This window comes from Haoranjiania flava (assembly GCF_025631005.1).
In the GTDB taxonomy this organism is placed as follows: Bacteria; Bacteroidota; Bacteroidia; order Chitinophagales; family Chitinophagaceae; genus Haoranjiania; species Haoranjiania flava.
Genome location: NZ_JAOTPL010000008.1, coordinates 1 through 115,343, shown reverse-complemented (window position 1 = coordinate 115,343; position 115,343 = coordinate 1). Strand labels below are relative to the sequence as shown.

At 42.4% G+C, this 115,343-nt stretch carries 93 protein-coding genes (1 of these 93 running past the window's edge); 47 read left to right on the top strand and 46 right to left on the bottom strand.

The window, feature by feature from the left end:
- The 4 genes from deoC to OD355_RS07415 form a co-directional block, all read right to left on the bottom strand.
- Positions 1 to 520, bottom strand: the 5' portion of a protein-coding gene (gene deoC, locus OD355_RS07430) for a deoxyribose-phosphate aldolase (RefSeq protein ID WP_263037830.1). The gene continues 149 nt to the left of window position 1, outside the view; only the first 520 of its 669 coding nucleotides appear in the window; its start codon is at positions 518 to 520; the stop codon falls past the left edge of the window.
- 52 nt (positions 521 to 572) lie between these two features.
- A complete protein-coding gene (locus OD355_RS07425; protein WP_263037829.1) occupies positions 573 to 926 on the bottom strand; it encodes a translation initiation factor in 354 nt (117 codons plus the stop codon).
- Positions 927 to 1,380: 454 nt separating this feature from the next.
- Entirely contained in the window at positions 1,381 to 2,001 is a 621-nt protein-coding gene (gene recR, locus OD355_RS07420) for a recombination mediator RecR (protein ID WP_263037828.1), read from the bottom strand.
- 18 nt (positions 2,002 to 2,019) lie between these two features.
- Positions 2,020 to 3,453 carry an Ig-like domain-containing protein gene (locus OD355_RS07415; RefSeq protein WP_263037827.1) on the bottom strand — a complete coding sequence of 478 codons (1,434 nt, stop codon included), beginning with the start codon at positions 3,451 to 3,453 and terminating at the stop codon, positions 2,020 to 2,022.
- Positions 3,454 to 3,602: 149 nt separating this feature from the next.
- Here OD355_RS07415 and OD355_RS07410 point away from each other — a divergent pair, with 149 nt between their 5' ends.
- Positions 3,603 to 4,271, top strand: a complete 669-nt coding sequence (locus OD355_RS07410) for a sterol desaturase family protein (protein ID WP_263037826.1) — start codon at positions 3,603 to 3,605, stop codon at positions 4,269 to 4,271.
- A gap of 2 nt (positions 4,272 to 4,273) precedes the next feature.
- Here OD355_RS07410 and OD355_RS07405 read toward each other — a convergent pair whose 3' ends face one another.
- The 4 genes from OD355_RS07405 to prmA form a co-directional block, all read right to left on the bottom strand.
- Positions 4,274 to 4,795, bottom strand: a complete 522-nt coding sequence (locus tag OD355_RS07405; protein WP_263037825.1) for a hypothetical protein — start codon at positions 4,793 to 4,795, stop codon at positions 4,274 to 4,276.
- Between the two features lie 247 nt (positions 4,796 to 5,042).
- Entirely contained in the window at positions 5,043 to 5,861 is an 819-nt protein-coding gene (locus OD355_RS07400; protein ID WP_263037824.1) for a M48 family metallopeptidase, read from the bottom strand.
- Between the two features lie 142 nt (positions 5,862 to 6,003).
- Positions 6,004 to 6,684, bottom strand: a complete 681-nt coding sequence (gene plsY / locus OD355_RS07395; protein ID WP_263037823.1) for a glycerol-3-phosphate 1-O-acyltransferase PlsY — start codon at positions 6,682 to 6,684, stop codon at positions 6,004 to 6,006.
- A gap of 96 nt (positions 6,685 to 6,780) precedes the next feature.
- Positions 6,781 to 7,599 (bottom strand): 50S ribosomal protein L11 methyltransferase, encoded by an 819-nt coding sequence (gene prmA, locus OD355_RS07390; protein ID WP_263037822.1) that lies wholly within the window; start codon positions 7,597 to 7,599, stop codon positions 6,781 to 6,783.
- A 67-nt stretch (positions 7,600 to 7,666) separates the two neighbouring features.
- Here prmA and OD355_RS07385 point away from each other — a divergent pair, with 67 nt between their 5' ends.
- From OD355_RS07385 to OD355_RS07365, 5 genes are all read left to right on the top strand, one after another.
- Complete coding sequence (locus tag OD355_RS07385; protein WP_263037821.1) at positions 7,667 to 8,620, top strand: class I SAM-dependent methyltransferase; 954 nt, start codon at positions 7,667 to 7,669, stop codon at positions 8,618 to 8,620.
- A gap of 63 nt (positions 8,621 to 8,683) precedes the next feature.
- Positions 8,684 to 9,997: a porin gene (locus tag OD355_RS07380; protein ID WP_263037820.1), complete on the top strand. Its 1,314-nt coding sequence runs from the start codon at positions 8,684 to 8,686 to the stop codon at positions 9,995 to 9,997.
- A gap of 74 nt (positions 9,998 to 10,071) precedes the next feature.
- Complete coding sequence (locus OD355_RS07375; RefSeq protein WP_263037819.1) at positions 10,072 to 10,629, top strand: hypothetical protein; 558 nt, start codon at positions 10,072 to 10,074, stop codon at positions 10,627 to 10,629.
- A 30-nt stretch (positions 10,630 to 10,659) separates the two neighbouring features.
- Positions 10,660 to 11,511: a fructosamine kinase family protein gene (locus tag OD355_RS07370; RefSeq protein WP_263037818.1), complete on the top strand. Its 852-nt coding sequence runs from the start codon at positions 10,660 to 10,662 to the stop codon at positions 11,509 to 11,511.
- A gap of 105 nt (positions 11,512 to 11,616) precedes the next feature.
- Complete coding sequence (locus OD355_RS07365) at positions 11,617 to 13,524, top strand: S9 family peptidase (RefSeq protein ID WP_263037817.1); 1,908 nt, start codon at positions 11,617 to 11,619, stop codon at positions 13,522 to 13,524.
- A gap of 361 nt (positions 13,525 to 13,885) precedes the next feature.
- Here the strand turns inward: OD355_RS07365 and OD355_RS07360 are convergent, their stop codons facing one another.
- The 7 genes from OD355_RS07360 to OD355_RS07330 all read right to left on the bottom strand — a co-directional run bounded on the left by OD355_RS07360 (position 13,886) and on the right by OD355_RS07330 (position 20,572).
- On the bottom strand, positions 13,886 to 14,203 hold the full coding sequence (locus OD355_RS07360) for a heavy metal-binding domain-containing protein (protein WP_263037816.1): 318 nt from the start codon (positions 14,201 to 14,203) through the stop codon (positions 13,886 to 13,888).
- Positions 14,204 to 14,351: 148 nt separating this feature from the next.
- On the bottom strand, positions 14,352 to 15,338 hold the full coding sequence (locus OD355_RS07355; RefSeq protein WP_263037815.1) for a pyruvate dehydrogenase complex E1 component subunit beta: 987 nt from the start codon (positions 15,336 to 15,338) through the stop codon (positions 14,352 to 14,354).
- Between the two features lie 127 nt (positions 15,339 to 15,465).
- Positions 15,466 to 17,103: an L-glutamate gamma-semialdehyde dehydrogenase gene (gene pruA / locus OD355_RS07350; RefSeq protein WP_263037814.1), complete on the bottom strand. Its 1,638-nt coding sequence runs from the start codon at positions 17,101 to 17,103 to the stop codon at positions 15,466 to 15,468.
- Between the two features lie 77 nt (positions 17,104 to 17,180).
- The gene (locus OD355_RS07345) at positions 17,181 to 17,498 is read right to left on the bottom strand and encodes a DUF3467 domain-containing protein (protein WP_263037813.1); all 318 of its coding nucleotides are present in this window, start codon (positions 17,496 to 17,498) and stop codon (positions 17,181 to 17,183) included.
- A gap of 62 nt (positions 17,499 to 17,560) precedes the next feature.
- Positions 17,561 to 18,364 carry a universal stress protein gene (locus OD355_RS07340; protein ID WP_263037812.1) on the bottom strand — a complete coding sequence of 268 codons (804 nt, stop codon included), beginning with the start codon at positions 18,362 to 18,364 and terminating at the stop codon, positions 17,561 to 17,563.
- Between the two features lie 136 nt (positions 18,365 to 18,500).
- Positions 18,501 to 18,986: a cytidine deaminase gene (locus tag OD355_RS07335; RefSeq protein WP_263037811.1), complete on the bottom strand. Its 486-nt coding sequence runs from the start codon at positions 18,984 to 18,986 to the stop codon at positions 18,501 to 18,503.
- A gap of 68 nt (positions 18,987 to 19,054) precedes the next feature.
- Positions 19,055 to 20,572 (bottom strand): S26 family signal peptidase, encoded by a 1,518-nt coding sequence (locus OD355_RS07330; RefSeq protein ID WP_263037810.1) that lies wholly within the window; start codon positions 20,570 to 20,572, stop codon positions 19,055 to 19,057.
- Positions 20,573 to 20,928: 356 nt separating this feature from the next.
- On the opposite strand from OD355_RS07330, the gene OD355_RS07325 reads away from it, so the two are divergent.
- Both OD355_RS07325 and OD355_RS07320 read left to right on the top strand, forming a co-directional pair.
- Complete coding sequence (locus tag OD355_RS07325; RefSeq protein ID WP_263037809.1) at positions 20,929 to 21,876, top strand: PstS family phosphate ABC transporter substrate-binding protein; 948 nt, start codon at positions 20,929 to 20,931, stop codon at positions 21,874 to 21,876.
- Between the two features lie 120 nt (positions 21,877 to 21,996).
- Positions 21,997 to 22,557, top strand: a complete 561-nt coding sequence (locus OD355_RS07320) for a thioredoxin family protein (RefSeq protein ID WP_263037808.1) — start codon at positions 21,997 to 21,999, stop codon at positions 22,555 to 22,557.
- A gap of 9 nt (positions 22,558 to 22,566) precedes the next feature.
- On the opposite strand, the gene OD355_RS07315 is transcribed toward OD355_RS07320, so the two are convergent.
- Positions 22,567 to 23,352: an SDR family oxidoreductase gene (locus OD355_RS07315; protein WP_263037807.1), complete on the bottom strand. Its 786-nt coding sequence runs from the start codon at positions 23,350 to 23,352 to the stop codon at positions 22,567 to 22,569.
- Between the two features lie 595 nt (positions 23,353 to 23,947).
- On the opposite strand from OD355_RS07315, the gene OD355_RS07310 reads away from it, so the two are divergent.
- Complete coding sequence (locus OD355_RS07310) at positions 23,948 to 24,553, top strand: hypothetical protein (RefSeq protein WP_263037806.1); 606 nt, start codon at positions 23,948 to 23,950, stop codon at positions 24,551 to 24,553.
- Positions 24,554 to 25,136: 583 nt separating this feature from the next.
- Here OD355_RS07310 and lpdA read toward each other — a convergent pair.
- Complete coding sequence (lpdA, locus tag OD355_RS07305; protein ID WP_263037805.1) at positions 25,137 to 26,546, bottom strand: dihydrolipoyl dehydrogenase; 1,410 nt, start codon at positions 26,544 to 26,546, stop codon at positions 25,137 to 25,139.
- Between the two features lie 521 nt (positions 26,547 to 27,067).
- Between lpdA and OD355_RS07300 the strand changes: the two genes are divergently transcribed.
- The 3 genes from OD355_RS07300 (at position 27,068) to OD355_RS07290 (ending at position 30,052) form a co-directional block, all read left to right on the top strand.
- Entirely contained in the window at positions 27,068 to 27,565 is a 498-nt protein-coding gene (locus tag OD355_RS07300) for an OmpA family protein (RefSeq protein WP_263037804.1), read from the top strand.
- An 86-nt stretch (positions 27,566 to 27,651) separates the two neighbouring features.
- On the top strand, positions 27,652 to 29,739 hold the full coding sequence (ligA, locus tag OD355_RS07295) for an NAD-dependent DNA ligase LigA (RefSeq protein ID WP_263037803.1): 2,088 nt from the start codon (positions 27,652 to 27,654) through the stop codon (positions 29,737 to 29,739).
- 88 nt (positions 29,740 to 29,827) lie between these two features.
- Positions 29,828 to 30,052, top strand: coding sequence for a DUF2905 domain-containing protein (locus OD355_RS07290; protein ID WP_263037802.1), 225 nt, complete (start codon positions 29,828 to 29,830; stop codon positions 30,050 to 30,052).
- Positions 30,053 to 30,061: 9 nt separating this feature from the next.
- Here OD355_RS07290 and OD355_RS07285 read toward each other — a convergent pair whose 3' ends face one another.
- Entirely contained in the window at positions 30,062 to 30,487 is a 426-nt protein-coding gene (locus OD355_RS07285) for a hypothetical protein (RefSeq protein WP_263037801.1), read from the bottom strand.
- Between the two features lie 207 nt (positions 30,488 to 30,694).
- Here OD355_RS07285 and OD355_RS07280 point away from each other — a divergent pair, with 207 nt between their 5' ends.
- From OD355_RS07280 to OD355_RS07270, 3 genes are all read left to right on the top strand, one after another.
- Positions 30,695 to 32,962, top strand: a complete 2,268-nt coding sequence (locus OD355_RS07280; protein ID WP_263037800.1) for a GH92 family glycosyl hydrolase — start codon at positions 30,695 to 30,697, stop codon at positions 32,960 to 32,962.
- 962 nt (positions 32,963 to 33,924) lie between these two features.
- On the top strand, positions 33,925 to 36,417 hold the full coding sequence (locus tag OD355_RS07275; RefSeq protein ID WP_263037799.1) for a PIG-L family deacetylase: 2,493 nt from the start codon (positions 33,925 to 33,927) through the stop codon (positions 36,415 to 36,417).
- A gap of 159 nt (positions 36,418 to 36,576) precedes the next feature.
- On the top strand, positions 36,577 to 38,277 hold the full coding sequence (locus OD355_RS07270; RefSeq protein WP_263037798.1) for a sodium:solute symporter: 1,701 nt from the start codon (positions 36,577 to 36,579) through the stop codon (positions 38,275 to 38,277).
- Positions 38,278 to 38,304: 27 nt separating this feature from the next.
- Here OD355_RS07270 and OD355_RS07265 read toward each other — a convergent pair whose 3' ends face one another.
- The 7 genes from OD355_RS07265 to OD355_RS07235 form a co-directional block, all read right to left on the bottom strand.
- Entirely contained in the window at positions 38,305 to 39,150 is an 846-nt protein-coding gene (locus OD355_RS07265) for a DUF2911 domain-containing protein (RefSeq protein WP_263037797.1), read from the bottom strand.
- A gap of 150 nt (positions 39,151 to 39,300) precedes the next feature.
- Positions 39,301 to 40,674 (bottom strand): DUF4302 domain-containing protein, encoded by a 1,374-nt coding sequence (locus OD355_RS07260; protein ID WP_263037796.1) that lies wholly within the window; start codon positions 40,672 to 40,674, stop codon positions 39,301 to 39,303.
- A gap of 199 nt (positions 40,675 to 40,873) precedes the next feature.
- Entirely contained in the window at positions 40,874 to 42,277 is a 1,404-nt protein-coding gene (locus OD355_RS07255; RefSeq protein ID WP_263037795.1) for a substrate import-associated zinc metallohydrolase lipoprotein, read from the bottom strand.
- Between the two features lie 121 nt (positions 42,278 to 42,398).
- Positions 42,399 to 43,871, bottom strand: coding sequence for a RagB/SusD family nutrient uptake outer membrane protein (locus OD355_RS07250; protein WP_263037794.1), 1,473 nt, complete (start codon positions 43,869 to 43,871; stop codon positions 42,399 to 42,401).
- Positions 43,872 to 43,905: 34 nt separating this feature from the next.
- Positions 43,906 to 47,301 carry a SusC/RagA family TonB-linked outer membrane protein gene (locus OD355_RS07245; protein WP_263037793.1) on the bottom strand — a complete coding sequence of 1,132 codons (3,396 nt, stop codon included), beginning with the start codon at positions 47,299 to 47,301 and terminating at the stop codon, positions 43,906 to 43,908.
- Positions 47,302 to 47,658: 357 nt separating this feature from the next.
- Positions 47,659 to 48,870, bottom strand: a complete 1,212-nt coding sequence (sucC, locus tag OD355_RS07240) for an ADP-forming succinate--CoA ligase subunit beta (protein WP_263037792.1) — start codon at positions 48,868 to 48,870, stop codon at positions 47,659 to 47,661.
- A 71-nt stretch (positions 48,871 to 48,941) separates the two neighbouring features.
- Positions 48,942 to 50,177, bottom strand: a complete 1,236-nt coding sequence (locus OD355_RS07235; RefSeq protein WP_263037791.1) for a mechanosensitive ion channel family protein — start codon at positions 50,175 to 50,177, stop codon at positions 48,942 to 48,944.
- Between the two features lie 151 nt (positions 50,178 to 50,328).
- Between OD355_RS07235 and OD355_RS07230 the strand changes: the two genes are divergently transcribed.
- The 6 genes from OD355_RS07230 to OD355_RS07205 are packed head-to-tail and all read left to right on the top strand — an operon-like array spanning position 50,329 to position 59,275.
- Entirely contained in the window at positions 50,329 to 51,765 is a 1,437-nt protein-coding gene (locus tag OD355_RS07230) for a hypothetical protein (protein ID WP_263037790.1), read from the top strand.
- Between the two features lie 12 nt (positions 51,766 to 51,777).
- Positions 51,778 to 52,233, top strand: coding sequence for a hypothetical protein (locus OD355_RS07225; protein WP_263037789.1), 456 nt, complete (start codon positions 51,778 to 51,780; stop codon positions 52,231 to 52,233).
- A 3-nt stretch (positions 52,234 to 52,236) separates the two neighbouring features.
- Positions 52,237 to 53,715 (top strand): hypothetical protein, encoded by a 1,479-nt coding sequence (locus OD355_RS07220; protein ID WP_263037788.1) that lies wholly within the window; start codon positions 52,237 to 52,239, stop codon positions 53,713 to 53,715.
- Between the two features lie 15 nt (positions 53,716 to 53,730).
- The gene (locus tag OD355_RS07215) at positions 53,731 to 57,231 is read left to right on the top strand and encodes a cell division protein FtsA (protein ID WP_263037787.1); all 3,501 of its coding nucleotides are present in this window, start codon (positions 53,731 to 53,733) and stop codon (positions 57,229 to 57,231) included.
- 6 nt (positions 57,232 to 57,237) lie between these two features.
- On the top strand, positions 57,238 to 57,834 hold the full coding sequence (locus tag OD355_RS07210; protein WP_263037786.1) for a hypothetical protein: 597 nt from the start codon (positions 57,238 to 57,240) through the stop codon (positions 57,832 to 57,834).
- Positions 57,827 to 59,275, top strand: coding sequence for a hypothetical protein (locus tag OD355_RS07205; protein WP_263037785.1), 1,449 nt, complete (start codon positions 57,827 to 57,829; stop codon positions 59,273 to 59,275). The genes OD355_RS07210 and OD355_RS07205 overlap by 8 nt, the downstream gene beginning before the upstream one ends.
- A gap of 605 nt (positions 59,276 to 59,880) precedes the next feature.
- Here the strand turns inward: OD355_RS07205 and OD355_RS07200 are convergent.
- The 7 genes from OD355_RS07200 to OD355_RS07170 all read right to left on the bottom strand — a co-directional run bounded on the left by OD355_RS07200 (position 59,881) and on the right by OD355_RS07170 (position 65,549).
- Entirely contained in the window at positions 59,881 to 60,321 is a 441-nt protein-coding gene (locus tag OD355_RS07200; protein ID WP_263037784.1) for a VOC family protein, read from the bottom strand.
- Between the two features lie 52 nt (positions 60,322 to 60,373).
- Positions 60,374 to 61,771, bottom strand: coding sequence for a tetratricopeptide repeat protein (locus OD355_RS07195; protein WP_263037783.1), 1,398 nt, complete (start codon positions 61,769 to 61,771; stop codon positions 60,374 to 60,376).
- 435 nt (positions 61,772 to 62,206) lie between these two features.
- Positions 62,207 to 62,731, bottom strand: a complete 525-nt coding sequence (locus tag OD355_RS07190) for a DinB family protein (RefSeq protein WP_263037782.1) — start codon at positions 62,729 to 62,731, stop codon at positions 62,207 to 62,209.
- Between the two features lie 73 nt (positions 62,732 to 62,804).
- A complete protein-coding gene (locus OD355_RS07185) occupies positions 62,805 to 63,242 on the bottom strand; it encodes an SRPBCC family protein (protein ID WP_263037781.1) in 438 nt (145 codons plus the stop codon).
- Between the two features lie 17 nt (positions 63,243 to 63,259).
- Entirely contained in the window at positions 63,260 to 64,096 is an 837-nt protein-coding gene (locus OD355_RS07180; RefSeq protein ID WP_263037780.1) for a VOC family protein, read from the bottom strand.
- Between the two features lie 501 nt (positions 64,097 to 64,597).
- A complete protein-coding gene (locus tag OD355_RS07175) occupies positions 64,598 to 65,053 on the bottom strand; it encodes an SRPBCC domain-containing protein (RefSeq protein ID WP_263037779.1) in 456 nt (151 codons plus the stop codon).
- Positions 65,054 to 65,192: 139 nt separating this feature from the next.
- Complete coding sequence (locus OD355_RS07170; protein WP_263037778.1) at positions 65,193 to 65,549, bottom strand: iron chaperone; 357 nt, start codon at positions 65,547 to 65,549, stop codon at positions 65,193 to 65,195.
- A 381-nt stretch (positions 65,550 to 65,930) separates the two neighbouring features.
- Between OD355_RS07170 and OD355_RS07165 the strand changes: the two genes are divergently transcribed.
- Positions 65,931 to 66,998, top strand: coding sequence for a DUF2891 domain-containing protein (locus OD355_RS07165; RefSeq protein WP_263037777.1), 1,068 nt, complete (start codon positions 65,931 to 65,933; stop codon positions 66,996 to 66,998).
- A 7-nt stretch (positions 66,999 to 67,005) separates the two neighbouring features.
- On the opposite strand, the gene OD355_RS07160 is transcribed toward OD355_RS07165, so the two are convergent.
- From OD355_RS07160 to OD355_RS07145, 4 genes are all read right to left on the bottom strand, one after another.
- Complete coding sequence (locus OD355_RS07160; protein ID WP_263037776.1) at positions 67,006 to 67,590, bottom strand: Crp/Fnr family transcriptional regulator; 585 nt, start codon at positions 67,588 to 67,590, stop codon at positions 67,006 to 67,008.
- Positions 67,591 to 67,600: 10 nt separating this feature from the next.
- Positions 67,601 to 69,997 carry an alpha-ketoacid dehydrogenase subunit alpha/beta gene (locus OD355_RS07155; protein WP_263037775.1) on the bottom strand — a complete coding sequence of 799 codons (2,397 nt, stop codon included), beginning with the start codon at positions 69,995 to 69,997 and terminating at the stop codon, positions 67,601 to 67,603.
- A 48-nt stretch (positions 69,998 to 70,045) separates the two neighbouring features.
- Positions 70,046 to 70,453 carry an OsmC family protein gene (locus OD355_RS07150; RefSeq protein WP_263037774.1) on the bottom strand — a complete coding sequence of 136 codons (408 nt, stop codon included), beginning with the start codon at positions 70,451 to 70,453 and terminating at the stop codon, positions 70,046 to 70,048.
- 351 nt (positions 70,454 to 70,804) lie between these two features.
- On the bottom strand, positions 70,805 to 73,300 hold the full coding sequence (locus OD355_RS07145) for a DUF4982 domain-containing protein (protein WP_263037773.1): 2,496 nt from the start codon (positions 73,298 to 73,300) through the stop codon (positions 70,805 to 70,807).
- A 298-nt stretch (positions 73,301 to 73,598) separates the two neighbouring features.
- Between OD355_RS07145 and OD355_RS07140 the strand changes: the two genes are divergently transcribed.
- The 8 genes from OD355_RS07140 to OD355_RS07105 all read left to right on the top strand — a co-directional run bounded on the left by OD355_RS07140 (position 73,599) and on the right by OD355_RS07105 (position 85,503).
- Positions 73,599 to 74,144 (top strand): RNA polymerase sigma factor, encoded by a 546-nt coding sequence (locus tag OD355_RS07140; RefSeq protein WP_263037772.1) that lies wholly within the window; start codon positions 73,599 to 73,601, stop codon positions 74,142 to 74,144.
- 251 nt (positions 74,145 to 74,395) lie between these two features.
- Entirely contained in the window at positions 74,396 to 75,841 is a 1,446-nt protein-coding gene (locus tag OD355_RS07135; protein ID WP_263037771.1) for a FecR family protein, read from the top strand.
- 148 nt (positions 75,842 to 75,989) lie between these two features.
- The gene (locus OD355_RS07130; protein WP_263037770.1) at positions 75,990 to 76,133 is read left to right on the top strand and encodes a hypothetical protein; all 144 of its coding nucleotides are present in this window, start codon (positions 75,990 to 75,992) and stop codon (positions 76,131 to 76,133) included.
- Positions 76,134 to 76,409: 276 nt separating this feature from the next.
- Positions 76,410 to 79,487 carry a SusC/RagA family TonB-linked outer membrane protein gene (locus OD355_RS07125; protein WP_263037769.1) on the top strand — a complete coding sequence of 1,026 codons (3,078 nt, stop codon included), beginning with the start codon at positions 76,410 to 76,412 and terminating at the stop codon, positions 79,485 to 79,487.
- A gap of 361 nt (positions 79,488 to 79,848) precedes the next feature.
- Positions 79,849 to 81,489: a RagB/SusD family nutrient uptake outer membrane protein gene (locus OD355_RS07120; RefSeq protein ID WP_263037768.1), complete on the top strand. Its 1,641-nt coding sequence runs from the start codon at positions 79,849 to 79,851 to the stop codon at positions 81,487 to 81,489.
- A 25-nt stretch (positions 81,490 to 81,514) separates the two neighbouring features.
- Positions 81,515 to 82,654 carry a SusE domain-containing protein gene (locus OD355_RS07115; RefSeq protein WP_263037767.1) on the top strand — a complete coding sequence of 380 codons (1,140 nt, stop codon included), beginning with the start codon at positions 81,515 to 81,517 and terminating at the stop codon, positions 82,652 to 82,654.
- A gap of 159 nt (positions 82,655 to 82,813) precedes the next feature.
- Positions 82,814 to 83,998, top strand: coding sequence for a glycoside hydrolase family 76 protein (locus OD355_RS07110; RefSeq protein WP_263037766.1), 1,185 nt, complete (start codon positions 82,814 to 82,816; stop codon positions 83,996 to 83,998).
- 83 nt (positions 83,999 to 84,081) lie between these two features.
- Positions 84,082 to 85,503 carry a glycoside hydrolase family 125 protein gene (locus OD355_RS07105; protein ID WP_263037765.1) on the top strand — a complete coding sequence of 474 codons (1,422 nt, stop codon included), beginning with the start codon at positions 84,082 to 84,084 and terminating at the stop codon, positions 85,501 to 85,503.
- 170 nt (positions 85,504 to 85,673) lie between these two features.
- Here OD355_RS07105 and OD355_RS07100 read toward each other — a convergent pair whose 3' ends face one another.
- Genes OD355_RS07100 through OD355_RS07090 form a run of 3 tightly spaced genes read right to left on the bottom strand, consistent with a single transcriptional unit; the run spans position 85,674 to position 89,135 of the window.
- On the bottom strand, positions 85,674 to 87,044 hold the full coding sequence (locus tag OD355_RS07100; protein ID WP_263037764.1) for an aldose epimerase family protein: 1,371 nt from the start codon (positions 87,042 to 87,044) through the stop codon (positions 85,674 to 85,676).
- 6 nt (positions 87,045 to 87,050) lie between these two features.
- Positions 87,051 to 87,620: a hypothetical protein gene (locus OD355_RS07095; protein WP_263037763.1), complete on the bottom strand. Its 570-nt coding sequence runs from the start codon at positions 87,618 to 87,620 to the stop codon at positions 87,051 to 87,053.
- 3 nt (positions 87,621 to 87,623) lie between these two features.
- Positions 87,624 to 89,135, bottom strand: a complete 1,512-nt coding sequence (locus OD355_RS07090; protein WP_263037762.1) for a glycoside hydrolase family 125 protein — start codon at positions 89,133 to 89,135, stop codon at positions 87,624 to 87,626.
- Positions 89,136 to 89,431: 296 nt separating this feature from the next.
- Between OD355_RS07090 and OD355_RS07085 the strand changes: the two genes are divergently transcribed.
- Together OD355_RS07085 and OD355_RS07080 are read left to right on the top strand one after the other, a co-directional pair.
- Positions 89,432 to 89,824, top strand: coding sequence for a BlaI/MecI/CopY family transcriptional regulator (locus OD355_RS07085; RefSeq protein WP_263037761.1), 393 nt, complete (start codon positions 89,432 to 89,434; stop codon positions 89,822 to 89,824).
- Positions 89,821 to 91,233 carry a M56 family metallopeptidase gene (locus tag OD355_RS07080; RefSeq protein ID WP_263037760.1) on the top strand — a complete coding sequence of 471 codons (1,413 nt, stop codon included), beginning with the start codon at positions 89,821 to 89,823 and terminating at the stop codon, positions 91,231 to 91,233. Before OD355_RS07085 ends, OD355_RS07080 begins: the two co-directional genes overlap by 4 nt.
- Positions 91,234 to 91,238: 5 nt before the next feature.
- Here OD355_RS07080 and OD355_RS07075 read toward each other — a convergent pair whose 3' ends face one another.
- Positions 91,239 to 91,853, bottom strand: coding sequence for a WbqC family protein (locus OD355_RS07075; protein ID WP_263037759.1), 615 nt, complete (start codon positions 91,851 to 91,853; stop codon positions 91,239 to 91,241).
- 297 nt (positions 91,854 to 92,150) lie between these two features.
- On the opposite strand from OD355_RS07075, the gene OD355_RS07070 reads away from it, so the two are divergent.
- From OD355_RS07070 to pgl, 5 genes are all read left to right on the top strand, one after another.
- Positions 92,151 to 92,630 (top strand): NDR1/HIN1-like protein, encoded by a 480-nt coding sequence (locus OD355_RS07070; RefSeq protein WP_263037758.1) that lies wholly within the window; start codon positions 92,151 to 92,153, stop codon positions 92,628 to 92,630.
- Complete coding sequence (locus OD355_RS07065) at positions 92,627 to 93,883, top strand: alpha-amylase family glycosyl hydrolase (protein WP_263037757.1); 1,257 nt, start codon at positions 92,627 to 92,629, stop codon at positions 93,881 to 93,883. Before OD355_RS07070 ends, OD355_RS07065 begins: the two co-directional genes overlap by 4 nt.
- Positions 93,884 to 93,960: 77 nt before the next feature.
- Positions 93,961 to 95,382, top strand: coding sequence for an NADP-dependent phosphogluconate dehydrogenase (gndA, locus tag OD355_RS07060; RefSeq protein WP_263037756.1), 1,422 nt, complete (start codon positions 93,961 to 93,963; stop codon positions 95,380 to 95,382).
- A 9-nt stretch (positions 95,383 to 95,391) separates the two neighbouring features.
- Positions 95,392 to 96,930: a glucose-6-phosphate dehydrogenase gene (zwf, locus tag OD355_RS07055; protein ID WP_263037755.1), complete on the top strand. Its 1,539-nt coding sequence runs from the start codon at positions 95,392 to 95,394 to the stop codon at positions 96,928 to 96,930.
- Positions 96,905 to 97,630 (top strand): 6-phosphogluconolactonase, encoded by a 726-nt coding sequence (pgl, locus tag OD355_RS07050; protein ID WP_263037754.1) that lies wholly within the window; start codon positions 96,905 to 96,907, stop codon positions 97,628 to 97,630. Before zwf ends, pgl begins: the two co-directional genes overlap by 26 nt.
- 8 nt (positions 97,631 to 97,638) lie before the next feature.
- Here the strand turns inward: pgl and OD355_RS07045 are convergent, their stop codons facing one another.
- Both OD355_RS07045 and OD355_RS07040 read right to left on the bottom strand, forming a co-directional pair.
- The gene (locus OD355_RS07045) at positions 97,639 to 97,923 is read right to left on the bottom strand and encodes a DUF721 domain-containing protein (protein ID WP_263037753.1); all 285 of its coding nucleotides are present in this window, start codon (positions 97,921 to 97,923) and stop codon (positions 97,639 to 97,641) included.
- Between the two features lies 1 nt (position 97,924).
- Complete coding sequence (locus OD355_RS07040) at positions 97,925 to 98,515, bottom strand: riboflavin synthase (RefSeq protein ID WP_263037752.1); 591 nt, start codon at positions 98,513 to 98,515, stop codon at positions 97,925 to 97,927.
- 110 nt (positions 98,516 to 98,625) lie between these two features.
- On the opposite strand from OD355_RS07040, the gene rpsU reads away from it, so the two are divergent.
- The 8 genes from rpsU to OD355_RS07000 all read left to right on the top strand — a co-directional run bounded on the left by rpsU (position 98,626) and on the right by OD355_RS07000 (position 106,416).
- Complete coding sequence (gene rpsU / locus OD355_RS07035) at positions 98,626 to 98,820, top strand: 30S ribosomal protein S21 (RefSeq protein ID WP_263037751.1); 195 nt, start codon at positions 98,626 to 98,628, stop codon at positions 98,818 to 98,820.
- A 165-nt stretch (positions 98,821 to 98,985) separates the two neighbouring features.
- Positions 98,986 to 100,101, top strand: a complete 1,116-nt coding sequence (locus OD355_RS07030) for a Fic family protein (protein WP_263037750.1) — start codon at positions 98,986 to 98,988, stop codon at positions 100,099 to 100,101.
- 219 nt (positions 100,102 to 100,320) lie between these two features.
- On the top strand, positions 100,321 to 101,247 hold the full coding sequence (locus OD355_RS07025; protein ID WP_263037749.1) for a tyrosine-type recombinase/integrase: 927 nt from the start codon (positions 100,321 to 100,323) through the stop codon (positions 101,245 to 101,247).
- Positions 101,248 to 101,279: 32 nt separating this feature from the next.
- Positions 101,280 to 103,601, top strand: a complete 2,322-nt coding sequence (locus OD355_RS07020; protein ID WP_263037748.1) for a TonB-dependent receptor — start codon at positions 101,280 to 101,282, stop codon at positions 103,599 to 103,601.
- A 1-nt stretch (position 103,602) separates the two neighbouring features.
- The gene (locus OD355_RS07015) at positions 103,603 to 104,406 is read left to right on the top strand and encodes a DUF4249 domain-containing protein (protein WP_263037747.1); all 804 of its coding nucleotides are present in this window, start codon (positions 103,603 to 103,605) and stop codon (positions 104,404 to 104,406) included.
- A gap of 32 nt (positions 104,407 to 104,438) precedes the next feature.
- Positions 104,439 to 105,263, top strand: a complete 825-nt coding sequence (locus tag OD355_RS07010) for a helix-turn-helix domain-containing protein (protein ID WP_263037746.1) — start codon at positions 104,439 to 104,441, stop codon at positions 105,261 to 105,263.
- A 99-nt stretch (positions 105,264 to 105,362) separates the two neighbouring features.
- Positions 105,363 to 105,974 carry a YkgB family protein gene (locus OD355_RS07005; protein ID WP_263037745.1) on the top strand — a complete coding sequence of 204 codons (612 nt, stop codon included), beginning with the start codon at positions 105,363 to 105,365 and terminating at the stop codon, positions 105,972 to 105,974.
- A 73-nt stretch (positions 105,975 to 106,047) separates the two neighbouring features.
- The gene (locus OD355_RS07000) at positions 106,048 to 106,416 is read left to right on the top strand and encodes a group III truncated hemoglobin (protein ID WP_263037744.1); all 369 of its coding nucleotides are present in this window, start codon (positions 106,048 to 106,050) and stop codon (positions 106,414 to 106,416) included.
- 13 nt (positions 106,417 to 106,429) lie between these two features.
- Here the strand turns inward: OD355_RS07000 and OD355_RS06995 are convergent, their stop codons facing one another.
- Both OD355_RS06995 and rpoC read right to left on the bottom strand, forming a co-directional pair.
- Entirely contained in the window at positions 106,430 to 107,293 is an 864-nt protein-coding gene (locus OD355_RS06995) for a TraB/GumN family protein (protein WP_263037743.1), read from the bottom strand.
- A 219-nt stretch (positions 107,294 to 107,512) separates the two neighbouring features.
- Entirely contained in the window at positions 107,513 to 111,802 is a 4,290-nt protein-coding gene (gene rpoC, locus OD355_RS06990; RefSeq protein ID WP_263037742.1) for a DNA-directed RNA polymerase subunit beta', read from the bottom strand.
- A gap of 358 nt (positions 111,803 to 112,160) precedes the next feature.
- Between rpoC and OD355_RS06985 the strand changes: the two genes are divergently transcribed.
- A complete protein-coding gene (locus OD355_RS06985; RefSeq protein ID WP_263037741.1) occupies positions 112,161 to 112,835 on the top strand; it encodes a DUF1287 domain-containing protein in 675 nt (224 codons plus the stop codon).
- Here the strand turns inward: OD355_RS06985 and OD355_RS06980 are convergent.
- Positions 112,832 to 113,293 carry a lipocalin-like domain-containing protein gene (locus OD355_RS06980; RefSeq protein ID WP_263037740.1) on the bottom strand — a complete coding sequence of 154 codons (462 nt, stop codon included), beginning with the start codon at positions 113,291 to 113,293 and terminating at the stop codon, positions 112,832 to 112,834. The genes OD355_RS06985 and OD355_RS06980 overlap by 4 nt on opposite strands.
- A 147-nt stretch (positions 113,294 to 113,440) precedes the next feature.
- Between OD355_RS06980 and hemN the strand changes: the two genes are divergently transcribed.
- Complete coding sequence (gene hemN, locus OD355_RS06975; protein ID WP_263037739.1) at positions 113,441 to 114,802, top strand: oxygen-independent coproporphyrinogen III oxidase; 1,362 nt, start codon at positions 113,441 to 113,443, stop codon at positions 114,800 to 114,802.
- A 23-nt stretch (positions 114,803 to 114,825) separates the two neighbouring features.
- Here the strand turns inward: hemN and OD355_RS06970 are convergent, their stop codons facing one another.
- Entirely contained in the window at positions 114,826 to 114,948 is a 123-nt protein-coding gene (locus OD355_RS06970; protein WP_263037738.1) for a hypothetical protein, read from the bottom strand.
- Positions 114,949 to 115,343: the final 395 nt, after the last annotated feature.

Genomic DNA, 115,343 nt, shown 5'->3' with positions numbered 1-115,343 from the left:
GTCTCCTAAACAATTCCACGGCATGAACCGAAGCGCCATGTTCGGCATAACCGGTAGATGTTTTTAAATAATCAATGCCGGCTGCTCCGTAAAGCTCGCAGCATTTAATAATTTCTTCATCTGTGAGTACGCCGCTTTCAATAATTATTTTAATGGTTTTTCCTTTTTCTTTAATGATAGGAAAAAGATGATTGATCTCATTGGCAAGATACGTCCAGTCATTGTTTTTTAAAGCAATCAGGTTGATGACAATATCCAGCTCATCCGCACCATCTACCAGGGCAAGTAACACCTCTGCCAGTTTTGCTTCAATAGCAGAATAACCGAACGGGAAACCTATAACCGTTGCTGTCTTTACTGTTGAGCCCTGCAGAAGTTCCTTCGACTTTTTTACAAACGGCGGTGGCACACATACCGCAGCAAACCGGTAGGTTCTGGCTTCATGGCACAGCTTTTCTATATCTGCGAGGGTGGTTGTGGGCTTTAAGACCGTATGGTCAATATATTGGTTGATCTGCATAATAGTATTGTAGTTTTAGATTTAATAAATATCAACGGACATACCGGCGGCATTACCCGCCTGCTTTTTTAGATTGCGTGTAGCCCTTATCCAGCAAGCATTTCAGCACTTTATCCCGCTGATCGCCCTGTATAATAATTTCACCATCTTTTACTGATCCGCCGGTGCCGCAATAATTTTTTAATTGTTTGCCCAGCTCTTTCAGTTCGTCCTCATTCCCCGCAAATCCAGTGATCACGGTTGCCGCTTTCCCGCCACGCTGTTTTGTTTCAAGCCAGATGCGCAGTTTTTGTTTATCAGGGGACACACCGTCCTGATCCCCGTCATCTCCTTCTCCGTAAGGCTTAAAGTCGGGGTCTGTACTGTAGACGAACGCACTTCCACTGCTTCTTTTTTTATTCTTCATGATTAACAAAAATACGTCTATTTTGTGAATGGTGAATGTTGTGTGATGTCAGCAGCTGTGCATAAGAACTGTGCGACCTGCGGTCTGTGATTTTATATCTCGTGTTCCGAAGAAATCTTTGTGCCGTGTCAGGTGTTTTCACTGACACTATAAAATAGCATTTTCTTTGCGCAAGCCTTTGCGGCCTCTCCGTGAAATAAATTGTTTATTTTATTTCCCTACATCAGTTATCTCACGGTCCGAAGGATCAGGCGGTAAGGATGGAAATTGGATAATATAAAAATCACCTAAAAAGAAGTTCGTGGCGATGACGCCAAGAAAAACAAAGGCATAAGAATTAAACGCAAGGCACACAAGGGCTTTCACAAGGAACACAGGTGAAGCCTTGCCCGGTACTTTCACCTGGCATTCTGAAATCTTTGAGAGTTGGGATGAGGTATAAGTCACATAGTCACTACATCGGCTTCATATAGCTCTCAATAGGCAGGCGGTTGGCCAGGCTTCTGCCCAAAGTAATCTCGTCAGCATATTCAAGTTCTCCGCCGAAAGCAATGCCACGGGCAACCGTAGTGATCTTACAGGGAAGATGGTGTATTTTCTTCTGGATGTAGTAAATGGTTGTATCCCCCTGTATGTTGGGGTTAAGCGCAAAGATCAGCTCTTCTGTCTGTTCTTTTTCCACGCGCTCTATCAATGAATCTATATGTAGATTATCAGGGCCGATGCCGTCAAGCGGGGAGATTACGCCGCCCAATACATGATAAGTTCCGTTGAATTGCTGGGTACTCTCTATGGCAATCACATCGCGTATGGTTTCCACCACGCAGATTACACGCTGTTTGCGCGTAGGGCTCTCGCAGATAGAGCATACTTCCCCGTCGCTGATGTTGTGGCACCTGCGGCAAAATTTAACGCCGGCGCGCATTTCACGGATGCTATCTGAAAAAACATGCACATGGTCCTCCTCCTGCTTCAACAAATGCAGCACCAGCCTGAGCGCCGTTTTTTTACCGATGCCCGGTAGCTTTGCAAATTCGTTCACTGCATTTTCCAACAAAGAAGAAGATAACTGCATACTGTGCTAAAAATTCTTTTACCTGTAAATATATATTTCCAATTCATTTTCCCAGTTAGCCTTCAGCGTAATGTCTTTCTTATGCGGTATCACCAGTTCCGGCTGCCTTCGCAATATATAATTTCCCGGATCCCATTTCATATTCTTATTAGTATCGTACAGGATCCTTAACTGGTAATCTCCAGCTTCGTATAGCTGCCGTACCACACGCCTGTTTTCAGGTATGGCAATGGAATCTACCAATGTATTGGCTTTGAACAACTGAACAACAGGATTCATAGCCAAATCTACATCAGGGAATATCATGGTAAAAGAAGCATATTCACGTGCAGGTTTAATTTTAAATCTTGAGGTATCTGCCTTAGCGATCATTATATCAAAACTATCTATCGCTGCCTCTTTAGATATCACCAAAATATATTCTTTGTCTTCCTGCCAGGCATGCGTAAGCGTAAAAGCTGAATTGTTCGAATCCAGGATGGATCTATTGATTGTATAGTTCTGCTCTTCTGCATAATTCGTATCTCTAAGGGCGATGCCGCCGGGGTCAAAGGCTTTAAGAGGCTTGGAGTAGTTTATTTGTAAAGGATCTATCAGGCTCTGAGGTGCATTCTTAACAGATACTGATACATTGAGCGGTTGCTTGGCATCTTTCTCCCTCTGTTGCTGGCGCTGCCTTTCAGAGATCACACGGGCAGGGCGTTTTACCGTTTTTGATTGGTGGTAAGCATACAAATGTACAGGTACAGAATCCGGTTGGCCTGCTATAACTTTCCTGTCATAAAAACCAAACAGCTGGGTTGTATCTGAATAATTGCGCATGTACGTATTGGCAACAGCAAAAAGATTGTACTCCTGCCCTTTGGGTAAGAACCTGAAAACGAATCTTCCTGTAGTGTCTACCCTGGTATAATACCGGGGCTGGCTTTTATAGATAGCCGTATCTGAAAAGTCTGTATACAATACCGCAAGCAATGTACTGTCTACCTTGCCGGTTTCTGCCAGCGTTATTGTGCCGGCAATGCTGTCGGTATCTAAATGATTTCCGGTACTGATAACGTAGGTATAATTTTTATAAGGGTTGCCTTCATTGGCATCTTTGATGGATGTGCCAAAATCAAACGAATACGTTGTATTGGGCTCTAAGGGCTCTTTGAGATTAACAGTGATCTTGTTGAGATAACTTGAAACAGTAGGCACAGATTTTACAACAGGCGAAACTATAAGATTTTGCTGCACGTTTTGCACAGTGATATATTCATCAAAAACCAGCTCTATTTTTTTACCCGTAAAATTCAGCGAAGAGTCTGCCGGCGAGGCTGAAACAAGATTCGGCGGCAGGCTGTCCCTGGGACCTCCATCCGGCGGTATAATGACAGCACAGTTTGAAAAAAATATTCCAAACAGCGCTATCAGGAAAAAAACAGCTAAGCTTTTATGAAGTAAACGCATGTATGATCGTTGAAGCATCAGAACGCGAATTTATAATTTTATATAGAGTAATAATCATTTTTTACTAAATTTTACCTTTAACGGTACAATCTGTGAAAAATCATTTTTTATAATGTAAATTTGTTATAATCTAACTAAAAAGACTTTTTATGGAATTCGATAAAATTCATAATAAAGGTCAGGCGAGAATATTCAAAAACAAATATCTCGAAATGCTTACCAAGGGACATCCTGCTATAATTTGGGGAATGTACATTGTAATCCTTACTTTCATTATTTATAAAGGCAACACTGAATTCGGCCTCAGCGCAAAAACCATTATACTTGTTTCCCTGGCAGGTATTTTTAGCTGGTCGTTGTTTGAATATATTGCGCACAGGTATATTTTTCATATGAAGGTAAATAATCCTGCATTGCAAAAGATAGCTTACATCCTGCATGGAAATCACCATCATTATCCCAGAGACAGGCAACGTCTTTTTATGCCGCCGGTTCCAAGCCTCATCCTATCTGCTATAATTTTTGGCTTATTCTACCTGGTAGCAGGAAAATATGCCTTTGCCTTTTTTCCTGGTTTTATGCTGGGTTACCTGCTATATGCCTCCCTGCACTATGCCATCCACGCTTTTGCCCCGCCGTTTAAATTCATGAAGCCGCTTTGGCGCAATCATCACCTGCATCATTACAAAGACGAAGACCTGGGATTTGGCGTAAGCAATACTTTCTGGGACCGCATTTTCGGCACCATGTTCGATCTGAACAAAGAAAAAGAAGATAAGGAGAAAGTCAAGGAACTGATGTTTGAGAAGAAAAAATAACCTTAATTCTTCTGCAACCTGCCGGTAGCCTTCAATGCATTGATAAATAAAATATTTTCCCGTTGTTCTTTGATGCGTACATGCGTACCAAACTCAGGCATTCCCTTTAAAAGCAACTGTTTAGTACTTCCTACATTCAGCAACCCATACGTGGCGCAGCCGGATGGTGAAGACTTGTCCATGATGTACCCGGTAACAACCGGCTTGCGGTCTACTGCCAGGGCAAATTGTAATCCCCTGTCTTTTGAAGGTTTTAGGTTAGCCATTTTCTGGGCCCCACTTTCCGAAAATGTAAATTCATGTGTAGCTACATTATAAGCCACAATCTCTTCATCTTTGATAAGAGGATCGGGATTAAGATCCTGGTAGCTTACAAAAAACTGTCCGTTGGTACATTTCTCATCCAATTGCGGCACGATCCTGTTTAACAGGTAAATTTCAATTTTATTTTTCGTCTGAGCAAAAGCTGAAGAGCCCGCCAGCAATAACAGCAATCCTATCAGTGTAATCTTAATGTTTTTCATGAAAAAATATTTATAAAAATAAAGTGAGTTATATTTCAAAGGTAAAGATATTTAACGCTCCTATTAGACTTCCTTAGTTATTGATATGTTTAAAATTTACCGGAAAGAAAACGGCGCAATATAAAACATAATTAATCGCCTGAAATTGACCTGTTTACAGATGCTGCAGCGCGGGTAAATTGTAAAAAATAAGAGAGGCTGACCTTTTGGGACAGCCTCTGGTATATATACAAAATCAAGAAACGAATTAGTTAGACATTGGCCTGTAATACTTCATAGCTTCGGGTACTATTTTCTGAAGATCCCTGATGCGCTGTTCGTTGGTTGGGTGCGACCTGAGTATCGTTGGGACATTAGATGATCCTCCAGCCTGCGCCATTCTTGTCCAGAATGGGATGGCTTCCTGGGGGTTATAGCCTGCCAATGCTGCAAAGCGTAAGCCATAGCGGTCAGCTTCTGATTCCTGTGCACGGGAGTTAGGCAAGATCATGGTAGTCGTAGCAACAGGTGCATATACTGCTCCGAAAATATTTCCCAGCGCCTGATTTTGTGAACCGATAACAGCGCCGGCAATTTGTCCGCCATATTGTGCAGCAACAGCGCGGCTCATTCTTTCAGAGCCATGTTGCAAGATAGCATGTGCAATTTCATGCCCCATTACAACAGCTACACCTGCTTCGTTTTGCGCCACCGGTAAAAGGCCTGTGTAGATCACCACTTTACCTCCCGGCATACAAAATGCATTTACATCTTTTCCCTGCACCAGGTTAAATTCCCATTTATACCCTTGTAATTCTTTTCCTAAACCCTGCTGCGTATAGTACTGGGTAATGGCGTTAGCGATCCTCTTCCCCACGCGCTGTACCATTGCATATTCTTTGCTCATAGAGCTGTTTGCAGTTACCACGTTATTCTCAGCCAGAAACTGCCTGTATTGGGTTACAGCCATTTCCTGCAACTGTGATTCTGAGACTATATTAAGCTGGTTTCTGCCTGTGATCGCATTCCTGGAACATCCTGTTAAAACAAAAGCTCCTATAAGCGATCCTAGTAATAATTTTTTCATGATGTGTTGCTTTTAAAGTTATATAATTGTAGCAAAACAATATTTGTACCAAAAAATGTTGATCTCTAACAAAGCCTTCGATCGGTAGTTTTAAAAAACCGGTGAGGTCTCCGGCAATAAAATATTCAATACAATCTATGGGTTAATCTCCGTCGTTCAGGTTTTGCCGACGGTTTTTCCTGGCTTTTCTCCTGTCTCTATGTTTTAAAATGGGTACCTTATTTTCCGTGCCCTGCAGAAGGCGGTTGATGTTTTTCTGATGCGTTAATACGATCATCAAAGCTACCACCACCGAAAAAACTTTATAGGATTGAGCCTCTACATTAAAAATAAAAAGAATAAAAACCGCAAAAGCAATGCCTGCGAGTATAGAGCTTAAAGAAACAAAGCGTGTAAGAAATAATACCAGCAGAAATACTGCTGCACAACACATGGCTACCAAAGGCTGAATGGCTATTACCATGCCGAACAGGGTTGCCACACCTTTTCCTCCTTTAAAATTTGCCCAGACAGGGAATATATGCCCCAACACTGCTGTAAGCCCCAAACCGATCATAAAATTCACGCGCATGATCTCGGCATCTGCACCAACATATTTTGGCAAAAATATAAAAAGCGAAGTAGCCAGGAAGCCTTTCAATACATCCATGATCATTACAATAGTACCCCATTTCTTACCCAGCACACGGAAAGTATTGGTAGCGCCGGCATTGCCACTGCCGTATTCCCGGATATCAATGCCGAAAAAATGTCTGGATATCCATACCGAGGACGGTACAGAACCAATAAGATAGGCTAATATGATTAATAATAATTCCTGCATCAATGCTAAAATTAAACAGTTAGTGTTAGACTAAGATACAAAAATATGGTAAAATCGTAAATAAAAGCTTACAATACATTTAACGTATACCCAATATTATATTTGCCCAAATACCAGCGCAATCCATTGTAGCTTATTGCTTCCTGATATTTTTTGCAGTTGATACTTTAAAGCTTCCGCTACAATATCCTGCTCGTCTTCCCGGAGCAATCCGCTCATAAGCAGCGTACCGCCATATTTAAGCTGCGAAGCTAACACCGCCATATTTTCCAGCAATACGTTTTTATTGATGTTGGCCAGTATAATATCAAATTGCTGATTTACGGCAGCAGTGTCTGCCCTCTTCACAGTTATTTGTGTACAATGATTTTTATCTGCATTCTCTTTGGCATTTTCTATTGACCACTCATCGTTGTCAATGGCCGTCACGGATTCGGCGCCCAGTTTTTCAGCAAGTATTGCCAGCACGCCGGTGCCTGTGCCAAAGTCAAAAATATGTTTACCAGCAAAATCAAGCTTTGACATTTGCTCAATCATCATAAAGGTGGTGGCATGGTGGCCGGTGCCGAAACTCATTTTAGGTGTGATCAATATTTCATGCTGCACATTTTTGAATGGCTGATGAAAGTGTGCACGGATGCCTGCAAAATCACCAACGGTCACAGCATCAAAATTCGATTCCCACAGGGCATTCCAGTTTGTCTCTTGGATGTCTTCTTCTGTGTAGCTGAACTCATGCAATCCGGCTAACTGCTGCAAACGCTTCATATCTACAGAGGATGCATTACCAAACGCTTTCAGTTCATTTTCACTTTCTTCAAACCCGTCAAAGCCTGTACAAGACAGCAAAGCGATCAGTAAATCTCTGCGTTCCGGCGTTAATTCTGCTATTTTTATTTGTTTATAATGCTGCATGTTTTGTAGAGTTCATTTCAAAAATACTGTTTTTTGTTTTTCGGCTTTAATAAAAGATTTTTGCAGTATGAACACAGGGAAATATTCGATGTTTGAAAACCGGCTGCAGAAAGTGTATAAGCACAAAAGCAAACTGGCACGGAGGCAAAACATTTCGTGCTACCGTGTTTATGATCATGACCTGCCCGAGTTTCCGTTCAGCATAGAACTTTACGGTGATAAAGTATATGTAGCCGAATACCTGCGCCGGCACGGGATGGACGAAGAAGTGCATGAACAGTGGCTTGGCGAATGTTTACAGACCATCGCACAAATATTGAATGTGCCGGAAGAAAAAATTTTTGTGCGCCAGAGAAGAACAATGTCTCACCGGGTAGCAGGCGCTCAATACCAGAAAGCCGAGGAGGAAGAAAGCCATTCCTTTACGGCAGAAGAAAACAATTTAAAGTTTAAAGTCAACCTTACCGATTACCTGGATACAGGACTATTTCTTGATCACCGCGTTACACGCAGCATGGTGATGCAAGAAAGCAGCGGTAAGGATGTGCTGAATTTGTTTTGTTACACCGGTTCATTCTCTGTATACGCAGCCGCGGGAAATGCAGCAAGCATTACATCAGTAGACCTTTCAAAAACTTACCTGGCATGGGCACAGGAAAATTTTAAGCTTAATAATTTCTCCGACAAAAACTATTATTTTATACATGCAGATGTAAAGCAATACCTGAAAACATTGCAGCCCTGTAGCTTTGACCTCATAGTAATGGATCCGCCTACTTTCAGCAACAGCAAACGCATGAAAGATTTTCTTGAGATACAGAGCGATCACACTGAACTTATCAATGATTGTCTGCGGTCTTTAAAAGATAATGGCGTAATTTATTTCAGTACCAACTACACCAAATTTGCATTAGATGAACAAAATATTCGTGCAGCTAAAATAAAAGACATTACCAAAGCTACTACCCCGTTTGATTTTGAAGGCAAACTAAAAAGATGGTGTTATAAAATATGGAAATAAAATTTCAGTTACAATTGCGTGTTTTGTACTTTTGCCATCCTTAAAAATTTAAAACTTTCTGAGATGAAGTACGCAGTTTTATTCACTTTTTTGTTATTCTCAGTGATCAGCGGATATAGCCAGCGCTTACTTACAGACGTAGTAGATACCATAGTTTTAAAAGGCAGGCAGGTAAAGATCATTGATGATGAAGTAAGCAACCTTTCTTTCTCAGGGTACATGCAACCGCAGTTTCAAGTAGCGCAGCAAAAGGGCGTGGATGCAGATTACCAGGGCGGCGCTTTTGCAGAAAATTCGGATAACCGCTTCAGGTTGAGGAGAGGACGCTTAAGGGCAGACTATGTGCACTTTCACAAAGATGGTTCGCCCGCTACATTTTTTGTTTTCCAGTTCGATGGTACAGAGCAGGGCGTGAATATCAGGGATTTCTGGGGAAGGTATTACGAAAACAAGCTGCATTTGTTTTCTTTGACCGCAGGCGTGATGGCGCGGCCTTTTGGCTTTGAGCTGCAATTAAGTTCTTCCCAGAGAGAAGCAGCAGAGCGCGGGCGCATGTCGCAGATATTGATGAAGACCGAGCGCGACCTGGGAGTTGAACTTTCCATTAACCCGCGTAAGGCCAAAAACTTTTTAAAGCATGTGCAGTTAGATTTTGCAGTTTATAACGGCCAGGGACTTTCAGGACCAAGAGAATTCGACAATAAAAAAGACATCGTTACCAGGCTCTCTGCAAAACCTGTGGAAATAGCTCCTTTAAACAACCTGGCCATAGGCGGCGGCGTCAGCGCTTTGTTGGGCGGCATTGTAAGCGAAGCGCCTGAATATTATGCTATGCAACAAACCGGCAATACCTGGGGCATGCAGCTGCAAAGCGGCGATAATACCCAAAAGTTTGCACCACGCAAATATTACGGCGCTGATATAGCAATAGAAACCGCTTCAAAGAACTGGAAAACAGAAATGAGGGCAGAATATATTTTTGGATTGCAAACAGGAACTAAAGACCACTCCTCTACTCCCGGCAGTTACCCTGTAAACAATAACATAAAACAACCCCTATACACCCGTCCTTTTGACGGCGCTTATTTTAACCTGGTACAGAATATTGCAGGCAAAAAAAACCAGTTGGTACTGAAGTACGACTGGTACGACCCCAACACCAAAGTCAGTGGCCGGGAAATTGATAAAACCTATGGCCTCTCCAAAGCTGATATACGCTATAACACAATAGGCATGGGCTTTCTGAGGCACATCAACAATCACTTAAAGATTCTATTCTGGTATGATCATATCAGAAATGAAGCAACCAGCATCGCGGGCTTCGAGCAGGATGTAAAAGACAATATCTTCACGCTCAGGACACAATTTATGTTTTAATATTTTTTTGAATATGTAAATATTGTAGCGTAATTTTAAAGGGTTAACATTTTATCTTATAAAAACCTTTTTTAATGAAAAAGTATTACGCAGTATTTCTGTTTATTTTTTTAAGTTGTTTTCAGTTGAATGCACAACTAATGGCAGAGGATATAAACTCTCCTGAAACTGAAAAAATCAACCTGGGTATCGGTGTGGGATTTGAGTATGGCAACATCGGCGCCAACCTTCTTTTTTATCCGCAAAAGAATATAGGCCTGTTCGCCGGTGGCGGTTACAATCTCTTAGGATTCAGTTACAACGCGGGGCTGAAGGGAAGATTCTTTATAAATGAAACCAGTCGCGTAGTACCTTTTCTGACAGCCATGTATGGCAATAATTCCACAGTAGTGATTAAAGATGCCCACAATCTCAGCAAGGCGTTTTACGCGCCGACATTTGGTGCAGGTGTAGACTGGTATCCGGGCAACGGCATCAGGAAACATTATATTTCATTGGCTTTGAATGTACCTGTCAGGGGTGATGAGCCAGAAGCATACAGAACATACCTTAAGCAGCAAAAAGGTGTGGAATTTAAGAATGAGTTCAGCCCTGTAGGCTTCTCCGTCGGCTACCGTTTCAGGTTAAATTAACTATCACAACACTACTTTTTGCAGGATAACATGGACGTACAGCAAATAATTTCAGCCATCGGGTTACAAGTAATAAACCATCTGCCCGTGTATGGCGGCGACATCAATAAAACATATCGCCTGCAAACTGCTGATGAAATTTTTTTCCTGAAAGTAAATGACAGCGCAGCTTTCCCGGAGATGTTCCGAAAGGAAGCTGAAGGGCTTACTGCGCTGAGAAAACACTTTTCACTTACAGTGCCGGAAGTTTTAAAACATGGCGAAGCGGCGGGCAAACAATACCTGCTAATGAACTTCATTGAAAAAGGATCGCCGCAAAAGCACTTCTGGCAAAGCTTCGGCACTGCGCTTGCAGAAATGCATAAAAAGCCTGATGCCTGTTTTGGCTGGTACGAAAACAATTACATAGGCAGCATAATTCAAAGCAATGAACAAACAACAAGCTGGCAGCAATTTTATGGCGGAATGCGCATCCTGCCTTTGGTACGCCAGCTTTATGACAGCGGCCATTTCAATAAAACGGATGTATTGCAGGCAGAAAAACTATGCAAAGAAGCGGGCAATCTTTTTCCCGAAGAAGCTCCTGCATTGCTGCATGGAGATCTCTGGTCAGGCAACTTCTGTGTGGCAGCAAATGGCAATGCTGCAATTTATGACCCTGCGGTTTATTATGGACACAGGGAAATGGACCTGGGCATGACCAGGCTTTTCGGAGGCTTTGACCGTGCATTTTATGAAGCCTACAATGCCGCCTACCCTTTAGAGCCGGGATGGCGGCAACGCCTTCCGCTGACTCAGCTATACCCCCTGCTGGTACATGCTATTTTATTTGGCGGCCACTATCTGCATAGTGTAAGAAACACCCTGCAGGATTTCAAATAATACAGGCAAGCCTAAAAGCATTATATTTGTTGTGTTTCATGCTAAGGCAGTTTAACTCTATGAGTTGCCTACATGAATTTTGCAAACCATAACGCAATATACATAATGAGATTTTTATTTTTTACATTAGCAATGGTAATAAGTATGAGTGCCGGAGCACAAACTAAATTTACACCGGAAATACTCTGGAAGTTAGGCAGGGTAAGCGGCTTGGGCTTGTCTAAAGACAAGCGGTATGTTTTGTATGAAGTATCCCTGCCAGATATGCAGGATAATAAAATCAATAAAAAAACATACAGGATCTTTATCAACGGCGGTACGCCAGAAGAAGTAACGGACAAGTTTGAATTTATGGCCAATGACCGCATATCGCCAAACGGGCATTTTATTTTAAGCAGCGAAGAGGTAAGGCTGGAAAATGTGATGGGCAAAGACAGGTATGAAGACCTTGATAAAACTACCGGGCAGGTCTACACTTCTCTGAATTACAGGCATTGGGACAAATATTTCAACGGAAATTTTTCGCATGTATTCTACGCTCCTTATAAAGATGGCGTTGCCGGTGAGAAAAAAGATATTATGCCGGGGGAGCCATTCTTTGCACCGCAACAACCTTTTGGCGGCGATGAAGATTTTATCTGGTCGCCGGACAGTAAAAACATTCTTTACGTAAGCAAGAAAAAGTATGGTACCGAATACGCACTAAGCACCAACACAGATATTTTTAGCTACAACTTATCAACTGGCAAAACCACCAATCTCACGCACGCAAACAAAGGTTATGACGTTGCTCCGGACTTTGGCAGGCAGGGAATACTGGCATGGCTGCAAATGAAGCGCGACGGCTACGAAGCCGATAAACAGGACATTGTAGTGATGCACGGAAAAAATACCATCAACCTTACCGGCCATGCAGATCACATACATGTGGATAATTTTAAATGGGCTGAAGACGGCAGAAATATTTTCTTCATTGCACCTGTTGACGGCACTTTGCAGTTGTTTAGCGTAAATGATATCGGGCTAACCAAAGCTACACCTGTGATAAAACAATTAACCAAAGGTGATTTCAATATCAAAAGCATCATTGGCGAAACGGGTTCCGAACTGGTGGTGATGAAAGAAGATTTTAACCGTGCTGCTGAAATCTTTAAAGTAAATCTTGCCACAGGCAAGCTAATGCAGCTTACACATGTGAATGATGATATTTACAAAAATATTGTTCCTTCTCAAACAGAGCGCCGTTGGATAAAAACTACCGATAACAAAAGAATGATGGAGTGGATCGTGTACCCGCCGGATTTTGACCCAAACAAAAAATATCCTGTGCTGCTATACTGCGAAGGCGGCCCGCAATCTGCGCTTACACAATTTTATTCCTTCCGGTGGAACGTACAGGTGATGGCTGCCCAGGGATATATTGTACTATTGCCATCCAGGCGCGGCATGCCCGGTTTTGGCACTGCCTGGAATGAACAGATCAGCAAAGACTGGGGCGGCCAGGTGATAGATGATTACCTCGCTGCCATTGATGATCTGTCTAAGGAAAAATTTGTGGATACAGGGCGGAGGGGCGCAATTGGCGCCAGTTTCGGAGGATATTCCGTGTTTAAATTAGCAGGCTTGCACAACAACCGGTTTAAGACATTTATTGCACATAATGGTGTATTTGATTTTAGAAGCATGTATGGTACTACAGAAGAAATGTGGTTTGCAAACTGGGAATTGGGCGGTCCGTACTGGCAAAAAGATGATGAAAGCATACAGTATACCTATGCGCAATCGCCGAGCAACTTTGTAGATAAATGGAACACGCCTATCTACATTATACAAAACGAAAAAGACTACCGCGTACCTTTTGAGCAGGGGCAGCAGGCATTCCAGGCTGCGCAGTTGAGAGGGATCAAAAGCAAGCTGCTGGTCTTCCCGGATGAGAATCACTGGGTATTGAAGCCGCAGAATGGCCTCCTTTGGCAGAGAGAATTTTTCTCCTGGCTGAAAGAAACGCTGTAATCAAGGTTTGCGTGGTAAAATAGCATACAGGTTTCACACAGAGTAAAGTGAGGTTAAATATCCTCCGCGGCCTTAGCTTCTTCTCTTTGCGCGCTTGGCGTGGAAAAATAATTCAGGTTTCTCGCAGAGGGCGCTAACTTGTGCGCAAGAACGACGCTTTGCGGCATTGATACAATCTTAGCGTTCTTTGATTCTTCTCTTTGCGCGCTTTGCGTGGAAAAATAATTCAACCTTCTCGCAGAGGGCGCTAAGGGGAACGCTGAGAATTCGCAAAGATTAGTGTGATTAATATAAAAGTTCAATCCTCTTCGCACCTTAGCTTCCTTCTCTTTGCGTGGAAAAAATTAAACAGATGCAGAAATTAAATTACCACAGCAGTTCCTGAAACACTCACCATCAGCATGCTGCCGCCTGAACCCAAAACTTCATAATCCACATCAATTCCAATGACAGCATTGGCGCCCATTTGCGCCGCCCTCTGTTCCATTTCACGCAAAGAAGTCTCGCGTGCTTCCGTCAGCACGCCTTCATAAGAACCGGATCTTCCGCCAACAATATCGCGCACGGAAGCAAACAGGTCTTTCACAATATTGGCGCCGATTATTGTCTCACCAAATACAATCCCTTTATGTTCTTTTACCGGATGCCCTTCCACGAAAGTTGTAGTAGTTAATAGCATGTATATGATTTTAAAGCAAGTTACTAAAAATAATTGCTACACGTTTTACCGGAAATAAATAATTTACCATTCGTGAATATCCATCACACATCATCACAAAAAAATCCCGGCAAAAAACTACCGGGATCTTTACATATAGTTTGCTGTATTATTTCTTCATATACATCACGTCTTTCACCAGTTTCACTGTTCTTTCCACGCTTGGCAGGTAGGCTTCTACCAGTGTAGGTGCATAGTGCATAGGCGCATCTGCAGCAGTAATGCGGCGGATAGGAGCATCCAGGTAATCGAAGCCTTCTTTCTGGATCCTGTAAGACACCTCAGAGCTTACGGACGCAAACGGCCATTGCTCTTCCACAATTACCAGCCGGTTTGTTTTCTTCACACTTTCCAGAACGGTTCTCCAATCCAGCGGGCGGATTGTTCTTAAATCTATTACTTCCGCGCTCACCCCTTCTTTTTCGAGTTCTTCGGCAGCCTTTAAAGCTACTTTCATCATTTTATTAAAAGATACGATCGTTACATCTTTCCCCTGCCTTTTTACATCAGCTTTACCCAGCTCAATGTAGTATTCTTCTTCGGGTACTTCAGACTTATCGCCATACATCACCTCGCTCTCCATAAAAATCACCGGGTCTTCTTCATAGCGGATAGCCTGTTTTAATAAACCTTTCGCGTCATAACCGTTGGACACTGATACAACTTTCAATCCGGGTATATTGGCATACAACGCCTCAAAAGCTGTGGAGTGCTGGGCGCCTAACTGGCCGGCGCTGCCGTTTGGCCCTCTGAAAACGATGGGGCAGCCAAGCTGGCCGCCGCTCATTGCCAGCATTTTTGAAGCCGAATTCAGTATCTGATCTAAGGCGAGAACTGCAAAGTTCCAGGTCATAAATTCTACCACGGGACGCAAGCCATTTTGTGCTGCGCCTACGCCAATAGCAGCAAAGCCCAGTTCAGCAATCGGCGTATCGATCACTCTTTTCGGACCGAATTCGGCCAACATGCCCTGGCTCACTTTGTAGGCTCCGTTATATTCGGCAACTTCCTCACCCATTAAGAATACATTCTCATCCCTTCTCATCTCCTCACTCATTGCCTCACGCAAGGCTTCACGAAAAGCTATTTGTCGCATAAATATTAGTTATTAGTTTTAATACAATTTTTTTTATTCGCGTGGCGAAGTTAATAAAAAACTTTTATTCCAAAGAGAATTGCAACGGTTAAATGCAGCGGTGCAAAACATAGTGATTATGCTTGTCTTATGCTTCGTCGCTGGCAAGGAAAGGATAGCCGTAATCCACGGGCGGATCAAAGGTTTCTTTAATGGTCCGCGCACTCAGCCAACGGTATAAATTGATCATGCTGCCTGCCTTATCGTTGGTGCCGGAAGCCCGCGCACCGCCAAACGGCTGCTGTCCTACTACTGCTCCTGTAGGCTTATCGTTGATGTAAAAATTGCCCGCAGCATGGCGTAGTTTCGAGGTTGCCAATGCAATGGCATCCCTGTCGCGCGCTATGATGGAGCCTGTTAACGCATAGGGAGAAGTACCATTTACCAGTTTCAACGTTTCTTCAAATTTATCTGCATCATACACATAGATGGTGAGTACGGGGCCGAATATCTCCTCACACATGGTCACATATTCCGGATCGGAGGTTTCTATGATGGTAGGCTCTATAAAATAGCCTTTGGATTTATCATATTTTCCGCCTGCGATGATCTTTACTTTTTCGTCATTCGATGCGCTGTCTATATAGGCTGCTATTTTATCAAAGCTTTTTTCATCAATTACGGCATTGATAAAGTTGCCGAAATCTTCCACGCCGCCCATTTTGAAAGACTGCACCATTTCCAGCAGTTTTGCTTTGATGTCTTCTGCTATGTTGGATGGCAGGTAAGCCCTGGATGCTGCAGAACATTTCTGTCCCTGGAATTCGAATGCGCCACGTGCCAGCGCTGTAGCGGTAACGGCCACATCAGCCGATTTGTGCACCATTACAAAATCTTTTCCACCGGTCTCGCCTACTATGCGCGGGTATGTTTTATAAACCTGCATGTTGGCGCCGATCGTTTTCCATATCTCGTTAAAAACGCCCGAGGAGCCTGTAAAATGTATGCCTGCAAAATCAGGATGCGAAAACACCACTTTGCCCAAAGTACTACCAGGTACAAACACCAGGTTGATGACGCCGGCAGGCAAGCCCGCTTCCATTAGTATTTTCATAATCCAGGATGCGCTGTACACCTGTGTGTTAGACACTTTCCATACAACCGTATTGCCGCACATAGCCGCACTTGTGGGCAGGTTGCCGGCAATAGCTGTAAAGTTAAACGGCGTTAAGGCCAGCACAAAACCTTCCAGTGCACGCCATTCGGTTCGGTTGTGTACACCGGGCGAGGATACGGGCTGCTGCCTGTAGATCTCGCTGAGGAAATGCACATTATATCTTAAAAAATCTATCAGTTCGCAGGCGCTGTCTATTTCTGCCTGGTAAGCATTCTTGCTCTGACCCAGCATGGTAGCTGCATTGAACTGGTAACGGTATTTGGTTGCAATAAGGTCAGCGGTTTTAAGAAATATGCCTGCGCGGTCTTCCCAGGACATATTTTCCCAGCTTTCTTTTGCCTGCAAGGCTGCGTCAATAGCTGCATTGATCTCCTGCTCGCCGCCTTCGTAATAATGCCCTAATGTATGGCCTATTTCATGCGGAGGATGGATGGAAACCTTTTTAGCGGTTTTTACAAATTCTCCTCCAATAACCATAGGAATATCTAATGTTGTTTGCCTGGCATCTGATAACGCCTTTTTAAGGGCTGCCCTTTCGGGAGAGCCGGGAGCATAGTGCTGTACCGGCTCATTTGCCGGCTGAGGATAATTAAAATAACCTAAGTTCATATTTGCAGTTTATATTTTAAATTGATAATCCACCCGGTATCATTGCTTGCACGGGTGAATGAAGGTACGTGTAATTGCTAAGCCTGTGCCGCAGGCCCGCCAAAGTTCAGCGGCAACTCTATGTCCTGCAGATCGTTGATAGTGCCGTGTTGTGCTTCGTAGTTATTTACATTATCAACAATAGCGCGCATGAGCCTTTTAGCATGCATGGGAGCGAGTATAATTCTTGATTTTACTTTGCTTTTGGGTGTTCCCGGCATTACATTCACAAAGTCAAGTATAAACTCTGCATGGCTGTGTGTAATGATCGCCAGGTTGGAATAATTGCCTTCTGCAACTTCTTCGCTGATCTCAATATTCAATTGGTTAGGGTTGTTCTCCTGATTATTGTCCATAATTTTCTTTTCAACAAAAATACAAAAAGAAAGTTCTTACATCCCCGAAACGAACGTTAATATTACTTTTCGTAAAAAGATAATACCGGGATAGAACTTACTTTGGTAATCTGCCTGCTGCGGCTGTTGTGCCTGAGCCTGTCGAAAAAGCCGTGCTTCTGGGGAATGATCACCAGCCAGTCGAAGTTATTAGCTGAAAGAAAGTTCTGCATGCCTATTTCAAAATTATCAGACTCCCAGGATTCGTACCGCGGGTTCATATCTTTCAGAGCTTCTTTGAGGTTGGCAGGAGGCTCGGCGTATTCATCAACCTTATGCACGTTAAACACCGTTAATTGACCTGAAAATAATTTTGCCCATTCTTTAATGTAATGAAATGGCGTGTTCTCATTTACTTTCTGATAATTCACCGCATAGCAAAGATGCTGTACACCGGCCCATTTAGCATTTTTAGGTACAATCAAAACGGGTACATCAAAGGAGCGCAAGGCAGTAACGGCGGTACTTCCCCAAAGAAAGCTGTCGTTCTCGCCGCTCATGCCAAATACGATCAGGCATGGTTTTATACGCGAAGAAATATCGTTGATACAATCGATGATCCTGCCGATACACGATTGAAATGTTACTTCTACAGAGGGGTTTAATTCTTTGAGCCTTTCCACTTCTGCTACAAGAGATTCCTGGGTATTCTTTTCAATTTCCTCAATATCTATGTATTGCATACCCGAATCGGAAAAAGTAAACGGCACATCAAATGCATGCACCAGTTCCACGGAGGTATGCAGGTGTTTTGCCAGGTCAATGGCATATTCGGAGGCATTCTTTGCCGAAGCGGAAAAATCTGTGGCTACGAGTATTGTATGCATGTTGTAATGTTTATTATCTTAAATGCTATAGCTGCATGTTGCTACGCCTGTCATCATCTTCACTATCACGGTAACAAAACAGTTATATAAAAATACAAAAAATAATTAGATCAAACAGCAGGGCATACTATTTTGACTATTCCATGTCGGTTGCCGTAAAACCAAAAGGCAGCAGAAAGCCTGCTTCGGGTATTACATATACCTTACCGCTTTGCCCGCCGAGAATGACGCGGATTTTCTTTTTCAACCTGTTCTCATATTCTGCAATTGTCTGCCTGCAAATGCCGCAGGGGGATATAGGCTTGTCGTTGGCACCTTTTTCATTGAAATAACTCACCGCCAGCGCTTCAATCGCCACGCCGGGCTGTACAGAAGATATTGTACCCAGCAATGTGCGCTCTGCACAAACGGTTACCGGGAAGCTGGCATTTTCCTGGTTAGCGCCGGTGAGCACTACGCCGTTTTCAAGCAACGCCGCAGCGCCTACATGGAAATGCGAGTACGGCACATAAGCCAGCGCGGTAGCTTCCTTTGCTTTCAGGAGCAACGCCTTATCCTGCTGCGGCAGCTCGTCTATACTGTTGTACTCTTCGTAAGAAAAGTCAATTTTTCTGACTTCCATATTTTATATTTAAACGAAAAAAGTCCCCGTAAAAACAAAGGGACTTCAAATTTAATATATTTTAATGATTATTTAATGCTGCGGAAAATTCTGTTCCAGCGCGGGCCGTTTTGCCAGCTGAACCAGATGAGTGAAGCTTTGCCCACGATATGTGTTTCCGGCACAAAGCCCCAGAAGCGGCTGTCCTGGCTCCGGTGGCGGTTATCCCCCATCATCCAGTAATAATCATAGGCGAAAGTGTATTGGCTGGCGGGCTTGCCGTCAATAATATACTGGCCATTATTTTCAATTAAAGTATGCCCTTCGTAATTTGTTATCAGCCTGCGGTAGATATCTATGTTCTGCGCATTCAGCTCTACAGTAGCGCCTTTTTTAGGGATGTACAAGGGCCCGAAATTGTCGGAAGACCAGCGGTGCGTACCACCGTTCGGGAATATCCATGAGGAAGCTGTGGTATCTACATCAGGTACTATGCTCAATACATTGGGAAGCGTTTTTAATTTATTTACGTCTTCCGGGCGCATCGTTATCCTGAACAGGTTGTTGCCCATCGGCTCAAATTCAGGAGAGTCGGAAGCGTTGACCGGTACCAGCTTTACATGCATTTCATCCTGCAAAAAATCATTCGGTATGCTTTGCCCGTTTGTAGTAACCACATACGCCATCTGAGAATTAGGTGGTACAACCGCGGGCTGACCGTTTATATATAAAATGCTTTCTTTCAGGTAAACCGTATCACCGGGAAGCCCCGTACAGCGCTTGATGTAATTGTCGGTTTTATCCCGTGGATGCACCAGTATATCAGGGTATTCATAGCGAAGCGCTTCCCTGTTGCCATTGAACTGCTCTCTTAATACATCGTAATAAGGCCTTGCGGAGCCAAAGCCTGCTTCGTTAATGATGGTATCTCCTGCCGGAAAATTAAATACAACCACATCATTTCGCTGAACTTTTCCTGCGCCCGGCAATCTTTTATAAGGAAACTTCACCCACTTTACATAAGACGGCCTTGTAGAAGAGCCGGGCATGGTATTGTGTACAAAGGGAAAGCTCAAGGGCGTTTCCGGTATCCGCGCGCCGTAGCTCATTTTATTTACAAAAAGAAAATCATTGATGAGCAGTGTTTTTTCCATGCTGCCTGTAGGTATTACATACGCCTCAAAAATGAAAGTGCGTATAATAGTGGCGGCCACTGTAGCAAAAACGAGGGCATCTATCCATTCCCGCAAAGAGCTCTTTTTGTAATGCTTTACGCCTTCGGGGCCTATCCAGCGTACATCCTTGGAGAACCCAAGGTAGGGCAAATAAGCAAAAGGAGCAAACACGGTAAGGGTATGTGAAAGCAGGTCAAACTTGCCGAAATGCATCACAAAAATAATGGTGATCCAGATGGTAATAAAAATACCGGCAAACGGCAGCAACTGCAGCCAGAACCAGATCTTTTTTATGCCGCACTTCTCAACGATCAGCCAGGTATTATAAAAAGGTATAAAGGCTTTCCAGGGTTCAATGCCTGCTTTCCTGAACATACCGTACATACCCACGTGCCAGCCAATAAAACATATAATTAAGTAGATCCAAAACATGTTTAAATATTAAATATGAAAAGCAAATGTAAATCAATCTTCGCACTTATTATTTCTCCGGTTAAAAACATTTTGTTTTAAGTACTATTACAAACAGCACAGGAATCGGAAAGCAAGTTTTAAAATGCTTTTATGGCAGCACTGATAATTGAATAATAACCACAACGTACACATAAAGAATATTTTTTATTTTTTACAAACCTTCATACATTAGCATACTGTACTGTACAACTTCGCTTAAATGTCTGCTAATGAAATAGCCATAAGCAAAGTTGCATACCAACCGCGGATGAATAAAGGCTATTCCATGCGACCATTAAAAACAGCCGCAAAGCGGCGAATTAAAAATTATACACATGAAAAAAATTATTATTTTGTTGGTTTTGGCAGTTGCACTGATAACTGCCTGTAAAAAAGACAACATCCACTCCGCTCAATTAAGCATTGAGGGTTTAACCAAAGAAAATTACCCTAAGATAGACGGCTCTACATCTACACTGCCATTGCAACAAATTATTGCCTGCAAGCTTTTGCATATGCGTTATGAATGGATGCAGGCCCTGCATTATGACGGTACCTATTTCATAACAGCGGCTGATGGCCAGGATACAGATAAATTTTTGGGTAAAAATATTGTTCATCACGGCACACATCAGGCATATATAAACCTGATTGATAACAAAGCCGACCTTATTCTGGTAGCACGCTTACCATCGGCAGATGAGCTTGCCCATGCAGATACTAAAAATATACATTTTACCATTACGCCTATTGCCTTAGATGCATTTACGTTTATTGTTAACCCTGAAAATCCTGTCAAAATACTTACCACCAAACAAATACAGGATATCTATACCGGCAAAATAAACAACTGGAAAGAAGTAGGCGGAAATGACGCACCGATAAAACCTTATAAGCGAAATACAAACTCGGGGAGCCAGGAATTAATGGAAAGCCTGGTGATGAAAGGTTTAACGATGAACAATTTTCCTGTTGAAGTAATAGGCGGCATGATGGGAGCCTTTTCAAGTGTAGGAAATGACAGGAACGCTCTTTGCTATACTGTTTATTATTATAAAGAAGTAATGGTACGTGGAAATATTGTCAAACACATTTCAGTAGATGGCGTTTATCCTGACAAAAATACCATCAGGCGTAAAGAATACCCTTTTACCACAGAGGTATATGCCGTTGTGCGGGAAGATGTAGATAAAAACTCCCCCGCATATAAACTCTACCAGGCATTGCTCACCAAAAACGGCCAGGAGGTTATCGCAGAAAGCGGATATATACAGATAAAATAACCCTGGTAAAAGCATGCTGTATCTCTTTTTCAATCAATATACAGCACGTGTATTGTATTGTGATATATATCACAAAATGCACGGGACTTATAAATTATATTTGCTTTCAAATTTCCGACAATGCACAACGTAACACCCTACTGGAACAAAGCGATATCTTTGGAAGAATATCTCCGGGACATTGATAATGCCATAGCAGGCAATACCAACCCGGAATATGCCCCTTTCTACGAGTTGAATAAGAAAAGAATTGAACGGCTACTGAAAACTTACCAGCCTTCTGAAGAACAGAAACTGCTGCTTCAATCAAAAGAGTTTAAAGGTAAAGTGCTCATTATATCCGAAGGATGGTGCGGTGATGCGGCACAAAGTGTTCCGGTAGTATACAAGTTCTTCTCTCCGGTTGGCGAAGTAAAAATTATCTACCGTGATACAAATAATTTAATAGATTCTTACCTGACAAACGGCGCCAAGTCAATTCCTGTTGTTTTATTACTTAATGAAAGCAATGATGTTGTAGCCCAATGGGGACCGCGGCCGGCATATGGCGATGAGCTATTAAAAAAATTCAAAACAGATCCAGTAGAATATCCTAAGGAGCAGTTCCTGCAAGACCTCCAGGTGGCTTACAACAAAGACAAAGGCAATGCTATTGCCAATGAATTGCTGTCACTGCTCTGATAACAGGATTTACAGTGATCGCATCAAACCGCCGTCAATAGTAATGTTGGTGCCGGTAATATATGCTGCATATTCGGAAGCAAGGAAGGCAACAAGGTAACCCATTTCTTCGGGCCGGCCTGTACGCCCGGCAGGGATCTGCTGTTCCATTTGCTTAAGCGCATCTTCAAAAGATATATGTTTTTGCGTAGCCTGGCCTTCAATCAGCGACTTCAGGCGTTCTGTAAAAAAGTTGCCGGTTAGAATATTGTTTACCGTAATATTATCTTTAGCAACCTGGCCTGCAAGCGACTTGGCCCATGCTGTAACTGCGCTGCGCATAGCGTTGGACAACACCAGGTTGTCAACAGGCTCCTGCACAGTGCGGGAAGCAAGGTTGATGATCCTGCCCCATTGTTGCCGCTGCATGTGCGGCAGCGCCAGCGATGTTGTAAGTGATGCACTTTGAAATAACAGATCAAATGCCTGGCGGTAATCTTCACTGTTTTTTTCCAGCGCGGTGCCCGCAGCTGGGCCGTTGGTATTATTTACCAGTATATCCACTATATGCTCATTGAAGTAATTGTCAATTTTGCTTTTATAACCCATAAAGTCCGTAAAATCTACCGCGAGATAATCATGCTTCTGATCAAGGTCAACTGCTAACTGAGCGAGTGTATCGCGCAGTTTTTCTTCGTTCCTGGAAACCAGTGTTACAGAGGCCCCTGCCGCCGCAAGCTGCATGGCTATTGCTTTTCCCAACCCGGATGTGGCGCCCCCGACGAACGCTTTCTTATGTTGTAAATGAATGTACATGGAAGTAGTTTTGTGTAAAATAAATCATTTAATTTTAAGGAGGCAAAATCAAACTAACTTTAAAATTTTTATATGAAATAGCCGTAAGAAAGTTGTATGCCAACTGTTAATGAATAAAGGCTATTGCATGTGACGCTTAAACAGCCGCAAAGCGGCGAACTAAAAATTATACACATGAAATAACCATAAGCAAAGTTGGATACCAACCGCGGATGAATAAAGGCTATTCCATGTGACCATTAAAAACAGCCGCAAAGCGGCGAACTAAAAAATATACACATGAAATAACCGTAAAGATTAGGAATCTTTACCAACCGGGAATGATAATAAAGATTAAGGTTTTGGTTATTCCATATGACAAACAGAAAAAATTAAATATTAACACATGAAATAACCATAAGCAAAGTTGCATACCAACCGGGAATGAATATTGAATCTAAAAAAAATGGTTATTCCATGTGGCAACTGAAAAAACAAATAAATATATACACATGAAATAACCGTAAAGATTAGGAATCTATACCAACCGTGAATGAGTATGAATCTAAAAAGCTGGTTATTCCATGTGGCAACAGAAAAAATTAATTATACACACATGAAAATATTATTTTTAGCCATATGCTTGCTTATTATGAATATTGTAGGCTTCGGTCAATTTGAAAAAAGTAAATTAAAAAACTGGCTGCAACAGAATTATGACACAACAATTGCGGTGTACAATTATTCATCCTGGTCACAGGAATTTAATCTAAAAATTATTGCCAAAAATGAAAATAATATTGATTTCTTTTCTTACCAAAACCCATATTCTTTTTACCGGCGCGACAATAAGCATATAAGCGGCATGCAACAAACGGAACTTTCTGCAGAGTATAGCAAAACCGAAGCTGGTAATAACAAGTACCTTAAAAAGCATTCGACAGTTAGCCCCACACAGAATGAATGGAAAATAATTAATAGTACCATCTGGCGTGCGGAGTCTGAGCCTTTAAATTATATATACAGCGAAGATACAAGCGGTAAAAGATCTTATTTTATAATCAATGATGGCCCGCAATATATCATATACCTGCTAAGTAAACACGACGTCACAGCCTTACATTTTTATGCACCTGCACACCTTGAAGAACATAGCCCCGGGAACTTCAACAGGCAAGCTGCTATAAAAGTAATGGAGATTTTAGAGAAATATTGCCGGTAAAGAACTGCAACACTATCACTGACAGGCAAATACTCCTGCAGTTTTCTTTGTGTAACTTGATGCCTCATTGCGCAACTTGCGGTAAAAATTAAAAAATGAAGCACAAAAGTTTTTCACAGGGGTTACAAGCGTAGGCAGTGCCGGGTATCTTCTCCTGAAATAGCAAAACTTCTTTTTTTGCGAACTATCCTTTACGGACTTTGTATAAACAGAATCCTTCTTTTGCGATTGCCGCAAACAACTAAAAGAATCTTATGCTATCAGAAAAAGTACACATTCTCCGTAGCGGGTTAAAATCTGAATTTATCTGTACTTCGTCATGCGCTTCGCTAACATAACGAAGAGCCCGGTTTCTCTTTGTGAAACTTTTCTACATTCTACAACTTTGCGCTAAAAGTAAAACACATAGGTTTATCAAAGGAAGACCGGATAAAGCCTTACCAAGGTATTTGCATAACATAGATTTTTATTCTTCATTATTCTTTTTGACCATTGGCTTTAGAGAATATTAAAAAAACTGCAACATTCCTGTTGCAGCCTTTATATTATCATTGTCAACATTCAATTGACCATTGTCCATTAACTAAATATCTGTTGCCTCACCGTAAGCCATAGCTGTGGCCTCTTTAAAAGCCTCGCTCATAGTCGGATGCGGATGGATGGCATTTAAAATTTCATGTGCCGTAGTTTCCAGTTTGCGTGCCACTACTGCTTCTGCAATCAATTCGGTAACGTTGTAGCCGATCATGTGTGCGCCCAACAGTTCACCATACTTGGCATCGTAAATCACTTTTACAAAGCCTTCCGTAGCGCCCGCTGCCGTAGCCTTGCCGGATGCCACAAACGGGAACTTGCCCACTTTGAGCTCATAGCCGGCTTCTTTTGCCTGGGCTTCCGTCATACCCACCGAAGAAACTTCCGGTATGCAATATGTACAACCGGGAATATTGTTATAATCAATTCCTTCAGGCTGGTGTTCAGACTTTTTATTAATAAAAGCAATATGTTCTGCTGCGTTAATGCCTTCTTTAGATGCCTTATGTGCCAAAGCCTGATGAGGCGTGCAATCTCCTATCGCATATATGCCGGGCACGCTGGTCTGCTGGAATTTATCTACTGTAATGCGGCCTTTGTCAACCTGTATACCCAAAGCTTCCAGTCCCAGGTTTTCTACGTTGGCAGCAATACCCACAGCGCTCAACACGATCTCCGCTTCTACAGTTTTCACCGAGCCGTCTTTTAATTTAATGGTAGAGATGGTCTTATCACCCTGAATATCTACTTTCTCTACGCTTGAGCTGGTCATTACTTCAATGCCCTGCTTCCTGAAACTCTTTTCCAGTTCCTTGGATACGTCTGCATCTTCCACGGGCACAATCCTGTCCAGGAATTCTACAAGCGTTACCTTGGTGCCGATGCTGTTGTAAAAATAGGCAAACTCTGTACCAATAGCTCCGGAGCCTACCACCACCATAGATTCAGGTTTTTTGGGCAGCACCAGCGCTTCGCGGTAGCCGATGATTTTTTTACCGTCCTGCGGAAGATTGGGCAACGCACGGCTTCTGGCGCCTGTAGCTATTACTATATTTTTAGCTTCCAGTGTTTGTTTACCGCCATCAGCAGCAGTTACTTCCACCTGTGTTTTTGATTTCAAAACAGCAGTGCCCATTACCACATCTATCTTATTTTTTTTCATCAGGAACTGAACACCTTTGCTCATTTTGTCTGCTACACCACGGCTTCTTTTTACGATGGCTTCAAAGTCGGCTTCAATTCTTTCAGCTTTCAAACCATATGAGTCTGCATGCTTGAAATAATCATTTACCTGTGCGCTTTTCAACAAAGCTTTGGTAGGAATACATCCCCAATTTAAACAAATACCACCCAGGCTTTCTTTTTCAATGATTGCTACTTTAAGACCTAACTGTGAAGAACGGATTGCAGCAGGATAGCCGCCCGGACCGCTACCTATAACGATAACATCGTATGCCATATTTCAGTGTTTATTTAGAATTTATAATATGCGAAAATAATGTTTTTTATTATAGGGCGCCGGTAAATTATGTGTAAAAATTTAATACTAAAAGATTGGAACGATAATTGCATTTTATAAGGAAAATGAGGAAATTAGAAAATGGAGAGAGGTGAGGTTAATTGACAAATCAGAATTGAGAATAGATAATGCGTAGATGAGGGATAAAACATAGCTGACAAGTTGCTTCATCCTATATCTTTCTCAGGATAATTATAAACTAAAAAACATATACATAAATACTTACGCATGAAATTAGCCATAAGAATGCCGCATATCAACCGCGGATGGACAAAGGCTATTCCATGTGACCATAAAGAAAAAATAAAAAATATACACATGAAAAAATGGTTATTCCATGTGGCAACTGAAAAAACAAATAAATATATACACATGAAATAGCCATAAGCCAAGTTGCATACCAACCGCGAATGAATAAAGGCTATTCCATGTGACCATAAAGAAAAATAAAAAATATACACATGAAAAAGCTACTATTACTACTAAGCGTGGTTACATTGACAGCTATGTCCTGTAAAACCACTCAACAACAGAAACAGCAAGACCTGGCAGCTATTATCGAAAGTATGCGCAACTCTATACCCGGCATTGACATAACCATGATGAACAACAGGGTAAAAGTAATGCTCACAGAAGCAGTTTATTTCAAAGTAGGCTCAGCAGAGATGAATCCAAACGCGCTGGACGAACTCGATGCAATGGCACGCATCCTGAATAAATACTCCAGAACGGTGATTGACCTGAATGGCTATACCGACAACACAGGCACCAAACAGATCAATGAAAAACTGTCTTTTGACCGTGCAGTAAGCGTAAAGAAATACCTGCAACAGCAAAACGTACGTGGAGACAGGATGCACACATTCGGCTATGCCGACAATAATCCTGTAGCTACCAATGATACCCAGGAAGGACGTGCATTGAACAGAAGAGTAGAATTTATAATTTACTACAGATAAATTAAATAACAACAGTTAACAGAGCGCACAAAGTTTATGCTTTGAGCGCTTTTTGTTTTTATATTTGACAACTTAAACAATCACATATGTATTCAAATGAACAGGCACAATTATATACCAGAGAAACGCAATCTTTTTTACAGCCCGAACAGAAAATATCGGAGTTGAATGTAGAACAACTGCGCGATGTGCTGCGCTTTCATGAATACAGGTATTATGTATCTGATGACCCTATGATTGCAGATACGGAATACGATCTGCTCCACAAAAAATTGCAGGCATTTGAAAAAGAAAACCCCGAACTGGTTACCGCCGATTCACCCACACAGCGGGTGGGCGCAGACATTACCGGCGACTTTCTTACGGTGCCGCACCTGGTGCCTATGCTGTCGCTCGAGAATTCCTACAACGCAGAAGACCTGCGCGATTGGGACAGGCGTGTAAAAGAAGGCACCAAAACCGATCAGCCTGAATACAGCGTAGAGCCTAAGTTTGACGGCGCCGGCATTTCGCTGATCTACGAAAATGACAGGCTGGTGCGCGGCACTACACGAGGCGACGGCATCCGCGGGGAAGACATTACCCAAAACATCAAACAAATACGCTCCGTACCGCTGCGGGCCCCATTTTCAAAATACAACATCCAGCAGATAGAAATACGCGGCGAAGTGATGATGTCCAAAAAATCTTTTGAAGCTTTTAACGAAAAAGTAATGGCAGCCGGCGGCACCATACTGGCCAATCCCCGCAATGCCGCCAGCGGCAGCCTGCGCATGAAAAATTCAAAAGCAGTGGCAGAAAGAAACCTGAATGCATTTTTATACCATGTAAGCGATTATACCTTATCCGGGCCAAAACCTGAAGCGCTTTCCACCCATTCCGGATCGCTGCAGATGCTGTGGGATTGCGGCTTCCGCGCGCCCAAGAAAGAACTGCATGTCTATAAAAACATTGATGAGGTGATAGCGCACGTAACAGATTATGAAGAAATGCGCGATACACTGCCCTATGAAATAGACGGCATGGTGCTGAAAGTAAACAACCTGGCTTTGCAGGATAAATTAGGCATGACCTCGCACCATCCCAGGTGGGCCATTGCTTTTAAATTCAAGGCAAGGCAGGCTACAACCGTATTGCGCCAGGTGGAATTCCAGGTGGGAAGAACCGGCGCTGTAACACCCGTTGCGAAAGTAGATCCTGTGTTTATAGGAGGCGTAACGGTGAGTTCCGTTTCATTGTTCAATGAAGATATTATTCGCGAAAAAGATTTATGCATTGGGGATACGGTGCTGGTAGAGCGGGCAGGCGACGTAATTCCCAATATTATAAAAGCACAGAAAGATGCCAGGACAGGAGCTGAGCGATGCATTATATTCCCAAAAGATTGCCCGGTTTGCGGGGCAGAACTGCACAAGCCTGAAGGTGAAAGCGTTTGGCGCTGTGTAAATGCCAATTGCGAAGCGCAGGTAGTGGAAAGGCTGATACATTTTGTAAGCAAAAATGCTATGGACATCCGCAGCTTCGGCGAGGCCAATGTGCGGAAGTTTTACGACTTAGGCCTGCTAAAAACTATACCTGATATTTACCGGATCGACTTTATGAAAATAGCGCAGTTAGCGGGTTTCGGCAAAAAATCAATTGAAAACCTGCAGAAAGCTATTGAGAAAAGTAAAACTCAGTCGCTCAACAGGATCATATTTGCACTGGGCATACGCTACGTAGGCGAAACAACTGCAAAAGTACTGGCCAACAACGTACAAAGCCTGTGGGAGCTGAAAGATTTTACAGAAGAGCAACTGATGCAGCTGGAAGACATCGGGCCGAAAGTAGCATCAGGCATCGTTGATTTCTTTGATACGGAGGAAACTATCGCCATGCTGAAGGAACTGGAAGCCGCAGGGGTACAGTTTACAAAAGCAAGCAGCGAAAAGAAAAGCGGCGACCTGCCTTTTGAAGGTACAACCTTTCTGTTCACCGGCACATTAACGGCGCTTACAAGAAGTGAAGCTGAAGAAAAAGTGGAAGCATTAGGCGGTAAAATACTGAGCGGCGTTTCCTCTAAGTTAAATTACCTCGTTGCTGGCGCAGAAGCGGGAAGCAAGTTGGAAAAAGCCAAAAAGCTCAACACTGTAAAGATTATTACAGAAAATGCATTTCTGAAAATAATTGAATAACCTGGCGAAACCGCCTGCCAATGTTTATTTAAGAAGATTTGGTACCAGGTATTAAAAACGTTAATGAGTTTTTAAACAGAAACAAATTATGCAACAAACAGGAAAATTTTTAATGTTAGCAGGCATTGCAGCAGTGATCATTGGTGCGGTTATCTATTTTGGCGGCAACAAGTTTAATTTCTTAGGCAGGCTGCCAGGCGATATCCGCGTGGAAAAGGAGAATTTTAATTTTTATTTTCCAATAACAACCATGATATTGCTGAGCATCATTATCTCGCTGATACTGTGGATCATCCGCAAGTTCAACGGATAACCCCGGTGTTTACAAATATCCTCCCAGCAGCAGATAATTATACACGCTTAACCCCAAAGCAGCCAGGGAAAATAGTAATGCTGCTATAGCAATCCATTTATACGCACCACCCTGCTTTACTACCTGTACAGCAGGCGCAGCAACAGCGGTTTTCGGAGCCTCATCTTCCTGGGTAAGCGTATCGTTGGAAAATCCTCCGCGGTTTAAAAAATCGCTGATCTCCTGTTCGCTGTTTGGGCGTAAGCTCAAAACATATTTATTCTTACCCATACCTTCGCGCAAAACCACCAGCCCATTATTTTCCCTGTTGATCAGATGAATATTGTTAATGAGCTCATCTTCACTCATATCCAGATTGCGCGCTACTTCAGCGCTAAGATTGGGCTGGTAATATTTTTCCCTGAGATAATTCAGTACAAGGTCTCTTCTATCCATAATACATGCATTTACATGGAAGATAAAAATACAGCTTTTAAAATGTAAATTTCATTAATTTTACACAATTAATTTTTTAGCAAAATTTGCATGCATAATGCAGCAATAAATTACAAGATCAATGCCCGGCTGGAGAAATGTATCCTCATCCCGGTTAAGACTTCCATCAAAACCAGTAGTGATAAAAAGTAAATTAAATATCATAATATGAAATCCTTATCATCCGTTTTATTACTGGCGCTTACGCTGGGTTTTATGTCGTGCAACAATGCAGGCAATACAGGCGGCAGCGATAGTACCGCCAACAAACAGGACCTGACAAAATACATTGATCCGTTCATAGGCTCCGACGGGCACGGACACGTTTTTGTCGGCGCAAGCGTACCCTGGGGCGCAGTACAGTTAGGCCCAACACAAATAACCAAAGGCTGGGACTGGTGTTCAGGATATCATTATTCAGACAGTGTACTCATTGGCTTCTCACATATGCACCTCAGCGGCACCGGTATAGGCGACCTGGGCGATATTATGCTGATGCCTTATACAGGAGCATTGAAAACCCGGCCACGCACACAGGATAATGCTGCCACCGGCTATGGTTCAAGCTTTTCACACCAACAGGAAAAAGCGGAACCGGGCTATTATTACGTGAAATTATTAGATAATGAGATAGACGTGCATCTTACAGCTACAGAAAGGGTCGGCTACCACAAATACCTTTTCCCTAAAGAAAAAGATACTGCACGCGTGGCAATTGACCTGGTGCAGGGTATCGGCTGGGACGCCGTGTACGAATCCAAACTGGCAAAAGTTGATGAATACACAGTTACAGGCTATCGTTTCTCCAAAGGCTGGGCTCCGGACCAGCGCGTATTCTTTGCTATAAAATCTTCTGTACCCATCAAAGAGTTTATGGTGCTGGATTCCACCGCTGTGAAAGGAACCAACAGCCTTACTGCAAAAAGAGTAAGAGGCATGATGAGCTTTGATAAAAATATTGATAGTGTTGAATTAAAAGTAGCCGTATCACCGGTTAGCGAGCAGAATGCGCTTGACAATATGCAGACTGAGCTCTCAAGCTGGAATTTTACAGAAGTGGTAAACCTGGCACAGGCAAAATGGTACGATGCCATTTCCAGGATCACTATTGAAACCGACAGCGAGACCGATAAGCGCATATTTTACACAGCCATGTATCATTCTATGATAGCGCCTGTACTTTTCAATGATGCCGATAAAAGCTACATGGGCACAGACAAAAAAATATATACCAAAGCTGCATTTAACAACTACTCCATATTCAGTTTGTGGGATACTTACCGCACGCTTCACCCTTTGATGAACATCATTGCTTCAGACAAAACACCTGACTTCATTAATTCCATGCTGGCTATCTATCAACAGCAGGGTAAACTTCCCGTGTGGCACCTGATGGGCAACGAAACCAATACCATGGTAGGCTACCCCGCTATACCGGTGGTAGCAGATGCTATACTTAAAGATATGAAGGGTTTTGATGTGCATAAAGCTTATGAAGCTATGATCACCTCGGCAAATGTAGATTCTTTCGGCGTAAAATTTTTAAAAGAACTGGGCTACATACCCGCAGATAAAGAAAACGAATCTGTAGCAAAAGCGCTTGAATACGCTATTTCAGATATGGCCATCGCATCAGTGGCTAAAAAACTCGGTAAAAATGCCGACTATGAAACCTACAAAAAAAGAGGGGAATATTATAAAAAATATTTCGACACTGCTTCCGGCTTTATGCGTGGTGTATTGGCCAGTGGCGAGTTCAGAACGCCTTTCAACCCCTTTCATTCTACCCATCGTGCAGACGATTATACAGAAGGAAACGCATGGCAGTACACCTGGCTGGTACCCCAGGACGTTACCGGCCTGATGGGGCTTTTCGGCACCAAAGAGCGATTTATTGCTCATCTCGACAGTTTATTCGTAGTACACGGCGATATGGGTAAGGATGCTTCTCCCGATATTTCAGGGCTGATAGGCATGTATGCGCATGGTAATGAACCCAACCATCATATCCCCTATCTTTTTGCCTATGCCGGGCAGCAATGGAGAACAGCCGAACTGATCAAAAAGATCACCAAAGAATTTTATACAGATAAAAAGGATGGATTAATCGGCAATGATGATTGCGGGCAGATGAGCGCCTGGTATGTATCGTCAGTTCTGGGCTTTTACCAGGTGAACCCTGCAGGCGGCGTATATGTGTTTGGCACACCGCATTTCAAAAAAGCCAGTGTGAAAACGGCAAACGGCAAAACGCTCAGCATTGAAGCAGTAGACCTTTCCGACCAGAATATCTATATCCAATCGGTAGAGCTTAACGGCAGCCCTTACCAGGAATCATACATAACTTATGAAGACCTGATCAAAGGCGGACAACTGGTATTTAAAATGGGCGCAACGCCTAACAAACAATTCGGCTCAAAGACCATCCCGAATTAATTTTATAAACTGATACATTAAAAACCAGGCTATTTTTCGTGATAGCCTGGTTTTTTTTGTTGTAAAATGATTAAATTTTTTTGCACTGGCGCAAGCGTCCGCTTGTGCCAAAAGTAAACACCAGCCACGGCTTCACTTGTACTCCGCAACTGGCGCAAGCGTCCGCTTGTGCGAAAAGTTAAACTCAATAAAAACCAAGCAACTCCGCAACTGGCGCAAACATCCGCTTGTGCGAAAGTAAACACCGGCACGGCTTCACTTGTACTCCGCAACTGGCGCAAGCGTCCGCTTGTGCCGAAAGTAAACTTCTACTCCTTATGAAGTCATTGTATGTTGGATAAACTATGTAGAGATTGTAAATCTCCCGATAAGACTTCGCGATTGCAAATCACGAAGAGTGATGAAAAATCATAAATCAAACATCCGCAACTGGCGCAAGCGTCCGCTTGTGCCAAAGCTTCCTTGTGCTCCCTATGAAGTCCTTGTATGTTGGATAAACTATAGAGATTATAAATCTCCCGATAAGACTTCGCGATTGCAAATCACGAAGAGCGATAATATTTTCGTGATAGCTTGGTTTTTTTGGCAACTGGCGCAAGCGTCCGCTTGTGCCAAAAGTTAAACTCAATAAAAACTAAGCAACTCCGCAACTGGCGCAAGCGTCCGCTTGTGCCAAAGCTTCCTTGTGCTCCCAATGAAGTCCTTGTATGTTGGATAAACTATAGAGATTATAAATCTCCCGATAAGACTTTGCGATTGCAAATCACGAAGAGCGATGAAGAGCGATGAAAAATCATAATCAAACATCCGCAACTGGCGCAAGCGTCCGCTTGTGCCGAAAGTATAAATCTAAGATTCGCAGATTCTATGCTGCAAGCATCCGCTTGTGCCAAAAGTTAGAACGCTTAGACATCTCCTGCTTATTTGGTTGAATTTTCTGTGCATAAACCTTATTTTTGAGTATGGTCAGAACTTTATTCCTCTTTATTTCCGTTTTGTTCATTCAACATGCATGTGCACAGGCAAGCCATGTACACTATGGTTCTGCATCGATATTGCACGATATGCAGAAATTAAAAACCGTTGGCGCCGTACTGTATATTGCAGCGCATCCCGATGATGAGAATACCAGGCTACTCGCCTACCTGGCAAACGAAAGGAAGCTGCGCACGGCCTACCTCTCGCTCACCCGCGGCGACGGCGGCCAGAACCTGATCGGCAAGGAACAGGGTGCCGCGCTGGGGCTGATACGCACACAGGAACTGCTGGCTGCAAGGAGAATTGACGGCGCTTCACAATACTTTACACGTGCAGTTGATTTCGGATTTTCCAAAACAGCAGCAGAAACTTTTGAACAGTGGCACAAAGACAGCGTGTTGTCAGATGTGGTCTGGGTGATCAGAAGCTTTCAACCCGATGTGATCATTACGCGCTTCCCTACAACCGGCGAAGGCGGCCACGGACACCACACAGCTTCAGCAATACTGGCCGAAGAGGCTTTTGAGGCAGCAGCAGATCCCGGCCGATTTCAATGGCAGCTAAAATACATACAGCCCTGGAAAACCAAAAGATTGTTCTGGAACACATTTAATTTCGGGGGCAGAAATACTACATCGGCAGACCAGTTGAAACTGGATGTGGGCATTTTCAATCCTTTACTGGGAAAATATTATGGCGAAATAGCGGCTGAAAGCCGTTCCATGCACAAGAGCCAGGGATTTGGCGCTGCAAGCACACGTGGTACAGGCATTGAATATTTTAAACAAATTAAAGGCGATATTGTTCATAAAGATATTTTTGAAAATTTGCAGCTTGACTGGAATCCTTTTTCACACACCGGTGAGTTAAACAAACTTATAGACGCAGCCGTCATGCATTTTGATGTGCTGGCCCCGCAAAAAAGTGTGGACGCTTTACTGCATATTTACCGGAAATTAAAGGCTGTAAACACCGGCGATCGTGAATTGCTCACATGGAAACAGAGCAAACTACAGGATGTACAAAACCTGATCGTAGCCTGTGCAGGCGTATGGATGGAGGTGGTTGCCAAAGACTCCATTGTGACCATAAACGAAGATTTTGAAACAGAAGTAAAGATATTAGCACACAACCATGTGCCGGTGCAGCTTACCGACGAAGATACCTCCAAAATTCTTTACAATTTAAAAAATAATGAGGTCTTTACGCGCAAAGACTCCATGCGGCTAAGCGAGCTCCCTGCTTATGGAATGCAGATATCTACCAGCGAACCTTATTGGCTGAAGCATCCTGTAAAAAACAATCTGTTCCGGGTAGATGATCTTGCATTATTGGGCATGCCGGAAAAAAGTCCTGAACTGATGATGATCTTCCACACCAGCATCAAAGGCGTGCCTTTCGATATAGCAAGGCCGGTAGTGTATAGATATGTAGATCCTGTGCGCGGCGAAGTATACCGCCCGCTGGAGATATTGCCCGACGTTACCGTGAACCTCAGTAAAGAACTATTGTTATTCACCAGCGAACAACCGCAGAAGACAGAAGTAACTGTAAAAGCTAATAAGGCAAACGTAAGCGGGAAATTATCCGTTAAAATACCCGCCGGTTGGAAAGCATTTTTTAGCGATTCAACATTTACACTTAACAAAAAAGGTGATGAAAAAATGTTTGAAATAATGGTACATCCTGCTTCCCGCCAAGGCGAAGCTGCCATGGAAGTGTCGGCAGTGGCGGGTGGGAAAAGCTTCACCAGGCAAATCAAAAGAATACACTACGAGCATATACCGCCACAGTTTATGCTGGAAGATGCTACCGTAAAGCTGGCGCGCTTTCACCTGAAAACCACCGGCATGCACATCGGATATATCCCCGGCGCAGGCGATGATGTTGCCGCGCTGCTCGCACAGGCGGGTTACCGCGTAACTGTTTTAGACAACCAGCAACTGGCAGAAAATGATTTTTCCGCGTTGGATGCAATTGTAACAGGCGTGCGTGCCTACAACATCAATGAGCAACTGAATCAATATCATAATAAACTGATGGAATATGTAAAGAACGGCGGCAACCTGGTAGTGCAGTACAACACCAACTCAGGAATTGGCCCTTTGCGGGCAAAGATTGGCCCCTACCCGTTTACCATATCGAGGAACCGTGTTACGGATGAGCATGCCAAAGTAACTTTCACCAACCCGGGGCACAGCATTTTAAATTATCCCAATAAAATATCCGAACAGGATTTTGCAGGCTGGGTACAGGAAAGAGGGGTATATTTTGTCGGGGATATGCATGCAAATTACCGGACGGTTTTGTCTATGCACGATAAAGATGAAGCTCCCGAAAACGGCAGCATCATTGTAGCCGAGTATGGCAAAGGCAACTTTGTATATACGGGATTAGCCTTCTTCAGGCAATTACCTGCCGCCAACCAGGGAGCATTTAAACTGTTTGTAAATTTACTGAGTATACCCAAAAGGTAGTTGGCAAATTGTTTGTTTAAATTAAAATAAACCATATATGCATGAACACAACAAGAAAACGCCGGCATCAGGTTTGTGGAAATATGTTTACCTCTTAGTCGTGGCAACGCTTGCAGCGGTTATTGTATTGCTTTATTTTTTTACAGAACATTTTAGCTGATGGGATGGATAAACTGGCTGGTGCTTATTGTAACCCTCGCCGTTATTGTATTATACGGCATCTGGAAAAGCCGGAACATGCGCAACATCAGCGGCTACCTGCTTGCCGACCGGCAACTGCCCTGGTATCATGTGGGTTTGTCAGTGATGGCAACCCAGGCAAGCGCTATAACTTTTCTTTCTGCGCCGGGCCAGGCATTCTCAGACGGCATGCGCTTTATCCAGTTTTATTTCGGCCTGCCGCTGGCCATGATCGTATTGTGTGTAACCTTTGTACCTATCTTTCACAGGCTGAATGTTTACACAGCATATGAATATTTGGAAAAAAGGTTTGATCTAAAAACCAGGAGCCTTACGGCATTTTTGTTTTTACTGCAGCGCGGCATTTCTACAGGGATCACTATTTACGCGCCATCCATAGTTTTATCTACCCTATTGAATATAGATATTATTTACACCACCATTGCCATCAGCGCGGTTGTGATTTTTTATACCGTGTACGGCGGCACCAAAGCAGTATCTTATACGCAGCTGCTGCAGATGATCATTATATTCTCCGGGCTGATAATGGCGGGCGTAATGGTGGTAAAACTTTTACCTGCAAACGTAGGCTTTGGCGATGCACTGCATATTGCAGGAAAAATGGGTAAGGCCAATGCGATCAATTTTGAGCTTGACCTTAATGACAGGTACAATGTGTGGAGCGGTATTATCGGCGGGTTTTTCCTGCAATTATCTTATTTCGGCACAGACCAGTCACAGGTGGGCCGCTACCTTACAGGAAGATCTATCAGGCAAAGCCGGCTTGGACTGGTTATGAACGGACTTGTAAAAATTCCTATGCAGTTTGGCATTTTACTCATCGGCCTTCTGGTATTTGCATTTTACCAGTTCCACACGCCCCCGCTGTTTTTCAATAAAACGGAAGTAAACGCCATCAGAGCCAGTTCTTACCAACAGCAGTATGCCAAATTAGAGCAGGCGTTTGAGCTGGCGCATACAGCCAAACAAAAGAAAGTGGAAGCATTGGTAGTTGCTAACCAAAACAAAGATATAGCTGAAGTGCAGGTATTGAAAGAACAACTGTGCCTGGCAGATGCGCAAACCAACGAGATAAAAAAACAGGCAACTGTTTTAATGAGGTTAAACAATGCGCAGGCGGATACCAATGATACCAATTACGTTTTTCTTTCCTTTGTCATGCAATATTTACCTGTTGGGCTCGTTGGTTTACTTATAGCCATTATTTTCCTGGCAGCAATGGGCAGCACTGCAGGAGGCTTGAATTCGTTGGCTTCCACCACCTATATTGATTTTGTAAAACGTTTCTCCGCTAAACCTGCCACAGAAAAACAGGAAGTGTTTTACTCAAGGTCTGCAACAGTGATCTGGGGTCTCTTTTGCCTTGCGGTAGCCTTATTTGCGGGTGAAGTGGGCAACCTGATAGAAGCCGTGAATATTTTAGGCTCGCTGTTTTACGGAACCATTCTCGGCATATTTGTCGCTGCCTTTTATTTTAAAAGGCTCAGTGGTACGGAAGTGTTTTGGGCTGCTATCTTTACCGAAATAGCGATCATTATTGCGTGGAAGCTGGAGCTAGCGGCTTTCCTGTGGCTAAACCTGGCGGGTTGTGCTTTAGTGATATTACTTGCCTTCCTGATCGGGCTGCTGCGCAAACAAAAACACCCCGTTGCTGATTAGCAGGGCGTTTTTAAAGTAAGCCTGGATTTATTTCTTTGCCTGTTGCAGAAGGTCTTTACCAATAGCAATATAGTCGTTGTTCTTACCTTCGGTAGCCAGGTCAATCACTTTTTGCGCGGTAACGGCTGCAGCCTTCTTATCGCCTTTCTTTAATTCTATTTTTGCTTTTAAAGCCTGTATCCAATACGCATTGGGATTCTCTTCAGCAGCGGTATTTACCCAGTTCAAAGCCTTGGAAAGGTCTTTATTATTATCGTAGTAATAGGCCGCCGCCTGGAAGTAAGGAGGCTTATCTCCCTTCATAGCATCTTCAATGCCGGCCATGATGCGTGCATCGATCTCAGCGCTAACATTGAAGGACACTTTGGTATTTTCCCATACCAGGTCCACATTCAGGGAGTTTGGCTTTACATCAGTAAAGAGCACTGTAAAAGTCTCAAAGAACCAGTTGATCTTTTGCGGTTTCGCATTTACACGCAATACTTCTTTTGATTTATCGTAGGCTGCCACATTAGCGCCGATCCTGGTATCGGAATAAAACAATAACTCCCAGTTGTTCCTGCCCGGTATGCTAAGCAGGGCGTAGGTTCCGGCCGGAAGGTCTTTCCCGTTGATCTTTACATCTTCACCAAACGTGATCTTCGTAGAAGCATTGGCGCCCGTGCGCCATATCTTATCAAAAGGTACCAGCCCTCCGTATACAGTGCGCTTGTTCACATTCGGGCGCGAATACTCCACGCTGATCTCCGACAAGGCGAAGGATTGTTTTACAGATTGAAAAGAACTCGCCGGCGGCGTTTTCAACTGCGCGTTGGCAGTGCACACAAAGAGCATGCCCGCTATAAAAAACATTATCCCGGAAGATTTTCTCATAAATTATATATTTTGGTTTTGAATAATTAAGCTACAGCTTGCTTCACCAGTTCTGCCGCTTCGCTTACCGGAAATCTTAATTTCCGATAATGCTTAAACAAAACGATATTACATAAATTTTTTCACAAAAAGATATTTTGGCGTGCTGACTTATCGTATGAGCGCAAAAGTCATTACTATGTTTGGATTTTCTACACTTGTCATTCTTCCATATGATGTACCCCCTTCTGAATAATAATCAAAAGAAACTCTGTTATTTCGCAAAAAACTGTCAATGGTTTCTTTTCCTTCTTCTGACATCAACCTCTGTACATAACCATTAGCGCCAGATTGAGGTAGAGCAGGTCCTGAGAGATGCGTAAATTTGTAAAAACCATTTTCATCTTTAGTATAGCTATAAGTAATTACCGTATTCCACCCGCCTGTGCCAATTGATGCGCCCTCGGTTTGTGTGTGCCAGCCTGTTACTGTCAGTTTTTTGTTAGGCACATCAAATGTAAAGGTTAAAGCTCCCCCAATGAATTTATACCCGGAATAGGCATTGTCCAGGTTATTTACATAATGTCCGACAATGATTGAGCCTTTGGCTGATGTTCCCGGATAGATTGTTTTAAAATGTGCTTGTAGTTTAAATTTCGTACCCAAAGCCAAGTGCAATAACGTTAAAGGAGCCGCAGAAGTATTTATTTTATATTCAGTGCCTGAAGAGTCATATGCAACAATTTCTGTATCGCTTTTCCACTTCATGCCTGTAATTTTAATTCCCTGAGCTACCAGCCCGGAATTAAAGTAAGCTCCGTTAATTGCATATGCAAATCCGCTATTTGTTGATTCAAGATTTTTATCAGGAGTGATGTAATCTCCATCAATAACTTTTGTAGTGCTGTTTATCCACAGTTCTATCTTTTTTTCTGTGCCATTCCCACCAATTATTATATGAGGAAAATTCTTGGCAAAATAATTCTTTAATTTACTAATAGCTGTTAAATATTCTCCGTTTTCAAATGCCGTTTTTTCGTCTGCTGTAGCTTTTATCATATAAAGCGTGTTGCCATATTTTTTTCCTTTCAAGATAATTGAGTCTGCTGTCGAGCGTAAATATTCAAACTCAATATCGCTTTGCAACCCGTTTGCATTAGCACCTCCATTAGCGGAGCCTGTAGGGTTCTGCAATATGGATAAATAGTTATAGGTATCAAAGATCAGCGAAGTATTCATTACATATTTGATCCTGTAAGTAGAAGTATCAAATTTTTTGGCTGTGGCCTCAGACCAATCGGCCAGCATAGCTACCTGCTCATTGTCCTTAAACTGCATGTAATAACCATATGCTCCGCCTCTCAGCGACGTTCTCAAAACTGCTTTCCATCCATTGGACCCTTCCAACAGCTTTGCCTTAAGTTCTGCATTTCTTTCAGCCATTCTCTCTTCGGGTAGTTTACCAAAAGTAAGATCGGGTTCCAGGCTTTTATTACAACTCAGCAAAACCAATACTCCTGTAAATAATAGTAATATATTTTTCATACGTGTATTTTTTTTGTCAGCGCCTCTGAGGAAACTATTCAGTGGCCTTTGTAACGAAATGACCTTGGTGCACCTCTTTGCTGCTTTTACATAATTTATCTGATTCATGTTATAAATTTAAAAATACATGGAATATACAATCCTATACATTCGCTTAATCAATTGTTATTTCATGTTCACTTGTGTGCTAAATAATTTTTTATTTTAATACTATAGGACCATAAACATAATCTGTAGGCGTACCATCTACATAAAAGCCCGCAAACGTTCTGTACAGAGGATTGTTTTCGGCGATAGTGGTGGGCAGCCATGCAGCTATAAACCTTCTGTTAGTCAGGTATGGGAGTATTATCTGTTCAAAAGAAGTTTTTAATGCTGCAACGTTGCCATTATTATAAGTAGTGCCTGTTCCTTCAGGTATAGCTTTTATGAATACAGTCAGGCCGGTTTGAGTATTTATAGTAAAATTAAAATTATAATCTGCAGAAAGTACACTTCCGGACGAGTTAGAATAATTGGCACGGAATACCATTGTTGTGCCATTCAAGAAGAGAAATTGTATACTTGTCAGGTTTCTGCCACCTGTAGCTAACGCAGCTTTATAGTTGTTGTACACCGTATTAAATGCAGCCGATCTGCCATATTTGGTGTAGTGCTCCGCTGCCGGATCATAGGTGATGCTGCTTACACGATTATTAGCTATCATAAGTGGTAGCAACGTGCTGGAAACATCCGCCGGATCTTTAGCGCCATACAGGTCTTTCAGGGCAGTTTGCACCTCCGCCTGCAAAGCACGGAAATCTATAGAAAAATAAGTATTGAAGTAATCTATTACATCTTTTTCTTTAGCCAGCAACGCCGCCTTAGCTTTGGGGTTAGTTGTATTTATGTAGTTATTGAACCACTGCTGGCCTTCTACCAGCAAATGAGCAATCATTTCAGCGAAGTCTTCACTGTATGAGCTGCGTGAATATTGAGAAATAAAGCCCAGTTCTTTAGCCAGAGCAGCTGTATTGCCGCTACCTGTCCAATCGGTGGTATAATCAGCCTTAGAGGTAAACTCAAACGAAGGCGGTATAGCTACATTCTGGTTAATGATGTGTGTAAACTCATGATGTATAGTGCGCATGATCTCTCGTACATTGTCACCATTTTTTAGATCAATAGCATTTAACCTGTATAACACTACTCTTCGCCCGCCATCAGCAGTACCCAGTACTATACTACCATTATCATTATACGATGGAGAGCCGTATAGTACGAATTGCTTTGGAGTCAATTTTTTTATAAAAGTTGTGCCGGCTATTTTTTCATAAGGCTTCAGGAATATATTACGAACCGCCTGCATAGTTGGCAGCACTTTCTCCAGGTCTACCGGCGAAATATTGCGCGAAACGTCTGTAAGGTTTCTTTCAAACCTGTATACTGTCTGAATGTTATAGGGTGTATTCAGGCTATCTGTGAGCCATTTGTCTATCACCGGGTCTGGTACATAATTGTCTGCATTGTATTTTGTAAGGTCTACATCAAGAGGTCCATCGCTCTTTTTACAGGAGACTGCTAAACATGCAGACAGGATTATAAATAAAATATAGTTTTTCATCCGTATATTTTTTGTTGTTTTAATGGATATGTTCGAATCTTCTTTGGAATTTCCGTCTATAAAGAATGATTCATGATACTGCTTTTCATACGTATATTTTATAGTATTAAAAATATATAAACTATCGCGGGTTTAGTTCTATACCTGCAATAGTGGCTTCCTGCGGTATCTGAAACATCCTGCGGTTATCATCAGGCTCAAGGGTTTGTGTGGTTTCTGTACCATCAGCAGCGATGTGCGTATGAACTGATGGTATCCTGTGCCTCAACATATCAAACCAGCGCATACCTTCACCCATAAAAGCAATCTGCTTGAATTGCAATACAGTTTTTATTAATGCTTCTTTATCATCCGTAACCTTGAAGAATGCTTTTGCTTTCTCCAGCGTCACTGCATGAGTTGCAGGATTGTAGTTTACAATACGTGCGCTTGCAAAAAGGTTCAGATCCTTAAGCGCATCAGCAAAATTGCCTTTGTTTACGTAAGCTTCCGCCCTGTTTATCAAAGCCTCGTCTGATACAAATAATGGAGACATCACGTATGGGTAACCGATACCTGCAGCCACGTTGGTATAATGAAAATACTCGCGTAAAATATATACCGTATAATGAGGCACACCATAACTAATGCCTTTGTTGTAAAAAGGTGCGCCTGCCACTGTGTTGCCATTATATACTTCCTGGTATTTCTGGGTTCCAAACCCGTAGCGGCTGCCCGCGGCTGCTGTACTACGCTGGTATACGCTGTAAGTTTCACTTAGCAATAAATTATATTTTTGGTCTGCCTTGGTAGCCATTATATTGTATTCGTTCAAAGTAGCATTTCTCCATTCAGTAGCCTGTGGCCTGATATTACCTGTAAAATCGCCATTAGGAAATATTTTATTGGCTGCCTGTATAGCTTTGTCCCAATCTCCTTTGAAGAGATAAAACCTTGAAGCGAATGCGTTAGCTGCCGGGACTGTAAAATGATACTTAGGCACCTTCCATTGCCCGCCCGCAAGCAGCGGCATACCCTCTTCCAGGTCCTTTTGAATATTGTCATAAACCGAAGCGACTGTGCCCCTGGTATACTTTTTAATTACTTCTGTCTCAGGTTCAGTCACGTACGGTATACCCGGAGAGCTATTGTCGCCGCCTATACGGTATGCTTTGGCAAACAATGTTACCAGCATAAAATGGCCGTAAGCCCTTGCCACTAACGCCTCTCCTTTATATGGGTTGACTGCGTCTCCTAAATTATATTTTTTAATAGATTCCAATGCCTGGTTTGCAGCAGCTATGCCTGCATACACGCCGTTCCAATATTCGGTAGGTGTGTTATTGCCATCTGACTTTATATCTTTCCAGAAATACAAATCAGGAAACGGTTCGTTGAGATGGCCAACTCCCGGACCTTTGTCCTGCACATTGTCTGAATAGGTTTCTGTGATGGCAAAATAGTTACGCGTAGGATACGCAGAGGTAACCAATTGAGCTACTTTGTCTACTGTATTTACTTCAGCTCTGGTATCAGGATCCTGATCTAAATATTTTTTGCACGATGCCAGTGAAATAAGCAGTGTAAATCCTATTAGTAATTTATTGTTCTTCATATTTTCAGTGTTGATAAATTTATATTATAGCCAATTAGAGGCCGAATTTTACTGATAGTGTATATTGTCTTGGTATGGGCATAGCCACGCCACCGTTGTTGAAAAATTCCGGGTCAGCGCCATTCAATTTCCTATCTGCATATAGCAGCGCTATATTATTACCAACTAATGCTATTTGTGCAGAAGACAGGCCCCAACGGTTAATTAAACTATTTGGCAATACATAAGCTAAAGAGATATTTTTAAACCGCACAAAATCCCCTTTCGCAACACGTTCAGTTGAATAGTTGTAAGCGTTGTACGGAAAGGTGGCGCTAACCGTGCTGCCATTAGCGCGTCTCACATTGTCAGCCGTATGCCGGTCCAGCAAGGCGGGAATGGTGGTATGCGTTTCATCTCCCGGCATAATCCAACGGTTAACCATATCTTTTGACATAGAAACCATATCTGAATAAAACGAGGAGAAAGTAGGCTGCAACCTGATATAGTTACCCGATGCAAAAGTAAATAATGCTGAAAGCGAAAATCCTTTATATGTTATCCTGTTGAAAAAACCTCCGGTGAGTACGGGATCAACCGGACCATGATAGTGTAAGTGCTCAACATCATCACTTTGCAAATATATGTAAGTGTCTTTCTCTCCCTTTTCGTTAATAAAGGTGGGATATCCGTATTGAGGATCAAGCCCGTCGAATTTAATTGAAAATAAACCTCTTTGTGAATAATTTTTCATAGCACCACCCTCCGCCCTTACCAATGTCCAGATATTAGGGTTTACATCGAGGTTGGTGATTTTATTTTCATTGTAACCAAAATTAAATTGTGTACGCCAGTTAAAACCTTCCGGATTGCGGATAACATTTCCTCCCAAAGTAAATTCAAAGCCTTGTGCAGTCATATTGCCGTAGTTTGCCGTTTTGGTAAACTGTCCACCGATACCTGACGTTTTTATAGGCCCTATCAGGTCAAAAATATTGCGTTTATACCAGTCTACTGTCAGGTCAATTCTTTTCTGTAAAAATGAAAGATCAGCACCCAGGTTTAATTCATAGAGTTTCTCCCATGTCAATTGCGAATTTTCCAAACTACTGATTCCTATAGCGGCTTCTTTTTCATTTTCATATGGCCTATACGTGATCTGATTGTAAAAAACAGCTGAAGAGTTGGTAGCGTTTCCTAAATTACCTACTAAGCCATACGTAGCACGCACACGGGCTGATGATAGTATTTTATTCTCAGGGTTAAAGAAATTTTCCCGGTCTATATCCCAGGCACCACTTATGTTCCATGTAGGCACCCAGCGTGCCACCGGAGATCTACCCATAAGGTTGGCACCATCATATCTGTAAGTAGCATTTATAGTATACTTTTCATATAATGAATATGCCGCTCTCAACATGTTGGCCACAAAACGTTCGTACCCATAATCCATTCCAAAATAGGACTGCCCACCTTCGATCATTTTCTTGAAGTAGCGGTAGTTCGGATTTACTAAACCGCCATTTTCATATTGATAGGCTATCCCCTGAAAGTTAGAGAACTGCCGGTCTGTATACCTGATTTCCGTCATTCCCAAGAAGTTAATCCAATGCGCCTCACCCCACCTCTTATCATATTCAAGCGTATTTCTCATGTAATAATTTTTCAGCGCATTATCGTTGGTGTTATAGAAACCACCTTCAGGCAATACCACTACAGGTAAACTATTCGGCAGGTCAGGATCTTTATAAAGTTGAATATTACCTGCTGCAATTGTAGCATCTCCATTTGCACGGAATGCCTCTGCCATATTGGAACCTTCCTTAATATAGTGCTGTCTTTTAGTATTGGCAAACCTGTAGGCAGCATCGAATGAATAGTTCAATCCGCGAATAATATTGTACTTTAATCCACCACGTACCTGCATTTCATAGCTCTTTAGCTCCAGATAATTTTTCTCTAATTCATTTAAGATATTAAATGGGGCATAGTTCCTGGTAAAAAATTCCAGGTTTCCATTCTCGTCATAAGGGGTTAAAAGACGGCTGGTATTTAAAGCATATGAATATGGGTTAATATCAAAATCCCTGGAATACTGGCCATAAACCGGATCTGAATTTCTGGTAAGTGTACCTGGTGCGCGCTGGTCTCTTATCGAGCCATTTACGCCGAATTCCACACTTAGTTTATTATTAATTTTGATATTGTTTCTAAAGTTGGCAGTATAACGTTTTACTTTATCTCCTAATGATTGCCCATTATCATTGAGGAAACTGGTTGAAAAATAGGTTTGCGCCTTGTCTGAACCGGTTGTGATACTTACAGAATGCTCCTGCAACAGGGAATTTTTAAAAAGTACGTCAAACCAATCCGTATTGGCTTTGGCGTAGCGTTGCAGAAAAGCAAGCCTGTCGGATAATGTATTTTTCAAAGCATAGCTGTCAGTTGCCGGATCGTAGTCATACATTTTATTGTACATTTTAAAGAAAATGCCACCTGAAGAGCCCCGCGAAATCTGGCTATGATTGAAATATCCCTTGTTTTCCAATTCCAGCATTACAGACATTTGTTCTGCAGAATTCATTATGTCGAACTGACTGTAATTAGGTTTTAGATAGGTTGTAAAGTTCCCGCTGTAATTGATGCTGGCACGTCCTTGCGTATTCCTGCCTTTTTTTGTGTTCACCACTATTACTCCATTCATAGCACGTGCCCCATATAGCGCTGTAGCAGCAGCGTCTCTTAAAATAGTCATAGACTCAATATCATCTGGGTTTAACCCGGCGATAGAAGATCCTATCAACGTATTAGCATCGCCTGTGGTGAGGGCTTCATTTGAAATATTGACTATATCCTCCAGGATAATACCATCAATAACCCAGAGAGGTTTGTTATCGCCAGACAAAGAAGTTGCGCCCCTGATGCGGATCTTAGGCGCCGCTCCAAATGTACCTGACACGTTTTGAACGGAAACACCTGCGGCCTGACCTTCCAGCATGCGGGATACATCGGGTACGCCACTGCGCATGGCATCCTTCGCCAGTATTTGTGTGCTGGAACCAGTAAATAATTTCCTGTCGACATTGGTGTACCCAGTGGCCACTACAGTTACATCTCCTAACCTGCTTTTTTCGTCATTGTTCAATACTACATTAAAATCTGTGTCTACCCTATAAGTCAGGGTTTTGGGTTGCTTACCTACATAGGTAATAGTTATCTTGTCATTTTCTTTCAGATCAATGGTAAACTCGCCATTTTCACCTGTTAATACTGTTTCTTTGGTGCGCTCATTAAAGATGGTTGCGTTACTCAGCGGCTCGCCTTCCTCATCTTTTACGCTTCCGGTAACTGAAGTTGGTAGTGTGGTTTGAGCAAAAGTTATCAGTGGCAAACCGATACCAAATAGCAGTAGCAGAAACAAACACCTAAAACTCACGAACGTTGGTTTCATAAAATCCTGATTTAGTGGTTTAGAAAATCTAATAAACTATTATATTTAACAGATAAATTGCAAACCTTTTGGTATAAGTTTGCAATTGTGTAAAAATATATTTAATTTTCATTAAACCAAACTTTAAGTATGATTTTTTTAACCTTTCATTCTGATTGGATACAATGTTATCATAAAGAGTAGTTGCCTTATAATTAAATTTCCTTAGGTTGGATTTCAACAACTGTTTGCGTGTTTAACGAATGTTGATTATTGTAGTGAGGTACTGTACAAGCATAAATTATGTGAGAAATAAAAAATGCGCCGTTAAAAAGTTAACAGCGCTGTAAGTACGTTTTATATTTTGGTTTTGAATAATTAAGCTACAGCTTGCTTCACCAGTTCTGCCGCTTCACTCAATAAGATGGCTGACTGCACTTTCAGCCCGCTCTCATCAATCAGCTTCTTGGCTTCAGCAGCATTGGTGCCCTGCAAACGTACAATGATGGGGATATTTATATCGCCCAGTTTCCTGTATGCCTGTATCACACCGTCTGCAACGCGGTCGCAACGCACTATACCGCCAAAAATATTGATAAGTATAGCTTTTACATTCGGATCTTTTAAGATGATCCTGAAGCCTGCTTCCACTGTTTCAGCGTTGGCTGTACCACCCACATCCAGGAAATTTGCCGGGTCGCCGCCGCTCAGCTTGATCATGTCCATCGTAGCCATGGCCAGCCCGGCGCCATTTACCATACAACCCACATTACCATCTAATTTTACAAAGTTCAGGTTGTACTTACCGGCCTCTACTTCGGTAGGGTCTTCCTCTGAAATATCGCGCACCGCTTCGATATCTTTATGACGCATCAGTGCATTATCATCTATATTCAGTTTACAATCCACTGCAATAATCTTATCGTCTGAAGTTTTAAACAAAGGATTTATCTCCAGCATGCTGGCATCTGTTTCCGCAAAAGCACTGTAGAGGTTAGTCACAAACTTTACGCAGTTTTTAAAAGCATCGCCTGAAAGCCCCAGGTTAAAAGCTATTTTCCTGGCCTGGTATGGCAATAATTTGCCGCCCGGGTGTACCCATTCCTTAAATATTTTATCAGGCGTATTGTGCGCCACTTCTTCAATATTCATGCCGCCTTCCGTGCTGTACATGATCACGTTCTGACCTTTGGCACGGTCTACCAGAACAGATAAATAATATTCTTTTGTTTGGGAAGGACCTTCGTAATAGGCATCTTTAGCTACCAGTAATTTATTCACCACCTTACCTGCTTCACCTGTTTGTAGTGTAACCAGTGTATTGCCCAAAATATTTTTAGCAACAGTTGCTGCCTCTTCCTCACTTTTCACCACCTGCACACCACGCTGCTCGCTACCTTTGATCTTTCCCTTACCGCGGCCACCGGCGTGTATCTGCGCTTTTATTACAGCAAACTTACTGTTGGTCTCTTCTTTGATTTTCCTGTAAGCATCAACAGCTTCTTCCACTGTTTCTACAGCAATGCCTTCCTGTACGGGCACACCGTAATTCTTCAAAATTTCCTTAGCCTGGTATTCGTGTAAATTCATATTTTAGTTTTAAATGCAGGACAAATATAAGCGAAACAAACAAATGTTTCTGCAAACAATACTGTATATAGTTAAATTTTGCTTTGCAGTATCTCGAGGTCGAAATGACTGGCCGCAACCATGATGTGGTCAAAAATATCAGCCTGTATATTTTCGAACTCTGCAAAACGCCCCAGCGTAGTGAAACAGTATATTTCCAATGGCAGGCCTTTTGCTGAAATATCGCGCTGGCGCACTACCAATACATTTTCCTGGTCTATGTAAGGATGATTTTCGAGGTATTTTTTAATGTAGATCCTGAAAACACCGATGTTGGTAAGCTGTATGCCATTGATGAGCATATCATTGTTGGGCATGTTCAGCCGCTGCTGGTTGATCTCGTTTTCTTTGAGTTTTAGATATTCAGAAATCAGGTTTATCTTCATCCATCTTTCTTTCATTTCCTCATCCATAAATTTAAAGGAATTGATGTTAAAATAAATGGAGCGTATGATGCGTCGTGAATTTCTGTCTATCAGTACCTGCATGTTTTTTACTTCGGTGGTAATGAGGTCGTAGGTAGGAATGGTTGAAATGGTTTTATCGAAATTAGTGATTTTCGTGGTCAGCAGGTTTATTTCCGTTACATCACCTTCCAAGTCATATTTGGGTATAGATATCCAGTCTCCCACTTTAATGGTCCTGGATGCAGCCACGTTAAAGCCTGAAATAATGCCGAGGATCGTATCGCGAAATACCAGTACAAATATAGCCGTAGTGGCGCCAAGGGTAGTGAGGATGGTGTTCAGCCGTACATCAAATAAAATCATGATCAACGCAATGGCAGCCAGGAAATACGCAAATAATTTTACAGACTGCAACACCGTTACCATCGCAGTACCCTTGTAGTTTAGGGAAAGTCGGTAATACTTTTCAAAGGAATTCAAGACCCTGAAAAACAGGTTTACGGCCACGATCACTAATGCCGCAAATGCAATTCGGTCAAGCAGGTTATGCGTCTGAGGATGCACCTCAAAGAAAACATAGTCAATAGACAGGTACGTGATGCCAATGGAAAGGCAGTTGATAAGCGATGAAAAAACCCTTTCACTGTGTGCTATTTCATAAAACCTGTTGTCTGACCTTTTGGTAAACTTTTTAATAAAAGGAGAGAATAATTTATTGAAAATAAAATCAAGGAGCAGGAACACAAGCAACACCAGCAACACCTTGTACGCAATCTGTAAATGCAACTCTATATTGTCGGCGAATGAAGCCCTGATCCACCCGTCGATCTGCCTGGTAATATTTCTTATTTCCTTCATCATAATTATGAAAACAAATATAAACTTTTTAATGCTTCCCGGTTTTACATCCTGCCGCAATAGCCGGTTTGTGTGTATTTAAGGTTAAATTAGGGGGAACCAATATTTTAATACAAAAAATAAAAATATATTTGTAAAGATAAAAATTGACTGAATGCAAATAAAATTCCCGTTGAATTATTTCTGTAGCATCCTTCTCTCCTGCGTGTTTTTGTTTTCCTGTGAAAGTAAAAGCGGTAGCGGGAATTTCGGTTCCCGCAATGACCAGGAACCTTCTGCTAACGCTAATGAAGAGGCCGTTGAAGACCAGCCGGTAAAACATACAAAGGCCAATTTTAATATTTATATAGAAAACTCCGGCAGTATGAACGGCTATGTAAACAGCGGCTCAGATTTCAAGAACGCTGTGTTGGGCATCATCACCGATATTAAATCGAGGGGTATTGCCAAAGACGTGAATATTTATTACATCAACAACAGCATATGCCCGCAGAAACTAAAAGCAACTGCTGCTGACATACAACAATTCTTTATGAACCTGAATCCGCAGAGCTTTCAAAATTCCGGCTGCGGCACCAGGACTTCTTTCATGCCGGAGATCATCCGTAAAACAGTGACTGCAAACCCCGAGGATGTGAATATACTTATCTCTGATTTTATTTTTTCTGACAGCATGGGCACCTCGCAACAATACCTGGAACTGGCGAAGAACTCACTGGTGATGAACCTTTCAGAGCAATTAAAGAAAGGTGATTTCTCCTCCATTATTGTGAAGATGAATTCCAATTTCAACGGCAGGTATTTTATAGAAAGCCAACGCCCCAAAGTGGTTGACCTCAACGGTAAAGATGTGCGCAGGCCTTACTATCTACTGATCACCGGCAAAAATCAAAGCCTGAATAATTTCCTCGATAAAACAGATTTTGAAAATTATACAGGTTACGAAAATAGCTATTACCTGCTCACACCTACCGGAAGCACCCCCAAAGCCAAGCTGGTGCGCCTGCATAAAAAAGGCAATTTTGATATTGTACAACCCGCTACCAGCATGAGCCTGACAAATGCAGCGGCCGGCACAGACGGCATTTTCCAGTTCGCTTATGTGGCCAACCTGGAATTTTTAAAGATTGACGAAAGCTTTATTACGGACACGAAAAATTATACACTGCCTCCAAACTATGAAATTGTATCCATTGAAAAAATAGGCGATGATACCAATGAAAGCCTTAAAGGTTTTACACACATCTACACCCTTGCAACAAGCGAACTGAAACCAAGGCAGGATGTACCCGTAAAGCTAAAAGCCAACCTGCCGGGCTGGATCAGCAAAACATCTACCCTTAACGATACCGATCCGCTGGATAGTGTACAACAAACCCAGACTTTCGGCTTTAAATACCTTGCCGAGGGAATTTCACAGGCCTACAACAATGCCTACGACGGTAAAGAACAATTTTCAGTAAATATAAAAATAAGTAAAAATGCAGCCGGAGGTGGCGAAAACAGTGCATCTTCGGGCTTTCCGTGGTGGATAATACTGGTAGCAGCGCTGGCGATAGGCGGCTTTATCTTCTTAAAATCAAAAAAATAATTTTTTAAAAACATGAAGGCTTTATCAGAATTTTTGATCGGCTTGTTTGAAGCGCTGGGTATGTACAGCACTTCCAATGGATTGGGCGAACATTTGCGCGGCCTGGATATGGCCTGCGCTGACTATACGCGGCAATCAACCTACAACCTGGTGTTCCTGAGTTTGTTTATCATCAATTCGCTGATCATTTTTAATTATTACTACGGCATTCTTAACCGCTCGGGGTGGAACAATGTAGGTAAATGGCTGCTGAATGTACTCATCGGCGCTGTGATTATTTTCATCATTGCATTTGTATATACCAACAACGACCTGAAGGCCGGAAACATCTGTAACCAGCTACGTGTGGGCGTTTCAGACTGTGCGGGCTTTGCAACTACCGCGTTTATTTATTCAATTATCTGGAGTATTTTGTTTTCCATTCTCATCAAATGGAAAAGTTCTGTAAACAGAAAAGTTCCTTTTTAAATTATGTCAAAATTATTTCTATTTGCTATAGGCGGCACCGGTTCGAGGGTGGTAAAATCACTGGCCATGCTGCTGGCTTCCGGTGTAAAAATGGAGAATACAGATACGGTTATTCCCATCATCATTGACCCGGATGCATCCAACGGAGACCTTACGCGCACGGTAGAGATTCTACGCCTGTATAAAGAGATCAGGGAAAAAGCATCATCCGATGAATCAGATTTTTTCAGCACAAGAATCACTTCCCTGGATGAATTGGGCGACGGAAGCTTTGTATCTGATAATTTTAAATTTGATATAGAAGGCGTAAAGGAGCAGCTTTTCAAAGACTTTATAGAATACAGTTCTCTGGACGAAAGTAATAAGTCGCTGATGTCGCTTTTGTTTTCGAAGAACAACCTGGAAGCCAATATGGAAGTAGGCTTCAAGGGTAACCCCAACATCGGCAGTGTGGTCCTGAACAAGTTTAAACAATCAGAATTTTTTAAACGGTTCGCACAAAATTTTGAGGCAAACGACCGGGTATTTATCATCAGCTCTATCTTCGGTGGTACGGGCGCCGCCGGCTTTCCGCTGATCTTAAAGAACATCCGCGATGCAGACCCTTCCGTACCGCACCATAGTTTTCTGAATGATGCCAGGATAGGCGCAGTAACCATTCTACCCTACTTTGGTGTACGCGGCAATGAGAAGACAACCATTAATTCAGATACATTTATTTCTAAAACCAAGGCTGCGCTGCATTATTACTCCAGGAATGTGACGGGAAACCGCTCTATCAATGCACTGTACTACATTGGCGATAAAGTAACCAATGAGCAGGATGGCGCAGACGGATCCAGTGAACAGAAGAACCGCGCACACTTTATAGAAATGGCTGCAGCGCTTTCTGTTGTAGATTTCATGAGCCTTACAGACCAGGAACTACATGTACAGCAAGGCACTGCCAATGAACCCTTGTTTTATGAATTCGGCCTGCAAAACGACGCTTCGGTAGTGCGCTTTAAAGACCTGGCAAGAGCCACTTATGACATGCTCGCCAAACCACTGACGAAATTCGCATTATTCCGTGCATTTATGGAATACCACTACGAAGAGCTGGCCGGCAAAAAGGGAGAAGCTTGGGCGCAGGACGGCAACAACAAACTCAACAGGGACGGCCTGGATACGAGGTTTAAACAGGTACTGAACCAGTTTAATACGCATTTTAAAGAATGGCTGCAGGAGATGCAGTATTCCAATGTTTCGTTTCACGTAATTGAACCGGACAAAACCGGCGATGACCTTTACCAGCTTGTGGTTGGTGCGCCTGAGAAGAAAACTTTTCTGAGCGGCTTGCTGAAAAGCTCCGGCCTGAAAAACTTCAGGAACCAGCTATCGGAATCAGCGCCGAAATATGACCATCTTGCAAGCCAGAAAAAACTATTAGCGTTAATGTCGGCAACCACCGCCAGCGTTTTTGACAATAACATCAGCCACTAAAACCAGACCTTAGGCATGAGCAAAATTTTTCGTCTACATACAGGAGCTTCAGAAAATATTGAACATTGGACACAGATAAATAGTCACCTGTCGGATAATTTTATCAATTCCATCGAAGACCCTGCAGGAGCCAACGTGGCTACACAGATCACTTCCATCCCCTCGCCTTTTGCCAGGATGGACCTGATAAGAACTTCTTTCAGGTTTGTGAACAACAGCAGGAACCTCGACGGCAATACCATTTATCACCGCATGGTATCAGAATGTTTCGATATTGCAGAAATATTCTTCAACATAGAATCATTGAAAGATAAAATAGAAGTAATTGAATGGAATTCAGGCATAAGCGTACAACACGGAGAGATTGAAATAGAGACCAACAGTGATCTTGGCAAGCTGCTGCATGCCTCCAACCCTAAACATAAGCTGCTTGGCGAAACATTGAAAATGTTTTTGAAACAGGATAAAAAAGCTTTCAACTTCCACAAGCTGAAACATATATACCTGCTGAATTACATCGGCAAAGGAGCGCCCGATATCCTCAACATTATCGGCGGCACTTCACCCTCTACCATGTTCTTTTCTTCTGCCAACAACCTGGATTATGTTGATATTAATTTCGGCAATGACCGTATGCTCGACCTCAGCCTCTACCCGTTGAAAAACAGGAGCGCAGAATTCATCAAATATATTTACGCATTCAGGATTGCTTACGACAGGTTCCCGGAAGATTTTACTGATATTGATAATTATCTCGGCTATACTTTTGAACACCTGGATGAAGATCTGAAGCAGGAGATCAAACAGTTTGACCGGGAAACTTATGAAACCCAATATGCACCCATCAGCGTAGGCGGAGACGGCAACAACGCAGAAATACTGGGTTTCAGGCTACGTGCCAAAAATACGGCAGACATAGACCCTGCAGCTAATAACGATTTCATTATTGATGCTGAAAAAGCCGCACACGATAAGCTGCCTGCCATTCTTCCTACAGAAAAAAACAATGACGGGCTGAATTTTATGGGAGGCAAATGGCTCGACAACTACCACAGGAATGTACCCTACTTCGATGAACGAGCACTGGATAAGCGTACACTACCCAACCAGAACCATATACAGTATCCGTACCTTACGGTAAGCGACTTTTTAGAACCATACATTACACGCCTGCCATTTCCTATGGACAGCGATAAGTTTTTTGACGGCAACTATAAAGTAACACAGGGAGAAAAAGATCACTGCTACCTGCTGCCCGTTAAAAAAGCTTTTTTTGATTACTTTACCACAGAAAAATTACAGGGAGTAGTAAGTGACGGCAAAAAAGTTCTTGAAATGGAGCAGATGCTCTCAGGTGTAAAAGTAACTTTGCGTATTCCTATACAACGTAGTAAATACGTGACTTTCACACGCGTGTACAATAAGAACCAGTTTCAGGATAAAATTCTGCAACCCGAAGAAAGCAAGAACCAGGGCGTAATTGTGGAGAACCAGATGACGGTAGTGCTGTACCCCCAACTTAAGATAGAAGGCATTGATCCGCATTACAGGATACTGGTAGCAGACCGCGATGTTTCGCCGCTTACCAGGAACAATGAATATAGCATTAAATTGTATGAAACCGCCATAGATAAAGGACTGCAGCCAATACCGGTAAAAGATGTAAAGCAGAGAAGCCGCAAATCTCAGAACGGTGTATCTACTACCTACTCCATCGTTAATCATACCTTTGATTTTATAGAGGTATACAACCGCAAATCAACAGGCATCCTTATTCCCAGGTTTATTGTAAAAGAAAAAGAAGCGCTGACAAAAGCCTTTAAATTTTCTATTGACTTCGGCACAACCAATACACACATAGAATACAACTCTTCTACTGAATCTGAGCCACGGCCATTTGACATCACCGAAAAAGACATTCAGTACACAACGCTGCACAAGCCGGGCAAGGCCATGCAGATATCTTTATCTAAACTTGGCTTCGGCGCAGACGACCTGTTAGCCATTATTGATGAAGAATTTATGCCATTGATCATAGGAGAAAACGTAAAATACCACTTCCCTACCAGGACAGTGATCAACGACAACAACAAGTTTAATGAAAACAGGGAAAATTATGCACTGGCAGATTTTAACATCCCCTTCTGGTACCTGAAAGAAGATTTCAAATTAAACAGCGAGATCACCGGAAGCCTTAAGTGGTCTAACTTCCAGGATGCAAAGCTGGAAAAAAGAACCAAGGCATTCATTGAACAGATGATGCTGATGATCAGGAATAAAATACTGCTCAACAATGGTTCTTTAAACAAAGCAGAGATCATCTGGCTTTATCCTTCGAGCATGGAGAGCCACAGGCTGAATTTCTTCAAAAGCCAGCTGCAGAAATATAAGCATGAATTTTTTGATAAGGATACCAAAATCAACACGCTCACCGAATCCATTGCGCCTTACTGGGGATATGCAGAATCTTCTTCGGATAAGCCGGTGATGAACGTAGATATTGGCGGCGGCACCACAGATGCGGTTGTGTTCCATGAAAACAATCCTGTGCTGCTCACCTCTTTCCACTTTGCATCAAGCGCTATATTCGGAGATGCGTATACAGAAAATGGCAGGAACGGCTTTATCAACAAGTATGAAGATTATATTTTAAAAAGCCTGGAAGGCATTGACGCGCACAAGCTGGTGAGCATTTATAAATCGCTGAAAGGCAGGAACGACAACAGTATTGAGCTGATTGAGTTCTTCTTTTCACTCGAAGATAATACGGAGCTTAAAGACAAGAATGTAAACATTTCTTTCTCTGAGCTGCTCACGCGCGATGAGGACCTGAAAATCGTATTCCTGATCTTTTATATGGCCGTGATTTACCACCTGGCTAAAACCATGCATGCAAAAAAACTGCCTACACCGCGCTACATCACGTTTAGCGGCAACGGCTCCAAACTGTTGCGCGTATTATCTTTCGGGGCTGACCTGGATAATATTGAAGAGCTTACCAATATTATTTTCAGCGATATTTCCGGCCGGGATGCACACACACGCATTGAACTGATACTGGGCGATAAGCCTAAGGAAATCTCCGGCAAGGGCGCTTTGAAAATGAAGGCCGATGTAAACAGTATGAATAAAATTGAAGACAGGATAAAAGTAACGCTCTCGGGCACTTCAGAAGATTTACTGCTACCTCAAGCATCATTGCAATACGCCGAGATTCTGAACGAAGACATCATAGATTCAGTGATCAAAGAAACCAATGTGTTCTTTGATAAGTTCTTTAAATGGAACAATGAATACAGCTATTACAAACACTTTGGCGTAAACCCGGCAGTGATAGAAAGAAGCAAGATCTATGTGCGCGAAGACCTGAAAACATTTTTAAAAGACGGCATTAACCGTAAGCTTAAAAATGTGATCAATAAAAATGAAGACATTGAAGAAACGTTATTCTTCTATCCCGCAACAGGCGTACTGAACAGGCTGGCGTATAAAATATCTGCCGATGCTCAAAAATAATACGATATGACAGATATTCTTTTGATTGTGATACTGGTGGCCGTAATGATCCTTGCTGTGCTGATCTGGCTGAACGACCGCAAGGCAAGAAGCGCTTATTCGGCAGCAATAACTAATTGTAAGAAGGAAAACCAGCGGTTGATTTCTGAAAACCATTCGATGAGAAACCAACTACAGTCAGCATTGCAACTCGAAACTAAATTAAAAACACTGATGGAAGAAAATAATAAATTAAGAAAAACAATCTCAAGAAAGCAGCAGCCTCAGCAGCCAAAAGCAGAAGAAAAAACCGTGTTTTACATGCTGAAGCCTATTGACAACTACTTTCCCGCAGAGTTGAAAACGGACGATGCAAGCGGTACGGTTTATGAAATAACACTTGAAAAAAACAACGCAAATACCGGTACTTTTGTAATACACACCAAAGGTGCGCAACCGCAGGAAATTATCCGCAGGAGCGAGGTTTACCTGAAGCCCGGCTGCATTGAACAAAATGTAGCAGCTAAAGATGCCAAAAAAATCATCACCGAACAGCCCGGAAAAGTAATGTTGGAAAACGATAAATGGGTGATCAAAGAAAAAGCAGTGATACGCTATGAATAGTTTTGAATTGATTGAATGGTTCATTGTTATTGCGTTTGTAGCCATTCAACTGAATATTTATTTTAAAGCACAGCAGAAAATACAGCGGCTGCACAAAGTATTTCCGCCTGTGCATAATTTTAAAATCTATACTTTTTATGTCTCCGACAACTCGCTGCATAACAATCCGCGGGAAATACTTGCGGAGTTGGAAAACTATTACATGGAGCATCCCAAAGATTTTTATTCAAATAATAAACCCGATAAGTCATTTGCTGAATACGAGAAGTACAAACCGCATAATCTGCACGCAGTAGAGCTGCTCACTACCAAGGCCAACCACAGCTATATCCTCTCCAGGATCATCAACACCATTAATATCTACCTCATCCGCAACAAAGGCTACGCCTCCGATTATGTATTGCTGAAAGAAATTGTTGAAAGCAATACATCGCTTGTAGAAAAAGACATTAAAAGAGATATACCGGCACCTTTCCGCATGGGGGTATTAGGCGCAATTCTGGCTATCATCACAGGGCTTCTGAAAGTTTCAGACGGGCCGGCAGACCACTACTCGGTTTACGGCACTATCACCGCAATCGCTTTGGTAATGCTGTTTTCCGGGCTGCTCATTACTTTTTATCTTACCGGTAAATACAGGAGAGCGCTGGCATCGGAAGAAGCCGCGAAAACAGACTTCTACACATTTATATTGTCTGACCTGATGCCGTTACTGAACCAGAATTTAAACAACGCATTCAGCAACGTGCAGAGAAACCTCAAAATGTTCAACACCGATTTTGAAAATAATATGAAGTCGATGGGAACACTGATTGATAAGAATTTTGAATCATTGAGCATACAGAATAAAATTCTTGAACGTATTGAAAGCACCGACAACATGCAGTTTGCCAAAGCAAATATTGCTACGCTGCAGGAGCTGCAACTGACAACCGAGCGCTTTCAGGAATTCAGCCGCTATCTCGACAATGTGAATGCCATGCTATTGCAATCAAAAGAATATACCCATAAGATCAATGAGATGATTGCACGTACCGATGACTTTAAAGTCCTGGGCGACCACGTAATACAGACTTTTAAGCACAATGAACAACTGATAGATTTCCTGCAACAGCACTACAACTCGCTCGACCACAGCAGGCAAATGATCAATAACTCCGTAGGTAAAGTAAATGCTACGCTGGATGAATCACTGGACAATCTTAAATCGTTTACCCAAACAAAAATCCTGGAGATTCAAAAGCTTATAGACAAAGAGATGGAAATCATACAGTATGCACATGAAAACCGTAACAAAGCCAATGAAGACAATGGCATGGCGGCTTTGGCAGCAGAGATCCGCGAACTGAACAGTAAGCTTGAGGCTTTAGCTCAACAACCCGCTGAAACACAAGCCCCGGGCGGGTTTGCAGCCAAATGGAAAAACCTTTTTGGTAAGTAGTTTACGTGCCTTAAGGCGCGTACCCATGATATATTGCAATATTCGACGTGTAAACTATTTACGTGTCTTTGTTGAATATGACCACACCGCCACACACGTCGTCGCGAGCGAGGCACGAGCGAAGCAATCCCATTCATCCTGTAGCCAACGATCTTCTGCGAACTTTGCATAAACAACCTTGGCGGCCTTTGCGTGGTAAAAAAACAATTCCACGAGAGCGCAAAGCTGGCATTCCTGATTTTAATCTTTTATAAACTCTTGCTGCTATTTACGAACAAGAAATCAGGCTCACGCAGAGTGCCTAAAGAGTAAGCACGCCAGGCTGGAATTCTAATTGAGAGATTTTTAAAAACTTTGCAGCCTTTGCGTAAACAACCTTAGCGGCCTTTGCGTGGTAAAAAAACAATTCCACGAGAGCGCAAAGCCGGCATTCCTGATTTTAATCTTTTACAAATTCTTGTTGCTATTTACCAACAAGAAACCAGGCCGTTGCACCTCTCCGCGTAAAAAACGCGCGCGAATTTAGTGGGGAAAAAGTCATAAAAGTGCACGCAAGCGCCAGCCGGAAAATTTATAAAGCCATGCTGAAAAATGCAGCGCAGCTATTATGAGCCATGTGTTGTTTCGCCATCGTAAACGATCATCCACATCACACCGAACTTATCTGTAAATGAACCAAAGTAACCAAAGAACTGTTGCGACATCGGCATTTCTACAATACCGCCCTCTGAGAGTATGTTAAACAGGCGGTCAGCCTCCTCCCTGCTGTCGACACCCAGCGCGAGATAGTTGTTTGTGCCTTCCACAAACTTTGCAGGAGCACCAAATGTATCGGAAGCCATAATGACATTGTCTCCTACAGGCAAGCCACAGTGGAGTACCTTGTTCTTGACTTCTTCAGGAAACGATTGTGTACCGCCGGGCATATCGCCAAAACGCATAATCTTACCTCCGATAAAGTCTACACCCAAAGCATCTTTGTAAAAGGTCATTGCTTCTTCACAATTACCATCGAAATTTAAATAGGGATTTAGTTTGTAAGCCATAGTTTTGATTTTGTGATTATAAAATATGTATCAAAAGAAATGTTTCCTATTATTATTTCAAACCTAATGCATTCATAGAATCACAGGAAGTTTTTAAGCCACCGGCACATGCTTTTTTCAACCAGTAAACGGCTTGCCTGATATCTTTTTTTACACCCCGGCCATTGGCGTAGCATAAACCCAAACTGTGCTGAGATTTCAGGCTCCCTTGTTGGGCGGCTTTTTTAAACCACTCAAATGCTTGTTTATAATCCTGTTCAACCTTATAACCTACCTGGTAAGAATTACCTAAATGTTCCTGCGCATTCACATTTCCGTTTGCAGCTGCCGTTTTCAGCCAAAATAGACCTTGCTTATTATCATCGGCGGCGAAATAAGACAATGACAGCCTAAATTCCGCATCTGATACGCCACCATCTGCAGCTTTTTTAAAATATTCAACAGCTTTTTTTTTGTTTATATCCACACCCATGCCTAATTCATACAATATGCCCAGATAATAACTACTACGAAGATCTCCAGCAGCATCTCCTTGCGTAAACCACTCCTTTGCTTTTATCAGATCCTTTCCGGTACCATGGCCATATAAATATTTTAAGCCTGTCATTGTCTGAGCTTCGGCATATCCCTGTGTGGCGGCCCTGCTAAACCATTCGAATGCAAGTTGTTCATTTTTAGTCGCACCACGCCCCGTTGCATAGCAGCGTGCCAGGTTGTATTGCGCTAAATGATCGCCTTTTTCTGCAGATTTGGTAAACCAATAAACTGCCTGTTTATAATCCTGTGCTACGCCATTGCCCTCATAGTAGCTCCATCCTAAATTATTTGCAGCACGTGGATCGCTACTTTGCACTATGGCCTCACGGAATAAATTCACTGCTTTTATATAATCTTTCTCAACGCCTGTGCCTGAATAATAAAACCATCCTAAATTAGTCTTTGCTGCTGCAACGCCTTTTTCTACAGCTTTCTCGTACCATTCCCGCGCACGGAGTACATCACGCTTTACACCTTCTCCCTGCTCATACTTCCAGCCTAAATTAAACTGTGCGTGTGCGTTGCCTTTGGCAGCAGCTTTCTCGTACCAGTAAACCGCCCTGGCATCATCTTTCCCGGTAAGTATACCTTTATCTAAAAAGTAGGCAACAATGCTCTCTGCAAACGGATCGCCTTTTTCTGCAAGCGCCTCAAACCACTTAAATGACCTGGTAAACCATTCCTTTGCTACAACAGAATCTTTCTTTATAAATTTTCCCTGATAATATAAACTACCAAGGTATAATTGTGCCAATACATTTCCGCGCTCCGCATAAGACCTGAGGGTATCAAGCTTCTTTGCCAGGTCAACCGTATCTTTTATGGCAGTAGTACTGTCTGTAGGAAAAATAGCCTGGCCTTTACCGGCCAAGAGAATAAACAAAAAAGAAATAACCAGTATTAATCTTTGCATTTTCTGATTTTTAAATGGCCAATTATTTTATCCGAAAATACAATATTTCCTTACTATTTACCACAAAAAAAATTAACCGGGTGTATAGAACAAAATGCTAAACTTCTACACTGTATGCTGCTCAGAACTGTGAGAAATCGCTTCAAAACACTTCCCACTGGTGGCCGTCAACATCTGTAAAAGTATTTTTGATACATCCAGCCATGATCCTGTGGTTGCTGTATTTTTGCCACCATTCTCTAAAGCTGTCTTTACCGGCTTATTCAGCGCTTCTTTACTTTCTACTCCAATGGCGTTCAGAACCTGCGTGGTAGAACCATCAGCAATAATTATTGAATAGCCACAACATAATACCTACTTTATCCCGGTCTTTTTTACATAACCAGGCTCTTTTTTAGAAATATTTTTTTACCCTGCTGTATAAAAATTCCTGCATCAATATGCAAGAGTTTCATCCACCTTATAACTCATACCTTGTAACCCAAGTAATTTGCGCATCAGACCGATCTGGCCCAGCAAATAGTCTTCCCGGCCGATAAACATGCCTATGGCATTCAATTTATTTTCCGCAAAAAATGAAACACCTAAACCCATGTTATAGGCTTCCTGCAGCTCTTCATCGCTAACCTGCAGCAATCGTTCGTAAAGCCCGGGAGATATCTTATGCCATTCTTCTTTCAGAGATTGGAGAGAAGGATAAATTTTATTGTCTTCAATAGCCTTACCCGCATTGAATAATTCCGCGTTTGGATCAGTATCCTTCATTCCGAGAATGTTCCCTGCCCAATATCGATCATTTACAAGATTGCCTGCCATCCACAATACATGGTTTGTATTGCCATCATTTCTTTGCAAGGCCATTTCTTCAGTAATATCCTGAAGTGCGTTGTAGAATTGCTGACTGTGCCATCTATAGGCAGGAATGATTATTTCTAATTTTTTTGATTTTGGGATTTCCATAATGTTAGTTTTGATTAAAGCATGTTAGCGCCTCCTGGTTATCGTATGGCAAGAATGCGATTATCCTGTATACTTATGCTTCGGCAAGTTTCCGAACTTCTTCAAACCCTTTCTCAAAACCGCTTCTCATCATTTCTTCGTATTCCTCTGCAGTTTCCACGGAACCGGTCAAGGTAGTAATACCATCCTCTGCCAGGTGATAGCTTTCCAAAGCGCCGGCAAAAGATTTTGCTTCGTCGCTGCTTACATCTTCTTCTCCATCTTTTAAAATTCCAATATGCTCAAACACGATTTCTGTGGGTTTATTCATTTTAATGATGGTAGACACTATGCCGTTTTTCTTTGATGCATCGGTAAAATAAGTTCTGCCATTTACTTTCCAGTCTGACTGCATAGAAGAGCCGGGAGAAAAATACTTTGTCCATATTGTGTAGGTATCTTTGCTCCATAGCGCATCCCAAACTTTTTGTGCAGGGGCATTGATCTTTTTTTCAAATGATAATTTAATCATGGTTGTATGTTTGGTGATCAGGAATTTGCCCTTTCCAGATCTGTAATAATGATTTTTCCCATCTTCATCAGCGCTTCTCCGCCTTTTTTTGTTTGCACAAGTTCTCCTATATTTTCAGGAAGTATCTGCCAACTTATACCATACTTATCTTTCAGCCAGCCACACATACTTTCCGTGCCGACACCAGCAATTAATTGGCTCCAGTATGCATCTATCTCTTGCTGATCCTTACAGTTAACTACGAGTGAAATACCTTCGGTGAAATTAAATTTATGATCTAAAGAGCTATCCATAATACCGATTAAATAATTATCAATCATAAATTCACCATGCATTATATGCCCTGCAGTTTCTTCTTCAGCACCGGTATATTCAAGCATTCCCTGCAATTTGGAATTGGGAAAAATGTTCATATAAAAATCAGCAGCTTCCCTGGCTTTACCATTGTTGTACCCGGTGAACATCAGCGTAGGTACTACTCTCTGTATAATATCTTCAGCTTTGCCGGTGTATAATTGCCAGCTAACTCCATACTTGTCATTGATCCAGCCGTACTTTGTACTGAAAGGATACTCGCCAAGCGGCATCAGAGATATGCCTCCCTCTAAAAGTTTGTTGTATATACTTTCTATCTCTTCTTCAGAGGTGCTTAAGAACATCAGTGAAAGCGCAGGCGTAGGTCTAAACTCATCACCGCCATTCAGCAGCATTATATTTTGGCCACCAATTGAGATCATAGCTACAACAGGGTTTTCCGTGACGATTTTTGCATCCGGGAAAACTGAAACATAAAAACCGGCTATTGATGCTGCATTATGATTGCACCAGATACAGGGATGGATTTTATTATTCATGTGTGTATATTTTAGTGCGCCGCTTTGCGGCTGTTTTTAATTGCCACATGGAATAGCCTTTATGCATTAAAAGTTGATATGCAACTGTGCTTATGCCTATTTCATGTGTATATATTTTAGTGCGCCGCTTTGCGGCTGTTTTTAATTGCCACATGGAATAGCCTTTATGCATTAACAGTTGGTATGCAATTTTGCTTATGCCTATTTCATGTGTATATATTTATTTGTTTTTTCAATTGCCACATGGAATAGCCTTTATTCATTTGCGGTTGGTATGCAACTTTGCTTATGCCTATTTCATGTGTATATATTTATTTGTTTTTTCAGTTGCCACATGGAATAGCCTTTATTCATTTGCGGTTGGTATGCAACTTTGCTTATGGCTATTTCATGTGTATATATTTATTTGTTTTTTCAGTTGCCACATGGAATAGCCTGTATGCATTAAAAGTTGATATGCAACTGTGCTTATGCCTATTTCATGACAATCATTTTTGCAGGTTAATCATCTGACATGAAATCAAAAGCACCTTTGCGCAGATTGATGCCATATTCGCTGAAAGCCTTTAGACACGCCAGGAAATTAGCCCAACCTTCCGTATTTCCTTTCAGCCATTTGATGCCGGCTTCATTATTGGGTTGCTCTTTTTCTGTAACAATTACTTTTGTGGCATTTCCCGGTAATTCTTCAAGCGTTATTTCTACTAACATACTTTCGCCGCTTTCTGCCGGCCATGTAAATGAAATAAATTGGTTTGGCCGGACATCTTTTACCTGCACATCAAACCTTGCATCAAATTCGGGCCATTTCCAGTTAACTGTTTTGCCTGTTTCCATTGGACCGGTACTTTCTGCAATGAAATAGTTCGACATTTTTTGCGGGTTTACTATATTTTCAAAAACGTCCTGCACTGGTTTCAGTATGCCAATTGATGTTTTAATTTCCAGTTTATCCATGGCTATGTTTTTTATTTAAGTGAATGAATACTACAATATATCTGCTTGCGTTTCACGGTACTTACTGTTAAGTCAGCGGCATGCAGGCCTTTATTACAGGATGCCCGCTTTCTTCTCACCGGTTCAGCAAAGACCGTTGTTATTTAATTTTCTCACTTCCATTGATCGTTTTGGCTTTATACCTTATCATTTTTATTATGAGTGCAATGGGTAATTCTTCATCTAAAGGAAACTGCACAGAACCTTTTCCCTGTTTATACCCGGACAATTCTTCTGCAAAGGCTTCGTGCGTAACCGGCGTTCCGTAAAAGCCGATATGATTTTTTGCTGCCCCAAAATAAGCCAGCGGCTTACCCTTTAATTTGTAGGCGGGCATGCCGTAAGCCATACTTTCCAATGCATCAGGGATCGTTTTTTTTATTGCCTGCCGCATAGTTTCCAGCTTTGCCTGGTGTTTGTAGCTTTGAGCTGCAATGTACTCATCTACTGTATTCATAATTGATTATTTTCAGCATAAGGTCGAAAGTTTTCCGGAACTACCTTCCAGCTGGTTCAGAAATTATTCTCCCATTGATATGCTCCTGCATAAATGATGTTTTGGCATATCAAATCTAAAAATTATTCTGCATAAGTACACTTGCCATAAGGCAAGAAATAAAAAAGCGGATTGCCGCAATCGATACATCACCTTTATGCAGTATTTTTTTAGGATAAAACTAATCACGTATCAAAGGTGTGTCTATACATCCCATTGGCTTATAGTATTGGGGGTGATAAAAATAATTGATAATATTTTACTACTTTAGTCGTTGTTTAAAAAATGGTCATTTCCATAAATGCGTTGCCGCACTTAAACAAAATCAATAAAAATAAACGGATGAAAAAATTACTGTCTTGCTTATTGTTGCTGACAACGATGGTGAATGCGCAGCATAAACCGGTATTAACAGAAGCAGTTGCATTGAAGCTTTCTCAATTACCATTACATTGTATAGAACAGGAATACCCTAATAAAACGGCGCACATTATAAATAATGAAAAAGAAGCCATGCTAAGCCCGAAAGCATTGCACCCGAGTTTCTATGGCTGCTTCGATTGGCACAGTTCGGTGCATGGCCACTGGATGCTGGTAAAGCTGTTAAAGATATTTCCCAATATAAAAAATGCTGATAAAATCTACCAGATGCTTGATACATCTTTTCAGGCGGAAAACCTGGAGGAAGAAGCAGCCTACTTTTCAAAATACGCGCTCACCAATACTTTTGAAAGAACATATGGCTGGGCATGGCTGCTTAAGCTCGACGAAGAACTGGCAAACTGGAATAACCCGTCTGCCCAAAAATGGCACAAGCATTTAAAGCCGCTCACAGATACAATTGTAAAGCTATGGAAAACATTTTTGCCTAAACAAACCTATCCAAACAGAACCGGTGTACACCCGAATACAGCATTCGCGCTTGCATTTGCCATAGACTGGGCACGGGTTGTACGCGATAAATCGTTTGAGGAAGCCTTATTGAATAAGGCAAAATATTTTTATTTAAAAGATGAAAAAACACCGGCTTACCTGGAACCCGACGGATCAGATTTCTTTTCGCCCAGCCTGGAAATTGCAGAACTGATGAGCAGGGTACTTCCGCAGAAAGAATTTACAAATTGGTTGAATAAATTTTACGAAGAAAGAAGCATCCGGAATATTTTTAAAATCCCGGTAATAAGCGATATAAACGATTACCAGACAGTACATCTTGTAGGATTATCTTTTTCCAAAGCATGGTGTATGAAAGAGGTGTCCAGGGTATTGCCAACAGGACATCCCATGAAGAATGCTTTTAAAAATAAATCGAATGAATTTCTTTCAAGGGCGCTGCCTTTATTATTTAAAGCAAACTATGGAGGCGATCACTGGCTGGGCAGCTTTGCCGTATATGCGCTTGGAAAATAAAAACTATTTAATCTTTATCTGAAAGTTCTTTTCTAATGCGGCTCAAAGAAGAATCGGTAATGCCGAGATAAGTAGCTATTTGTTTCAGTGGAGCCAGCTGCAGCACACGCGGCTTCTCATTCATAAGCTTTAAATACCTTTCCTTTGCAGATGTGGTAATCATCTCAACGGAGCGTTGCTTAGACAGGAACAATTGCTCTGCCATCCATGAACGCCCCCACTCCCGAAAACTTTCAATGGAATGAAAGAGTTGCTGAAAATCCTGGAAGCCTATTCTCCAGCAGCAACAATCTGTAAGCGCCTGTATGTTTTCCTGCGAAGGCACACGCTGAAACAAAGAAGATACTTCAATGATGATTTCCTTCTCGCCGAAAAAAGTGATGGTAATATCATTGCCGGTATAATCATAAACGAAAGAACGTGCAAGTCCTGACTGAAGTATAAAATATTCGTTTGCTATTTTTTGCTCTTTCAGTAAATAATCTCCTTTAGAGAAATGTACCAACTCATGAGCAGCAAATATTTTTTCCAGGGCATCATTTTTAAAAAGCGGATGCCGGTAAACTGCCTCCAATGCATTTGTATCGGTCATTATGAAATTGTTATTCTTTCATCATGCTGCTCACCATCTCTACTACATCTTCAATATTGGGCTTGCTGAAATAATCGCCGTCTGAAGCATAAGCCGGACGATGTGCTTTGGCCGTGAGCGTTCCGGGTTTTACATCCAGGTATTTGTAGCCTTCCTGCTCTTCAATCACTTTGTTGAACATATACGCAGCCGCACCTCCCGGCACATCTTCATCTACAAAAAGTATGCGGCTGGTTTTCTTTAAGGATTCCACAATGGTGTGATTGATATCAAAAGGCAACAGCGTACGCACATCAATCACTTCGCAGGAATAGCCGAGATATTCCAGGCGGTTTGCAGCTTTTTCAATGATCCTCAAAATAGATCCGTACGATACTATGGTAATGTCTGTGCCTTCACGGATCACTTCGGGTACGCCCAGCGCAATGGTAATGTCTAAAAGGTTTTCAGGCATTTTTTCCTTGAGGCGGTAGCCATTCAGGCATTCTATAACCAGGCCCGGGTCATTGCTTTTTAATAATGTATTGTACATTCCGATGGCCTGCGTCATATCCCTGGGCACACACACATGCATACCCCGCAGGCTGTTAATGACCATTCCCATGGGTGAGCCACTGTGGAACATGCCTTCCAGCCGGTGGCCTCTTGTACGTACAATGACCGGGCAGCTCTGCCTGCCGTCGGTACGGTAATGCAGGGTAGCCACATCATCGCTGAGCGGTTCCAGTCCATACAACAGGTAATCCAGGTATTGTATCTCTGCTATAGGGCGCAGGCCGCGCAAGGCCAGGCCAATACCTTTCCCGATAATAGAAAGTTCACGTATGCCGGTATCAAACACGCGCATTTCGCCATGTTTTTGCTGCAATCCTGCAAAGCCTTGATTTACATCGCCGATATGGCCTACGTCTTCACCGAACGCTACTACTCTTTCATTGGTTTTAAATAAAAGATCAAAGTATTTATTCAATACTTCAAACCCGTTCACAGACTTTGCATCATTACTGTAGGCCGGTGTATTCTCTTTTACAAGCATCGCAGATTTCGGGCCTTCATCCATCAGGTTCCTGTCATAGACGTTGTGCCATTTTTGTTTCAGTGATTCATAGTAATGAGCCAGCTCTTTGTTTACGATACCGTACTTTTGGTGTACACTCAAAGTTTTTGAAACAGCTATGAGGCTGTCTTTTATCAGCGGTGATTTATTTGATTGCAGGAAATTTTTTATTTCCGTAATGGTTTCGTCGGCCTTGCTGTTACCGGTCTGTATGTGAGATAAAAGTTTTACGGCTTCTTCTGCCTGTTGCCGCAAAGGCTCCTGGTATTTATGCCATGCTTTTTTGCGTGCTGTTTTTACGGTTTCTTTTGCTTCTGCCTGTATATTATTCAGTGTTTCTTCATCAGAAATACCGTTGTCAATGATCCATTCTTTCATCTTGCGCAGGCAGTCGTGCTCTCTCTCCCATTGCAGCCTTTGTTGAGTTTTGTATCTTTCGTGGCTGCCGGAAGTAGAATGCCCCTGCGGCTGTGTAATTTCTTTTACGTGAAAAAGAGCAGGTGTATGGGTATCTCTTATTTTCTGAATGGCATGTTCAAACACTTCACACATCTCCTGGTAGTCCCAGCCTCTTAAAGTATATATATCCATACCATTGGTACCGGCTTCTTTTTGAAAACCGCTCAAAGCCTCTGAAATAGAGCCTTTCGTGGTCTGCTTGCGTGTAGGTACTGAGATACCGTAGCCATCGTCCCACACAAATACGGCAAGCGGCACCTGCAATACAGCGGCTGCATTCATCACTTCCCAGAAATGGCCCTCTGAGGTAGCTGCATCGCCAATGGTGGCAAAACATACTTCATTACCGTTACGGGAAAGCGATGCGAATTTCTCATGTTGCAAAGCAGGATTGTTCCTGAACTGCTTGGATGCAAATGCAAGGCCCAGGGCGCGCGGCATCTGCCCGCCTGTAGGCGCAATGTCGGCTGATGTGTTTTTCATATCAGCCAGCGGCAGCCACTCTCCGTTTTCATTGATGTTTGGCGTGCCGTAGTGGCAAACCATGTTCCTGCCGGAGCTTACCGTATCGTGCGCGGGATTTGTATCTGCATACAACTGAGAGAAAAAACTTTCTATGGTAGACATGCCGGTTGCAAACATAAAAGTCTGGTCGCGGTAATAGCCCGAGCGGAAATCGCCGTTTTGAAAGTATCTTGAAAGCGCTACCTGCACTACTTCCTTCCCATCGCCGAAGATGCCGAACTTAGCCTTGCCCGTCAGCACTTCTCTTCTGCCCAGCAGGCTTGCTTCACGGCTCACGATAGCTGTTCTATAATCTTTGAGCACCGAAGAACGGAATTCCTCGAAAGACAACATGTCTTTATCAAGTTCTGTTTTCAAATCTTGCATTGTACGAATATAGCAAAAAATGTTTTAGAGATTTGTTTAAAGCCTGATCTACCATGAGAAATTTATGGCCTGTACAATGTCTGGATGCAGGCTTTTAGCCACCGGACAGGTAAGACCGGCTTTTTCAATAATCGTCTTCTGCTTCTCATCCAGGGTAGATAAACGATCAGGAAAATCTACTTCAATCTGTATCTCTACAATCCTCCTTGGATCGGGGGCCATAATCTTGGTCACATGCATTTCCGTGCCTGTAAGATCAATGTCTATGCTTTGTGCTTTAATGCCCATGATGGTCATCATGCAACTGCCTAAGCCTGTGGCCACAAGGTCTGTAGGGGAAAATAATTCTCCCCTGCCCTGGTTATCTACCGGGGCGTCTGTCTGTACTGTGGACCCGCTCTGCAGGTGTGTCATTTCCGTTCTGAGATCGCCTTTGTAAACTATTTTTGATGTCATATGTTTGAGTAGTTTAAGATTATTAAAGATAATACATTCTGATAAGATCAAGTGCAGCCATCCATATTGATTGTTTAATGGTTATCTATACAGGCTCTTTTAAACATCCGGAAAGGTAATATTTTACGAGTCAGGCTAAGCGCATTAAGACCTTATTTTATCTGTTTTTAATCGCCCACAGCCGGGCCGGTATTCTTGTTTCCGATAGCTATCGGGGGCACGTCGCTTATACGTTCGTTCCTGCCGGTAGCCATCGGGATTAACATGCTTCTTTGCATGTATTTATTTTATTTGTTTTCAGTTGTCGCGATAAATAAGCATTCCTTACTGGCCCCGCCTAAGGCGGCATGGTTATTTCGTATGAATATTTATTTTAGCGCTTCGCACACCTTTGGCGCTTGCTTCAAAAATAATGTTGCCGGGAGTTTCTCCGGATTGTACTATAGCTGTTAATTGCCCGCTAAACAATCTCATAGAAGGCGCCTGAAACGATTCCAGGCTGGCTGGGTTGCCGTTGGCCGCAGCTTTGTAATTTCCTGCACCGGCCACCTTAAAGTTGATCTGCCTTGTCTCGTCGGGGCAGAAGTTGCCCTCTTTGTCTACTATTTTTACATTGATGAAAGCAAGATCTTTCCCGTCTGCTTTAATATGGGTCCTGTCCACGGAAAGCTCTATGCGATGTGGCTTTCCGGCAGTTTTCATTTCTTTTTCAGCTACCGCTTTCCCATTGGCATCATATGCCACTACTTTTACTGTGCCGGGTTCATATTTGGTATCCATCCACATTAACCGGTATCTTTTCTGACGTTCAAAAGTTTTTTCGGCTTCTTTATTGGCGCTGGAATCTCTTTTCACGCTGAGGTCTTTGGTGCGTTTTCCCTGGCTTTTTCCATTGATAAACAATTCGGCGGAAGGATGATTGGTATAAACAAATACCGGTGTTACTTCACCTTCGCGGCCCTTCCAGTTCCAGTGCGGCAATATGTGCAGCGTTTCTGCTTTTTTGTTCCAGTGACTGCGATACAAATAAAACCTGTCTTTGGGAATACCCGCCAGATCTACAATGCCGAACAGGGAGCTGTGGCTTGGCCAGTCAGTATAGTATGGTGTAGGTTCTCCCAGGTAATCAAATCCCGTCCATACAAACTCGCCGATAGCATACGGCAGGTCTTCGTGCTGAATAAAATCATCTTCGGGCAGATTGCTCCAGCCGCAATGCTCCACATCGTAAGACGATGCCTGGTGATCGGGATATTTTACCATCGATTTCCTTTCTACCGGAAATTTGTAGATGCCCCTGGAGCTTACCGTTGATGCAGTTTCACTACCCAGTATCAATTGCTGAGGCAGCTTTTTATAATTTTCATGGTATAAATGCGGCCGGTAATTAAAACCAGCCACATCCATTATTGCAGCAAAATTATTAGCTGTAACTGCTCCCGGGTTGTCCATTCCGTTGGTCACAGGCCTGGTTGGATCTTCCCGGTGGCAGATATCCTGTAAAAATTTATTTCTTTTCGGCCCTTCTGTGCCATTTGCCTGCTCCGGCACCTCATTGCCAATACACCACATCACTACAGAAGGATTATTCCGGAAATTGTGCAATAAATTTACCAGGTCTTTTTCAGCCCACTTGTCCCAAAAAAGATTGTAACCATTGGCTACTTTAGGCTGCTTCCATTCATCGAAAGTTTCTACCATCAGCATCATACCCATTTCATCGCAGGCGCGCACCAGTTCGGGCGCAGGCATGTTGTGCGAGGTACGAATGGCATTTACACCCATATCTTTCATTGTGCTTATTTGCCTGCGAATGGCTGCATTATTTACAGCCGCGCCCAGAGGCCCCAGGTCGTGGTGATTGCATACTCCCCGGAATACTGTTTTTTCACCATTTAAGTAGAATCCGTCGTTTGGCCTTAATTCAATAGTGCGTATGCCAAACCTGGTATTATAGGTATCCACAAGCAGGTCTGCATTGTACAACTTAGATTCGGCAGTGTATAAAACAGGATTATCTATTGACCATAAAACAGGATTAAGTACAACAAAATTTTGCTCAAATTCGCCTTCATCATATGTTGTAAGGTTTACCTTATTTGTGCTTACGTGTTTACCGTTTGCGTCTTTGATAACAGTTTCTAAAATATAAACACCGTTTTTATCAGCGTTTTTAATTTTGGTTTTCAGATTTATACGGGCAAAATCTTTTCTTACTACGGGTGTAGTAATATAGCTGCCCCATACAGGAATATGCACGGGATCTGTAACAATTACATGCACATTGCGGTACAAGCCTGCGCCGGGATACCAGCGGGATTGTTCAGGCCTGTTCATCAGATGTACGGCAAGGGTATTTTTCTGTCCTTCTAAAACATAATCGGTTATATCAAAATGAAAGGAGTTGTACCCATAGGGCCATTCGCCTGCTTTCTTTCCGTTGACATATACCTGCGAATTGGCCATGGCGCCATCGAACAAAACAGTTACCCGTTTTCCTTTTTTAAACTGCGGGATATCGAACTGTATGCGATACAGCCCTATGCCCACAAAAGGCAAGCCGCCCGTGCGACCCGCATGTTCAGTAGCTTTGGTCTGCCCGTCTTGTAAAATGGCAACATTTTGCATATCGTTGTTCGGGCTAAACGGGCCGTAGATAGCCCAGTCATGCGGTACGGTTACTGTTTGCCATTTGCTGTCGTCAAATGTGGGCTGCATAAAATCAGGGCTTTCTTCCCTGGAGAATTTCCAGTTTTTTTCTAACAGGAATTCAGAACGGTTTTGTGCAAGGGTTGCATAGTATGCCCCAAAAAATATCAGCGTAAAAAATAGAAAGAAGCGCTTCATCAGAAATGTATTTTATGTAAATAATATTTTGTATGATATATCGGAACCGGCCAAATTTAGTTGTAAAAACCTAAAAAGCCAATGATTTCGCTACTATTTAATCTGTTATCGTTGTAGAAGGTAAGCTATCTGCCTAACAGGTGCGGGTATATTATAATACAATTATAGATAACACAATTTATTTTTTAAATTGTGATCGTGCTGCTTTAAGTAACTGCGAGATCTTGCAACAAATAGTTTACCAATAAATAGAAAAATAAGTATCTTTATGATCGGATATTATATAACATCAGCGTAAATGATTGAAGAAATAAAAAATAACAACCCGGAAGTTTTTGAGTTTTTTTTCAACAAGTATAATGAATGTTTGTTTTTTTATTTTCTTAAAAAAACCAAATCCTACCCTGATGCGGAAGAACTTACACAGCAAACCTTCATAAAATTTTGGGAGTACAGATCTTCTTTATCAACCGAAGTACCTGAAAAAATACAACTTTTCCACAAAGCGCGGCTGGTGCTTATTGACTGGTTGCGCAAACAGGCAACAATGCGTAAGCTGTATGAAAATCTTTCCCATCAGGCAGAACCTGCTGAAGAACCGAAAGATAATATTAACTATGAAGAAAGTGAGCAGCTGATAAAAAAACTCCACTTGAGCATCAACAAACTGCCGAAAACAAGGAAAAAAATTTTTGAACTTTTTCAGTTTAAAGGTTACTCCTACAAGCAGATTGCTACCATTCTGGATATTTCCCCAAAAACCGTAGACAATCATATTTACCAGGCTATGAAGCAATTGAGGAAAATGATGTCGGCGATGATTATTTTACTTTTCCTGAAATAACATGAAGCTGTTAGCTATTATATACTCCTCATTCTTATGGGCAATACCTCAGCTTTATAACATTGTTTTGTTTAGCAGTATAGTTACCGGATTGTTTTTCATTCTCATTTCTGCCGGGCAGCATTTATTCAGCCCTCTCTTCACATGAGTTCTGCGCCATACACTATAGGTTTGATTCTTTTTTTCAACAAGTAATCCAGCTTTTTTTTAAAACAATAGGGAATTTGTAAGGTAGCACGTTATTATGTTTGATGAACGAATCATTCGACACATTAATCAGGCGATTTATAGACAATAAATGTTCTGCAGAAGAAGCAGAACAAGTATTGGATATTTTAGAAAAGTATCCTGAGCTTTTAGAAAAGTATTTGGACCAAAGTGAATTTGAATCTATTGCCTCAGGTAATTTTCACCTGCCCGCCCGCGTGAAAACAAGGATAAAAGCAAAAGTTTTCAAAAACATCGATAAACCGGCGACCGGAAAAATTTTCTTTAAAGCACTTGCAGCAGCGTGCATTACAGGCTTTTTTATTGCCTTATTTTTTATCAGAAACGATAAAGAAAGCGTTTTACCCCAGCTTTCCGGCGAGCTTGCGCAAACCATTGACGGCTCTTTCATCAACCAATTTCAAAAAACAATTGCAAACACCGGTAGTGAAGCAATGCATGTGCAGCTTCCTGATGGCTCAACAGTAATTTTAAAGCCAAAAGCGGAAATAAAATATCTTTCCAGTTTCACAAAAGCAAGAAATATTTATCTCAAAGGGGATGCTTATTTCAAAGTGTCTAAAGACGCGCAGCATCCATTCAAAGTGCATGAGGGCGGTGTGGGCATTACCGCTCTGGGAACCGAATTCTGGGTTTGCAATCAAACAAATGAAAACATTATCAGCGTAAAACTTGTAGAAGGAAAAGTGCTGGTAAGCCCTGTTTCAGCGGATTTTACTTTTAAGGATGTGGTACTCTACCCCAATCAGGATTTTATTGTCAACAAAATTGCCGGCACTACTGCGTTGCATGATAATACCTTGCAGAAGCGAATTGCGCAAGAAACAGGTGCATTAAACCAGATCAAAAAAGAAGCCGCTGTGGTAAACATCAATGAATATGCGCTGCAATTTTCTTATACGCCGGTGACGGATGTTTTTGCCATACTGGAAAATTATTTCAATGTAAAAATTGTGGTTGATAAAGCCATACTTTCCAACAGCCAGTTTACCGGCAAAATTTATCTAAAAGATTCCATCGAAACCATCATCAGGAAAATAAGCGAATTGAATAATCTGCAATTCATGTTGAAGCGTAGCCCTGAGAACGATACTATTTTCATGAAACAAAAATCTTTGGTCTCAGATCCTCCGGCGGCACGGCAAAGCAGCGTGCAGCCATTCATCAGGAATAATTTATACACCACTCCGGCTGTAAAAGTTTCCGTAACGGCTGATACAAAATTTAAAAAAGAAATTTTTGTAAATAAAGAATATATAGAATTCAGGTATGCTACTATTCAGGAAGTTTTCGGCGAGCTAAAGAAGTATCACCAGATACAGATACAGATGGAGGAAGGCATTTCGCAAAATTTATTTACCGGGAAAATATACCACAATCTCCCTGTAGATAAATCAATAAAACATTTGTGTAAAATAAACGATCTGCAGTATTCTGTCATTGCAGAAAGATTTTTGATTTATAAATGAATAACCATTTCGCCTGAGGTGACGCCAACGGTGGACGCGTATACATCTAAAGTACATACCGATATCTATGTGGGACCACAGGAAATACACATATGCAATAGTGATAAGAATGCAGCATACCAACCGCGGATGAATAAGCTTATTCCATGTGGCAATTAAAAACAGCCGCAAAGCGGCGCACCGCAATGATTATATGGGGAAAGGAAGTTCACTGAAAGTAACTCCATCTGGCCCAAAACAAAAATATCAGGCTATTAAAAACAATAAAATAAAATATAAAGGAATGAAATAACCATAAGATTGAGCATCATACCCACCGGGAATGAGTATTGAATCTAAAAAAATGGTTATTCCATGTGACAACTGAAAAACAAATAAATTATATACACATGAAATAGCCATAAACAAGGTTGCACACCAACCGCAAATGAATAAAGGCTATTCCATGTGCAACTGGAAAAAACAAATAAATATACACATGAAATAGCCATAAACAAGGTCGCACACCAACCGCGAATGAATAAAGGCTATTCCATGTGGCAACTGGAAAAAACAAATAAATATACACATGAAAAGTAAGCACAAAATGATCATAACCTCGTTGTTGCTATGCCTTTCTGCTGCATTTGTGCATGCACAGGAAAAAACAGCAATAGAGGGGACCGTTCTCACTGTCAACGGAGAACCATTATCCGGGGTTTCCATCAGGGTTGTTCATGATGATACCGGTGAAAGCCATTTTACTACAACCAATACAGAAGGGATTTTTAATTATCCCAACGTGACGCCTGGCAACACTTATGATCTGTTTTTTGAGTATGTTGGTTATGCAGCTGATTCATTGATCAATTACAGGATCAACACCCCAGGAAAAAACACGGTAATGATCCGTCTTGCCGAGCAGGCTGCCGAACTGGGAGAAGTGGTAGTTGTAGGTTATGGCACGCAAAGGCGTGCAGATGTGGTGGGCGCGCTGGACAAGGTAGCAGCAGAAGCCATCCAGGGGAAGCCGGCCGTTAATACCACACAAGCCTTACAGGGTACTTCGCCGGCGCTCATTATCCAGCAGCGCAACATGGAGCCGGGCGGTGCAATGAACATCAACATCCGCGGCATTAATTCTATGCAGGATAATTCACCATTAGTGGTGATTGATGGTGTTGTTGGCGGCGATATCAACCTGCTGAATCCTGCTGATATTGATAATGTTTCTGTATTGAAAGATGCCGGCACAGCTGCTATTTACGGCTCCAGGTCTGCCAATGGCGTAATATTGATCACTACAAAATTCGGAAGACGCAATACCCCGGTTACTGTCAACTACAATGGGCTTGTAGGCGTGCAGGTGCCCAACATTCCATACAAGCCCGTAAAAGGCTATGAGAATATGATTCTAAGAAACCAGTCAGAGATCAACGCAGGCAATGCACCGGTATTTTCGCCACAACAGATCAGGGAAAGGCAGCAGCAGGGTGATTATGAATGGGCGCTCTACACGATTTTGAAAAATGCCATACAGCACAATCACAACATCAGCGTAAGCGGGGGCAATGAAAGAACCACATTCCTCGTTTCCGGCGGCTATACCAATCAGGAAAGCAACCTCGTAGGCCCCAGAAAAGGATGGGAAAGATACAACTTCCGTGTAAACATGACCAATACAATCGGCAAGGTAAAATTAACGACAAACATTGCCTACAATAAGAGCTTTGGCAAAGACCACTCTAACTTCACGTCAAACCTGATTGCAGACGCCCGAAGGTTGCCGCCTTATTATCTTTTGAAAGATAGTCTTGGCAGATACCTGATCAACGACGTGCTCACAGAGTTTAGCCCGCTGGGTCTTCTGGAGGCAGGAGGATACAGGAATTATAACAATGATAATATACTGGGCAATTTTATTGCCGCTTACGATATCACAGACTGGCTCAACATCAGAGGCGTTTTTGGCTTCGATCAAACAGCAAACCACCAGGTAGAGCGCCTGATGCAGGTTAATTTTTATCCCCGCGGTACTGCCAATGCTGATCGTGACGTGTGGGACAGAAACTCTAAAGGCGTTTTCTACAATACACAATTGCTGTTAGAAGCTAAGAAAAGATTTGGTGTACACAACACTTCTCTTTTGTTAGGCGCATCCAATGAGTCATATAATTATTTTGCTAACGGAGTACATAAAAAATTCACTGATCCTGAACTGGGTATTCCCGGCGATGGCACGGTTGTATGGACGGATTCATACAATTCATTATCTGACAATAACCAAAACAGCCTGAACTCTTTTTTCGGCAGGGCATCTTATAACTACAGCAATAAATATTATGGCGAATTCAGCTTCCGCTTCGACGGATCTTCCAGATTTCCTGGCTACAACCGCTGGGGCTTCTTCCCTTCTATTTCGCTGGGCTACCGCATCACAAATGAAGATTTTATGCAGGCCTACAAGCAAAATGTCGGCGATCTTAAGCTGAGAGGTTCATACGGTATTTTAGGTAACCAGAACATTGACAATTATCAATATTTATACAGATATCTTCTGTACAACAATGCTTATGCATTCAACAATATTCCTGTAGGCGGTACAGGCGTTAGGCCCAACAATCCCGACATCAGTTGGGAAAAATCTGCAACAACCAATATTGGTATTGATGCAACCTTCTTTAACCGTGCACTGGAATTGTCTTTCGATTATTTCAACAGGATTACTTCAGACATTCTTATCCCTCCTGCCGTGCCGGGAACATTTGGCGCTACTTTTCCTGATTATAATGCAGGGAAGTTGAGAAATGAGGGATGGGAGATCAACGCTACCTATAACAAAGCAGGCAGGCTCTTCAATCACCGCATCAGCTTTAACCTCGGCGATAACAAAAACAAAGTATTGGATTTTGGTGGAAATACAGAAATACGTGGCGCGGAAGAAATGCGCATTATTCTAAAAGAAGGCGTTCCTTTCCGCTCTTATGTAGGATATAAAAGAGACGGCTACATACAAAATCTGGACGATGTGCTCAACGCTCCGCGCCCCGCAGGCTTAACAGTTGGCATCGGCGATAATAAGTATGTGGATTATAACCAGGACGGAGTAATCAATGATGCTGATCTGTTCATTCTGGGTAACGGCTTTCCGAGACTAAATTACGGGTTGACTTACAATGTTACTTTCAAAGGAATTGACCTGATGGTATTTCTGCAGGGTGTAGGTAAAAGAACCGCGGCGCTTAGAGGTGAACTTATAGAGCCGTTTCACTTCAATTATGCACAGATAATGTATAAACACCAGCTTGACTTCTGGACACCTTTCAACACGGATGCGCGTTTCCCGCGCATAGCAGCGGCAGGAAGCCAGTCTGTTACCAACAACTATCGCCAGGGCTCCGATATGTATTTATTCGACGCTGCTTACCTGAGAGTGAAAAACATCCAATTGGGTTATTCACTGCCTAAGACAGTGCTTGACAAAGCAAAGCTGAAAGGCCTGCGCGCATATGTGTCAGTGCAAAATTTACTCACGTTTTCCAAGCTCAATTTTATGGACCCGGAAACAACAGAGTTTAATAATAATCTCATAAACGATGGCGCAAACAGTGCAAGAGCATACCCTACACCCATATATTATGGATTTGGAATTGATATTACTTTATAAAGATGATGAGAGCATTTGCAAAATCGATTACCTGATAGAATAAATATACACACATGAAATAACCATAAACATTAGGAATCTATACCAACCGTGAATGAGTATTGAATCTAAAAAAAATGGTTATTCCATGTGGCAACTAAAAAACAAATAAATATATACACACATGAAATAGCCATAAGCATAGGTGCATACCAACCGCGGATGAATAAAGACTATTCCATGTGACCATAAAGAAAAAATAAAAAATATACACATGAAATAACCATAAAGATTAAGAATCTATACCAACCGGGAATGAATATGGAATCTAAAAAAATGGTTATTCCATGTGACAACTGAAAAACAAATAAAATATACACACATGAAAATAATGAAAACATACAAAATAATGTTTGTTGCCGCCGGCATCCTTTCGTTATCTTCCTGTATGAATAAACTGGATCTTTACCCCACCAACCAGTTTACGGAAGAAAATTATTGGACCAATAGCCAAAAAGCACAAAGCTTTTTAAACGACGCTTATCACAACATGGCTGATGCCGAAAGGTATTTTTACAACGAAGCGCTTTCCGATAATGCTGTTAATCTTCGCGGAGATGTACAGGGAGCCGCATCCATTGCCTCGGGCGTAGCAGATGCTGGCCATGGAAGATTTTCAAACGAATGGTTCCGGCGCTATCAGTCGATACGTAACGCCAACATGCTTCTCGAAAACATTGACAAGGTGCCCAATATGGATGAAGCCCTGAAAGAAAGAATGAAAGCAGAAGCCAGGTTCATCAGAGCTTTTGCTTACTTTCACCTGGCAACATGGTTTGGCGATGTGCCCCTTTTCAACACGGTTATCAACTTTAATGACTCTAAGACAATCAGCCGTTCTCCGCACCAGCAAGTGATCAGCTTTGTGCTAAGCGAACTGGATGCCATTGAAAGTACTCTTCCCGTACAGTATCCTCAAAATGAAAGAGGAAAGATCACAAGAGGAGCCGTTATAGGCATGAAGGCAAGAGTGCACCTACTTGAAAGCAACTGGCAGCAGGTAATAGCGGAAACAGAAAAACTGATTACCTCTACGGCCAACGGTGCTTATAGCCTCTTTCCATCGTATGCAGGTCTTTTTGAAGAAGCCAATGAGTTCAATTCAGAAGTCATCTTCGATTTTCAGTACGTGCAGCCCAATGTTTCTTACAACACGTTTTTCGATATTGCCCCGCTCTCGGTCGGCGCCCGACTGAATTCGCTGGCACCAACACAAGAATTGGTAGATAGCTATCTGATGATGAATGGAAAACGCATTACCGATCCGGCTTCAGGCTACAACGAAAACGAACCGTATGTAAACCGCGATCCGCGATTAACGGCAACCGTTGTTTATCATGGTTACCAGTGGCAGCGTCCCGATGGAAGTTTTAAAACAATCTATACGCGTCCCGGTACAGATCCGGTAAGAGATGAGAACGGAAATGCAGCCGATGAATACAGGCCAGGCTCATCATCCTCGCCTACCGGTTATTACTTTAGAAAATATTACGACCTCAATTCAGGCACAAACTTCCGTTCGGGCTTAAACCTGATCATTATGAGGTATGCCGACATTCTTCTTATGTATGCCGAAGCAAAAAATGAATTGGGACAGATGACAGAAGAGGTCTGGAACAAAACCATCAGGGCCATCCGCCAAAGAGCAGGATTTACGGCTGCTGAAGCGCTGAATTTCAATGCCGCTCTCAGCAATGCACAGATAAGGGAAATTATCCGCAACGAAAGAAGAACAGAACTGGTACTGGAAAGCCTCCGAATTTTTGACATCAAAAGATGGCGCATAGCCGGCCAGGTGCTGAACGGATGGGTGCACGGCGCTAAATTTGGCCCTGCTTCTGTTGATAATGGTTACCTGAGAGTGCAGCAAAGAGTCTTTGATCCTGCCAAACATTACCTGTGGCCAATACCGCGCCAGGAACGAAACATCAACCCCAATTTAACCCAAAACCCTAACTGGTAATTATTAATATTAAAAACGATATAAAATGAAACAGAATCTCTTAATCTTTTTATCCTTGCTGGGCATAATGTCTTTCTTTATTTCCTGTAAGAAAGATCATTCGCTGAGCAGCCTGCAGGTAACGGAAGTAAAAAATCTTTATGCTCCTTCAGAAAATAAATTCATTAAAATGACCTCTCCCAACAGCACCCTCACTTTCGAGTGGGAGCAAGCAAAAGCCGAAGACGGAGGCATGGTACTTTATGAAGTGCTTTTTGATCGTGAAGCCGGCGACTTTTCTAACCCGGTGTATGTAATGCCCTCAGATAATAACGGCATGTACAACGTACTCACGCTTAAACATGCGGACTTAAACAGGATCGCTTCTTTAGCCGGTATTGAACCGGAAGCCGTGGGCAAAATCAAGTGGACAGTGGCTTCCTCTAAAGGAGTAAATCAAAAAATTGCTGCTGTGTCTCGTGTGTTTGATGTACAGCGCCTGCCAGGCTTTACAGATCTTCCGCCTGAGCTTTATCTTTACGGGTCAGCTACAGAAGCCGGCGACAACATAGCAAAAGCTATTCCTTTTAAACAAACAGCCGATGGCAAATTTGAGATTTTCACTTCATTAAAAAATGGAGAGTACAAGCTGGTTGACAGAACCACAGGCACTCCGGTTTCTTACGCAATTGAAGGAAACAAAATTATAAAAAGCAACAACGCAGCTTCTGTCAGCGGCGGAAACAATGCTTTCAGAATCACGCTTGATTTTACCAATGCTTCCGCAACGGTGCAAACTGTACAATCTATAGGGCTGTGGTTCCCGCCGTTTGGCAGGTTCCTTACAGAAATTCCTTATGCCGGTAATGGTATCTGGAAAAAAGAGAATGTATCTATTATATTTAAGCAGGAAAGCTGGGGAAGAGATGAACGGTATAAATTCAGAATGAAACTCAGAGATCTTGCAGGAAACGAGTCTGACCTTTGGTTTGGCAGTTCAAACCGCGACAATCAGCGACCGAACAGCGGAACGCCTGCTTCTTATTGGTATCTTTATGAGGTTTCTAACCATGATTGGGATAATTCTTTCAAATTTGATGGCAATGCCGATATGAAAAATGTGGATGTAATTCTTGACTTTAGAGCCGCCATTCCACAATACACTCATTCCATCATCGTAAAATAAAATATTGAAAAGCCGGCTGGCTTCATCGCCAGCCGAAAAAAATTAAATTTTGATATGAAATAACCATAAAGATTGAGCATCTATACCAACCGGGAATGAGTATTGAATCTAAAAAAATGGTTATTCCATGTGGCAACTAAAAAACAAATAACTATATACATGAAAAAATTGAAATTAAACGGCAAACTGTTGATCATTACACTTTCAAGCATCGTATTGTTCACTCAGTGCGCCTGTACCAAAACAAAGGTGCAGCCTTTATATCCTATTGACAATAATGGCCAGAATACTTATACCTACAACTGGGCAGCTTTAGCCGACTCTTTGCAGAATAAACTCCATTCAGATTTTCTGGCGCAAAATGGGAAATATTATGCGCAGGACAATGCCGGCAACCAAACCTTTCATTACTGGCACAACGCGCACGCCGTGGATGTGCTGGTAGATGCCTATGAACGCACAGGCAATGATGTATACATGCAGCGCGTAAACAGCCTGCTCACAGGCATGAGGGAAACAAATCCTGTACGCCGCAACACGCTCATTAATGATTTTTATGACGACATGGGATGGCTGGGGCTTTCTACTTTAAGAGCCTACGATCTTAGTAAAAATACGTTGCAACTTGATATTGTAAAAACACTGTGGCAGGATATTCTTACAGGCATCAACGACATTCAGGGCAGAAGCCTCGGATGGGCTAAACACCGCCTCTACTTCAAAAACACGCCTGCCAACGGGCCCGCGATCATCATGGGCCTGCGTCTTGCACGGTCAACCGGGGATCAACATTACAAAGACACTGCCGTAATGCTTTACGACTGGCTTCGCTCTAATCTGATAGATCCGGTGACGGGTATTGTTTGGGACGGCGTTAATCCAAATAATCAGGGGGGAATGGAAAAAGCAATTTACACCTACAATCAGGGCTTGTTTATTGGCGCTGCCCTGGAAATGTATGCCGATACAAAAGACAAAAAGTACCTTGACGATGCCATTAGAACAGCAAGAACTTCTATGCGCAGCAGCCAGGTAGCCCCCGGCGGCATTTTAAAGCCGGAAGGACAGGGCGACGGCGGGTTGTTTAAAGGGATTTTTGTGCGATATTTTGTAAAACTGGTACAAAATAAAGACCTTAGCGAATCAGATAAAAAAACGATGGTAAATTTCTTACTTAACAATGCTCAAAAATTAAATAGTTCAGGTATCAATCACCAGACCTTATTAATAAGCCCTGACTGGAACAGTATGCCGGCCGGCACAATTGACCTTTCTACGCAATTGAGCGGCATGATGCTCATTGAGGCAATGGCAAGCCTTCAGAAGGAAGGCATTGTTCAATAATTAGAATTACAGATTACAAATTACAGATTACAGATTACAAATTATAGCGTAGGCATTTATTTTATTTATTATTAATCAAAATTATGAAAAGAAGAGATTTTGTACAGAAGGCAGGTATTTTAGGGGTAGGCCTGGCAGTGAACAAATTTAGTTTTGCAGCAGAAAATCAGAATAACTTCCCCACTGTACGTGTGCCGTCTTCCAAAAGGCATTTTACCAGCAGAAGCGTGGAAGATGCCATCAAAACATTCAGCTCAAAAGTAAAAGATCGTGAATTGGCATGGCTTTTTGGAAACTGCTATCCCAACACGCTGGATACCACCGTTTATTACAGCGAAAAAAAGGGGAAACCGTTCACCTATGTAATTACCGGTGATATAGATGCTATGTGGCTCAGAGACAGTTCAGCACAGGTGTATCCTTACCTGGAATTTGTACGAAGAGATGCGCCCCTGAAGAAATTGATAGCCGGCGTTATCAACAAGCAGACAGAGTTTATTTTAAAAGACCCGTACGCCAACGCATTTTACAATGATCCTGACAAAAAAGGCGAATGGTTCAGCGATTTCACTGATATGCAACCCGGCGTGCATGAAAGAAAATGGGAGATAGACAGCCTCTGCTACCCGATACGGCTGGCCCATGGCTACTGGAAAGAAACAGGCGATACAGCGCCGTTTGACACAAAATGGGAGGAAGCCATCAAAGCTACGCTCAAAACATTTAAGGAACAGCAAAGAAAAGACGGCAACGGCCCTTATAAATTCCAGCGCCGCACGCAAAACCCCACCGACTCCTTACCGATGCATGGTTATGGAAATCCGGTAAACCCTGTAGGACTAATCGTTTCTGCATTCAGGCCGAGCGATGACGCAAGCATCTTTTCTTTTTTAGTGCCTTCCAACTTCTTTGCCGTTACCAGTTTGCGCCAGGCAGCTGAAATGATGAGCGCTATTCGCAAAAATACAAAACTTGCAGGCGAACTTCTGGCATTAGCCGAGGAAGTAGAAAAAGCTTTGAAAGAATATGCTGTTTTCAATCATCCGAAGTATGGAAAAATTTATGCTTTTGAAGTAGATGGATTCCACAGTTATAATCTCATGGACGATGCAAACGTGCCCAGCCTGCTAGCGATGCCGTATTTAAAAGGTGTTCAACGCACCGATCCGGTATATGTGAATACAAGAAAATTTATATGGTCAAAAGATAACCCACATTTCTATAAAGGAACCACAGCCGAGGGTATCGGCGGCCCGCACATTGGAAAAGATATGATATGGCCGATGAGCATCATCATGAAAGCCCTTACTTCCAATGACGATAAGGAAATTAAGTGGTGTATTGACACGCTGAAGAAAACTCATGGCAATACGGGCTTTATGCACGAGTCTTTTCATAAAGACGATCCTAAGAACTTTACACGTTCATGGTTTGCCTGGACAAACACGCTCTTTGGTGAGTTGTTGTGGAACACTTTAAAACACAAACCGCATTTGTTGAGCTGATATTTTGCTTTTTACAGCAGTTAACTACAGTGCGTATAAATGTATATTTAATGCGGCTTTAAGGCCTGCACATATAATCAACCGCGCTGCTACTCACTACTTACCTGATTAGTCTTAAAAAACTGCCGGCACATACGCGCCGGCAGTTACATTCAGTTTTTTATTATCATTTACTCCACCCCTATTTCATAAACCGTAGTAGAGCTATATTCTTCTCCCGGCTGCAGAATACTGTTGGGAAATGCAGGCACATTTGGACTGTTGGGGAAAGCTTGTGTTTCCAGGGCAATAGCATCGTACTTTCCGTAGGGTTTGCTGTGTGTTCCTTTGCGCGATCCGTCAAACCAGTTAGCTGTATAGATCTGTAAACCCGGCTGATCTGTATATACTTTTAAATACCTGCCGGATTGAGGGTCTCTTAACTCTGCGGCTTCCAGCAGTTGCTGAAAGGGCTGCATGGTGAGCACATAATTATGGTCGAAGCCCCTGTCTTCGGCAAACTGATCAATATTTTTTTCCAGCTTCGTAAATTCTCCGAAATACAATGGATGGTCTTTGTCCAGGAATTCCAATTCACCTGCCGGTACATTGTTCTCGTTCTTTTTGGTATAGCTTTCAGCGTTAATTTTAAGCTCATGCCCGGTGACCACATCTTCAAAACCATTGAGATTAAAGTAGCTGTGGTTGGTAAGGCTTACAGGTGTAGCCTTGTCAGTGGTAGCGCGGTACTGTATCTTCAATTTATTTTCAACGCTTAGTGCATAAGTTACCTGTACCTGCAAATTGCCCGGGTAGCCTTCTTCGCCGTCTTTGCTGGTATATTCCATAGTTACAGAAGCTTCAGTGGCTGTTTCCTGTTGGCCTGTTACTTCCCATACTTTCCTGTGAAACCCGTCAATACCTCCATGGAGGCTGTTGGGGCCATTGTTCACAGGGAGCGTATAAGATTCACCGGCTATGGTAAATTTGCCATCGGCTATCCGGTTGGCATAACGGCCTACCAGCGCACCAAGGTAATAGTCATTATCATCGCGGTATTCTTCGGCCGTGTGGTAGCCCGCAACAATATTGTGTATCCGGCCGTTTTTGTCCGGCGCTTCAATTGACTGGATGGTGCCGCCGTAATTACTTACAAACACTTTTACAGTACCGTTGTTTAATTCATAAATAGAAACCTGCTGGTCGTTGATTGTACCCCAGTCTTTTTTTGTTACGGATAAATTTGACATATTGTTTAAGTTTAATTGTGTTTCAGCAGTGTTGCCTGTATTCGCAGCTCCCGCCTCTTGCAGTAAAAACTCATAAAGGATTTGTGATTCATGTGTGAGCTTATCAAAATTTACAGCCAATTGCGGGATGATGTCTGCCAATGTATTGATCCTTCCTTCTGTATCTAAAAATTTATTCAGCACTACCACGCTCTTACGCTCCAGCAGGCACCAGCCGCTTTGAAAATTTCCCCGTTCGTACCGCACGGTATACGCTGATTCCGTAAGAATATCTTCCAGCTTTTTTAAAAACGCAGGTGTGTATTTTATCATTATACTTTATTTGAAATCTAATCTCTGGTCAATGATAGATTCTATTTTTTTAAATAAATGATGCGGTTTATAAACACGCCATTCGTGTATCTGCATCAGCTCAATATAATTATGCAGCTTGCCCAGTTTGTATTCGTATTGTGCAGGTTCAGAGAGATTCAGCATTACAGCCCATCCGCCTTCATCGTTCAGCTCTTCAAACAGCGCTTCATAATAGTCTTTTCCGTTGCTGTGAAAATTCAATACATTTTCTGCAATAAAAATAAAATGTATGATGCCCTCTTTGTGCATAGGATCCAGCAATTCATATTTCAGCGTCATGATGTCGTTTTCAATGGCATCGTTCCACTCGCCTATCAGCTCTATAATGGCCACGTGCATATCATAGTCTGCAAAAATTATTTTGCAATACAAAGTCCTGCTGCCAAAATCATCCCACTGGGGATGTATATAGTAATTGTATACCGTATTGGAATATTCAAACTCGCTATACTCCCGTCCAAAGAAGGGAGAATGCGCATCATCCTCTGAAATATAGATATGACGCCAATTGTAATGAGGCTCTATATCCTGCATATATTAAAAATTAAATATTCCCTTGCGCTTCACCGGGCTTGCCGACGGCGACACTGCCGCAGGTTTTACATAGTCCAGCAATGCTTTATTTTCTTTGTAAACTTTCAGTATAAACTCTCCGAACAAGGTATTGGCCCAGGCAAACCATTTCCTTGTAAAGTCAATAGGTGCATCTTTATCAAAGCTCTCATGCATAAATCCTGTGCCGGCATGGGTGGTCCGCAACATTTCCAGGCAGCTGGCAATTTCTTTCGGGTCACTGGAGGTCATGCCGCGCATAATGATAGCCATCGGCCAGATCTTATTCATTAATGTATGCGGGCTGCCCACACCTTCTGCGGCCTTTCCTTTGAAGAAGAAAGGATTCTCTTCGGACAATACATATTTCCTGGTGTTCTGGTATACCAGGTCTGACTGAAATACACTTCCCAGGTACGGCATAGCCAGCAGGGACGGTACATTGCCGTCATCCATTAAGTTATAACTGCCGTAACCATTTATTTCGTAAGCATACATTTTGCCGAACTGCGGATGCACAATGGTAGCATAGTTTCTTAATGCTGTAAATACATCCCTGGAGAGGTCTCTGGCTTCTTTGGCTTTTTCTGCATCTTTAAAAATGGCCTCCCACATCTCAGCCAGGTGTACCAGCTCGCTGGCTGCAAAAAAATTGCTGGGTATCAGGTATGGATATATGGTGGCATCATCGCTGGGCCTGAATATGGAACAGATAAGCCCGTTGGGTTTTACAGGATAGCCATAGCCGCCAATAGGCACGCCGTCTGTAGCCCAGAAAGTTTTACGCTGGAATTTATACGGCCCTGCTCCCTGAAAGCGCTGCTGCTCTTTAAAGGTTTTTACCACGGCTACCATGGCATCTTTCCATAAGGAATCGAAAGGCGCGGTATCTCCTGTGGTTTTCCAGTAAGCATATGCCAGGCGTATCGGGTAGCAAAGGCTGTCTACCTCCCATTTTCTTTCATGCACGCCGGGTTTCATGTCCGTAATGTCGGTTTCCTTCCATTCACTTACTTTTTTGGGATCTTTGAAAAATGCGTTGGCGTACGGGTCAAGAATAATAAACTTGTTCTGACGGCGGATAACACCTTCAATCAACCTCTTTAATTCTTTATCATTCTTGGTCAGTGGTATATATGGCCATACCTGCGCAGAGCTGTCGCGCAGCCACATAGCATCTATATCGCCGGTGATCACATAGGTATCGGGTTTGCCGTCAATAGTGGTATAATCTACCGTAGTGTCAAGCGTGTTGGGAAAGCAATTTTCAAACATCCACGCCAGTTCTTTATTTTTTATATTTTGTTTTACCTGGTCAATAGTGCTTTCTACGGCTACACTCTTAAATTTTCTTCTGCCTGTGGCGTAACGAACTACCGGAAAGGTCTGCTGCTGGGGTTGTGTAGTACCTGCAGCAGTTTGTGCCGCTGCTGAATTTGCTACTGTCAATGCCGCCCCGGCAAGCGCTGCCTGCTCAATAAACTTTCTTCTTTGCATACCTGAATCTTATAAATATATTTTTACTTTTATTTTCCTGAATAAGATGTATAAAAGTACGTGATTGTTTAAAATTATAAAAGTCAATTTTCCCCTTTGATGTGTATTTTTCTATTTGTTTTCAGTTGCCCCGATATTATCGGGATCTTTTTTGATTAATAATCATTCCCGGTTGTGTCGGCCTAAGGCACGATGGTTATTCCTTTACCAAAAAGTTAATATTGTTCTGCCAGGCTGATTTTACATTTTTATACATAAATAATATTTTATTTTTGATACGAAGTAATTCGTAAGCTATGTATCATCGCAAAGAAACAAAACCAACCGACGGCGAGCTGGAAATTCTGCGCATACTGTGGCAGAAGAAAAAAGCAAGCGTGCGGGAAGTATATGAAATAATATCTGAAACCAAGGACTGCGGCTACACAACCACCCTAAAACTTATGCAGATTATGTATGAGAAAAAGCTGGTAACCAGGAACACCGATTCCAAAACACATATTTATCAACCGAAGGTTTCCCGGGAGAGCCTGCAAAAAAACCTTCTTGGTAAAATTATTGATAATGTCTTTGAAGGATCATCTACCAGCCTGATCATGCGTGCACTCGGGGAAAATAAACCTTCACCCGATGAATTGGATCAGATACAGGAATTACTCAACCGGCTGAAAGAAGAAAAAAACCAATGAACCTCCTAAATGCGATAGGCTATAGCATCATACACATACTTTGGCAGACTGCCGGTATATATGTTATTTTTGCATGCGTAACGAAAGCATCTCCCCATAATTCTAAAAGAATTTACGGCCTGGCTTTAGCCAGTCAAGCCTTGATCTTCCTGCTGTTCGTATCTAACATCATTTATTTTTCAGCCAGGCAATCAGTTCCTGCTCCTACTTCAGCAACTTTTTCTATTCAGGGCTTATTGCCATGGATCACCCTGGGCTATCTGCTGTTCCTGTTGCCGGCAATAGTAAACTATAAAAACCGGGCAAATAACATAATTAAAGGTAGCTGCTGTCAACACATTGATAAACAGATAGTTGATTTTATAACCACTAAGGCGGCAGAATTAAATATTCAAAAAAAGATAAAGCTGGTGATAACTGAGTTTGCTGATGCACCATTCGTCACCGGTTTCCTGAAGCCAGCTATTTTTCTGCCCGTTTCTTTGCTTACACAGCTAACTCCCATACAGGTAGAAGCTATTCTTCTGCACGAGATCATACACATCCGCCGCAATGATTACCTGGTCAACTTATTGCAGGTAACTGTAGAAAAGATATTATATTTCAATCCTTTAGTTAAATCAATTGGAAATGAGGCCCGAAGGCAGAGAGAAATGCTTTGCGACAAGGAAGTAGCTTTTCAATACGACAGGATGATTTATTCAGAAGCTCTGCTATCTATTGCCAGGCAAAATAATCTGTCTGCGCTCCCTGTTTTTGCCAACGGCAACTCACAATTTGAATTGCTGGAAAGGATAAAAAGACTGTACGGAATACCTTTCTGCCATTCAATTATGAACTATAAAGTGCTGCTGGCAACCGTTGCATTTTCGCTTTTGGGATTGCTTCCTCAAAATCCCGGCAGGAAGGCTCAAACCGCGGACCAATATCAAACGGCTTATAGAAGTGAAATTAAAAGCTTTGTAAATGAACCAGTTGCAGAGGTTGATGCAAAATATCAAAGTAATAATGTTTCCAGCGAAATAACTGCTATCAAGCCAATAGCAAAGCAAAACACCCAGGCCAAACCTGCTGTAACTAAGATAGAAAAGACAGCAACTCCTGTTGCGGAAAAAGCCAATAACCCTGGTAAAAAACAAAGCCCCGAGGTATACACGGTTACGCTAAAAAACAATAGCCCGGAACTGCTCCGTGCTTTTAAAGATTTGAACACAGTGCTGCAAAACGAGCAATTGCAATACAGCGCTTACCAAGCTGCTGACATCCAAACAGAAAACGGCAGCGTATTTAGTGCAGAAAACCATATCCGCACTGAAAATTACGTGGTGACAATCGTGGAGAACCAAACAGAGACTACCATCAGTATCGAAAAATCCGGTAAAATTTCAACGGTAGAAAATATTAACTAACCTATCTAAGTAGTTGATTTTAGGATATTTGAACTGTTATTTCCCTCCATAAACAGCAAATCTAATATACTTACATTAGGCTTAAAGCCTACCTTATCTTCAAACAACTGAGTGTACCTGGGCGAAGGCTCTACAGTTTCATAAGTATCGGGGTAATAACCGATACCGGGTCCCATATCGTTGTAATCATCAGTAATCTCTACAACTAATTCATTTTTATGAAGGTAGGATAATATAATCCTAATAATTTCCAGGTTCAAATCATATAAATAGGTAAATCTTTTTTCAAACAGCTTAGCAAGATCATCTCTGTAAAATGCATAGAACGGTGAATTTGCGTAACAGCTTTCTATGGTTCGGAAGTGAATTTTCCGCCAGCTTTCAGCATAGGAGATTTTAACATTTCGAAACAATTCTTTTTGATTCCTGTTCCTGCCACCTTCCAGGGGTACTGATAAAAATATCAAACCGTTACTTCCAACCAATCCACAGCGGTTGTAAAAACTGCGTTTTTTGAACCTCTCAGATCCGTTTAAAACGATATTTGATTCACTAATTGAATTTTTAAACCAATTAACGCATGGAAAATATTGACTATCAAATAATTTTTGTTGTTTCATATAGGTATTGTGCTATTTTGTCAGCAGGCAGATTTTTACAAGTATTAGAAAATAAAATTCATATTTATGTCATTAATTTATACTTTATATAAATACAGTAAAAAATTAATGAACAAACTATTACATATTCATAATCGTGTTACAAATATTAGTATAAATCTGCAGGACCTTAAGACTTTGTTTTACTAATACTTTTAGTGATCAAAGATAAAAAATTAAAATTGATTTTGAGCGATGATCGCGCAAAATGAAGTACATTGCACCGGTAAATATTTACAGCGGCTTAAATCGAGAAATATGAAATTTTTTAATGTAAGATGCCCGGCTCTCCTACCCTGTTTTTTAACATTTGTATTTTTTTCGTGCAAGGCTCCTGAACCTTTTGAGTTTCGCGGGCTGGAGAATCTTACCTTGGGTGAAGTAAATACAGACAGCGCCACCATCACTACAAATGTTGTTTTTTATAATCCCAATAGTTTCCGTGTTTCCCTGAAAAACCTGGAATCTGATTTTTATGCAAACGAATCGTTGATATCGCATTACGTTCTGGACACATTATTGGATGTACCTGCTGCTACAGAAATGAGGATACCTGTTTCTCTTCGGGTGAACGTTCAACCGATTTTAAGCAATGCCGTTTCTGCTTTTTTAAACCGGCAGATTTTACTGCGCATGAAAGGAAAAACCCAGCTTGGCCATTCAGGCATTTTTATTACCGTTCCTTTTGAGTTTTCAAAAAATCAACAGATTGACCTGCCTAATTTATTTGCCGAATGAGTACTTTCTACAAAATGGTTGAGTGGGCAGAAACTGCTAATATTTATGAAGTCAACATCAGGCAGTATTCCGATGCCGGCACTTTCAGAGGATTGCAGACCCACCTGGCTCGCCTCAGCGAAATGGGTGTAAAAATTCTCTGGCTAATGCCAATCACGCCCATTTCTGAATTTGAAAGGCAGGGTACTCTGGGCAGCTATTACGCCTGCAGCAGTTATACAGAAATCAATCCTGAATTCGGAAACAATATAGATTTCAAGAACCTGGTAGCTGAAGCCCATTCTTTGGGCATGAAGATCATGATTGACTGGGTGGCCAACCATACAGGCTACAGGCATGAGTGGGCGTTGCATCACCCGGAATGGTATCAAAAGAATGAACACGGAGATTTCACCGAAAATCATGGATGGACAGATGTGATAGACCTGGATTACCACAACCACGAGATGCGTATTGCCATGATGAATGCCATGCAATACTGGGTAAAAGAGTTCAATATTGACGGCTTTCGTTGTGATATGGCGCACCTGGTGCCGCTGGATTTCTGGCACAGCGCGCGAAAGGCCTGCGAAGAAATAAAACCATTATTTTGGCTGGGCGAATGTGATGAAGATAATTACAGCGAAGTTTTTGATGCTACCTACACCTGGCGCTGGATGCATGCCATAGAAAATTTTATACAGGATACCGGCAGCTTTCAAGATATGTTCAGCATAATTCAGCACTACGATCATCTGCCCGCAGGTGCATTGAAAATGTACTTTACCTCCAACCACGATGAAAACAGCTGGAACGGTACAGAATATGAAAAATATGGTAAGCTGGCATTACCGCTGGCAGCTTTTACCCAAATGGTGAAAGGAATTCCTCTGATCTACAGCGGCCAGGAACTTCCTAACCTGAAACGGCTCAAATTTTTTGAAAAAGATATTATTGAATGGCACAAGTCAGGCTTGCAATTACACGGCTTTTACAAACAACTGTTGCAGTTGCGCAACTTCTCCCCTGCTTTTGAAAGCGATGCCATATATATATGTAATGCGATAGAAGATTGCGGCATCAGCATAACGAGGAGAAAAAATGATACTGAGATCATAGCGCTGTTCAATTTTTCGGATAAGGAAAAGATACGGGCGCAACCCAAGAATAGAGCAGGCAAATTTACCAGCCTGTGCTCAGGAGTTACCTACAATTTTAATGAGGGAGAAACTTTTGAATTGTTGCCGGGTGAATACCTTCTGTATGTAAAATAACATTCCCACAACAATATTTCCTTTCTTTCCTGCCTATATTCATTGAAATTTGTCAGAGACACATCAATTCAATGCTTATGCGAGACTACGACTTCGGAATGATAGGCCTGGGAGTAATGGGCCAGAACCTGTTGTTTAATATGGCTGATAAAGGTTTCAGCGTGATCGGCTATGATAAGCTGGAAGAAAAAGCGCTGGCGCTCGAAAGCGGCGCAACGGCCAATACCCTTGTAAAAGGCGTAACCGAATTACAGGAGATGATCGATGGATTATCACTGCCTCGAAGGATCATGATGCTGGTGCCTGCCGGCAAAATTGTTGACGATGTAATTGCCGAGTTATTACCATTACTGGCTCCCGGCGATATTGTGATTGATGCAGGCAATTCTTTTTACAAAGACACGGTACGCAGAGTGCAATACCTGAAGGAACACGATATTCATTTCATGGGCATGGGCATTTCGGGAGGTGAAAAGGGCGCCAGGTACGGCGCCAGCCTGATGCCAGGCGGCGATAGAACGGCTTATAACCATGTCCATAACCTGCTGCAGGCAGTAGCAGCAGAAGTTAACGGTGAAGCATGCACAGCCTATATGGGTAATGGCGCGGCCGGCCATTATGTAAAAATGGTGCACAACGGCATCGAATATGCCATGATGCAGATCATCAGTGAGGTGTACGACATACTTAAAAACGGCCTGCAGCTTCATAACCGGCAAATACATGAAGTGTTTAAAAAATGGAATGAAGGCAGGCTGCAATCTTACCTGGTACAGATCACCGCCGATATTTTTTTAAAGAAAGATGAATTCACCTCAGCTGACCTGGTTGATATGATACTGGACAAAGCAGGTTCAAAAGGTACGGGAAAATGGACATCGCAGGAGGCAATGGATATCTACATTTCCATACCTACTATTGATACTGCGGTGTCTATGCGTATGCTTTCCTGGCAAAAAGAGGAGCGCGTACTGGCTTCAAAGCTCTACGCGTTCCCGGCTACAGTGATTGATACCAACGATCAAGACGTATTTATTGATAAGCTGGAAGACGCATTGTACGTAGCATTCATCATTTGCTATGCACAGGGCCTGACCATGCTGCAGAAAGCATCGGCAGAATACAGTATGGATATACCTCTTAAAGATGTAGTAAAAATATGGCGTGGCGGCTGCATTATCCGCTCTCTGTTGCTGGAAGATTTTTATCAGGCTTTTGTAAAAGATAATGATATGACCAATATTTTATTGGATAAAAATATAGCAAACCTCATATCCCCGCGGATGGAGGCATTCCGGGAAGTTGTAGCCAAAGCGGTGATGGCAAGCATTGCATCCGGCGGCTTACAAAATACACTGGCTTACATAGAAAACTATGCATCCGAAAAAATGCCGACCAATCTTATACAGGCGCAGCGCGATTACTTCGGCGCGCACCAGTACGAGCGTATAGACCGGGAGGGCATGTTCCACACAGACTGGGATAGTTTAAATTTCTAAATCTACTTTATGGAGCCGCACAAAAAAATAAATCAGCCGACAATCGTCTTCATTTTTGGCGGTAGCGGAGACCTGAACAAAAGAAAGCTTACACCCGCATTATACAACCTGTTTGCAGACGGCCACCTGCCTGAAATGTTCCTGGTTGTTGGCTTAGGCAGAACCGATTATTCAGACACTAGTTTCAGGAATTACCTGCTGAAAAATTTAAAAACATTTTCCAGGAGAAAAGTAGATGCAAAACTATGGAAGGAATTTTCACAAAAGATCGCCTATCTTGACTTTGATGCCAATGTAAAGAACGACTATAATAAGATCGGCAAACTCATTGAGGCTACAGAGAAAAAATGGAAGGCCGCACCGGATGTATTGTTCTATATGGCAGTATCTCCTGCCATTGTACCGCCGATTGTCACCTCACTCAGCCGGTTAAATATCTGTAAGCAGAAAAACTGCAGCCGCATCGTAGTAGAAAAACCTTTCGGCCACGACCTCGAAAGTGCCAGGGCGCTCAATAAGCTTTTGCTCACCTATTTCGATGAACGACAGATTTACCGTATAGATCATTTCCTGGGAAAAGAAACCGTGCAGAATATATTGGCGCTGCGCTTTGCCAATGCTTTGTTTGAGCCCATCTGGAACAAGCGGTATATTGATTATGTACAGATCACAGCAGCAGAATCTATCGGCATAGAAGACCGCGGAGATTATTATGATAAAGCGGGCGCTTTGCGCGATATGGTGCAAAACCACATCATTCAACTGCTTTGTATGATCGCAACAGAGCCGCCCGTTTCGTTCGAAGATAACGAAGTACGCAATAAAAAGATGGACGTACTGAATGCCATCAGGAAAATTAAAAAAGAAGAGGTGAGCCGCTATGCCGTACGCGGCCAGTATGCAGGCGGCTGGATGAAAGGCAAAAAAGTAAAAAGCTACCTTGAAGAGAAGCATGTAGCTGAAAATTCATCAACGGAAACCTTTGCTGCCATTAAGTTTTACATTGATAACTGGCGGTGGCAAAACGTGCCGTTTTATGTGCGTACAGGTAAGTACCTGCCTGACAAATCTACCCTCATCATCATTAAGTTTAAAGAAGCCCCTAAATTTTCTTTTCCTGCACAAGCTACCGACAACTGGAAAGCTAATAAGCTCATCATAAGGATACAGCCCGAAATGGACATCCGTATTACATTCCAGGCAAAGATCCCCGGGCAGGAAATGCTGCTGGCACCGGTGGATATGATCTTTGATTATGATGAATCTTTTAAGGAAGCACAGCCGGAAGCTTATGAAACCCTGCTCCTGGACGCTATGACCGGAGATGCAACCCAGTTTATGCGCGGCGACCAGGTAGAGAAAGCCTGGGAAATTATAATGCCGGTACTGGACTTCTGGGCTGAGAAAAAAGCAACTGATTTCCCCAATTACCTCCCCGGCAGCTGGGGGCCCGACCAGTCAGATGCACTGATAGCCACAGACGGCAGAAGCTGGGATTTGGTGATACCTAAAAATAACGCACATGCAGATAACCGTAGCAAAAAATAGAGATGCGCTCAATAGGAAAGTAGCTGATTTTTTATTGCAGAAGGAAAAAGAAGTACTGCAGGAGCAGGATTTTTTCACCGTTGCACTATCGGGCGGCAGCACGCCAAAGGCTTTGTACAGGCTGCTTTCAGGCGATGCGTATATTCATCAGTTTGAATGGAGCAAATGGCACTTCTTCCTGGGCGATGAGAGATTTGTGCCCGTAACGGATGAGCAAAGCAATGCAGGCATGTGCTATAAAAACCTGCTGGAGCATCTGCCTGTGCAGGACCAGCAAATACATTTTTTTAAAACAGAAAATACCACACCGGAGAAGAGCGCTCAGGAATATGAAGCAGTTTTACGCAATTTTTTCACACCAGCAAAAACAATGGATGTGCTGCTGCTAGGCCTCGGCACTGACGGGCATACGCTGTCAATGTTCCCCTACGGAAAGGTATTGCACGAAGCAACAAAATGGGTAGATTATTTTTGGAGCGCAAGTCAGAATATGTACCGGCTCACCCTCACCAAAGCTGCAGCGAATCTTTGCAGCAATGCTGTTTTCGTGGTATCGGGAGAAGATAAACAACAGGCTGTATATGAAGTGTTGAAAGGGAGCCAACCACCGCAAATTTATCCTGCTAAACTGGTAGATCCTTTAAACGGGCAAGTGTATTGGTTTTTAGATGAAGCAGCAGCAGCCGCTCTGGACCGATGATGCGGCTATCAGTTGATCACTACTTTATCAATCACCTTTTCGCCAAAAGCTTCGTTCACCCTTTCTACAATCAGGTTTCTCTGGAAGAAGAGTTCATTCTTAAACGGCCCGTTGGAAGAAGAAATAAACAATGTGCGGTCAATGATCTGTACTTTATCGGTGTATTTGGCGGCCTGGCCCATTACCTCCTGCCATACTTCTTCTATCTTAGCGGTTTGCAAGCCGTTTTTCAGGGCCCGTTTTTTAGAGACCATCTCCTTCATGGCATCGCCGAAACTTGTAACTTTTGCCATATTATTTTTGCAGGTTTAGTTTCCGGTTTACGTATTTTCCCAATATATCAAACTCAATGTTTACAAGGGTGCCGGGATACACATCGCTGATATTGGTATGTGCGAAGGTATAAGGTATTACCGCTATCGTGAAAGTGTTTTCTGTAATATCAAAACAGGTAAGGCTGATACCGTTTACAGTTACTGAACCCTTTTCTACTATCAATTCGGCAAAGCTTCTGTCAAACTCAAAAACAAACTCCACGCTGCCGTCTTTGTCCTTCCTTTCCAGGCATGCTGCTGTAGCGTCTACATGCCCCTGCACAATATGCCCGTCAAGCCTGCCATTCATAGCCATGCATCTTTCCAGGTTAATGGTATTGCCGGGTTTCCGTGCAGACAGGTTTGTCTTATCCAGTGTTTCCTGTATAGCCGTTACTACATGGCTGCCTGCACTCACCTCTTCTACCGTAAGGCATACACCGTCGTGGCTCAGGCTCTGGTCAACGCGCAATTCTGAAGAAATAGCCGAAGCAATACGAAACGACCGGTTGGTGCCGCTTTGAACGATCTCTTCAATGATGCCTGTAGTTTCAACAATTCCTGTAAACATGCAGCAAATGTAGTTAATTTGCCAGCAAATAAAATTTGCTGAGATTATTTTGTTATTTTTATAAAACGGGTTATCTTTGCATTCCAAAAATCATTAAAAAAGGAAATTTCATGCTGATCATTGATTCTAAAGATTGTGAAAATATCGATAAAGCGCTCAAAAAATACAAAAAGAAATTTGAGAAGAGTAAGACTTTATTACAGTTAAGATCTCGTCAGAACTTCACCAAGCCTTCCATTAAGCGCCGTGAAGAAAGATTAAAAGCGATCTACAAACAGCAGATAGCTTCCGGAAAGATAGATTAATCAAATTTTTTTCAAGAAATTCAGCCTAAAGTTTTTGCTTTAGGTTTTTTTGTTTGTGAGGTACTAAGCATTACTTATGTGATGGGGTTTCGGTAAAAAGGCTGTTTATTCACCGCAAATATGCGGCAAATAATTGCTATATTTACCGCATATTTATTGGCGGGTATGGCTAAATATATTTATCAATATAGAAATTGGACGCACTTTACCTGGGATTATCAAGCTATTAACTCGTTATTCGGAAGGGTACGGTTAATGCAAGGCAAGATCATTGGACAGATGAACGCCCTTGGCTTTTCAGCCAAGGAAGAAACTTCACTAACAGCACTAACTTCAGACGTAGTAAAGTCTTCTGAAATAGAAGGAGAACTATTGAACTATGAACAGGTACGTTCATCCATAGCACGCCGCTTAGGCATCAATACAGCAGGCCTGGTACCAAGCAGCCGGCATATAGAAAGTATAGTGGAAATGATGCTGGATGCAACACAACGGTATGAAATGCCTTTAACCGAAGAAAGATTATTTGGATGGCATGCCGCACTGTTTCCTACAGGATACAGCGGGCCATATAAAATTGAAGTGGGAAAATACCGCACAAGCGAAATGAGTGTAGTATCAGGTGCGATAGGTAAAGAAAAAGTTCGCTATGAAGCGATAGAAAAGGAACGTGTAAAACCTGAAATGGATATATTTCTAAAATGGCTCAATGATGATCATACCTTAGATCCTGTTTTAAAAGCAGCTATTGCACATTTTTGGTTTATCATCATTCATCCTTTTGACGATGGAAACGGAAGGATCGGGCGTGCTATATCTGATATGTTGCTTGCTCGCGCTGAAAACAGTAACGAGCGTTTTTACAGCATGTCAGGCCAGATATTAATCGAAAGAAAACAGTATTATAAAATATTACAGAAAGTTCAGCATGGTAGTGGAGACATTACTCCCTGGTTAGACTGGTTCCTGAATTGTTTGCTTAATGCCATACAAACTACGGAAGCAGCTACACAAAGAATATTGCAAAAAGCTGAGTTTTGGAAACAGCATGAGCATACACTTATCAACGAACGCCAACGTTTAATGATTAATAAGCTTTTTGATGGTTTTGAAGGCAAATTACAAACATCAAAATGGGCAAAAATTACAAAGACCTCCACAGATACTGCATTGCGTGATATAAAAGACCTGATAGCAAAGAAAATTCTGCGGCAGACAAGTGAAGGGGGCAGAAACGCAAGCTATCTGTTAGTTGAAAAAGATTCAAGCCGGACCGCTTGAATTAAGGTTATACGTAGACGGCAAAAGACATGGAGATTTGTAAAAACCGGCATTACCGCTACAGATAAACCTGCCTTGTGCTTTTGAAAATGGCAAATATGGAATATAGATCTTACACAGCCAACCTGATGTATGAACCAGGCAGCGCGGTAGTGCATATCATGTCACGTTTAGGTGATTGCCGCCAATTCGCGATGATTTTTGTAACTTTATAACCTCATGCAAAACGACCAGTACCTGCCCGCTTTTATCAACTACCTGAAATTTGAAAAAAGATATTCGGAGCATACCGTCATTGCCTATAAAAACGATATTCAGCAATTTGCAACTTTCCTGGAAGCTGACTTTGAAACCAGTCGCTGGCAAGAGGTAAGCACCGTAATGGTACGCTCCTGGATGGCATGTTTAAAGAACGAAGAGAAGAGCACCCACAAAACTATTCACCGGAAAATATCTTCCGTAAAATCTTTCTTTAAATTTTTATTGCGAAACGGGCTAGTAGATACTACACCTGCCGAAGCGGTAACCTTACCAAAGCTCAGTAAACGCCTGCCGGAATTTGTGAAAGAAACAGAGATGCAAAACCTTCTGAACTGTACATTGCATGCCGGGGATAAGCAGGAGCCAGGCGAAAAGGCCCTCTGGCGCAACCGTACAGCCGCGCTGGCTACACAGCTTTTTTATGAAACAGGCATCAGGCTCAGCGAGCTGGTAAACCTGCAGGAAACACAAATTGATGCAAGCTATGGCCAGCTGAAAGTTGTAGGCAAAGGCAACAAGGAAAGGATCATTCCCTTATCGGCAAAGTTGCTGGCGCTTTTGAAAGATTATATGCAGGATAAACCGGTTGCAGAACCGCGGGCCACTGAATGTTTCGTAAATGAAAAAGGTAAAAAACTATATCCTAAATTTTTTTACAATGCCGTAAAAACACAAATGACCCAGGGCGATATTAAATTAAAAAAGAAAAGCCCCCACGTTCTGCGGCACACCTTTGCCACACACCTGATGAATGAAGGCGCCGACATCAATGCAGTAAAGGAACTGCTGGGCCATTCAAGCCTGGCAGCCACACAGGTTTACACGCACAACACCATAGAAAAGCTGAAAGAAGTGTACAAAAAAGCGCATCCCAAAGCAAAATGATTTATTTTCGAATGAAACGCAGCAAATAACGGATGAAATTTTACCTCACATTTCTTTTCCTGACAATCACTTACCTGGCAACTGCACAACAGTTTGTGGTAAGCGGCACCATTAAATCCAAAGAAAGCGGCGAAACCATTATCGGCGCTACCGTTGCCAGCGGCCGCCAACAGACTGTGAGCAACGACTATGGTTTCTACTCTTTATCACTGTCTTCGGGCGTACACGAAATTGTATACCGTTCCTTAGGCAAAGAAAGCGCATCACAAAGCATTACCTTACTCAAAGATACCATTATAAATATTGAACTGTCCGATGCTTCAGCTACCGAACTTGATGAAGTGGTTGTAACCACAAACACCAATGCCCGGAGCCTGCGCAGCCCGCAGATGAGCGTGGAAAAACTCAGCACGGAAGAAATAAAAAACATACCTGTTTTGCTCGGCGAAAAGGACCTGCTGAAAACACTGCAATTGCTGCCCGGCATTAAATCTGCCGGTGAAGGCAACAGCGGCTTTTTTGTGCGCGGCGGCAGCTCTGATCAGAACCTGATTGTACTGGATGAAGCTACTGTTTACAATGCAGCCCACTTGCTCGGCTTCTTTTCTGTGTTCAATTCAGATGCCATAAAAGATGTATCTGTATACAAAGGAAGTATGCCTGCACAATACGGAGGCAGGTTGTCTTCCGTGGTGGATCTGCGCATGAACGACGGCAATAACCGTAAGTTTGCAGCAACCGGCGGCATCGGTTTAATATCTTCACGCCTTACGCTGGAAGGCCCGATCCAAAAGGAAAAATCCTCTTTTCTTGTCTCCGGCAGGCGCACTTACGCAGACATGTTTTTAAAGCTTTCCAAAGACAGCGCTCTCAACAACAACCAGCTGTATTTTTACGACCTCAACACAAAAACCAATTTTACATTAGGTAAAAAAGACAAGCTGTTTATTTCGGGCTACTTCGGGAAGGACAATTTCACCATCAACAATGCATTTGGCATCAACTGGGGCAATGCTACCGGCACGCTGCGTTGGAACCATATCTTCAACAACAAACTGTTTTCAAATACCTCATTTATTTACAGCAATTACAATTATGAAATACTGATTAATCCTACCATACCAGAAGGACTGAGTATTATATCCAAAATCAAGGACATAAACCTGAAGCAGGATTTCCAGTGGAACATCAACCAAAGAAATAACCTGCGCTTCGGCTTTAACCTGATACATCATACCATTCACCCAGGCGAAGTGACCCCTAACTCTCCCAGCGGCAGCATCAATCCTAAAAAGCTGGAAGACCGGTACGCCTACGAAAATGCCATTTATTTCAACAACAACTGGAAAGCATCAGACCGGCTGAACCTGTCTTATGGCCTTCGTTTCAACGCATTTACCGCTATCGGCGCAGGACAGTTTTATAATGTGAATACGAACGGGGAGATCACCGATACGCTGCAATTTGGCAAAGGAGAAGTAGTAAAAAATTACTTTAATCCCGAGCCGCGTATCGCGGCCAGTTTTCTGCTGAACAATTCCAGCTCGCTGAAATTCGGCTATGTCAGAAACGTGCAAAACCTGCACCTGATCTCTAATTCCACCTCAACCAACCCAACCGACAAATGGGTAGCGAGCAACAATTTTATCAGGCCTGAAATTTCGGACCAGTTCTCACTGGGCTATTACAAAGACCTGTTCAATGCTACCTACGAGCTGAATATTGAAAGCTATTACAAAGCCCTGCAAAACCAGATAGACTACCGCAACGGTTCAAACATCACTAACAGCCTAGACCCCATTGAACAGTCGCTTTTATTCGGTATCGGCAGGACGTATGGCCTGGAAACTTTGCTGAAAAAGAAAACAGGCAGGCTTACCGGCTGGATCAGTTATACACTTTCCAAAAGCGAAAAAAAGATTGACCAGATCAACAACCATCAATGGTACAATGCGCGCCAGGACAGAACGCACGACCTGGCCATAGTGGCTACGTACGAGCTGAATAAACGCTGGACATTGGCAGGTACCTGGATATATTATACCGGAGATGCCGTAACATTCCCTGTAGGCAAATACAGCATTAATGGCATTACCGCGTACTACTACACTGACCGCAATTCGCAACGCATGCCAGACTACCACCGCCTGGATGTAAGCGTTAATGTGCTGCTGAAAAAAACAAAAAAATTCTCTTCAGAACTTTCATTTGGCGTGTACAATGCATACGGAAGGGAAAATGCATACACTATTAATTTCAGAGACAACAAAGATGACCCGAACACAGTGGAAGCAGTACAAACATCCCTGTTTCGCTTCATCCCGTCCATCTCTTATAATTTTAAAATAAATTAATATGCTGCAAAAGCTTACAATATACATTTTAGCGCTCTTGCTTTTTTCCTGTGAAAAAATAATTGACCTTAACCTGAAAAATGCACCGCAAAGAATAGTGATAGAAGGCACTATCACCGATAAGGAAAAACAATGCTATGTTTTTATTTCCTCCACGCAAACTATAGACGAAATCAACCGGTTTGAAGGTGTGCAGGGAGGAGCAGTGAGCATTACAGACAGTAGAAATAACACTTACCGATTAACTGAGGTAGAAAAAGGCGTTTATTATAATGAGTCGTTGAAAGCAACGGCGGGAGAAACATACTACCTGAAAGTAAAAGTTGGCAATGAGATCTATACTGCTTCTTCAACCATGCCGCCAACCAAAGTAAATCTTGACAGCATCACCGTAACTTACAATACTATTTATTCCAATTATACTACAACTGCGCATTACACAGACCCTGCTAACGAAGAGAATCAATACTTATTCAGCATTTATAAAAACAGGAAAAAATATAATTCTTTTTATGTGGTAAATGATGAGTACTCCAACGGGAAAACCGTAAAACAAAACCTGCCTGTATTTTCCAAGGAAAAAGAAGATCTGATATATAAAGGCGATACGGTAAAAGTACGTATGAGCTGCATAGATAAAAATATTTATAAATATTGGTACAGCCTTGAGGCCGGAGCCAGGGGCGGTACCGGAGGGCCGGGTTCATTTGGCAGCCCGGGTAATCCGGTATCGAATATTCACGGCGGAGCTTTAGGATATTTCAGCGCGCAAACAAACCAGACGCAGACCAGCGTTGTAAAATAATTCCTGGTATTTTACGTTTTTCAACTTTAGCAATGCAGGAAAATTTATTCGATATAAAAACAGGTATTTTGCCAGATGCTGCTGTAAACAATTCATCCTTTTACCAAATCATTGCATTTAACGGTACGGGAAGATTTATGGTAGATTTTGCAGAATATAGTTTTTCAGGAAATACCATTTTATTTCTGACACCGCACCAGGATTTTCAATGGATAAACTCTTTTGGCTTTACTTTCGACCTGCTGCAATTTCACGGTGATTTTTATTGTATAGAGTACCATAAAAAGGAGGTGGCCTGCAACGGGCTGCTCTTCAACAATATTTACCTGCAGCCGCATATAAACGTTACAGCTAACGATTTTGCAGAGATAAAACTGCTGTTTAAAAAATTAGCGGATGAAAAAAATGCGGATGATGTTTATTCACTTGCGGTAGCCAGGGCGTACCTGCAATTGATCCTTGCCTTGTGCAGCAAAGAAAAAATCAATCAGGTTAAAACAGAAATGCCGGACGATCAAGACCACAATGAGATCACTGTGTTTCAAAACCTGCTTGAAGCAAATTTCTTACGGCAAAGAAGCCCCTCTTTTTATGCGGCAGCCATGTCTCTGTCGCTAAGCGCTTTCAGCAAAAAAATCAAAAAGCAATTTCGAAAAACCCCATCCGAAATTATCCAGGAACGCATTATTTTGGAAGCAAAAAAATTATTGCATCTTACATATAAATCCGTGAAGGAGATAGCTGCCGAACTCAACTTTGAAGATGAATTTTATTTCAGCAGGTATTTTAAAAAAAATACGGGTTTATCGCCTTTGCACTACCGTGAGAGCGTTGGTATTTCCATTGCGGCAAAATAGTCTATGCATTATCCTGATTATTCCATTCCCGGGATTTGCTGTAGCATATATTTTTGCTGCGGACAAAAAAATTTCTCTACATTATTAATTTTAAATGCAATGAAGTTATTGAAGATTTTAGCCGGCAGCAGGCGCGGGTATATGCATTTTATGCGCATTGCTATTTTCGTGGTAATGGCGTGGATAGGAGGTTTAAAGGTTTTTCAATACGAAGCCGATGGCATAGTACCTTTTGTAACCAACTCTCCCTTTATGAATTTCTTTTACAATAAAGATACACGCTTACCGGTAGATAACGGTACAGGAAAACAAGTAGCACAGTATACCCTTCACAAAAATCCGGAAGGCAAGGTAGTACCGGAAAACATCGCGTGGCATAAGCATAACAGAACCTATCCATTTTCTTATGGCTTAGGTGCGGTAATTGTTTTAATAGGTTTGCTGGTATTATCAGGTATTTTTAGCCCAAAAACAGGAATGATCGGCGGACTGCTTACATCCGGCATGTCTATAATAACACTTAGCTTCCTGATTACTACGCCGGAAACCTGGGTGCCGGATCTGGGCGGCGCCCAGCATGGCTTCCCGTACCTATCTGCAGCAGGCAGGCTGGTTATTAAAGATATTATTATGATGGCCGGTGGACTGCTGATTGCTTCAGACGCTGCCAAAACTATTTTAAAGAAAAAGCAAGAAGTAATATCGGCCTGATCTATTCAAAGATTAACAAACTTTACCCTGCTTTTTATCTTCAGCAATAAAACAAGAGCTTACTTTTGTGTGTATGAATGATGTGCAAAACAGGAATGACCTGGAACTGATCGTGAAGAAATTTTACGAAAAAGCTATACCCGACCCGGTGATCGGACATTTCTTTACGGAAGTGATCCCCATTGACTGGGACGAACATATACAGGTGGTAACCAACTTTTGGGACAGTATGATCTTTGGCACCAGCGAGTATAAGAACAATCCCATGTCTCCGCATATACACCTCAACAGCCTGTCAAAAATGCAAAAACATCATTTTGAGAAATGGCTTGCATTGTGGACTGCAACAATTCATGAGCACTTTGAAGGAGATACGGCACGCGAAGTAATAAACAGGGCAACTTCTATTGCCAGGATCATGGAGTTTAAAATGAACCCGTGAAAATACAACATAGCTAACGTACAGCTTCTACTGTATATCCCATCCTGCGCAAAAGATTTATTAACCCATCGTCACCGGATAAATGCGCGGCGCCAATTGCGAAGAAAGTTGGCTTTTGTTTGGCAATAACGTATATCTTTTCTGACCAGCGTTTGTTTCTTTGCGTAAGTATTACGTCTTTAAATGCCTGCATATCGGGCTGACTAATTATTTCCTTGTACAGGCCATCTATGTTTTGAGATTTATAAATTTCTACCATGTTGCTGAAATCTTTTTTCCTTTCTACAGAAGTATTTATATAGCTCATAATCATAGCAGCCAATGAGTCTTTAGGCATATCATCAAAAATCTTTACCTGATCTGCAACCGTTTCCAGGCCTTTTATTTCCAGCGATCTTGCCTTTGCCTTTTTTAATATTTCAGCCTCATAACTTGCAGGTATGCTGCCGCAGTTTGTAGATGCTGTTACAAAAAGAGACAATAACGCAAGCGGTTTCATTTTAGCGAAAGCAGCAACAGGCATATGAAGCGAATCAGATACATATGTTGAAAGAATTTCGTATTCACGTTCGGAAAAATATTCGCGTAAAGTAGCTGAATCTTTCAGCATTACCGCCTGCATCATCTCAGACTGGAAGCCCGAATCGGCCATGGGAAGTTCCAGGTACAATTGCTGTGTGGCACGGAAAGATGCTTCCATTTTATCTGTCCAGAAATAATCTGCGGCACAAATAGCATGAATAGTGCCGAACAGGTAAGAAGGCGCTGATATGCCGTTGTTGCTTATCTTCCACAGAAGTGAATGGTCAAGCGGTTTGTCTTGAGCCGTTACTGTAATAGATAATAAGGATAATAAAATAGATAATAATCTTTGCATGGTAGCATTATTTTAAATTAATTTGCTTGCTTCTGTTGTTGATAATTTTAATTACTATTCTACATGGATATGTAAAATTAGAAAAATAAAAAATCTATACCGGATTTTAATTTACCGATTCATAGTAAAAAATCACTGTTGAAAAGACCATAAGGAGATAGTAAAAAAAATCCGCTCTTTGCAGAACGGATTTTTAAAATTTATAGAAACTACAGATCCTTACTCTTCTTCATCAAAACTCATTGCTTCGCGGGTAGTAGTCAGTAGCTCATACTCTTCCTTGTTGCCAACGATCAATTTATCGAATTCGCGCAGGCCTGTACCAGCAGGTATCTGGTGGCCGGTTATCACGTTTTCTTTCAGTCCTGACATCAGATCGGTTTTACCCTGAATAGCTGCAGAACTCAACACTTTCGTTGTTTCCTGGAACGATGCAGCTGATATCCAGCTCGGCACGCCCAATGATGCTTTAGTAATACCCAGCAGCACCGGTTGTGCAGTGGCAGGCCTTGCATCTCTAACGGTAACCAGGTTTTTATCTTCACGGCGCAACAGTGAGTTTTCTTCTCTCAATTCTCTCACAGACACGATCTGCCCGGGTTTCAGCCTGGTGCTGTCACCGGCTTCTTCCACTACTTTCTTATCAAATATCCTGTCGTTCTCTTCGTTGAAGTCGTTGCGGTCTTCCAGGTCTTCTTCCAGGAATTTGGTATCCCCGGCATCAATGATCACCACTTTCTTCATCATCTGGCGTACGATCACTTCAATATGCTTATCGTTGATCTTTACACCCTGTAAACGGTATACTTCCTGGATCTCATTTACCACGTATTCCTGTACTGCAAACGGCCCTTTGATAGCCAATATATCCAGCGGTGCTGTCTGTCCGTCTGATAAAGGCGTTCCGGCTTTTACAAAGTCGCCATCCTGTACCAGGATCTGCCTGGTCAGCGGTACCAGGTATTTTTTCACAATACCGTCTTTAGCTTCCACTACAATTTCCCTGTTACCACGCTTGATATTTCCGAAAGTAACCACACCATCAATCTCTGCTACTACTGCAGGATTGCTTGGGTTACGTGCTTCAAACAATTCTGTTACACGAGGAAGACCCCCTGTGATGTCCCCGCTCTTACGCATGGTACGCGGTATTTTCACAATCACCTGTCCGGCTTTTACATGGTCTCCTTCGCCTACCACCAGGCGGCTGCCCACCGGAAGGTTGTAGCTCTTCTCTTCTTTACCATCTACAATCAGTGAAGGTATTTTTGTTTTATCTTTAGACTCAACAATCACTTTATCCCTGTGGCCGGTCTGCTCATCTGACTCTTCACGGAAGGTAATGCCCTCTATGATGTTGTCGAATTTCACTTCACCGGCAATCTCTGAGATCACTACGTTGTTAAACGGATCCCATGTGCACACCACATCGCCTTTCCTGATTTTCTGCCCGTTCTTTACATTCAGGGTAGCGCCGTAAGGAATGTTGCTGGTATTTAAAAGCCTGTCGTTTTCCAGGTCTGCAATTCTAATCTCACCGGTACGGCCGATAACAATTTCCACTGTTTCCCCTTCTGCATTTTCTGTTTTTACCGTACGCAATCCGTCGAACTGCACGGTACCGTCAAACTTGGCGATCATGCTGGATTCGATGGAAGATGAGCCGGCGATACCACCCACGTGGAAGGTACGCAATGTAAGCTGTGTACCCGGCTCACCGATAGACTGTGCAGCAATGATGCCCACAGAATCGCCGCGTTGTGCCAGGTAGCCTGTTGCCAGGTTTTTACCATAACATTTTACGCACACACCACGCTTAGCCTCGCAGGTAAGCACAGAGCGGATCTCGATAGAGTCTACCCCTGCTTCATCTATTTCTATTGCTTTGTCGTGTGTAATTTCCTGTCCTGCTTCAATGATCAAGTCTCCGCTGATCGGGTTGAGCACATCGTGCAGCGATGTTCTGCCTTCAATTCTTTCAGAAAGCGGCGCAATAATATCTTCGTTGTCTTTCAGCGCAGTTGTGGTAATACCTCTCAGCGTACCGCAATCTTCTTCTGAGATCACCACATCCTGTGCCACGTCTACCAGACGACGGGTCAGGTAACCCGCATCCGCTGTCTTCAGGGCGGTATCTGCCAGACCTTTACGCGCACCGTGTGTAGAAATGAAGTAGTCCAATACGTTCAGGCCGCCTTTGAAGTTGGAAAGGATCGGGTTTTCAACGATTTCAGAGCCAGTGCTTCCGGATTTTCTTGGCTTAGCCATCAATCCCCTGATACCGGCAAGCTGTTTTACCTGTTGCTTGCTACCACGCGCTCCTGAATCCAGCATCATGTACACCGCGTTGAAGCCCTGCTTGTCTGTCTGCATTTCGCGGATAAGCGTTTCTGTAAGCCTGGTATCCACGCGCGACCAGATATCTACTACCTGGTTGTAGCGTTCGTTGTTGGTGATAAGGCCCATGTTGTAGTTTTCCCAGACTTCTTCTACTTCTTCTTTGGCTCTTTCAAGCAGTTCATTTCTCGTATCGGGAATAATGAGGTCATTGATGGAGAAGGACAGGCCGCCGCGGAATGCCATACGGAAACCCAGTTGTTTAATGTCGTCCAGGAACTTGGCAGCTGTAGCCACATTGGTGATATTGATGATCTCGCCAATAATGTCCCTGAGGCTCTTCTTGGTAAGCAATGCGTTGATAAAGCCAACTTCTTCAGGCACGAACTCGTTGAAAAGCACGCGGCCTACGGTAGTTTCCACCAGTTTGTTTACCAGTGTGCCATTCTTTTCACGCACATTGGTTTTCACCTTGATATTGGCATGAAGGTCTATCTTGCCTTCATTGTAGGCGATGGTAACTTCCTGCTGATTGTAGAATACTTTCCCCTCGCCTCTTACAATTTCAGTTTCAGTGGATTTTTTACCTTTTGTAATATAATAAAGCCCCAGTACCATGTCCTGTGACGGCAGGGTAACCGGTGTACCGTTTTGCGGGTTTAATATGTTGTGTGATGCCAGCAATAACAATTGCGCTTCCAAAATGGCAGCATTGCTCAGCGGCACGTGTACGGCCATCTGGTCACCGTCAAAGTCGGCGTTGAAGCCTGCTGTTACCAATGGGTGCAGCTGAATGGCTTTACCTTCGATCATTTTAGGCTGAAATGCCTGGATAGACAAACGGTGAAGCGTTGGGGCACGGTTTAGGAGGATCGGGTGGCCTTTCAAAGTATTTTCAAGAATATCCCAAACAATGGCTTCTTTTTTATCAACCAGCTTCTTGGCAGATTTTACCGTTTTTACAATACCTCTTTCGATCAGCTTCCTGATGATGAACGGCTTGAACAGTTCTGCAGCCATATCTTTCGGAAGGCCGCATTCATGCATTTTCAGCTCAGGCCCTACCACGATTACAGAACGGCCGGAGTAGTCCACACGTTTACCCAACAGGTTCTGGCGGAAACGTCCTTGCTTGCCTTTTAGTACATCGCTCAGTGATTTCAATGCGCGGCCGCCTTCGGCTTTCACGGCATTTGATTTTCTTGAGTTGTCAAACAGGCTGTCTACAGATTCCTGCAACATACGTTTTTCGTTGCGCAGGATCACTTCCGGCGCCTTGATCTCCATCAAACGCTTCAAACGGTTGTTGCGGATGATCACACGGCGGTACAGGTCGTTCAGGTCAGAAGATGCGAAGCGGCCGCCATCCAACGGCACGAGCGGTCGCAGTTCAGGTGGTATTACGGGAATATATTGCATCACCATCCACTCGGGGCGGTTGGTAATTCTTGTTTGTGCATCACGGAAAGATTCCACCACGCTCAGTCTCTTCAGGGCATCTGCACGGCGTTGTTGTGAAGTTTCGTTGGCGGCTGCATTCCTCAAAGTATAGCTCAATGCATCCAGGTCTGATTTGGCCAGCAGGTCAGAAACCGCTTCTGCGCCCATTTTGGCAATGAATTTCTGCGGGTCATCGTCAGGCAGGTACTGGTTGTCTTTCGGAAGGGTATCAATTACATCGAGGTATTCTTCTTCTGAAAGCAGGTCGCCTGTCTGGAATTTATCTTCCAGCACACCAGGCTGGATGATCGCATATCTTTCGTAATAAATGATGGTTTCGAGTTTCTTGGAACTCATGCCCAGCAGATAGCCGATCTTATTGGGAAGGCTTTTAAAGTACCAGATGTGTACGATAGGCACCACCAGCTTGATGTGGCCCATGCGCTCACGGCGTACCTTCTTTTCGGTAACTTCTACGCCGCAACGGTCGCAGACAATACCCTTATATCTAATTCTTTTATATTTACCACAAGCACACTCATAATCTTTTACAGGTCCGAAAATCCGTTCGCAAAACAAACCGTCCCTTTCCGGCTTGTAAGTACGGTAGTTGATTGTCTCAGGCTTTAACACTTCGCCATAACTGCGTTCCAGGATGGTGTCGGGAGAAGCAAGTCCAATGGTAATCTTAGAGAAATTAGATTTTGGACGATTGTCTTTTTTAATTGCCATATGTGTATTTCAAATTTGAATATAAAAACTGCTGAAAGGCCCTACCAGGATTACGAGAAACTCCTAAAACAAAAAAATCTGCAACATAATGTATAACAATACGTTACAGCAGAGCTTTCGCTTTTGTTTTAATAAAATTCCTTTCTGAAATTTGATAAAAACCCCTCAAAATTATGTACATAAGTGTGCAAAGGTAAGATTTTTATGCGATATTGCAAAGAGAGAAATTTATAATTTTGGGCGATTTTGGTCCGGGTCTGGGAACGGGGTTGTATGAAGGTGAAATGTAAAATGTAAGAGGTAAGGCTTTTTGTAATTTATAATTTATATTTTTTAATCTGTAATTTATCTTCAAAAAATGAGAAGCTTTCTCCTTTTGTTACTGATCGTGGTAGTACTGTTGTCAGCAGCAGTGTTCTACCGGAAGTTGCCTGCGTGGCAGCAGCCTGCTATTGCCATTCAGGAGGCAACAAAGGAAGAAAAAGAATTACCTCTCCATGGCTTCCGCAAGAAACTTTCAGATGCAGCCATCAGCATTATAGACAATACCATCATCTACGACGGCAGTTACTACAGCATTGGCTACCCGGGTGGTGATGTGGATGCCCGCAAAGGCGTGTGTACAGATGTGATCGTAAGGAGCTACCGGAAGCTGGGCATAGACCTGCAGGAGCTGGTGCACAAAGACATGCAATCAAATTTTGCAAAGTACCCGCAAATGTGGGGGCGCAGATCGCCGGATACCAATATCGATCACAGGCGCGTGCCCAACTTGGCCAGGTTCTTTGAACGCCACGGTGAAAGCTACGCGGCAACCCACAACGCAGAGGATTACCGGCCGGGAGATATTGTTACCTGGATATTGAGCAACAACCTTACACATATCGGGGTAGTGGTCAATAAAAAGTCAGCCGACCAAAAAAGGTTCCTGGTTGTGCACAACATTGGCGGCGGACAGGTTTTGGCTGACTGCTTATTTGCCTACAAACTTACAGGCCATTATTATTACGATGGCAGCAAAAAGCCTGATTAGACCTTTTTAAAATCTATCACCACCACAATGTATTTTGCATCTTTGTGAAGCATGCTTTTAATTTCTTCAATATCATCTATGCGTTGCGACAAAACAAGTTTTGAAGAAGTGAGCGTTTCGATGTTGAACCGCTGTGTAACGGTAGAGCCGCCTTCAGTATGCGTGGCCACAATTGTGTTGCCTTCCAGTTTCCAGTTGCCGCTGTCATCATCGCTTTTCATGGTGCCGTCTGCATTGAATGTGATCCGGCTGGCGCCATCATCCATAGTCTCTGTATCCTTTTGCAAAAGCGTATTCCTGGCATCATACACGCTGATGGTTAAAGATTGAGATTCCCATGTTGCCACCAGTTCATTCCGTTTATTTGCCTGATCACTTTTGCTACAGCTGCTGATAGCTGTAAGGAATAATGCAAGCATGGTACACAGGAGTATATTCCGGGGATAGTAATACTTCATAGAAATAGATTTTATGTAAGTTAGCAATAATATTTAATAAATATTTTTTTATTTGCGCGATTGCATGTTTTAAATGTCATTCAATTTACAATAATGCATCCTATTGCACATGCGGATTGCCTATCTTTGTGCACTTAAAAAAGTGATATGGTTCCTGCACAACTGATAGAGAAATACAATGTTCCCGGCCCGCGCTACACCAGCTACCCCACCGTTCCTTACTGGGACCTGGAAAATTTTTCCCCGGGAAAATGGCTGGAAACATTGCAGCGCTCTTTTGCAGCATCTAACCAGAAAGAGGGCATCAGTATTTACATTCACCTGCCCTACTGCGAAAGCCTTTGTACATTTTGCGCCTGTCACAAACGCATCACCAAACAACATTCTGTAGAAGACCCGTACATTGCAGCAGTACTGAAAGAATGGCAAATGTACCTGGACGTGCTCCCTGAAAAACCTGTGATCAAAGAAATACATCTTGGCGGCGGCACGCCCACTTTTTTTTCAACAGACAATTTGCATAAGCTACTCTCAGGCATTTTATCTACCTCAATCGTTCACCCGGAAAGGGAATTTAGTTTTGAAGGACACCCCAACAATACTACAGCCGATCACCTGAAAACCTTATACGACCTGGGCTTCAGGAGAGTGAGCTTCGGGGTGCAGGACTATGATACGAAAGTGCAGAAGGCCATCAACCGCATGCAGCCGTTTGAAAACGTAGCAAAAGTTACAGAAGCAGCGCGCAGCATTGGCTATGACAGCATCAGCCATGACCTGGTGTTCGGGCTGCCCTTTCAGAAATTAGATTCTGTGATCAGTACCATAGAACTTACCAAACAATTACAACCCGACAGGATCGCTTTTTACTCTTACGCCCATGTGCCCTGGATTAAAGGCGTAGGCCAGCGCGGCTTCGATGAAAAAGACCTGCCTTCAGGTGAAGAGAAAAGAGAGTTGTACGAAAAAGGAAAAGAACTGCTCGAGGAACTTGGCTACCACGAGATAGGCATGGACCATTTCTCGCTTACATCGGATACCCTGTATCAGTCCATGGAGCGCAAAACTATTCACCGCAATTTCATGGGCTACACCTCGTCATCCACACAGGTGATGATCAGCCTGGGCGCTTCTGCCATATCGGACAGCTGGTATGCATTTGCGCAGAATGAAAAAGACGTGGATGCGTATGTAAGAAAGATAAACGCCGGCGAGCTTACTGTTTTCAAAGGCCATATCCTTACAGAGGAAGATCTGTTTATCCGCAAGCAAATACTCAACATTATGTGCCTGATGGAAACGCCTATCCATAAAGATAACCTGAACGACTACCCGCAGATCATTGAAAGGTTGAGGGAGCTTGAAAGCGACGATCTCATCAATATCGCTGATGACAAGATCAGTGTAAACGAAAGCGGCCGGTCATTCCTGCGCAACATCTGCATGGCTTATGATCTGCGTATGATACGCGATAAACCTTCTACCAGGATCTTTTCTATGGTGGTGTGATAAAGGTTGAAAAGAACTGTATGTTATACATCAAGTTGATAAGCAACGCTTCTGCCGGCACCTTTGTATAAGAATGTTTTTTTGCCGGCCAGTTGCTGCAAGTCGCGGGCGGCAGTAGCTCTTGACGCTTTATTTGATAGAGACATATTTTTTAGCTGTCATTCTTCCTTCAGACCTTTTGGCCCAGCATCAAACATTTTGAGCACTGCTTTTATGTAAGATCAACAGTGCCATTTTCCCTGCTTGCTTTTGGGTGTCTATTAACTACAATTAAAATTAGATTCCTCCGGAATCTTAAATGAAAGGTTGTGATCGTATAATCGTTATTGTATATAAAAATTGAAGAAATTATGAACTATATTTCTGCTCCTGTAGGAGCATAACCTGCGTAGAAAAATGTTGTAAATTAGTTCCGCTCCACAGGAGCGGTATCATTACCTTTGTAGGAGCTACAAATTTTTGAAAAGGCTTTAAAGGATTTTGTAAATACATTGAGATAGCGCTCCTGCGGAGCGCGCCAACAATGATTTGAATTCTACAC

Bases quoted from the DNA above. Each gene is read 5' to 3' on its own strand.
- OD355_RS07170 (WP_263037778.1), bottom strand. From the start codon at position 65,549: ATGAATACAGTAGATGAGTACATTGCAGCTCAAAGCTACAAACACCAG.
- rpoC (WP_263037742.1), bottom strand. From the start codon at position 111,802: ATGGCAATTAAAAAAGACAATCGTCCAAAATCTAATTTCTCTAAGATT.
- gndA (WP_263037756.1), top strand. From the start codon at position 93,961: ATGCGAGACTACGACTTCGGAATGATAGGCCTGGGAGTAATGGGCCAG.
- OD355_RS07265 (WP_263037797.1), bottom strand. From the start codon at position 39,150: ATGAGAAAATCTTCCGGGATAATGTTTTTTATAGCGGGCATGCTCTTT.
- OD355_RS07400 (WP_263037824.1), bottom strand. From the start codon at position 5,861: ATGAAAAAATTATTACTAGGATCGCTTATAGGAGCTTTTGTTTTAACA.
- OD355_RS07270 (WP_263037798.1), top strand. From the start codon at position 36,577: ATGGGATGGATAAACTGGCTGGTGCTTATTGTAACCCTCGCCGTTATT.
- OD355_RS07360 (WP_263037816.1), bottom strand. From the start codon at position 14,203: ATGCTATTAACTACTACAACTTTCGTGGAAGGGCATCCGGTAAAAGAA.
- OD355_RS06985 (WP_263037741.1), top strand. From the start codon at position 112,161: ATGAGAAGCTTTCTCCTTTTGTTACTGATCGTGGTAGTACTGTTGTCA.
- OD355_RS07075 (WP_263037759.1), bottom strand. From the start codon at position 91,853: ATGAAACAACAAAAATTATTTGATAGTCAATATTTTCCATGCGTTAAT.
- plsY (WP_263037823.1), bottom strand. From the start codon at position 6,684: ATGCAGGAATTATTATTAATCATATTAGCCTATCTTATTGGTTCTGTA.
- OD355_RS07065 (WP_263037757.1), top strand. From the start codon at position 92,627: ATGAGTACTTTCTACAAAATGGTTGAGTGGGCAGAAACTGCTAATATT.
- OD355_RS07385 (WP_263037821.1), top strand. From the start codon at position 7,667: ATGAACACAGGGAAATATTCGATGTTTGAAAACCGGCTGCAGAAAGTG.
- OD355_RS07165 (WP_263037777.1), top strand. From the start codon at position 65,931: ATGAAAAAATTACTGTCTTGCTTATTGTTGCTGACAACGATGGTGAAT.
- OD355_RS07345 (WP_263037813.1), bottom strand. From the start codon at position 17,498: ATGGACAATAATCAGGAGAACAACCCTAACCAATTGAATATTGAGATC.
- OD355_RS07200 (WP_263037784.1), bottom strand. From the start codon at position 60,321: ATGGCTTACAAACTAAATCCCTATTTAAATTTCGATGGTAATTGTGAA.
- OD355_RS07120 (WP_263037768.1), top strand. From the start codon at position 79,849: ATGAAAATAATGAAAACATACAAAATAATGTTTGTTGCCGCCGGCATC.
- OD355_RS07085 (WP_263037761.1), top strand. From the start codon at position 89,432: ATGTATCATCGCAAAGAAACAAAACCAACCGACGGCGAGCTGGAAATT.
- zwf (WP_263037755.1), top strand. From the start codon at position 95,392: ATGGAGCCGCACAAAAAAATAAATCAGCCGACAATCGTCTTCATTTTT.
- OD355_RS07415 (WP_263037827.1), bottom strand. From the start codon at position 3,453: ATGCGTTTACTTCATAAAAGCTTAGCTGTTTTTTTCCTGATAGCGCTG.
- OD355_RS07370 (WP_263037818.1), top strand. From the start codon at position 10,660: ATGGACGTACAGCAAATAATTTCAGCCATCGGGTTACAAGTAATAAAC.
- OD355_RS07235 (WP_263037791.1), bottom strand. From the start codon at position 50,177: ATGATGAAGGAAATAAGAAATATTACCAGGCAGATCGACGGGTGGATC.
- lpdA (WP_263037805.1), bottom strand. From the start codon at position 26,546: ATGGCATACGATGTTATCGTTATAGGTAGCGGTCCGGGCGGCTATCCT.
- OD355_RS07190 (WP_263037782.1), bottom strand. From the start codon at position 62,731: ATGGAAATCCCAAAATCAAAAAAATTAGAAATAATCATTCCTGCCTAT.
- OD355_RS07275 (WP_263037799.1), top strand. From the start codon at position 33,925: ATGGTCAGAACTTTATTCCTCTTTATTTCCGTTTTGTTCATTCAACAT.
- OD355_RS07325 (WP_263037809.1), top strand. From the start codon at position 20,929: ATGAAAAAAATTATTATTTTGTTGGTTTTGGCAGTTGCACTGATAACT.
- OD355_RS07070 (WP_263037758.1), top strand. From the start codon at position 92,151: ATGAAATTTTTTAATGTAAGATGCCCGGCTCTCCTACCCTGTTTTTTA.
- OD355_RS06970 (WP_263037738.1), bottom strand. From the start codon at position 114,948: ATGTCTCTATCAAATAAAGCGTCAAGAGCTACTGCCGCCCGCGACTTG.
- OD355_RS07195 (WP_263037783.1), bottom strand. From the start codon at position 61,771: ATGCAAAGATTAATACTGGTTATTTCTTTTTTGTTTATTCTCTTGGCC.
- OD355_RS07010 (WP_263037746.1), top strand. From the start codon at position 104,439: ATGCAGGAAAATTTATTCGATATAAAAACAGGTATTTTGCCAGATGCT.
- OD355_RS07410 (WP_263037826.1), top strand. From the start codon at position 3,603: ATGGAATTCGATAAAATTCATAATAAAGGTCAGGCGAGAATATTCAAA.
- OD355_RS07245 (WP_263037793.1), bottom strand. From the start codon at position 47,301: ATGAAACCAACGTTCGTGAGTTTTAGGTGTTTGTTTCTGCTACTGCTA.
- OD355_RS07025 (WP_263037749.1), top strand. From the start codon at position 100,321: ATGCAAAACGACCAGTACCTGCCCGCTTTTATCAACTACCTGAAATTT.
- OD355_RS07290 (WP_263037802.1), top strand. From the start codon at position 29,828: ATGCAACAAACAGGAAAATTTTTAATGTTAGCAGGCATTGCAGCAGTG.
- OD355_RS07260 (WP_263037796.1), bottom strand. From the start codon at position 40,674: ATGAAAAATATATTACTATTATTTACAGGAGTATTGGTTTTGCTGAGT.
- OD355_RS07100 (WP_263037764.1), bottom strand. From the start codon at position 87,044: ATGATAAAATACACACCTGCGTTTTTAAAAAAGCTGGAAGATATTCTT.
- OD355_RS07150 (WP_263037774.1), bottom strand. From the start codon at position 70,453: ATGACATCAAAAATAGTTTACAAAGGCGATCTCAGAACGGAAATGACA.
- OD355_RS06995 (WP_263037743.1), bottom strand. From the start codon at position 107,293: ATGCAAAGATTATTATCTATTTTATTATCCTTATTATCTATTACAGTA.
- sucC (WP_263037792.1), bottom strand. From the start codon at position 48,870: ATGAATTTACACGAATACCAGGCTAAGGAAATTTTGAAGAATTACGGT.
- OD355_RS06980 (WP_263037740.1), bottom strand. From the start codon at position 113,293: ATGAAGTATTACTATCCCCGGAATATACTCCTGTGTACCATGCTTGCA.
- OD355_RS07080 (WP_263037760.1), top strand. From the start codon at position 89,821: ATGAACCTCCTAAATGCGATAGGCTATAGCATCATACACATACTTTGG.
- OD355_RS07040 (WP_263037752.1), bottom strand. From the start codon at position 98,515: ATGTTTACAGGAATTGTTGAAACTACAGGCATCATTGAAGAGATCGTT.
- OD355_RS07000 (WP_263037744.1), top strand. From the start codon at position 106,048: ATGAATGATGTGCAAAACAGGAATGACCTGGAACTGATCGTGAAGAAA.
- OD355_RS07310 (WP_263037806.1), top strand. From the start codon at position 23,948: ATGAAAATATTATTTTTAGCCATATGCTTGCTTATTATGAATATTGTA.
- OD355_RS07185 (WP_263037781.1), bottom strand. From the start codon at position 63,242: ATGATTAAATTATCATTTGAAAAAAAGATCAATGCCCCTGCACAAAAA.
- OD355_RS07090 (WP_263037762.1), bottom strand. From the start codon at position 89,135: ATGCAAAGAAGAAAGTTTATTGAGCAGGCAGCGCTTGCCGGGGCGGCA.
- OD355_RS07110 (WP_263037766.1), top strand. From the start codon at position 82,814: ATGAAAAAATTGAAATTAAACGGCAAACTGTTGATCATTACACTTTCA.
- OD355_RS07095 (WP_263037763.1), bottom strand. From the start codon at position 87,620: ATGCAGGATATAGAGCCTCATTACAATTGGCGTCATATCTATATTTCA.
- OD355_RS07205 (WP_263037785.1), top strand. From the start codon at position 57,827: ATGAATAGTTTTGAATTGATTGAATGGTTCATTGTTATTGCGTTTGTA.
- OD355_RS07375 (WP_263037819.1), top strand. From the start codon at position 10,072: ATGAAAAAGTATTACGCAGTATTTCTGTTTATTTTTTTAAGTTGTTTT.
- OD355_RS07145 (WP_263037773.1), bottom strand. From the start codon at position 73,300: ATGAAGCGCTTCTTTCTATTTTTTACGCTGATATTTTTTGGGGCATAC.
- OD355_RS07300 (WP_263037804.1), top strand. From the start codon at position 27,068: ATGAAAAAGCTACTATTACTACTAAGCGTGGTTACATTGACAGCTATG.
- OD355_RS07365 (WP_263037817.1), top strand. From the start codon at position 11,617: ATGAGATTTTTATTTTTTACATTAGCAATGGTAATAAGTATGAGTGCC.
- recR (WP_263037828.1), bottom strand. From the start codon at position 2,001: ATGCAGTTATCTTCTTCTTTGTTGGAAAATGCAGTGAACGAATTTGCA.
- OD355_RS07140 (WP_263037772.1), top strand. From the start codon at position 73,599: ATGATTGAAGAAATAAAAAATAACAACCCGGAAGTTTTTGAGTTTTTT.
- OD355_RS07335 (WP_263037811.1), bottom strand. From the start codon at position 18,986: ATGGAAGTCAGAAAAATTGACTTTTCTTACGAAGAGTACAACAGTATA.
- OD355_RS07045 (WP_263037753.1), bottom strand. From the start codon at position 97,923: ATGGCAAAAGTTACAAGTTTCGGCGATGCCATGAAGGAGATGGTCTCT.
- rpsU (WP_263037751.1), top strand. From the start codon at position 98,626: ATGCTGATCATTGATTCTAAAGATTGTGAAAATATCGATAAAGCGCTC.
- OD355_RS07250 (WP_263037794.1), bottom strand. From the start codon at position 43,871: ATGAAGAACAATAAATTACTAATAGGATTTACACTGCTTATTTCACTG.
- OD355_RS07155 (WP_263037775.1), bottom strand. From the start codon at position 69,997: ATGCAAGATTTGAAAACAGAACTTGATAAAGACATGTTGTCTTTCGAG.
- OD355_RS07220 (WP_263037788.1), top strand. From the start codon at position 52,237: ATGTCAAAATTATTTCTATTTGCTATAGGCGGCACCGGTTCGAGGGTG.
- hemN (WP_263037739.1), top strand. From the start codon at position 113,441: ATGGTTCCTGCACAACTGATAGAGAAATACAATGTTCCCGGCCCGCGC.
- pgl (WP_263037754.1), top strand. From the start codon at position 96,905: ATGCAGATAACCGTAGCAAAAAATAGAGATGCGCTCAATAGGAAAGTA.
- OD355_RS07180 (WP_263037780.1), bottom strand. From the start codon at position 64,096: ATGAATAATAAAATCCATCCCTGTATCTGGTGCAATCATAATGCAGCA.
- OD355_RS07225 (WP_263037789.1), top strand. From the start codon at position 51,778: ATGAAGGCTTTATCAGAATTTTTGATCGGCTTGTTTGAAGCGCTGGGT.
- OD355_RS07115 (WP_263037767.1), top strand. From the start codon at position 81,515: ATGAAACAGAATCTCTTAATCTTTTTATCCTTGCTGGGCATAATGTCT.
- OD355_RS07380 (WP_263037820.1), top strand. From the start codon at position 8,684: ATGAAGTACGCAGTTTTATTCACTTTTTTGTTATTCTCAGTGATCAGC.
- OD355_RS07425 (WP_263037829.1), bottom strand. From the start codon at position 926: ATGAAGAATAAAAAAAGAAGCAGTGGAAGTGCGTTCGTCTACAGTACA.
- OD355_RS07330 (WP_263037810.1), bottom strand. From the start codon at position 20,572: ATGTTTTGGATCTACTTAATTATATGTTTTATTGGCTGGCACGTGGGT.
- OD355_RS07280 (WP_263037800.1), top strand. From the start codon at position 30,695: ATGAAATCCTTATCATCCGTTTTATTACTGGCGCTTACGCTGGGTTTT.
- OD355_RS07210 (WP_263037786.1), top strand. From the start codon at position 57,238: ATGACAGATATTCTTTTGATTGTGATACTGGTGGCCGTAATGATCCTT.
- OD355_RS07285 (WP_263037801.1), bottom strand. From the start codon at position 30,487: ATGGATAGAAGAGACCTTGTACTGAATTATCTCAGGGAAAAATATTAC.
- OD355_RS07160 (WP_263037776.1), bottom strand. From the start codon at position 67,590: ATGACCGATACAAATGCATTGGAGGCAGTTTACCGGCATCCGCTTTTT.
- OD355_RS07355 (WP_263037815.1), bottom strand. From the start codon at position 15,338: ATGCGACAAATAGCTTTTCGTGAAGCCTTGCGTGAGGCAATGAGTGAG.
- OD355_RS07030 (WP_263037750.1), top strand. From the start codon at position 98,986: ATGGCTAAATATATTTATCAATATAGAAATTGGACGCACTTTACCTGG.
- OD355_RS07215 (WP_263037787.1), top strand. From the start codon at position 53,731: ATGAGCAAAATTTTTCGTCTACATACAGGAGCTTCAGAAAATATTGAA.
- OD355_RS07020 (WP_263037748.1), top strand. From the start codon at position 101,280: ATGAAATTTTACCTCACATTTCTTTTCCTGACAATCACTTACCTGGCA.
- OD355_RS07105 (WP_263037765.1), top strand. From the start codon at position 84,082: ATGAAAAGAAGAGATTTTGTACAGAAGGCAGGTATTTTAGGGGTAGGC.
- pruA (WP_263037814.1), bottom strand. From the start codon at position 17,103: ATGAACTTAGGTTATTTTAATTATCCTCAGCCGGCAAATGAGCCGGTA.
- OD355_RS07255 (WP_263037795.1), bottom strand. From the start codon at position 42,277: ATGAAAAACTATATTTTATTTATAATCCTGTCTGCATGTTTAGCAGTC.
- OD355_RS07340 (WP_263037812.1), bottom strand. From the start codon at position 18,364: ATGCATACAATACTCGTAGCCACAGATTTTTCCGCTTCGGCAAAGAAT.
- OD355_RS07405 (WP_263037825.1), bottom strand. From the start codon at position 4,795: ATGAAAAACATTAAGATTACACTGATAGGATTGCTGTTATTGCTGGCG.
- prmA (WP_263037822.1), bottom strand. From the start codon at position 7,599: ATGCAGCATTATAAACAAATAAAAATAGCAGAATTAACGCCGGAACGC.
- OD355_RS07015 (WP_263037747.1), top strand. From the start codon at position 103,603: ATGCTGCAAAAGCTTACAATATACATTTTAGCGCTCTTGCTTTTTTCC.
- OD355_RS07005 (WP_263037745.1), top strand. From the start codon at position 105,363: ATGAAGTTATTGAAGATTTTAGCCGGCAGCAGGCGCGGGTATATGCAT.
- OD355_RS07230 (WP_263037790.1), top strand. From the start codon at position 50,329: ATGCAAATAAAATTCCCGTTGAATTATTTCTGTAGCATCCTTCTCTCC.
- OD355_RS07135 (WP_263037771.1), top strand. From the start codon at position 74,396: ATGAACGAATCATTCGACACATTAATCAGGCGATTTATAGACAATAAA.
- OD355_RS07175 (WP_263037779.1), bottom strand. From the start codon at position 65,053: ATGGATAAACTGGAAATTAAAACATCAATTGGCATACTGAAACCAGTG.
- OD355_RS07315 (WP_263037807.1), bottom strand. From the start codon at position 23,352: ATGTACATTCATTTACAACATAAGAAAGCGTTCGTCGGGGGCGCCACA.
- OD355_RS07320 (WP_263037808.1), top strand. From the start codon at position 21,997: ATGCACAACGTAACACCCTACTGGAACAAAGCGATATCTTTGGAAGAA.
- OD355_RS07125 (WP_263037769.1), top strand. From the start codon at position 76,410: ATGAAAAGTAAGCACAAAATGATCATAACCTCGTTGTTGCTATGCCTT.
- ligA (WP_263037803.1), top strand. From the start codon at position 27,652: ATGTATTCAAATGAACAGGCACAATTATATACCAGAGAAACGCAATCT.